Origin of the sequence: Mycobacterium hainanense (genome assembly GCF_041890355.1) — a bacterium.
Classification (GTDB): domain Bacteria; phylum Actinomycetota; class Actinomycetes; order Mycobacteriales; family Mycobacteriaceae; genus Mycobacterium; species Mycobacterium hainanense.
Genome location: NZ_CP169059.1, coordinates 798,325 through 910,895 on the forward strand (window position 1 = coordinate 798,325; position 112,571 = coordinate 910,895).

Here is a 112,571-nt window from a genome sequence, read left to right on the forward strand (position 1 = left end):
GGGCGCGGCGGCAAGCCTACTGTCCGCGATCCACTCGGTGGTGATCGGGATGAGCGAGACCGAGAACAGGTGCGCGAAGTTCGACCACACCAACCGCGGCGTCGCCACCTGCGCGTAACTGAACAGGTGGTGATGGTTGACCCACACGATCGCGATGAACAGGTAGCTGACCACATAGCTCAGGCCGGTGGGCCAAAGCGGGACGAGGGCGCTGAGGCTGGGGGCGGTCGGAGGCTTGAGTTCGAGCACCAAGATCGTGATCAGCACCGCGAACACGCCGTCGGAGAACGCTCCAACGCGGTCCGGACTGGTTTTGCGCCCGACCATTACGCCCCTCCGGGCGGTCGGTGGTTCCGTTCCCGCAACACTGCGGCATTGCGAAATTTTGAGACCTCATCGGTATCGAGCCCCCGGTCGACGCCGTGGGGAATGACGGTCTGGCCGGGCTCCAGCCGCAGCTGGTTGCCGTCGAGGTAGACGTCGATCTTGTCCGGTTCGAAGGACACCAAATCGCTGACTCGTATCACTTCGCGCCAGGCGTTCCGATACGACCACGCCGCGCGCTTGCGGTCGCCGATATCGTAGTAGGAGCAGATCCCCTTGTAGGGGCAAAAGGTCTGCGTGTCAACCAGTTCGAGGGCGGATTCGTCAATGTCCTCGCGCGGCACGTACCAGCGCGGCGCGAACCCGGATTCGTACAAGGCTAGCGGGTGCTTGGTATCGGCAATCACCCGGTCGCCCTCACGAGCGATGAGACGCCTTGCAGTGGAACGAATATCGATCCGATGGTAGGCATCGGCAGCATGCCCGACGATCCGTTCGTCCTCTTCGTAGAATGCATCCATGGCGCGCCAGGCGAATGCGAGGCGCCCCTCGAGGATCGATGCATGGGGTGGCAGGGCGGTGTGCCGCCAGGCGGCATGCCTGGCCTCCCGCTCCGCGGCTTTGATGGTGAACCACTGCGTGTCGCCCAGGTCCTGATGTTGCGTGACCCGATTCTCGCCCAGCGCAACGCCGGCCTCGACGTCACCATCCGGGAAATAGGCGACCGGGTAGCGGCCCGGTTCGTGCAACAGAACTACGTCGTCACTGTCAGCGATCCACCTGTCCGCGAAAAGCACTCGCATCCGCCGCCGCAGCGGCTCGGCGTACAGCAGCCGTCGTGGTAGCGGCTGCTCGGTCAGGAACCGTCCCACCGATCCGGTTGCCAGCGGACCTTGCTGCCATGCCAGTCCCATCCTGGAGTCCTTTCTCCGCGAAATCGTTGTAGGACAGGGGTTTCACTGCACCACGACGACCATCTTGCCGCCGGCCTCTCCCGCTTCCATCACGCGGTGCGCTTCGCGGATCTGGTCGAAATCGAAGACGCGGGACGGCTTAGCCTCCAGCGTGCCGTCGGCGACCTGGCGTGCGATGTCTTGCAGGGGGACATCCGACAGCGGAAAGCCGGGCGTCCCAAACACAAAGCTGCCGAAGAAGTTCCAGTTGACCCCGCTGGCCATGCGCAACAGCGGGTTGAAATTTCCGATCGGGTCCAGCCCGCCCAGCCATCCCGCCAGACAGGCCGTTCCACCGCGGCGCAGCAGGTCGAGGGAGTCCAGGATGGTGCTGTTGCCGACCAAGTCCAGGACGGCATCGACCTGCTTGGCATCGCGGAGATGGTCGGCCAAGTCACGCCTTTCCAATTCGACGCGTGACGCGCCGAGCTCCTCGAGCATGGCAAACCGGCCGCGGCTTCGCGCGGTCGCAATGACGCGCGCGCCGGCTGCGACGGCCATCTTGAGCGCGGCCTGGCCGAGCGACGAGGTCGCGCCGCGCAGGACCAGTGTCTGTCCGGACTTCAGGTCGAGGTTGCGGAAGAGACATGTCCAGGCGACAGCGTAGGTTTCGGGCAGCGCGGCCAACTGTGCCCAGGGCAGGTCGGACTCGATCGGGGCGACGTTCGCCGCTCGCACGCGCGTGTATTGCGCGTAGCTCCCATTGATGGTTCGGCCCAGGCCGCCCATCAACGCCGCTACTTTGGAACCCAAAGGGAATTCGCCGCCCGGACAGGAATCGACGACGCCGACGCATTCGATGCCGCTGACCTCCGCGGCTTCGGCCCATTCGCCCCGACGCATGTGCAGCTCCGCGTGATTGATGCCGAAGGCCTTGACTTCGATCACCACTTCGCCGTCCCTGGGCAGCGGCTTCGGGATGTCGTCGTAGACCAAGCTGTCCAGGCCGCCGAACCCCTTCAGGATGATTGCGCGCATGGATTCGCCACCAGGCTGCTCGCGGACTACGGCGGGCGCGGTGGGCAGCTCGGGTGCATTGGTGGACACGTGCCGCTCCTCGGGGAATATTCGGCGCACGTTGCCGGCGTGACTACTGGGCTAACGAACCCATTTATTATGGGCTAGCTGTCCCATTCTGTCCAGCGACGAGGTGGCCTCATTCTGATCGGGCGGCGTCGGGGCGCCGCTTCGAAGCGGCTCGGCTCTTCGGATTCTGCGTCGTGAACGAGCGGACGTAGTCGACTCCGGCGTCGACGGCGGCCCGCAGCGATTCCGCATCCCCGGTGGCGTACGTCAGCATGGCGCCGCCTTGGTGCGCAACAACCAACGACACCGCCAGGTGTCGCGGATCGGCGTCAGGTCGCAAGTCGCCGCGCTGGCGCATCGCCGTAAGGCCGGTCTCGAACAGCTCGATCCACTGGTCATAACCGGCGGAGAGATCGTCGTGAATTTCGTCGTCGGAGTCGATCAGCTCGCCAGCCAACGAACCGTAGACGCAACCGCCGACCCGGTACACGGTGTCGACGTCGGCGACGCAGGCGTCGGCCCAGGCCTGCAGGGCGGCGACGCTGTCCAGGGCGCCCAGCGGTGGCCGGGCGTGGAACGCCCGCACGTCATCGCGGCGACTGGCAACGACCTGACGGATCAGCTCGCGTTTGTCCCGGAAGTAGTGCGCGATCTGTGAGCCGCCCACTCCCGCCGCACGCCGCACCTGCTCGATGCTGGTGTTGGCGACGCCGCGCTCGAACATGAGCCGTGCGGCCGCGTCAACGATACGGGCGCGAGTCGCCAATCCCTTCTGGGTGAATCGGCCCGGGCTTTCGGCATTCACGTGGCGGTCCTCGCCCGGCGCCGGGGACGCCGCGCCGGCCGGGGGGCGCGCTCGTTCGGATCGGTGGCGAACATGCGCAGGTAGTTGATCGCGAAGCGCACCGCGTCGGCATGCGGCCATTCCGCCCGGTAGGTGAAAGCCAGGGTGCCACCGCCCTGATGCGCGGCGACGATGACCGTCGCCAACCGCCGAGGGTCTGCGTTCGCTACCAAGACGCCGTCATCTTTCATCCGCTGGATCGCGACCTCCAGCAGGTCGATCCACTGCCAATAGCCCGCCGCCAGCGTTGCCCGGGTCGGCTCGTCCGACTTCGCCACCTGGCCGGCGAGGGCGTGGTAGGTGGGCGTGCCGAAAAACCCAATGCGCCTGAGGTACCGCATGTTGAGATCGCCCCACCGCTCGAAGTCGTCGAACGTTGTCAAACCTCCGAGCCTGGGCTGGCGGTGAAAGTCGAGAACCACGCCGATCTGGCGCTTGATGACCGCGCGAATCAGCGCGGCCTTATCGGCGAAGTAATGCGCAAGTTGGGAACCGCTGACCGATGCCGCCCTGCGGACGTTCTCCATGCTCGCCGCGGACAGTCCCTCGCTGACGATCAACTGCGCGGCCGCTTCCACGATGCGATCGCGGGTGGCACGCCCCTTGGCGGTCAACCGTTGTTCGTCGCGAACATCGGGATGGGCCATCGCGTCAGGCTAACCCGCGGCCGCCCCAAACTATGGGATATCCAACCCATTGATGGCGGGGTGCCGGGGGTCCGGTCAGTCGGCCAGGCCGGCCCCGCCGAGGAAGCCGAGAATCAGCTCGGCTACCTCGTCGAGTGCGGACTCGAGCAGGAAATGCCCACCGTCGAGCAATCGGATCTCGGCATTCGGCAGGTCATCGCCGAACGCCCGGGCACCGGCCGGGCCGAAGATCTCGTCGCCGCGACCCCATACCGCCAGTAGCGGTACCTGGCTGGCGCGGAAATATTCGTGCAAACGCGGGTAGAGCGGCGCGTTGGTTGCATAGTCACGCAACAACTTCAGCTGCACCAGATCATTACCCGGTCGCGATAGGAGCGCGTAATCGTGGTGCCACGATTCGGGATCGACGAGGGTCTCATCTGGAACTCCGGTGACGTACTGCCACCGGGTGGCGTCCAGCGTGAGGAATTGCCGGACCGCGGCTTCAGTCTCGGGTGTTGGTTCATCCTGGTAAGCCCGCACGATCTTCCAGAAGCTGTCGACGAATCCCGCGTCGTAGCCGTTGCCGTTCTGCGTGATGATCGCGGTGATCGCCGACGGGTCGCGCAGCGCCAGCCGCCACCCGATCGGCGCGCCGTAGTCCTGGACGTACATCGCGTACCTACGGACGCCGACCGCGCGCAGCAATGCGGCGGTGAGGTCGGTCAGCGCGTCGAAGGTGTAGTCGAACTCCTGCACGGATGGCGCGTCGGAGAGCCCGAAGCCCAGGTGATCCGGTGCGATGACGTGGTAGCGGTCGGCGAGCGCCGGAATCAGGTGGCGGAACATGTAGGAGCTGGTGGGAAACCCGTGCAGTAGCACGAGCGCGGGAGCGTTCGCGTCGCCGGCTTCGCGGAAGAAGAGGCGGCGACCTTCGACGGTGGCATAGCGATGATGAACAGCCGCCATGGCTTTCCTCCCTAATTTGGCTCCTCGAACGCGAAGCGGCGGATTCTCACGAACGCCGTGGTGACTCAATTACTGGGTCGTACAACCCAGTATGCATCGGAATGCGCTCAGCGCAACAGTCACGGCGCCGCAGATCGTCGCCAAGTGTTGCCGTTGCCTCCGGGCTGGCATAGGGTGAGCCAGCCCTCCAATTCAAGGTGTCCGGAGGTGGCGCGGTGGGCAAGCTGATATCGGTGAACGTGGGGCTGCCCCGCAACGTCGAGTGGCACGGCAAAACCGTCTACACCGGGATCTGGAAGAGCCCGGTCGAAGGGCCAGTTCTGGTGCGTCGCCTCAATATCGACGGCGACGGCCAGGGTGATCTCGGTGGCCACGGCGGCGAGCAGCGCGCCGTCATGGTGTATCAGACCGAGTCATACGACTTCTGGAAAAATTACCTGGGTCGCGACGACCTCGTGCCGGGCCACTTCGGGGAGAACTTCACCATCAGCGGCTTGCCCGACGCCGAGGTGTGCATCGGTGACCGCTACCGGATCGGTGAGGCCGAGTTCGAGGTCACCCAGCCCCGCGTCACCTGCTTCCGGGTCGGAATGCGTCTCAACGAACCCAGGATGCCGAATCTCCTTGTCTCCCAACATCGGCCGGGCTTCTACTTTCGGGTGATTACCGAGGGACGGGTTCGCGCCGGCGATGACATCGTGCGCACCCGCCGTGGTCGCCACGAGCTCAGCGTCGCCGACGTCGACGCGCTGCTGTACCTGCCCAGCCGTGACCTCGAGCTACTTCCCAAGATCGTCGATGTCGCGGCGCTCAGTCCGGGGTGGCAGCAGTCGTTCCGGGACATGCTCACCTCCCCGCAGGGATCGGCGCCCGAGCCCCCAAGCGCGACGCCGGCGTGGGAGGGGTTCCGGCCCTTGCGGGTCAAGGGAATACACCGGGAAAGCCCCCAGGTGATGTCCATCGAACTGGAGGCCGAGGACCGTTCGGCCCTGCCGGCGCCGCTTCCCGGGCAATATCTGACGGTGCGAATCCCCGGCGCGGGCGCGCCGGCGCCGCTGCGCAGTTACTCCCTCTCCAGTGACCCCGCCGCCGGGCACTACCGCATCAGCGTCAAGCGGGAAGAGCACGGACTAGTGAGCTCGTGGCTGCACGAACACATCCAACCGGGCACGGTCGTCGAGGCCGCCGCCCCGCGCGGCGAGTTCTATCTCGTCGACGGCGGCGGTCCGGTGTTGCTGATGTCGGCGGGAATCGGCATCACTCCCGTCTTGGCGATGCTGCATGCGCTCGCGGCGGCCGGCAGCAGCCGCGATATCTGGTGGTTGCACACCGTCCGCAACCGCGAAACGCAAGCATTCGCAACGGAAGTCGCCAGCCTGATCCAGTCCCTGTCAAAGGCCCGGCAGTTGGTGTTCTACACACAGACACAAGGCCGGTTGGACCGCCCGGCCATCGCGGCGCTAGGTATCCCGGCCGACGCCACGGCATACTTGTGCGGTCCGGTCCAGTTCATGAGCGACATGCGCGCCGCACTCACCGCCGGCGGCCTGGACCCCGAGCGGATCCATAGCGAACTATTCGGCGCCCTGCCGCCGATCAACCCCGGCATCGTCGACGACACCCCGCGCAAGCCGCCGCACCTCCCGGCGGGCCCGCCGGGGACGGGTCCGCCAATCACGTTCGCGCGCAGCGGCCTGACGGCCGCCTGGTCGTCCGCATACGGAAGCATCCTCGAGCTGGCGGAGGCCTGCGACGTGCCAACCCGGTTCTCTTGCCGCAGCGGCGTCTGTCACCTGTGTGTCACCGGCATCGTCGCCGGCAGCACCACCTACGTCCAGCAGCCTCTCGAGCCGCCCGAACAGGGGACGGTGCTCATCTGCTCGGCGGCTCCGCAGACCGATCTCGTTCTGGACCTGTAACGAGAACCGTTGTGTCAGGCCGCAATCGCGCGCAGGCCGCCGGTTGCGGGCAGGACGGCGCCGTTCACGTAGCTGGCGTCGGCGGAACTGAGGAAGACGACGGCGCTGGCGATCTCACTGGGATCCGCGGGCCGGCCCAGTGTGGTGCTGGCCGCCACCGTCTCCAGGACACCGGGTAAAGCGGCGACCCCCGGGGTGTCGGTCGGTCCGACGGCGATCGCGTTCACGCGCACCCCCGATGGCCCGAACTCATCGGCCCACACGCGCGTCAGCAACTCAAGGCCGGCCTTGGTAGCGCCGTAGATGCCGGCACCGCTCGCCGGCACCGAAGCCGCCACGGTGCTCACGCTGACCACCGAGCCGCCGCCCCGCTCGACCATTCCCGGCACCAGCTGCTGGACCAAAATGTAAGGGGCGCGCAGGTTCACATTCACGTGCTCGTCGAACGCCGCATCGTCGGTCTCTACGGTGGCTCCGAATTTGTAGATCCCGGCATTGTTGATCAGAATGTCGACCGGCCCCGCCTCGGCCGCCAGGCGGCGCACGTCATCCGCGTCGTTGAGGTCGGCTGCGACGAAACGCGCAGTACCACCGGCATTTTCGATATCACGGACCGTCTTGGCGCCGCGCTCGGCGCTGCGGCCGTGCACCACGACGTCCACCCCGCGTTCGGCGAGCTGTAGCGCGATCTCGCGGCCGATACCGGACGTGGCTCCGGTCACCAACGCGGTGGAGCCGGCCATTGTTGTTGCCATCGAACCCTGCCTCCAGGAGAGAAGTTCACTTGCCTCCTCGACAGCAGCAGTCCACCGGCATTTATTCCTAGGAGCTCAGCGGGACCGATGCCTCGGCGGTGTAGCACAGGAACGTCAGCGTTTCCTGCAGATACAGCTGCACGGTGTCCGCATCATGGCTGGTGTAGCCGATCGACACGTCCGTCCCGAGCTGCAAGTCGAAGTCGCCGCCGCGGGTGGTGAGCACGAAAGCACCGTCGATGGCCGGCGCCCAGATGATGTCCCCGGGGACCAGCCGGTCGATGTGCTCGAGGATCGGATAGCCGTGTTCGGTGGTTTCGCTGACCTTCGTATAGACATCGGCGGACAGCAGCACCGAATACGGACCGTCGACACCGGCCAGCCGCAGCTCCGAGATCGCCTGTGTGATGACGTCCGGGATCTCCCGAGGGTCGGCCGGCAAGGTCAGCGGCTTGTTCGAGCTGCACGTGCGGATTCCGTCGATCGACGCGGCGGGGTAGCCCTCGAAGATGGCGCGGTCCTCGACGAACGCCAGCTTCTTGGCGGCGGTCTTGACCGGGTCCCAGTCCGAGTCCTGCGCGCCGCGTTCGACGTTGTCGATCTCATAACGGGACAGAGTGAACGGAACACGCAGCCGGACAAGGGGTTTGCTTGCCCGAAGGTGAGCCTCGACGCCGTCGGAGGGTGACGCCACGTCGACCAGGCGGCCGGTGCTGACCGCCGCGGTGACCGGACCGCCCGGCTCGCTGACGTCGACCACCCGGCGCCCGGCGATATGGCGTTTGAACGTTCGGGACGCCTCGGTTTCGATTTCTTTCCAAGCCGCTTCGGTGACCGGTGCCAACTCGCGGTAGAGGTTGTTCATCAAGTGGTTCCTTTCAGGCTGCCGATCGAAAGTGAGCCGTCCTGCACGGCAAGCGTTTCCGCCACCGGCACTGCGGGCAGTGGCGGTGGATCGTCAAGGAAGTCGACGGTGGGCGAGAAGAACAGGCCGCCGGTGACCGCGGTGGAGAATTCGAGGATGCGGTCGGTATTGCCGGGTGGATCGCCGAGAAACATGTTGCGTAGCATCTGCTCGGTCACTCGCGGCGTGCGGGAGTACCCGATGAAGTAGGTGCCGTACTCGCCCTTTCCGAGCTGGCCGAACGGCATGTTATGCCGCACGATCTTCAGTTCGGTGCCGTCCGAGTCGGTGATGACGTTCAGGGCGATGTGGGAGTCGGCCGGCTTCTCCTCGTCGTCGAGCTCGAGGTTCTCCAGCTTTGTGCGGCCGATCACCAGCTCCTGCTCGGTGACCGAGAGCGCGTTCCACGCGGACATTTCGTGCAGGTACTTCTGCACGTGCACGTAGCACGAGCCTTGGAAGTCGGGATCCTCGGCGCCGATCGTGGTGGCGCTGACGGCGAGCGGCCCGTCCGGGTTTTCGGTGCCGTCGACGAAGCCCAGCAGGTCACGGTTGTCGAAGTACCGGAATCCGTGCACCTCGTCGACGACGGTGACAGCGCCGGCCATCGACCGCAGGATCCGGTCGGCCAATTCGAAACAGACGTCCAGGCTCTCCGCCCGGATATGGAACAGCAGGTCCCCAGGCGTGGTCGGGGCGGTGTGCCGAGGGCCCTTCAGTTCGACGAAGGGGTGCAACTCTGCGGGACGGGGGCCGGAGAACAAACGATCCCAGGCCTGCGAGCCGATAGAGGCGATGGCCGACAACCGTTTCGGCGGCTCACGAAATCCGATTGCCCGCACCAACCCGGAAATGTCGGGCAGCGCGTCGTGCACCGTCGCTTCGCCGCCGTCGTCGATGGTCACGACTAGGAAGACCGCCGCAGGCGTCAACGGCTCGAGGATGGGCTGTGGTTGGACGGGAGGCACTCTGCTGACCCTAGCGTGGCGACGGTGAGCGCAGGAAGTGCGCGAGCAAGGAGCCGCGCGATCGAGCCCGGCGTGGCGACGGTCGTCATCGACAGCCATGATGATCAACATGTCGGCCAGCGCCGCAGGCCTCTGCGATTTCATCGACGCTTCGCCGTCGCCATTTCACGTCTGCGCGACGATAGCCGCGCGGCTGACCGCCGCCGGCTTCACCGAATTGAGCGAGGCCGACCGGTGGCCGGCGGAGCCGGGCCGCCGCTTCACGGTGCGGGCCGGTTCGCTGGTGGCCTGGAATTCCGTCGGCGCCGACGGCCCATTCCGGATCGTCGGCGCGCACACCGACAGCCCGAACCTGCGGGTCAAGCAGCATCCCGATCGGGTGGTCGCAGGGTGGCGCGTGGTCGCGCTGGAGCCGTATGGCGGGGCGTGGCTCAATTCCTGGCTGGATCGCGACCTGGGCATCAGTGGGCGGTTGTCGGTGCATGACGGCGCCACGGTCGAGCATCGGCTGATCCGGATCGACGACCCGATCCTGCGGGTGCCCCAGCTGGCGATCCACCTCGCCGAGGACCGCAAATCGCTGACCCTCGACCCCCAACGTCACGTCAACGCGGTTTGGGGAGCCGGTTCGGACATGAAGCAGTTCATCGACTTCGTCGCCGAACGCGCCGGGGTGACGCCGGCCAGCGTGCTGGCCGCCGACCTGATGACGCACGACCTGACCCCGTCGGCGGTGATCGGCGCCGACGGCGACCTCCTCAGCGCGCCGCGCCTGGACAACCAAGCCAGCTGCTACGCCGGGACGGAGGCTCTGGTGGCCGCCGAACCGCGGGGATTCCTGCCCGTGCTGGCGGTCTTCGACCACGAAGAGGTGGGGTCGTCCTCCGACCACGGCGCCCAGTCCGATCTGCTCGGCACTGTGCTGGAGCGCATCGTGCTGGCGGCCGGCGGAACCCGGGAAGACTTCCTGCGTCGGCTCCCCGACTCGCTGCTGGCCTCGGCGGACATGGCCCATGCCACCCACCCCAACTACTCGGAGCGGCACGAGCCCAGCCACCTGATCGAGGTCAATGCGGGACCCGTGCTCAAGGTGCACCCCAACCTGCGCTATGCCACCGACGGACGGACGGCCGCGGCCTTCGAGCTCGCCTGCCGGCAGGCCGGGGTCGGACTGCAGCGCTACGAGCACCGGGCCGACCTGCCGTGCGGATCGACGATCGGGCCGTTGGCCTCGGCGCGGACCGGCATCCCGACCGTCGACGTCGGCGCCGCGCAGCTGGCCATGCATTCCGCGCGCGAGTTGATGGGCGCGCAAGACGTGGCCGCCTACTCATCGGCGATGCAAGCGTTCCTTTCGCCGAACCCCTGGTGAGGCCAGAGATGGGGCCGTACTAGAGGAGCACCGGGTGTGCGACCGCGGTGAGCGTGAAGGTCGCGACGTTGAGTGCGAACAGGAACCCGGCCAGTGCGAACTGGCCGGAGATGTCGTGGGCGAGGACATGTGTGTACATCGCGCAAATAAAGAAGATGGTCAGTCCCGCTGCTGCGGCGACGCCGATCCCCGGGATCCACAGGCCGACGACCAGCCCAAGGGCGCCCAGGGTTTTCAGGGTGCCGATCGGGAACGTCAACCAGGACACCGGGACGCCGGCCCGTTCCATCGGCGGAATGATGGGTGCGAAGTGCACCAGTGCGCTCACGCCGGAGAAGCCGTTGAATGCGATGGCAGATATCGTCACGACGAGGTATGCGGTGTGCATGTTGCGGCTTCCATAGCTGGTCGGTCAGTGGGGGATTGCTTGGTGTCAGTTCGCCGGTATCGGGTCTAGTCGGAACACGGCGATCCGGCCGGCCAGCGCCTCGACTTCTTCGGGATTGCCTTGGCGCACCAGGCCGGAGCGCTTCAAAAAGCCCACACCGACGGGCACTTTCGTCGGATACTGGCGCAACACCGGGCGAGCTTGCTCGGCCGTCAGCTCAGTTATCCTGACGCGCCGTGTCTTTCGGCCCTTGGCCAACGTTCCCGTGCCGGCGGCGCGGGCGTTGCGGGCCCAATCGGCACCGGGAAATCCGGCCACGGCATAGAGCTTCCCGTCCAGCGTGAACGGCGTCATCGGCGTGCTGCGAGGCCGGCCCGTTTTGCGGCCCGGCACCGTCAGAACCATGGGTGGTCCAGTCGGTATGCCAAGTCTTTGCAGCGTGATCATGAACTTGTTCATCGGCTTCAGCCAACGAGGGGGCCTTGGGTGGGACATTTCTTCTCCTGTCGCGTATTTCGTTGTTGAGCTGCGGGTCCGCCAGCATGTCCGGGCGGGCCACCGGCAACCCATATCCAAGGACGGATCGGTGCCGCGAAAAGTTACGCACGCGCGCGTAACTTTTCGACGCGTCGTCTCGTCGTCATCTCCTGAGTGGGCAATCTCGACGAGGAGGATCGATGGCGGCGGATGACTGGTACGGCCCGCGTTGGCCCCGTGTGATCGCCCGTGCCACCAGCGCGACGTTGGCATTGCTGGCGCTGCTTCAAGCCGCATTCGCCGGCAGTTTTCTGGGCGGGCGATACGACGCGCTGATGCTGCACTCAGTCGGCGCGAAGGTGACCACGATGCTTTCCGTCGTTCAGGTCCTGGTGTTGGTGATCGTGAACAGGACGGGCGGTCCGCGATGGCCGATAGCGGTCGGGGCGCTCGTGACCGTCCTCTTCGTCGCCGAGTTCGCATCGGGGGAATTGCGGCTGACGGGCTTACACGTTCCGCTCGGAGTGCTGTTGATCGTCGGAATCTCCCAGCTGACCGCGTCGGTGTGGCGGCTGCCGGTGGCCCCGCGCCCGCGCTCGGCACAGCAGGACGTGCTCCGATGAATCGGCGCGGCGCGTTGCGGCTCGGCGCTGCCGCGGCGGGCGTCGGTTTCGTCGGCGCCGGCTGGCCGCTGGCCGGCGCACTGCTGGGCTCCGCCGAGTCAGGACGGCTGATACGCAGTCAGACCCGGTTGCCGGAGCGTTATCAAGTCCCCTTGCCGATCCCGGAACAATTGACGCCGGTTCACACCGACGCCCACGCCGACTACTACGAGATCACCCAGCAGACCACGCAATTACGCATACTGCCCGAGCTGCCCACGGCGGCATGGACTTACAACACGAGCTTTCCCGGCCCCACGATTACTTCACGGTCCGGTCGACGCACCATCGTGCGGCACCGCAACGCCCTGCCCGTGCCTGTTGTGGTGCATCTACATGGCGGCCACACACCAGAAGCCCACGACGGGTACCCGACCGACTTCATCCTGCCGCCGGGCGTCCGGTCCGGGGCTGAAGCCATGGCGCGCAACAGCGTTGTCGGAGAGCGCGAATACGTCTATCCGATGAATCAACGGGCCGCCACGTTGTGGTACCACGATCACCGCATGGGTTACACCGGCGCCGCGGTGTGGCGCGGCCTGGCCGGATTCCACTTGGTCCACGACGACGAGGAAGACGCGTTGCCGCTGCCACGCGGCCGGCGGGACATCCCGCTGATGATCACCGACCGCGCGTTCGCCGCCGATGGCTGCTTCCGCTACCCGGCCGCCGACGGCGGCGGAGCGACCGGTGACTACATGAATGGCGTCCTCGGCGACGTCATCCTCGTCAACGGTGCGCCATGGCCGGTGCTGTCCACCGATCCCGCCCGTTACCGCCTGCGGCTCCTGAACGCATCCAACGCCCGCCGCTACCGGCTGCAGCTGGACCCGCAACCGTCCGGCGGTTCCGCGCTGGTGCAGATCGGCAGCGACGGCGGATTACTCGCCCGACCCGTAGGCCACGACTTCATCGACATCGCTCCGGCCGAACGATTCGATGTCGTTGTCGACTTCAGCCGCTACCCGGCGGGAACACGGGTGCGGTTGCTCAACCGGTTGGGCACCGAAAGCGCCGCCGAGGTCATGCGATTCGACATCGTCGGAGCCGACCGTTTCGACGATTCGGCCATCCCCGACCGGCTCAGCGGAAGCGTCCCAGACCTCGACCCGCGTCTCGCCGCGGCCACGCGAACGTTCCTCTTCCGCCTGGGCAGAAACGGCGTATGGACAATCAACGACCTGTCCTATCAGCCGGGCCGGCCGTTGGCCCGCCCTAAGCTCGGCACCATAGAAATCTGGCGGTTCATCACCGAGTTCCACCATCCCGTTCACGTGCACCTGAATTCCTTTCGGGTGCTCTCCCGCAACAACCGCGCACCGCGCGGGTTCGACATGGGATGGAAGGACACCGTCGACGTGCGCCCGGCCGAAGCCGTTGAAGTCCTCACCCGGTTCACCGACTACACCGGTTCTTACCTTCTGCACTGCCATAACCTCGAACACGAAGACATGGCCATGATGGCCGACTTCATGACCGTCGGTTAACGGCTAAGTCCTGACCGGGGGGCGATGCGGGCGTTGCTTTCGCCGGAGCGAGTCGAGGCCTAAGGTCTGGCGGTATGGCGCTCAACGTGGAGATGATCACTTTCGACTGCAGCGATCCCGCGCGGCTGGGCGGCTGGTGGGCCGAGCAGTTCGGCGGTACGACGCAGGAGTTGCTCGCCGGCGAGTTCACTGTGGTGAGATTGCCGGACGGACCGCGGCTCGGGTTCCAGAAGGTGCCCGATCCCACCCCCGGCAAGAACCGCGTGCACCTGGACTTCGGTCCCGCCGACGTGGACGCCGAGGCCTCTCGGCTGACGGCCGCCGGTGCCACCGAGATCGGCCGGCACAAGTTCGGCGACAATTTCCGCTGGGTGGTGCTGGCCGACCCCGAGGGCAACGTCTTCTGCGTGGCCGGCCAGTAGCCTCCACGGCGACCCGACGGTGACCGGAGGGCCGCCCTAGACTGTCTGGCGTGACAGTCCCCGGGACGAGCGCCCGCACCCAGGCGATCGACACCGTCGAGCGCGCCGCTGCCAGCCCCGACCAGCCGCAGCCCTTCGCCGAGCTGGGCCTTAAAGACGACGAGTACCAGCGAATCCGAGAGATCCTGGGCCGCCGACCCACCGACACCGAGCTGGCGATGTACTCGGTGATGTGGAGTGAGCACTGCTCCTACAAGTCGTCCAAGGTGCACCTGCGCTACTTCGGCGAGACCACCACCGACGAGATGCGCGCCGGCATGCTCGCCGGCATCGGCGAGAACGCCGGCGTGGTCGACATCGGCGACGGCTGGGCCGTCACCTTCAAGGTGGAATCGCACAATCACCCTTCTTACGTCGAGCCCTACCAGGGCGCGGCGACCGGTGTCGGCGGCATCGTCCGCGACATCATGGCAATGGGCGCGCGGCCGGTCGCGGTGATGGACCAGCTTCGGTTCGGCGCCGCCGACGCACCCGACACGCGCCGGGTGGTCGACGGAGTGGTCCGCGGCATCGGCGGCTACGGCAACTCGCTGGGGCTGCCCAACATCGGCGGCGAGACCGTCTTCGACGCGTGCTACGCCGGCAATCCGTTGGTAAACGCATTGTGTGTGGGCGTCTTGCGCCAGGAGGATTTGCACCTGGCGTTCGCTTCGGGCGCTGGGAACAAGATCATCCTGTTCGGTGCGCGTACCGGTCTGGACGGTATCGGCGGGGTGTCGGTGCTGGCGTCGGACACGTTCGACAGCGAGGGATCCCGCAAGAAGTTGCCTTCGGTGCAAGTGGGCGACCCCTTTATGGAGAAAGTGCTCATCGAGTGCTGCCTCGAGCTGTATGCGGGTGGCCTGGTGATCGGCATCCAGGACCTCGGCGGTGCAGGATTGTCATGTGCCACTTCAGAACTCGCGTCGGCCGGCGACGGCGGGATGGCGATCGAGCTCGACACCGTCCCGCTGCGTGCTAAGGACATGACGCCCGCCGAGGTGCTCTGCAGCGAGTCGCAGGAGCGGATGTGCGCCGTGGTCGCTCCGGAGAACGTGGACGCGTTTCTGGCGGTGTGCCGCAAGTGGGACGTGCTGGCGACGGTGATCGGCGAGGTCACCGACGGCGACCGGTTGCGGATCACGTGGCGTGGCGAGACCGTCGTCGACGTGCCCCCGCGCACGGTGGCGCACGAGGGGCCGGTGTATCAGCGGCCGGTCGCGCGCCCCGATTCGCAGGATGCGCTGAACGCGGACCGGTCGACGAGCCTGCCGCGGCCGAAGACGGGGGAGGAGCTGCGCGCGACTTTGCTTGCGCTGCTGGGCAGCCCGCACCTGTGCAGCCGCGCGTTCATCACCGAACAATACGACCGCTACGTGCGCGGCAACACCGTGCTGGCCGAGCATGCCGACGGCGGCGTGCTTCGCGTCGACGAGGCCACGGGCCGGGGCATTGCGCTGTCGACCGATGCGTCGGGTCGTTACACCCTGCTGGATCCTTATGTCGGAGCCCAACTGGCCCTGGCCGAGGCCTACCGCAACGTCGCCGTCACGGGCGCGACCCCCGTCGCGGTCACCAACTGCCTCAACTTCGGCTCCCCGGAAGATCCCGGGGTGATGTGGCAGTTCTCGCAGGCGGTGCGGGGGCTGGCCGACGGTTGTGCCGCCCTTGGCATTCCGGTGACCGGCGGCAACGTCAGCTTTTACAACCAGACCGGATCTTCGGCGATTCTGCCCACGCCGGTGGTCGGTGTGCTCGGCGTCCTCGACGATGTGGCCCGGCGCATTCCGACGGGCCTGGGTGGCGAGCCTGGCGAGACCCTGATGCTGCTGGGCGATACCCGCGACGAATTCGACGGTTCCGTCTGGGCGCAGGTGAGCGCCGACCACCTGGGCGGGGTGCCGCCCGCGGTCGACCTGGCGCGCGAAAAGCTGCTGGCCGAAGTGCTGAGCGCGGCGTCGCGCGACGGGCTGGTGTCCGCCGCGCACGACCTGTCCGAAGGCGGCCTCGCGCAGGCCATCGTGGAGGCGGCGCTCGCGGGTGAAACCGGTTGCCGCATCGTACTTCCCGAGGGCGCCGATCCGTTCGTGACGTTGTTCTCGGAATCGGCGGGCCGGGTCCTGGTCGCGGTGCCGCGCACCGAGGAGAGCCGGTTCCGGGCGATGTGTGAGGCGCGCGGGCTACCGGCGGCGCGCATCGGCGTCGTCGATCAGGCCTCGGACGCGGTGGAGGTGCAGGGCCTGTTCACCGTGTCGCTGGCCGAACTGCGCGGGACGTCCGAGGCGGTGCTGCCGGGCCTCTTCGGCTGAGTCGAAGCGGCAATTCCTGGTGGGCGAGAGCGGTTTCCGTCGCGCACGTCCGTTGTCGTTGGCCGCCGCCCTGGTGGGCTGGAGCTTCGTCGGGCCCCGGCTGCCCACGGCATGGCGAGTGGCGATCCAGGCCGCGGCGGGCGGGGTGCTGGTGGTTGTGACGCGTTCCCCGCTGGGCCTGTCTCCGCCGCGGCTGTGGGCGGGACTGCGGTTGGGGTCCGCGGCCGGCGCGGTCGTGGCGAGCGCGATCGCCGCGACGACGGCGGTCCCGCGGGTGCGGTCGTCCATGGCCCGCCGGGAGCCCATCGGGTCGGTGGCCGGCTGGCTGCTGGTGCGCATCCCCGTCGGCACGGTATGGGCCGAGGAGGCCGCCTTCCGCGCGGCGCTCACCTCCGCCGCTTCCGGTGTCTACGGTAGGTCCGGCGCAAGGTTGTTGCAGGCGGCGAGCTTTGGGCTCTCCCATGTCGCGGATGCGCGGGCGGAGGGCGAGTCGGTGCTGGGCACCGTGTTGGTGACGGGCGTCGCGGGCTGGCTCTTCGGTTGGCTCGCAGACCGTTCCGGCAGCGTGGCCGCGCCGATGCTGGTGCACTTGGCCATCAACGAGGCCGGTGCGATCGCGGCACTGGGCGTGCGCCGTCACGGGTTGATGGTGTAGTCACCCAGCTGCCGGCCCCACACGTGCTCGGTGAAAAGTGGGGAGCCGAGCTCGAAGTGGTTGTAGGGAGCCATGCTCGCGCCGGTGTCCATCACCAGGAGCGGGGCCGGCCACAGTTCCCGGGTAATCGTCTGCCAACAGCCCGGCCGGCCGCCGGGACCGCCCCGGGCGTTGGTTCGGGGCAGGTTCTCCGGCCAGATGTACGGGCTTGGCGCCCCGGTGATGCCGCCGGCCGCGTGGGCGCCGAGCGAATAGCCGTTGTCGCCGAGCGCGTTGTGGATCCTGGGCCCAACATCGGCGAAATTCCGTATGGTGCAGAAGATTTCCGGGCTGTACTCATCGAGCAGCTGGCTGGGGTTGACCAGATCGACGGCGCCGCGCGCGAGGTAGGGGCCGCCGCCCCCGAAAACGTCGGCGCCCGTGGCGCCCAGCCCGGCCGCCGCCAGCAGCGCCGCGTCCAGATCGGCTTGCTGCCGGTTCAGCGTGCGTGCCGCGGTCACCGCGTGGTCGAGGGCGTCCCAGAGGTCTGGCGAGGCGCTGGCGTACTTCTCACCGAGGGCGGCCAAGCGCGCGACGTCGGTGCGGATCGCGGGCATCCGCGGGTTTAGGTCGTCGAGGACCGCGTTGCCGTTGACCAAAGAGGCGCCGAACTGTCCGCCCAATCCGGACAGCGCCTGCGCCGCCGCGCTGAGCGTCAGGTTGACCTTGACCGGATCCACCTTCTCCGTGATCGAGGTGAGCGTCTCGAAGACGGTGTTGAACTCGGTGGTGACCGCGGTCGCGTCGATCACGGTCGACGGCGTGATCGATTGGTCCGCGGGCTTGGGTGGCGACGTCAACGCGACGTACTTGTTGCCGAATACCGTGGTCGCCTTGACCGTGGCCGCCGCGTTGGCCGGGATCAGCTTGAGGTACCTGGGGGCGATATCCAGCGTCACCTCGGCGGCCGGCCTGCCGTCGCGGGTGATCTCGGAAATGCCGGCCACGCGGCCGATCTGGACGCCGTTGTAGGTGACCTTGGAGCCGGGGTCCAACACCAGGCCGGCCCGGGGAGCCACCATCATCAGTCTCGTTGTCGGCGTGAGCTCGCCGCGAAACTGCAGATACAGCATCGCCCCGACCAACCCCGTGATGACGAGCGTCACGAGGCCAACGGACTTGTACGGTGGCCCGCGCCGGAAGCGACGACGCTCCATGAGTTTGAGACCCTAGGGTATGGCCGCCCGTCAAAAGGCCGATCCGGCAAAGACCCGGCAGGCCGTGTTGGCCGTCGCGGACTGGTTGCGCGACGCGTCCGGACCCGCTCCCGACCGCGAGAGTCTCGGCGCCGCCGTGCGGCTCACGGCACGCACCCTGGCCGCGGTGGCGCCGGGGGCCAGCGTCGAGGTGCGGATCCCGCCGTTCGTCGCGGTTCAATGCATCGCGGGACCCAGGCATACCCGCGGTACGCCCCCGAACGTGGTGGAGACCGATCCGCGAACGTGGCTGCTGCTGGTGACCGGGATGGTGTCGTTCCCAGGGGCGAAGGACGCCGGTGCGCTGAGCCTTTCCGGCTCTCGCGCAGGTGAGATCGAACACTGTCTGCCCCTGTTCGATGTCAGCTGAATAATAACCCTGAACTGCAGGTTTAGGGTCGGGTGGGGGAATTTTCGGCACGCAACACGCGCTGTTAATTCGCAGTCGACGGCGTCGGACCCGTAGACTCCGTTACGTCACCAACCGTTCCCCGGGGAGCCGCCCAATCGTGACCGTCGCAGGAGCCGAAGCACCCGAGCAGGACCTGAACTCGCCCCGTGAAGAGTGTGGTGTTTTTGGGGTCTGGGCCCCGGGCGAGGATGTCGCAAAACTCAGCTATTACGGCTTGTACGCCCTGCAGCATCGCGGTCAGGAAGCCGCCGGTATCGCCGTCGCCGACGGGTCCCAGGTCCTCGTCTTCAAGGACCTCGGTCTGGTCAGTCAGGTGTTCGACGAGCAGACCCTCGCGGCGATGCCGGGCCACGTCGCGATCGGGCATTGCCGCTACTCCACCACGGGTGACACCACGTGGGAGAACGCCCAGCCGGTGTTCCGCAACACCGCCGCCGGCACGGGCGTTGCGCTGGGGCACAACGGCAATCTGGTCAACACCGCCGAGCTTGCGGCCCGCGCCCGCGACGCGGGGCTGATCGCCCGGCGTTGCCCCGCCCCGGCGACGACGGACTCCGACATCCTGGGCGCCCTGCTGGCCCACGGCGCCGCGGATTCCACCCTCGAGCAGTCCGCGCTCGAGCTACTGCCGACCGTGCGCGGCGCGTTCTGCCTGACGTTCATGGACGAGAACACGCTGTATGCCGCACGCGATCCCCATGGCGTGCGCCCACTTTCGCTCGGACGCCTCGACCGCGGCTGGGTGGTGGCCTCCGAAACGGCCGCTCTCGACATCGTCGGCGCCTCGTTCGTCCGCGACATCGAGCCCGGTGAATTGCTGGCGATCGACGCCGACGGCGTGCGCTCCACCCGATTCGCCAACCCCACCCCGAAGGGCTGCGTCTTCGAGTACGTCTACCTGGCGCGCCCGGACAGCACGATCGCGGGCCGGTCCGTGCACGCCACCCGGGTGGAGATCGGTCGCCGGTTGGCGCGTGAATGCCCGGTCGACGCCGACCTGGTGATCGGGGTCCCGGAGTCGGGCACCCCCGCCGCGGTCGGATACGCGCAGGAGTCCGGCATTCCTTACGGCCAGGGCCTGATGAAGAACGCCTACGTCGGGCGAACCTTCATCCAGCCGTCCCAAACCATCCGCCAGCTCGGCATCCGGCTGAAACTCAACCCACTTCGCGAGGTCATCCGCGGCAAGCGACTCATTGTCGTCGACGACTCGATCGTGCGCGGCAACACCCAGCGCGCGCTGTTGCGGATGCTGCGCGAGGCCGGCGCCGTCGAAGTGCACGTGCGAATTGCGTCGCCGCCGGTGAAATGGCCCTGCTTCTATGGCATCGACTTCCCCTCCCCGGCGGAGTTGATCGCCAATGCCGTGCAAGACAAAGAGGAAATGCTCGAAGCGGTGCGGCACGCCATCGGCGCCGACACGCTCGGCTACATCTCGCTGCGCGGGCTGGTCGCGGCATCCGAACAACCCGCGTCGCGGCTCTGCACCGCCTGCTTCGACGGCAAGTACCCGATCGAACTGCCGGAGGAGACGGCCTTGGGCAAGAACGTCATCGAGCACATGCTCGCCAACGCCGCGCGGGGGGCCGGGCTCGACGAGCTGGCTCCCGACGAAGTGCCGATCGTCCACTGACGGCCTTCCGACCGGCCCTTCCACGACGTTTGATAACGGCGGTCGGCGGCGCCCGGTAGCCTTTATCGCGATGACGGATCCCGGAAAAAGCCCCGGACGAAACCCGGGCAGCCACGGCATTACCTACGCGTCGGCCGGGGTGGACATCGAAGCCGGCGACCGAGCCGTTGAGATGTTCAAGCCGCTGGCGACGCGGGCCACCAGACCCGAGGTACGGGGCGGCCTCGGCGGGTTCGCGGGGTTGTTCGCGCTGCGCAACGACTACCGCGAACCGCTGCTCGCGGCGTCCACCGATGGCGTGGGCACCAAGCTGGCGGTGGCCCAGGCGATGGACAAGCACGACACCGTCGGCCTGGACCTGGTCGCGATGGTGGTGGATGACCTGGTCGTCTGCGGCGCCGAACCGCTGTTCCTGCAGGACTACATCGCGGTGGGCCGGACCGTGCCCGAACGCCTCAGCGCGATCGTCGCGGGCATCGCAGAGGGGTGCGTGCGCGCCGGCTGCGCTTTGCTCGGCGGCGAAACCGCCGAGCACCCCGGTCTGATGGAACCGGACCACTACGACATCTCGGCGACCGGCGTGGGCGTCGTCGAGGCCGACGACGTGTTGGGCCCTGAGCGCGTCAAACCCGGCGACACCATCATCGCGATGGGCTCTTCGGGCCTGCATTCCAACGGGTACTCGTTGGCCCGCACCGTGCTGCTCGAGATCGACCGGATGAACCTGGCAGGTTATGTCGAGGAGTTCGGCCGCACCCTGGGTGAGGAGCTGTTGGAGCCCACCCGGATCTACGCCAAAGACTGCCTGGCGCTGACGGCCGAGACCCATGTCCGCACGTTCTGCCACGTCACCGGCGGCGGGCTGGGCGGCAACCTGCAACGCGTCATCCCGCATGGCCTGGTCGCCGAGATCGACCGCGGAACCTGGACGCCCGCACCGGTGTTCGCCATGATCGCCCAGCGCGGTCGGGTCACGCGCGAAGAGATGGAGAAGACATTCAACATGGGCGTCGGCATGGTCGCCGTCGTCGCCCCCGAGGACACTGACCGGGCCTTGGCGATCCTGACGGCCCGGCACCTGGACTGCTGGGTCCTGGGCACCGTCTGCAAAGGCGGTAAAGAGGGCCCGCGGGCAAAGCTCGTCGGGCAGCACCCGCGTTTTTAGAGGTCGAGAGCTAAACCGGCGCCGTGCCTAAGCGGATTACACCGGCGCAGCGACGTCACTGTCTATCGGCGCCAGTCGTCGCTGTCTTCCCAAGAGTCACCGACGCCGTCGTCCTCCAGCTCCGTGGAATTGTCGGCACCCGTTCCTGACAACTCGCGCTGAAGCCGCGTGAAGTCGGTTTGCGGGGAACTGTATTTGAGTTCTCGAGCAACCTTGGTCTGCTTTGCCTTAGCCCGGCCGCGGCCCATGGGGGAACCCCCTCGCGCAATAACGGAGCGGCCCGAATCAGGCGGCTCCGATCTCTTGGTGTCGTTATTGTCCTGCCGACAGTTTACCGTGCCTTACGGTCGGGCGTCGGTGCCCCCTGCCGCTGTGGCGGACTTCATCGAGGATTATCTCGCACCGCCCCGCAACCGTTCAACGGCCAGCCGTCCCGCACCGATGTGTTCCGTCGCCGGCAGGGAATCGGCGTCGATCACCGCAGCCACCGACGCCTGCGGGCCGGTCGCCAGTTCGGTGTCGGCCGGCACCCCGCGCTTGAGCAGTGCGAGGGCGATGGGGCCGAGGTCTACGTGGTCCACCACGGTGCCCAGCCGACCGACCATGCGCCCGGCGGCGAGCACCGGATCACCCGTCGAGGGCCGCTCCACCGAACCGTCGAGGTGCAACAACACCAGCATCCGCGGCGGCTTCCCGAGGTTGTGCACCCGCGCGACGGTCTCTTGCCCCCGGTAGCAGCCCTTGTCCAGGTGCACCGCAGCGCCGATCCACCCAACCTCATGCGGAATCGTCCGCTCATCGGTGTCGACGCCCAGTCGCGGGCGCAGCGCCGCCGCCCGGTGTGCCTCGTACGCCCAAACCCCCGCCGGTCGGAGCCCGGCCTGCACCAGACGCTGCTGCCGGCTCGGGGCCTGGTCTCGTGGGACCAGCAGGTCCAGTTCGATCTGGCCGGCCGGGGTGCCGATCATCCGGCGCACGAAGCCGTCTCCGGGAACCGGCACCGCCGCCAACTCGGCGGGCAGGGCGTCCAGGCCCAGCGCGTCGAGCACCGCCCGGTCGGCCAGCTGCGGTCCGAGCAGCGACAGCACCGCCATGTCGGCGGCGGCCGGGCTCACATCCGACCAGAAGACCATCTTGCGCAGGTAGCCCAGTAGCGGCTCGCCCCGCCACGGCTCGGTGTCCAGGTAGGTGGTGCCGGCGAGTTCGCTTTGGATCCAGTGGTCTTCGACGCGGCCCTGCCCGTCGAGGCTGAGGTTTTCCGTGCTGGCGCCCTCGGGCAGCTCGCTGACGTGTTGGGTGGAGATGCTGTGGAGCCACTTCTGGCGATCGCCGCCGGTCAGCGCGAGCACCGCGCGGTGCGAGCGGTCCACCACGACCGCTCCGGTCTCGGCCGCGCGCTGCTCGCCCAGGGGGTCGCCGTAATGCCAGACGGCGCCCGCGTCGGGACCGGCGTCGGGTGCGGGTACTGCAGACACACGTCAACTCTACGGACCCTGGCGCCCGGTGTGCCGAGCGTGCGGCGGGGCGCACACCCGCGGCTAGGCTTTACCCCCATGGCAGGCCAGACGGGTGTGATCGTCACGCTGGACGGCGCGATACATCCTCCGGACGCCCCGCTGCTGCACGCCGACGACCTGGCGGCGGTTCGCGGCGACGGCATCTTCGAGACGCTGTTGGTCCGCGACGGCAGGGCGTGTCTGGTCGAGTCGCATCTGCAGCGGCTGACCCACTCGGCGAGGCTGATGGACCTGCCCGAACCGGATCTGCCCAGCTGGCGCGCCGCGATCGACGCCGCCACCCGGCAGTGGGTGGCGCGGACCGCCGACGAAGGGGCGATGCGCCTGATCTACAGCCGTGGCCGGGAGGCCGGAACGGTGCCGACCACCTACGTGATGGTCAACGCCGTCCCCGAACGGGTGGCCGCGGTGCGGCGCGAGGGGCTGGCCGCGGTGACACTGGACCGCGGACTGCCCGCGGCCGGTGCCGACGCGATGCCGTGGCTGCTCGCCGGCGCCAAGACCCTGTCCTACGCGGTCAACATGGCCGCCCTGCGTCATGCTGCCCGGCAAGGCGCCGGCGATGTGATCTTCGTCAGCTCGGACGGCTACATCCTGGAAGGCCCGCGCTCGACGGTGGTGATCGCGACTGAGGTCGGTGGGGACCTGTGCCTGCTCACGCCGCCGCCGTGGTATCCGATCCTGCGCGGCACCACGCAGCAGGCCCTCTTCGAGGTGGCGCGGGCCAAGGGCTACGACTGCGACTATCGCGCCCTGCGGCCCGCGGATCTTTATGCCGCGCAAGGCATTTGGTTGGTGTCGAGTATGACGTTGGCCGCCCGCGTGCACACGCTTGACGGGAGCCCGCTGCCTCGGTCTCCGCTGGCCGCGGAATTCGCCGCGTTGGTCGACTCGGCGATCGTCAGCGATCGCTAAGGGCTGAATTGTGTTGTCGGCTTGCGGAATCGCGGGTACGGTCGGCCGTACACAAGAAGGGAGGTGGTCCGCGAAATTGATAGCTTCATGGACATGTGAGGTGGCTGCGCGCTAGCAGCAGTGGCTTGCGAAAAGCCGGCGATTACGCGCGCTGGCGAATTCCCCGCAGTCACCCGGCCCCCGAGCTTCCGGTCTGTCCAACCAGGAGCCTTGCTCGGGGGCCGCTCCATGCCTGCACCCGTTATTGGCTCACCCTTGCGGCTATCTGCCCGGCGAGCTTGCCCGCCTGACCGGTCTCGGCGTCGGGGCCGCACAGCAACAGATCGACGACAATATTGGACGCCGCGTGCAGCGCGTGGTGGCAGATCCGCGTTCCGTCGGCTTCGGTGCGCTGCTGGAAGATCCTCGGCACCGTGCCGGTGACGTCCCCGAACATCCACCCGCTGCTCTTGCCGTTGAAGGTCACTGTGATCTGCTGCCCTGCGCATGCCCGCCACTTGTCCGCGGATGCCTGCACGAACGCGGTCGCCTTCTCGGGCGACGAGAACTCCGTCACGGCTTCGTAGACCCGATGCGGCGGGTTTTCGCCGGCGGTGTGCACCGCCTGCGCGCTCACCGCGGTGTAGCCGTCCGCGCCCCGGTAGGCCGACTCTTCGATGGGTTCGTATGCGCCCTTGCAGTCCGGGTTGGACAGCGTCGCCCGCAAGTTGCGCAGTTGTTCGGCTTTCTCGGATACCACGAGGTTCGGGTCGCCCACTACGGCGGCGACTTCGGCGGGGCCGAGCAGATAGGAGTCCAGCTTCGCGCCGTTGCCCGTGGTGGGGACATTCGGAGCCGGGCTCGCGCCGCTCTGAACCGACGTCGCGCCACTGCCGGCCTTCGGGGCGGGCTTGGTCTTGCCGCCCTGCGTGGTGAATACGACCACGATCGCGATCACCGCGATCACCGCCGCGGCGGCGCCGCCGATGACGAGCAGGCGCTTGTTGGATCCGCCCGCCGACGCCGGTGCCGCGGCGCTGGCCGACGGGCCGGCCGCCGTGGGCGCGGGTTGTCGCGCGGCCGCCGCCGGTGCCTGCGCCTTGCCACCGTCCGCGGTCGCCGGCGAACCGCTCTTGGCCTCGATCTCGGCCAGCACGTTGTCGATTTCGGTACGGGTCCGGTAGGTGACATCGTGGCGCAGGCGCAGCATGCGCAGCAGCTGGGCGATGTCGCCGCGAGCGCTGGGGTCATCCCCGTCCTCGTCGAATCCCTGCCTCAGCTCGATCAGAAGCTGGGTCTGCTGCTGCGGGCTGAGCTCTTTTTCGGCGAGGGTATTGCCCAATCGGGTGATGTACCCGAACGGCACCGGCGGCTCTTCGGGCAGCGGATCGGGCAACGGCACCGGCTTGCTCTGCAGGGCGTGTACCGCGGTCACGAGTTGAATCCCGGCATCGACGGTCGGTTCGCGGTAGTCGATGATCTGCAACGCGGCAAGGGGATTCACCCGCATGCTGTCGATGTCACCGATCCGAACCGGAAGGATCGGCCGGTTGAGCGCCCTCGCGTACCGCAACTCGGCCTGACTGGGCTTGGACTGGAGCCAGTTGTTGGACAGCGCCACGATGAACACGTCACACGAGCGGATCTGCTCGAGGATTTTGTTCCACCAGGAGTCACCGCCGCCGAGCTCTTGATCGAACCAAACTTGTTGTTGCCCGCGCCGTAGCGCGGTCGTCAGGGCGTCGACCGTCGCCCGGTCTTGGCTCGAGTAGCTGATGAACAGCGGCATCGCGGTCTCCTACGGGAGGCGTAGCAAACGATCGGGCGGTATCGGCGCGCGCGGCTATTGCGCATGCGCCGATACCGTATCAGTGTCCGGGCGTATCGGACCGCGCAAATTCGCGGCCATTTGCCCGCGGTGGCAACGCCTGAGCCGACGGAAGCCGCGCCGCAGAAAAACTCAGCCGTGCCCGCCGTCCACCGCTGAAGCCTCCTCGGGCGGGTGGAATTCGGCATAGCGGCGGGCGAATTCGTCTCCGGGAACCGGCCATTGTTCGCCGGTGGATCCGCGGACCACCCAGTCGCCCTGCGCCGCCGTCGTCGGGCCTTCCAGAGTGTTTATGGTCTCGCCCGGGTAGGCGGGGCGGGCTTGGACGCGCCCTTTCCGCTGCCAGCGCCCGTTGCCGGCGGGCTCGTAGGTGTCCCGGAAGATGTCGTCGCGCACCGACCACACCTTGCCGTCCTCCTGGACGGCCCAGTCGCCGGCGTCGGCCTGCATGCTGTGCCCCGAATCCGACGTCCATGTCCATGGGGCGCTTCGTTGTTCGGCGGCCACCGTGCCCACCCGCGTGAAGGATTGCCACAGCGGCCGCGACCGGAAGCCCAACTGGCGCAGGCTCCACAACGTCCCCGCTAGGCTGCGCACGGCGGCGTTGAGTAGGGCTGGATCGCTCTCGACCGCCGACCAGTCGACCAGCTTGTCGTGGATCTTGCGCGAATCGTCGCGCGGCGCACCGTATTTCCAGCCGTTGCGCCGGTAGTAGCGGCACCAATCCTCATGCTCGGCCTGGGCCATGCTCATTGCCGAATCGCGGTCGAAGCCCATCAGCGCAAGCTGTTCCAAGGGCGGCCGATCCGCCATCTCGTGGCCGGAGAGCTGCGCCGGCGGACTGCCCCACGTGTTCCAGGTGTGCCCCGCGATCTGCTCGACCATCCACAGCGCGTTGCGCACCTGACGCCGGTTGGAACCACGGTAGAACTCGTTCAACTGGGCCCAGGGCATCGCGGCCGGGGACCGCGGGGCTTCCGGGTCGATCGTCGAGACATACCGCTCGTGGATCAATCTCGCCGCGCGCTCCCAGGCGTCCTGCACCTGGCCCTCCTGGGTGTCCAGCACCAACGAGTAGGACTGCAGCCGCCCGACCACCTGGATCGAGTCGTCGCTGATGCTGGTGTTCAGGTCCGAGGCGTAGATGGGCATCTCGGGGAAGCGCGCCGCCAGCCTCGCGGCGGTCGTCGCGGCGTGGGAGTCCACGAAGATCACGGCGCTGGTCGTGGGGTCGGCGTCGCCGATCAGCTTGAGCATGGTGGGCACGGTCGGTGCTTGCGCGGTCGCATCGATCGTCGGCCCCTCCGACGCGAATCCGGCCTGCTGCCGGTGGAACTCGTGATCCGCCAAATACTCCGCGGCGTCCTTTTCGACCAGCGTGAGAGCGGGCAACGGTACCGCGCCGGGCGGGGTATAGAAATCGCGCTCCAGCGCGCGCTGCGTTAGATCCGCGCACAGCGCCAGTGTCAATTGCGAAGTGCCGCAGACGAATACGCGTTTTGTTCGGCCGGTCGCGATGATGCCGTCGAGCAGTCTGCCCGCGGTCACCTCGTATTTGCCGACGACGTCGGCCGCCCATCGGGTGTCCGATCCGCCGAATTGTTGGGCCCGCCAGGCCTGGGCCAGCCACGGGTCGTCCATCCGCACGATCAGCGGCAACCGCCGTTTGCGGGCGACCTCGTCGAGCCGACGGCTGATCAGGTCCAGCCACAGCAGGTTGATCGCCGGGTCGGGCGCCATCAGGTAGAGCCGGGATAGGTTGCGCCACAGCCGCAACGACACCAGCGTGGACGGGTTGTTGAAGTCGACCAGGACCACCCGCGCGCCCTGCCGACGGGCGCGCTGCACCCGGTCGTCGGCGGCGCCGGTGAGCACGACCAGCGTGCCGCGCCGGTCCAGCGTCCGGGCGACCGCGCTGATCATCGACTGCGTGTCCGCGTCGACACCGACGATGGCCGTGACGGAATCGGCCACGTTGGCACGCAGCCGGTCCACCTGGGATCGGAAGACGCCGACGACGACGCCGCCCAGCCCGGTGAAGATCGCCGACAGCGCCGCGATGCGGGCCAGCTCCAGGCCGACCGGCGTGGGATTCGGACAGGTTCGGCCGCCCACCGAGAAGTCGCCGGTACCACCCTTGACCAGGCTGGCCGTCGCCATCAGCGGGGTGAACAAGGCCGGATGGTTGGCGTCGTGGCAACCCCAGTAGGAGGTGAGGCCCAGAACGGCCGTCATCGGGACCAGTCCTGCGATCAGAGTGAAGGAAACCCCCACCATCCGATGGCTTCCGCCCGAGCGGAAGGTCAGCACCGACGCGGCGACCAGCACGGTCACCACGATCGCCAGCGTCGGCATCGACCCCGGCCGGCCGAACCACGAAAGCGCCGGGGGCAGCGCGTCGATGATGCCGGGCTGCAGATCCAAAACGGCCAGATAGACGATGAGGAGCAGGCCGACCGCGGTTACGCCCCAGCGCAAGATGGGCGAGGGTGTCCTGGTGGGGGGCATCCGCCGATCTCCCTTCGCGCGGTATCGGCTGTTCGGACGTCGAACAGTACACGCAAAAGATCGGCCGAAGGCAACGATTCCGGGGCCGCGCGCATCGCCGAGTTGCCCAGGCGGGCAACGGGTCGGCGGTTATCCGGCGTAGCGGGAGAGCCGGGCGGAAAGGTGCGGCACCAGGCCGCCGTCGGCATCCACCCGTTCCTCGACGTAGGCCAGGTCGCCGCCCTCGACAATGCCGTAGAGCCGTTTGGCGCCACCGACCAGGACGCCCGATCGGCTGCGGGCCAGCGCGTCGGTCACCAGTTCCCACGACGACTGGGTGCGCGGCCGGCCATAGAACAGCTCCACGTAGCCGGCCGAGTGGGCCAGCAGCAACTCGATCGCCTGGGATTCGCTGGGGTCGTCGGGATCGTTGACGAAACGCCAGAACCCGGTCTCCCGCAAACCACGCTCCTGGTAGTCGCCCGCCTCGCTGAGCCGCCACGAGCGGGACTCCCAATTCAGGTAGTCGCCGCCGTCGTGCGAAACCACGATCTGCTGGCCGAACCGGTAGTCCCCGTCATGCCCGCGGCCCTCGCCGTGCCCGCGCCACACACCCACCAGCGGCAGCAGCGCCAACAAGGCGTCGTTGAGGTTGGCACCTTCACGCAAATTGGCGGTGTCGGCGGGAAGCGGCAGATCGTCGAAGGCGGGAATGTTGCGGCCGGCGGTCAGCTTGGCGCGCTCAGCGGCGGCAGCCACGGCGCGATCGCCGGAGGTCGCAGAACCCAGTGGTTCGTCAGGGGTCGTGCGCGACTCTTCACCATCGCCGCGTCCCCCGCAAGCGGGAGGTACCCCCATTGGATCGTCGTCGGCGCGGGTCACGATTCGTCGGTGATAAGCCGGTACAGCGTGTACAGCGCGAACCATGAGATCACCACGACCGCCACCACGAGCATGATCTCGAAGAAGAGCACCACGGGACAAGTCTATTCGCCGCGCGGGATCCCGGTCAGGGCAGCCGGGGTCTCAATCGATCTTGACGTCCACCTCGTGGATGCCGGCGCCCGACGGACTCACCACGGCACTGCCGTTGCCGGAGGCCGACAGTGCGCGCAGCGTCCAAGACCCCGGCGCCGCGAAGAACCGGAAGTCGCCCGTGGCCGACGCGACGACCTCCGCGGTGAACTCGTCCGACGAGTCGAGCAAGCGGACGAACGCGCCGCTCACCGCCTGGCCATCCCTGTCCACGACGCGGCCGGTGATCACCGTTTCCTTCTCCAAGTCGACGCTGGCGGGCAACGTCACTCCTTGTTTCGGGGCAGAGCACATATCAGCTTCCCAACTCGATCGGGGCACCCACCAGGGAGCCGTATTCCGTCCAACTTCCGTCGTAGTTCTTGACGTTCTTGTGGCCGAGTAATTCCCGGAGCACGAACCAGGTATGCGAAGACCGCTCGCCGATCCGGCAATACGCGATCGTTTCCTTGGCACCGTCCAGGCCGGCGTCCGCGTACAACTTGGCCAGCTCCTCGTCGGACTTGAACGTGCCGTCCTCGTTGGCGGCCTTGCTCCACGGCACGTTGATCGCCCCGGGAATGTGGCCGGGCCGCTGGCTCTGCTCCTGCGGTAGGTGCGCCGGCGCCAGAATCTTGCCCGAGAACTCGTCGGGCGAACGCACGTCGACCAGGTTCTTGGTGTTGATGGCCGCGATGACCTCGTCGCGGAACGCGCGGATGCTGTTGTCGGGCGCGGCCGCGGTGTACGAGGTGGCCGGCCGGCTGACGGTGTCTCGGGTCAGCGCGCGCCCGTCGAGCTCCCACTTCTTGCGGCCGCCGTCGAGCAGCTTGACGTCGGCGTGCCCGTACAGCTTGAAGTACCAGTAGGCGTAGGCGGCGAACCAGTTGTTGTTGCCGCCGTAGAGGATCACGGTGTCGTCGTTGGCGACGCCACGCTCGCTGAGCAACTTCGAGAATTGCTCCGCGTCGACGAAGTCCCGCTTGACCGGGTCTTGCAAATCCGAGCGCCAGTCCAGCCTGATAGCGCCGGGGATGTGGCCGGTGTCGTATGCGCTGGTGTCCTCGTCGACTTCCACGAAGACGACACCGGCGGCGTCGAGATTGCTCTCGGCCCAGTCCGCGGAGACCAGGACGTCGGAGCGTGCCATGGGGTGATCCTTTCGATCGCTTTCTTAAAACGGGTCAAGCGGCGCGCGCGGCGCCTCGGAAGCGCGCGACCAGCGGGTAGAGCTGGCAGCCCAGGCAGATACCGAAGGCCGCATTCAAGAAGGCGGCGGTGAGTGCCGCGGCGGTGGCGATGACGCCGACCAAAAAGGCGCCCGCGGCGAACGCGACGACGCCGACGATTGCGAAGATCAGGCCCACGAGTTGGGCGAACTTCAGCGGCGCCACCGGTTCGCGTTCCTCGACGGGCCCCAGGCGGGGCGCCACGAAGCGGGCAAATATCCGCCCGTACGGGTGCTTGCGCGGGCCGCCGACGGCCCCGATGGCGAAGATGACGGCTTGCACGCCCAGAATGACCGCCGCCGCCAGGGGACTGACGGCGGAAACGGCGAGGGTGATCACCAGGACCGCGGTCGTGACCCAGGCGGCGAACCTGGGACCCCGCACGTCGACGATGTCTGGCTGGGCGGTGGTGTTGCTGCTCGGCACGGTACTACTCCTGGATACGCCTGTTGCTATGGGAACGAACGACGGGAGACGGCCTCGGTAACGTTCCGGGGTTGCTCCGAGTGCTTACGCGAAAGCGCGCGGCGACTCAGCAGCTACAGCGACAGCAACAGCCCGCGGTGCGGCACAGATCGACTGCGCGGCGGTGGGTGAGCACGGGCTCAAGGCGGGCTAGCACGTCGGCAAGCTTACCGAATGACGGACCGTGATCAAATTTGCGGCGGTTGCCGCGCATACCGCGGGCGCCGACGACGAGCGGGTCACGACTGCTTGAAGCCGTCGAGGCTGACCGTGACCCCGTAGCTGATGCCCTCGATGATGAGGTCGGAGCCGCGCGCCCCCTCGGTCTTGGGTGCCACCCCGAAGGGGAGCCGCTGGTTGGGCACCCTGGCGGTGAAGGCCCGCAGCACCGCATCCCGCTTGTCGTCGGGAACCGTTCGATCCGCGGTGTCCGCCCCGGTCAGGACGCCCGTCGGGGTGATCACCAGCGTCGCCTGGTCGTCCGGGGCGATCGACAGGTCCACCGAGACGCTGACCCGGTGTTCGAAGTTGGCCGAGTGCGGGGTGCCGCTGAACACCACGCCGTGGCTGTCGGAGATGCCCGACGCGGTGACGCCACCGGTGGCGGTGTTGGTTTCCCTGGCCGGCGCCTCGACCATCAGATCGCTGATGCCCAGGTAGCGGCCCAGGTGCGTCGAGTCGATGATGACGCGGCTCTCCAGTTTGCCCACCGGCAGCTTGGCGTCGGGCCCGATCAGCCATGACGCGTGGCTGAGGTCGACGGAGTACATAGTGGCTTCGAGGGTGGCCTTGCCGACCGTCGCGTGGTCAACGGCGTTGGCCTTGATCTCCAGCTGGTTGTAGCGGTCGCGCATCGCCTGCGGGATAAAGGGGAACGCCACGATCGCCACGAACGGGTCGGACCGCAAATCGGCTGCTTTGCGCACGCTGCACGACAGCCGGTATTCGGCGTAGATGCTGCTCCCATAGTCGATGGCGACCGCGCCGGCCACCACGACGGCCACGGCGATCCCTACGGCCGCGGCCGCCACCAGCACCTTGCGCACCCGCACATTGTCGCGTAACCCCCCGCCCTGGCTGCTGCTGACCACCCGGGTGTCGGCGCTCACACTGCGTCGTCGCCGCACCAATGTGGCAGGCGGCAAGTTATCGTTAGATGACCTGGCAACTAACGCGTCGTTGCGTTGCGAACTGTGAAGATGCCGTTCTCCCGAGCTGGAGGGGCTACTTGGAGCTATTACTGCTGACCTCGGAGCTGCATCCCGACCCGGTCCTGCCGTCGTTGTCGTTGCTTCCCCACGCCGTCCGGACGGCGCCGGCGGAACCGTCCTCGTTGCTCGAGGCCGGGACGGCGGACGCCGTGCTGGTGGATGCGCGCACCGACCTGTCGTCGGCGCGCGGCCTTTGCCGTCTGCTGAGCACCGCCGGCCGTTCCGTCCCCGTCCTGGCCGTTGTGAGCGAAGGCGGCCTGGTGGCGGTCAGCGCCGACTGGGGGCTGGACGAGATCCTGTTGCCGAGCACCGGGCCCGCCGAGATCGACGCCCGGCTGCGACTGGTTGTGGGTCGCCGGGGCGGGCTGGCCGACCAGGAAAGCGCCGGCAAGGTGAGCCTCGGCGAGCTGGTGATCGACGAGGGAACGTACACCGCGAGACTTCGGGGCCGTCCGCTCGACCTGACCTACAAAGAGTTCGAGTTGCTCAAATACCTGGCCCAGCACGCCGGACGCGTCTTCACCCGCGCACAGCTTCTGCACGAGGTGTGGGGATACGACTTCTTCGGCGGCACCCGCACCGTCGACGTGCACGTGCGTCGCCTGCGCGCCAAACTCGGCCCCGAATACGAGGCGTTGATCGGCACCGTCCGCAACGTCGGCTACAAGGCCGTCCGACCGGCACGAGGCCGCGCGCCGATCGCGGGCTCGGCTGAGGACGAAGCCGTCGACGACATCGAGTCCGAGTCCGAGGATCTGCAACAGCCGCTGGGCGACCCGTTGCGCAGTCAGTGACAGCGCCCGCCTGGCGCTCGGCGCTGACCGCTGACGAGCAACGACAGGTGCGCGAACTCATCACGGCCGCAACCGAATTCGACGGGGTCGCGCCTGTCGGCGAACAAGTGCTGCGCGAACTGCCGCACGACCGCACCGCCCACCTGCTCATCACCGAGACCGACGGGGTCGTCGTCGGCTACCTCAACCTGTCCCGCGACCCGGACGCGCCGATGGCGGAACTGGTGGTGCACCCCCGCGCCCGGCGACACGGTTTCGGGGCGGCGCTGGCGCGCGCGGCGTTGGCCGAGACCGCCGCGACCAACCGGTTCTGGGCGCACGGCACGCTCGAACCGGCCCGGGCCACCGCCGCCGCGCTCGGTCTGGTTCCGGTCCGAGAGCTGCTGCAGATGCGACGCACGCTGCGCGACACCCATGACCTGGTGCGCCCAGTGCCCGGTGTGCGGGTGCGCACCTACGCGGGCACCCCCGACGACGCCGAGTTGCTGCGCGTCAACAACGCCGCCTTCGTCCACCACCCCGAACAGGGCGGCTGGACCGAAGTCCAGCTGGCCGAGCGGCGCGACGAGCCGTGGTTCGACCCCGCCGGTCTGTTCCTGGCATTCGACGACTCCGATAGCGACCAGGCGGGCAAGCTGCTGGGCTTCCACTGGACCAAGGTGCACCCCGATCAGCCCGGCCTGGGGGAGGTCTACGTCGTGGGGGTGGACCCGGCCGCGCAGGGCCGCGGCCTGGGCCAGATGCTGACGGCCATCGGCATCGAGTCGTTGGCGCACCGGCTGGCCGGCTCGGCGGACCCGACCGTGCTGCTCTACGTGGAGTCCGACAACCGCGCCGCGGTGCGCACCTACCAGCGCCTGGGCTTCACCACTTACAGCGTGGACACCGCCTACGCGGTCGCTTCGGCCGGCTGACGATGCGCGGGCAGGCGAGCGCGGGCCGCCCGGCCGATCACCTGCGCTTGCTCGCGAGAAGTCGCCGTGGGTCGGCTAGGAGCATATTTCGCCACGACCTGGCAACCTCTTTGGGGACGGCCGGCGGCACGCGGGCACGACAACGGGTCAGGAAGCGAGATCGGTGAGGCTCGACGGGGGAGGCAGAGCGCTGGCCGCGCTGGTCGTGGCGGTAACCGTCGGCAGCGGCGCGCTGACGGGCTGTGGCAGCGATCAGAACCGCCGCGGCGCGTCGGCGGCGGGCGTCTCCGGACCCACGGGCACGGCGGGATGCGGCGGAAAGGACAAGCTGACGGCGGAGGGCTCGACGGCTCAACAGAACGCGATGGCGTTGTTCAACCAGGTCTGGGGCCAGTACTGCCCGGGCAAGAGCGTGGCGTACAACCCGACCGGTTCCGGCGCGGGGCGCGAGCAGTTCATCGCCGGCCATGTCGACTTCGCGGGCGCCGATTCCCCGCTGGCCGCGGACCAGATCGGTCCGGCCTCCGCACGCTGCGACGGAAACCCGGCGTGGGACCTGCCGCTCGTGTTCGGGCCGATCGCCCTGGTGTACAACCTCGTCGAGGTGCCGGGCCTGGTGGTCAGCAGTGACGCGCTGGCCAAGATCTTCAGCGGGCGGATCACGGCGTGGAATGACCCGATCCTGGCGGCCCTCAATCCCGGCGTCGTGCTGCCCGGTACCAAGATCACGCCGGTCTACCGGACGGACTCGTCGGGAACCACCGACAACGTGCAGAAGTTTCTGACGGCCGCCGCACCGCAGAGCTGGACCAAGGGCGTGGGCACCGAGTTCCAGGGCGGAGTCGGCGAGGGGGCCACCAAGTCGGCCGGTGTCGTGCAGGCAGTGCGGGCCACCCCGGGCGCCATCGGCTACGTCGAGAAGGGCTTCGCCGACCAGGCCGGCCTGCCCTACGCGCAGATCGGCACCAATAAGGGTGGCGTCATCCCGCTCACCAACGAGACCGCCGGAAACGCCGTGACGGCGGCCAAGTTCGTCGGCGACGGCAACGACCTGGTGCTCGACCTGAACCCGATGTACAGCTCCCAGGACCCGCGGTCCTACCCGTTGGTTCTGGCGACGTACGAGATCGTCTGCTCGAAGGGCTCCGACGCGGACAGCTCCGGGGCGATCAAGTCGTTCCTCACGGTGGCCGCCGGCAGCGGGCAGGCCGACCTTCCATCGGCCGGCTATGTTCCGCTGCCCGATAAGGTCAAAGAGCGGCTGGTTGCCGCGATCAACGCCCTGCAGTGACCAAGCGGACCCGGGCCTAAGGAGCGACAGAACTGTGCCGGGATCACAGTGACCACGCCTAACCCCGCCGACGCCGGTTCGGGCGCCACCGTGGCCTTGCCCTTCCCCGAGGCGCCGCTGATCCCGATCAGTCCATGGGGGAAGGCCCGGCCCCATGTCGGGGATCGGGCGTTCCGGTGGCTCGCCAACGGTTCGGCCCTGCTGATCGTGGTGGTGATCGGCGCGATCGGCGGATTCCTGTTGCTGCGGGCGATACCGGCGTTGCAGCGCAACCGGGAGAACTTTTTCACCTACGACGGCAACTGGGTCACCACCGACACCTCGGCGATGCACTTCGGCATCTCCGATCTGCTGAAGGTCACCGTGTTCGTATCTGCGTTCGCGTTGCTGCTGGCTATGCCGGTCGCGCTGGGTGTCGCCATATTCATCACGCAGTACGCGTCGCGGCGCACGGCCGGCCCGTTGGCCTACGCCGTCGATCTGCTGGCCGGGGTCCCGTCCATCATTTACGGTGCGTGGGGCCTATACGTGCTGGCGCCGCAGCTGCGACCCGTCGCCACCTGGCTGAACCGATCGCTGGGTTGGTGCTTCCTGTTCGCCGACGGCAACACGTCGGTGGCCGGCGGCGGCACCATCTTCACCGGCGGCATCGTCCTGTCGGTCATGATCCTGCCGATCATCACCGCCGTCACCCGCGAGGTGTTCATCCAGACGCCGCACGAGCAGATCGAGGCCGTGCTGGCGCTCGGCGCCACCCGCTGGGAGGTGGTGAAGACGATCGTGCTGCCGTTCGGGTGGTCGGGTTATATCAGCGCGGCGGTGCTGGGGCTGGGCCGCGCCCTGGGGGAGACGGTCGCGCTGCTGATCATCCTGCGCGGGACCCAGTCCATGTTCGGCTGGTCGCTGTTCGACGGGGGCTCGACCGTCGCGACCAAGATCGCGGGCACCGTCGCCCAGTTCAACGATCAATACAAGGCAGGCGCGTACATCGCCGCGGGGTTGGCGCTGTTCGTGCTCACCTTCCTCGTCGACGCCCTCGCGCGCGGCGCCGCGGCCCGGACCCGATGGGGCGCCCGATGACCTCGATGTTGGACCGCCCGCTGAAGCCGCGCACGTTCTCGCGGCCCAGCCGGCGGCGCCGGGCAGCGGATCACGTTGCGCTGGCGCTGGTTTCGCTGTCGATGGTGATCGCGGTGACGCCCCTGCTGTTGGTGCTGTACTCGGTGGTCGCCAAGGGATTTAGGGCGATCGCCTCGACCGTTTGGTGGACGCACTCGCAGGCGGGCATGACCGCTTTCGTGGCCGGCGGCGGCGCCTACCACGCGATCGTGGGCACTGTGTTGCAGGGACTGGTGTGCGCGCTCATCTCCATCCCGGTCGGCCTCATGCTCGCCATCTATCTGGTCGAATACGGCGGCGGCACCGCACTGGGCAGGCTGGCCACGTTCATGGTCGACATCCTGAGCGGCGTGCCCTCGATCGTGGCGGCGTTGTTCATTTACGCCCTGTTCGTGGCGACGCTGGGCCTTCCCCGTTCTCAGTTCGCGGTGTCGCTGGCGCTGGTCTTGCTGATGCTCCCGGTGATCGTGCGAGCCACCGAGGAGATGCTGCGGATCGTCCCGGTGGATCTGCGGGAGGCCAGCTACGCGCTGGGCGTCCCGAAGTGGAAGACGATCCTGCGGGTGGTGATCCCCACCGGGCTGTCGGGCATCATCACCGGTGTCATGCTGGCGACGGCCCGGGTGATGGGCGAGACGGCCCCGTTGCTGATCCTGGTCGGCTACGCGCAGTCTATGAACTTCGACATCTTCAGTGGCTTCATGGGGACGCTCCCCGGCATGATGTACAACCAGACCAGCGCCGGCGCGGGCGTGAGCCCGGTCCCCACGGATCGGTTGTGGGGTGCCGCCCTGACCCTCATCCTGGTGATCGCCACAATCAATGTCGGGGCCCGAGTGATAACGAAATTCCTTGGTACTAAGAAGTCATAGGCGGGAGCAGTAAGTGGCCAAACGGTTGGACCTCAAAGCCGTAAACATCTATTACGGTTCGTTTCACGCGGTCGCGGACGTGACGCTGTCGATCCTGCCGCGCAGCGTCACCGCGTTCATCGGCCCGTCGGGCTGCGGCAAGACGACAGTGCTGCGCACGCTCAACCGGATGCATGAGGTGGTCCCCGGCGGACGGGTTGACGGCAGTGTGCTCCTCGACGACGAGGACATCTATGGCGCCGGAGTCGACCCGGTGGGCGTGCGCCGGGCGATCGGAATGGTGTTCCAGCGGCCGAATCCGTTCCCCGCCATGTCGATTCGTGACAACGTGGTGGCCGGATTGAAGCTGCAGGGCGTGCGCAATCGCAAGGTGCTCGACGAGACGGCCGAGTACTCCTTGCGCGGTGCGAACCTGTGGGATGAGGTCAAGGACCGGTTGGACAGGCCGGGCGGCGGTCTCTCCGGCGGTCAGCAACAGCGCCTGTGTATCGCGCGGGCGATCGCCGTGCAGCCCGACGTGCTGCTCATGGACGAGCCGTGCTCGGCGCTGGACCCGATCTCGACGATGGCCATCGAGGAACTGATCAGCGAGCTCAAGCAGGACTACACCATCGTCATCGTCACCCACAACATGCAGCAGGCGGCCCGGGTCAGCGACTACACCGCGTTCTTCAACTTGGAGGCCGTCGGCAAGCCGGGGAGGTTGATCGAGGTCGACGACACCGAGAAGATCTTCTCCAACCCCAGCCAGAAGGCGACGGAGGATTACATCTCCGGCCGCTTCGGCTGACCCGGTCGGCTAGTGCGGGGCCGGTTTAGTCTCCTCTTCGGGCAGCTTTCCGGTCGCCTGGAAGATGACGCGCCGGGCCACTTCGACGGCGTGGTCGGCGAAGCGCTCGTAGAACCGGCCCAGCAGGGTGACATCGACCGCGGCTGCAACACCGTACTTCCATTCGCGGTCCATCAACACCGAGAACAGGTGGCGGTGCAGATCGTCCATCGCGTCGTCCTCTTCGCGAATCCGGGCGGCCTTTTCCGGATCGCGGGACATCACCACCTCTTGCGCGCTGTTGCCCAATTCGACTGCGACGCGGCCCATTTCGGCGAAGTAGCCATTGACCTCTTCGGGGAGCGCGTGCTGAGGATGCCTGCGGCGGGCGATCTTTGCGACGTGCAGGGCCAGGGCGCCCATCCGGTCGATGTCGGCCACCATCTGAATCGCGCTCACGATGGACCGCAGATCACCGGCGACCGGCGCCTGCAGGGCCAGCAGCACAAACGCGCTCTCCTCGGCGCGGGCGCTCAGCGTGGCGATCTTCTCGTGGTCGGAGATCACTTGCTCGGCCAAGACCAGGTCGGCCTGCAACAGGGCTTGGGTGGCCCGCTCCATGGCGATACCCGCCAGCCCGCACATCTCGCCGAGCTGCTCGGATAACTCCGCGAGCTGCTCGTGGTAGGCGGTCCGCATACCGCCAAGCCTACGTTCTTGGGGGCGGAAACGGGCGGTGGAGCGCCCAAAAGCGCTTACTCGCAGGTGGTGTCGGCGGCGTTGGTGACCGTCAGGTCCTCGGGGAGCTTGGCCGGCGCGCTGCCCGAGCCACGCTCGATCTGCAGGCTGATCGATGAACCGCTCGGCTGTGGGGTGGCGACCGACTTGAAGTCGGGGCCGAGCACCACCTGAACCACCTGCCCGTAGCCGGAAACCCGCTGGACCTTCGCGTTGGCGAACGAGGATGCGACGGTCGCCGCGGCCTGCTCGTTGCCCGCCGAGAACAACACCGTCGTCGTGTTCACCGGGCTCGGATAATCGTCCGGCGTCATTACGTTGAAGCCGTTGCGCTTGAGTTGGCTGGTCGCCGTTGCGGCCAGCCCGCTCTGCGTCGTCGCGTTGGAGACCCGCACTGTGACATCGCCGGGCGTGGTCGTCGTCACCTGCTCGTGTCGGGCCTCCGGGGCCGCGGTCGGGGCGGGCGATTGCTTGGTGACCGGCGCCTTCGTCTGGCCCGACTTGTCGGAGGTCCCCAAACTCTTTGCGTTCTGGTCGTTCTCCTCGGGCAGCGGATCGTCATTGATGATGGCGTCGAACAGCGCCCGCATGTCCGCCATGCGCGGCGGTTCGTCGCCGTTCTGGTCGGTCACGCCGGTCGGCACCGTGACGAAGGTGACGTGCCCGGCCGCCATCCCCTGCAACGACTGACCGAGTTGGATCAGGTCCTTCGATTGCACGTTGTCGACGACCGTGTCGCTGATGAACATGTTGACCACGTTGTTGAGCTTGTTGAGGTCAAGCAACGTGTCCGCGGAGATCAGCGAGCGCAGCAGCGACGACAGGAACAGCTGCTGGCGCTTGATGCGGCCGTAGTCCCCGTTGGTTTCCGTGGTGACCTGGCGGGCCCGCACATAATTCAGGGCGGTCGGGCCGTCGAGCACCTGACGGCCACCGTGTTCGAGCACCGTGCCCAACTCATAGTCGTGCAGCGCCGTTTTCGAGCACACCTCGACACCGCCCAGCGCGTCGACCATCTTGGCGAACCCGGCGAAGTCGACGGCGATGAAGCGGTTGATGTTCAGTCCCGACAGCTTCTGGATTTCCTTCACCAGACACTTCGGGCCGCCAAAGGCGAACGCCGAGTTCAGCTTGGTTTCCGTGTAGACCATCTTCGGGCCCCAGCTTTTGGTCTTCGCGTCGTAGAGGGGCCCGTACTTTCCCGTCTCGGGGTTCCACGCCTCGCACTGCATCGGCGTGATTGCCAGATCGCGGGGGAACGACACCGCCACCACGCGTTTGCGGTTGGCCGGAATGTTGACCAGCATCACCGTGTCCGAGCGGGCGCCGTCGGCGTCGTCGGTGCTGCCTGCGCCCATGTTGGCGTTGTCGCCTGCCCGGGAGTCCAGGCCGACAATCAAGAAGTCTTCGTCGCCGTATTGCCCATTGCGATCGCGGATGTCATCGGACCCCTGGTCGAGCGCGCTGACGGTGTTGAGCCGGGCGTTCTTGGACGTGCTCCATTGCCACGCCCCACCGGTCAACGCCACGGCCAGCACGGCGAACAGCGCCGCGACCGAGCGAGCGGCCAGCAGCATCGGCCGGTGGTGGCGGCGCGGCTTACGGGCGTGAGCGTCGGGAGGCCCCTCGGTTGCCGGTCCGTCGCCGTTGCGGCGGTCGCCGGCCCCGAGGTCGGGAAGCTCCGAGACCGCGTCGAGCGAGTAGGCCAGGTCCTCGATCACCTGGGTTTTTTGCAACTCGACCGGGATCTCCGATCCGGCCTCGGCGGGCGCGGGGTCGGGCTCCTGTGCGGCGCGGCGGTGCTTGGACCCGCCAGTCGGCGGGGCGCCGAGCTTGGCGATCAGCTCGGCGACGCTGACCCCCCCGCCCGTGTGGGACCCGGATCCTTCGTCGTCGGCCGCTGGCGGCTGGACGGTCTCGACGGCGGTATCGGTCTGCCATAGGTGCAGGCTGTAGTCGGCCGGGGGGGCCGAGAACCGCTCCCACGGGGCGGCGCCCAGCGCGGCGCGCCGAGCGTCGCGAGTGGCGTCGTCCTCGGCGTCACTCATGTCCTACCGGCCTCCGAAGCTCTGATGCGGATGTCAGCGTGTCCGTGCGCAATGCCGTCCCAGCGCTCGGCTTTGTCGGCGCTGCGGCTCGTGCCACCCGCGGGTCGCACTCCTTTGTCGCGCTAGGGCGGAGACGTGTTACCGACCCGCCGCAGAACGCGCAAATGCAGCAAGGCCCACATCGTACTGAGTTATCGGTCCGGACGCGATTTCGAGCGGTCGATCAGCCGCCGGAGTGCATCACGTCGGCACCGGCCGGCACGGCGCAGTCGTCGGGGTCCGTCAGCCACCCTTCGGGCAGCGCGACCCGGGCGGGTGAACCCTGCCGGCCGCGGGGGCCGGTGGCCGCTTCCGGGAAGGGAACCGTCGCGTCCAATTGGCTTAGCAGAGAATCGAGTTCATCGAGCGTCTTGACCATCGCCAGCGCCCGGCGCAGCTCCGAACCGGCCGGAAAGCCATGCAGATACCAGCCGATGTGCTTGCGGATGTCACGCATGCCCTTGTCCTCGCCGAAATGCGCGGCGAGCAACCGCCCGTGCCTGCGGACGATGTCGGCGACTTCACCCAACGTAGGCGGGGTGGGCGCCGGGCTGCCGGTGAAGGCGGCCGAGAGTTCGGCGAAAAGCCAGGGGCGGCCCAGGCAGCCGCGGCCGATGACGACGCCGTCGCATCCGGTCTTGGCCATCATCGCCAGCGCGTCGCTGGCGTCGTAGATGTCGCCGTTACCCAGCACCGGAATCGTCGTCACGTGTTGCTTGAGCAGTGCGATCTGTTCCCAGTCGGCGGTACCGGAGTAGCGCTGCGCCGCCGTGCGGGCGTGTAGCGCGACCGCGGCGGCGCCCTCGGTCTCGGCGATGCGGCCGGCGTCGAGGTGCGTGTGGTGCTCGTCGTCGATGCCTACGCGGAACTTGACGGTCACCGGCACTTGCGAGCCCGCGGTGGCGCGCACGGCCGCCGCCACGATCTGGCCGAACAGCCGCCGCTTGTATGGCAGCGCGGCGCCGCCACCGCGCTTGGTGACCTTGGGCACCGGGCAGCCGAAGTTCATGTCGATGTGGTCGGCCAGGCCCTCGTCGACGATCATCCTGGCCGCGTCGTACGTGGTTGAAGGGTCGACCGTGTAGAGCTGCAGCGAGCGGGGCGACTCGTCGCTCGCGAACGTGGTCATGTGCATGGTGACCGGATGGCGCTCGACGAGCGCGCGCGCCGTCACCATCTCGCAGACGTAGAGCCCGCTGACCGTGCCGACCTTGGACCGCTCGAGCTCACGACACAGCGTCCGAAATGCGACGTTGGTGACGCCCGCCATCGGGGCCAGCACCACCGGGCTGGCGAGCGTGATGGGACCGATGCGCAATGCTGGGTTACCGGCGGCTCATAGCCAGCTTGCCGGCGGTTTGGTGCAGCTCGAACGCGGTCGTCCTCTTACCGGTGCGGGCTTCGCGCTCGAGCTGGCGCTGCTTCGAAACCTCGAACTTGTCGCAGGCCTGCTCGAGTTCCTTGATCAGCAAAGCGAGGTCGTCGCGCATCGCCGCCGCCTCGCCGGTGAAGTCCTCGCGCTCGAAGATGCGCCATTTCTTCAGGACCGGCATGACGACGTCGTCGAGGTGGATGCGGGGGTCGTACACCCCGCCGACGGCGATGAAGACGGCCTTGCGCCGGAACTCAGGGACCTGGTAGCCAGGCATCTGGAAGTTGCGCAGCACCTTGTGCAACGACTTCATCGCCTGGTTGGGCGCCGCGGAGAACCCGGCGTCGCTGACGTCCCGGTAGAAGATCATGTGCAGGTTCTCGTCGGCGGAGATCTTCTGCAGCAACTGGTCGGCGATGGTCTCGTTGCAGGCCTTACCGGTGTTGCGGTGCGAAATCCGGGTCGCCAGCTCCTGGAAGGTCACGTAGATGACGGAGTCGAACAGGCTCTCGGCGAACAGGTCGGCCCGGACCTGCTGGTTCTGGCCGGGGCTGAACCCACGGTTCACCACCTCGATGCGCAGTTTCTCCAGCTCGACGGGATCCACGGCGCGGGTCACCACCAGGTAGTCGCGCAGCGCGATCCCGTGTCGGTTTTCTTCGGCGGTCCACCGGTTGACCCATTGGCCCCAGGCGCCGTCCAGGCCAAAGTTCATCGCGATCTCGCGGTGGTACGACGGCAGGTTGTCTTCGGTCATCAGGTTCTGCACCATCGCCACCTGGGCGAGGTCGGAGAGCTTGCTCTCCTCGGGGTGCCAGTCCTGGCCGCCCAGCGCGTAGAAGTTCTTGCCGTCGGACCACGGGATGTAGTCATGCGGGTTCCAGTTTTTGTGCATGCTCTCGTGCCGGTTGAGGCATTTCTCGACCACCGGTTCGAGCTCGTGCAGCAGCTGTAGGTTTGTCAGCTCGGCTGACATGGGAGGCCCTCCAGTTATCTGTGTCGACGGGTAGCAGTCAATATATCTGTGTACCTCAGTAGCATCAAGCTGCCTGGCCGCGCGTCGCGTAACGGTTAGATCCCACATCGGTGGGGCGTTTCAGTGAGGCGTTCCGCTCAGGCCGTACGGGTTGCCGCTGGGGCGCATTCGATAAACCGGCAGTCGCGTTAGCCCAAGTCGCGGGCGGGCACATACGGGGCGGCCGTGATGTAGAGCATGTTGACGCAGTAGTCGATGAATTGTTTGCGCGTGGCGCCGAGCTGCCCGTTGAGGTAGGCGGTGAAGAGGCTCGACAGGCCGCCGACGAGGCTGGTCGCGATCATCTTCTCCAGTACCGGGTCGCCGATCCGCGTCAGCTTGCGCTGAAGCAGTTCGATGAAGTTGGGCATCCATTCCGCACCCGACCGGGTCAGGACCGGTTCGACCGCAGGCGCCAGCAACAGCACGCGCCCGCGGACCGGATCGTCGACCATCAGCTCGACGAACTTTTCGACGGCTTCCCGCGGGGTATTCGCCGAAGTCAGCGTGTTCATCGCGCGCGTACACACGTCGTCATAGACCGCGCGCACGAATTCGTCGCGGTCCGAGAAGCTCTCGTAGAAGTACCGCTCGGTCAGGGCGGCCTCGCGGCACACCGCACGCACGGTCAGCGCGGGCCGGTTGCCGCTACCGAGCAATTGCACACCCGCGGCGATCAGGTTGTCGCGACGGAGGGTGAGGCGATCCCCCAGGGGGACGCCGGTCCACCGGCCCCGTCGTTGACCGGACTGCACATCGCTCCTAAGCTAGAACTGACAACGCGTGTAGTCAGTTTTGCAGATACCTACAGGAAACCGATAGTGACCCAACATACGTCCGGATCCCGGGCGCCGACCAGCGGCGAATCGGGCCCGCCCGGCGTGGCCGCTGGCTGCCCGGTGTCCCCGCTGGGGTACGAGGCACCGCCCGTCCCGCTGGGGCCCGACTCGCTGACGTGGCGGTACTTCGGTGATTGGCGCGGCATGCTGCAGGGCCCGTTCGCGGGATCCATGCAGAACATGCACCCGCAGTTGGGCGCCGCGGTGGAGCAACACTCGACGTTCTTTCGCGAACCCTTGCCGCGGGTGATGCGGTCGTTGTATCCGATCGGCGGGGTGGTCTTCGACGGAGACCGTGCTCCGACGACGGGTGCTGAGGTTCGCGACTACCACACCGACATCAAGGGCGTCGATAGCCAAGGGCGCCGGTACCACGCACTGAACCCCGACGTCTTTTACTGGGCGCACTCCACGTTCTTCATGGGCACCATCCTGGTGGCCGAGCGGTTCGGCGCCGGCCTGACGGAGGCCGACAAGCGCCAACTCTTCGACGAACACATCCAGTGGTACCGCATGTACGGGATGAGCATGCGCCCGGTGCCCGAGACTTGGGAAGAGTTTCAGGCCTACTGGGATCACATGTGCCGCAACGTGTTAGAGGACAATTATGCGACGCGGGCCGTGCTCGATCTGACCATCTATGACAAGCTGCCGATCGCTCCCTGGCTCCCGAAGTGGCTGTGGGGCGGCCTGACCAAGCGGTCGCGGCCGTTCTTCATCTGGCTCACGGTCGGTTTGTACCACCCGGCCGTTCGTGAACGGTTGGGCTTCGAGTGGACCCGTCGCGACGAGTGGCTGCACCGGCGCTTTGGCAATCTGGTGCGGCTGGTCTTCGCGTTTGTGCCGCCCAGGTACCGCAAGCACCCGCGGGCGCGCGCCGGCCTCGACCGCGCGTCCGGGCGGATCCCGTCCGACGCGCCGCTGCCCCAGACGCCGGCACGCAATCTGCCGCCGCTGGACGAACGCGGCGACCCAAAGCATTACTGCCCAGTGTCGTCTTGGGCGCCGCTAGGGGTGGACGTGACCGTGCGCGTCCTCTAAGCCGGCCTGGTGTACGTGCTGATGGCTGTGCTCGGTGCCGTCGGCGTGACTGTGCTGGTGCTCATGCTGGACATGGTCATGCTCGTGCGCGGTGTGCGCATGTGCGTGACTCACGTCGCCGTGCTCATGCTCGTGCGCGTGGGGCTGATCGTGGTCGTGCTGCTCGGTCATCGGTGTCTCCTCGGATCAATCACTTGGTGCCGCTGTTCCGCCGGGTCGGCGGTTGCGCTGATTCGCTGACTGCCTTCAGGCCGCCGTCCCTGCGGTGATGGCCGGGCACGCCCGGTCCCGCGTGCTCGGCGTTGAAGACGGCGTCGGTGACGAGTTGCCGGACGTGCTCGTTCTCCAGGCTGTAGAAAATCGTGGTTCCCTCGCGGCGGGTACGGACAAGCCGCGCCATCCGCAGCTTCGCCAGGTGCTGGGAGACCGATGGCGCCGGCTTGCCCACATGCTCGGCGAGTTCGTTGACCGACATCTCGCGCTCGGTCAGTGCCCACAGCACTTGCACGCGGGTGGCGTCGGCCAACATCCGGAACACCTCGACCACCAGGCTGGTCTGATCGTCGGGCAACCGGCCTGCACTACTACCTGCATGCATACGCAAATAGTAATCAAGATTGGGCCCGCTGCCAACGGCGCGCGCTCAGGGTGAGGGGACCACCGTGGACCGGCGCTGACCGCCGTTGCGCTGGTTCCAGAACCGGTAGACGTCCACCGCGTCCTGGTGGGGCTGGTAGCGCATGGGCAGGCGCCGTTGGTCCCAGCTCTTGGCGAATTCGTCGTAGAAGGTGGACACCTCGAAGTACTTGCGGTCGTCGAGGTAGTAGTCCTCGTACGACTCGCGGGTGATCAGAAAGACGACTTCCTTCGGTGAGCAGTAGTACAGCGACCCCAGGCACATCGGGCACGGATGCGCCATGACGTAGATCGTGGTGTCGACCAGGTGCTCGGTGCCCAGCTTCACGCACGCCTCGCGGATGGCCAGGATCTCTGCATGGGCGGTCGGGTCGTTCGTCTGCGCCACCCTGTTGGCGCTCTCGGCGAGCACCTCGCCGTCCTGGACGATCACGGTGGCGAACGGGCGACCGCCCTCCGCGACGTTTCGGCGGGCCAGGTCGATCGTCCGCTGGGCGAAGTCGGTCACAGGTCGCAGGGTAGTCCCGCGCGGGGGGCCGGTCCTGTGATACTGACTAGATTGTCTATTTAATTCGCGTCGGATGAGGGAGCACCATGGCGCGCACCGATCGTGATCGTTGGGACCTGGCGACCAGCGTGGGCGCGACGGCGACCATGGTTGCGGCGCAGCGGGCTCTGTCCTCCGACGCGAAGTTGATCGACGACCCCTACGCGGCGCCGCTGGTGCGCGCCGTTGGGATCGACGTCTACGTCCGGCTGGTCAACGGCGAGATCCCGGCCGGCGGGACCTCCCAGTTCGACCCGCAGCGAATGGCGCGGGGAATGGCCTGCCGTACAAGGTTTTACGATGACTTCTTCCTGGAGGCCACGCGCAGCGGCACCGGTCAGGCGGTGATCCTCGCGTCGGGGCTCGACGCGCGTGCCTACCGGCTGCCGTGGCCGGCCGGCACCCTCGTCTACGAGGTAGACATGCCGGAGGTGATCGAGTTCAAGACCTTGACCCTCGAGGATCTGGGTGCCGAGCCGACCGCCCAGCGGCGCACCGTCGCCGTCGACCTGCGCGACGACTGGGCGACGGCGCTGCGCGAGGCGGGATTCGATCCGCGGGCTCCGTCAGCCTGGAGCGCCGAGGGGCTGCTGGTGTATCTGCCCGAGGCGGCCCAGGACGCGCTGTTCGACAACATCACCGCCCTCAGCGCGCCGGGCAGCCGGCTGGCCTTCGACTTCGTGCCCGACACCGCCGTTTTCACCGACCCGCGCTGGCGCGCCCACCACGACCGGATGAGCGAGCTGGGCTTCGAGGTCGACTTCAACGACCTCGTCTATCACGGTGAGCGCAGCCACATCGTCGACCACCTCAGCCAGCGGGGTTGGCGGACTTCGTCACGCACCGTCGCGGAATTGCACGCGGCCAACGGCTTCGCCTACGCCGACGACGAGGTCGCCCAGGCCTTCGCCGACGTGACCTACAGCAGCGCGGTGCTCGGGCGATGAGCGCCCGATCGGCTCAACGCCACCGCCACGCGCCGGTGCCCCCACCAGGGCTCGAACCTGGGACCTGCGGATTAAAAGTCCGTAGCTCTACCAACTGAGCTATAGGGGCCGCGGAGATTCAGGATACTTGGGCCCTAAACGGGGCTCGTTTGAGGATTGGGCCCGCGGTGACCTAAGCTGACGTGGCTCCTAACGAAACCTCGTTGTGAGTACCCCGGAGTGATTCGGTTCTGGCCCCCATCGTCTAGTGGCCTAGGACGCCGCCCTTTCACGGCGGTAGCACGGGTTCGAATCCCGTTGGGGGTACGCGACGCGGTGACGCGGAGCAGAGCAAGGCCCTGTGGCGCAGTTGGTTAGCGCGCCGCCCTGTCACGGCGGAGGTCGCGGGTTCGAGTCCCGTCAGGGTCGCCACTTCGGCGAGGCAATACATGCCTTCCGGCCAGGTAGCTCAGTCGGTACGAGCGTCCGCCTGAAAAGCGGAAGGTCGGCGGTTCGATCCCGCCCCTGGCCACTATGGGACTTGCTGGACGTCGGCTTCTGGCGGCTCGAACGCGCCGCCGGCTCCTCCGGAGCGGTCCAGCGCATTTGCCGCAACCATGATCGACGCGTGCCCTGTCGTCGCCTGCGACGGTTCATGACGGCCGGCCGATCGAGACAACGGCGCATACGTGTACCGGAGGTCGCAGGCGCATCGTGGGGCGCCCGCGTTCGACGAGAGAATCCGCGGGCCAACCGCACACCACCCTGCCCACAGGGCGACAGGTAGAGACAACGCTGTCACAGAACCTCGAGCCGGCGCGCCCGGGTAGGCGGCGGAAAGGCCTGATCGAGCGCATGCAGCTCATCAGGGGTCAGTTCGATGTCGCGGGCGGCGGCGTTTTGGCGAACATGGGCAGGCGTCCCGGCGCGTGGAATGGCGTTGACGCCGTCGTGTTGAAGCACCCAGGCTAGCGCGATTTGTGCGGGAGTCGCATTGTGTTGCAGCGCAATCGGCTGAAGCGCCGGGTGCTCCAGCAGCCGGCCCTGCTCGATCGGCGAGTAGGCCATGGGCGTGATCTGATGTTGAGCCAGCCACGGTAACAACGCGTACTCCGGGCCTCGGCGGGTCAGGTTGTAGAGGACCTGATTGGTCTGGACCTCATCACCTCCTGGGACGCCCACAAGTTCGACCATGTCGTCGATGTCGAAATTGCTTACGCCCCAGTGGCGGATCATCCCGTTTTGCTTCAATTCGGCGAAGCCTTCGACTGTCTCGACCAGCGGGATGGGGCCTCGCCAATGCAGGAGGTAAAGGTTGATGTAGTCGACGCCGAGCCGGGCCAGGCTTGCCTCGCACGCGCGAACGGTGCCTTCCCGGGTCGCATGGTGGGGGAGCACCTTATCGACGAGGAACACTTCGCTGCGTCGTCCGGCGATCGCCTCGCCCACCAAGGTCTCCGACGCGCCGTTGCCGTACATCTCCGCGGTGTCGATCACCGTCATCCCCAAGTCGAGGCCCAGCCGGATCGAGTCCACCTCCTCGGCCCGCCTCGCCGGATTTTCGGCAAAATGCCAAGTTCCCTGCCCGAGGGCGGCGATCTTCTCACCTGAGCGCAAGGGCACTGACGGGGTTCTGTTCATTGTTCGACCGCCTTTTCGCGAAGGTTCGGATCGGCCTTTTGGCTTGCGTTATGACGTACCCCGCTTCGACCCGAGCACACTGCGCGGCCACTGGGGTTTCTTCTGGTCCGGTTCGCTCTTCATTCGCTGTCATTACGCGTTGGCAACGGTTTCTAGCCGAATAATCCGGCTCGGCTGCACCACACCGAGCCACCGACTGCGAAAGGTGTAGCCTTGGCGAGCGCCGCCGCATCAGCATCGGTTTCGACCCGGGATAACTGCGCGGCTGGACCGAACAACTCCGCGCTGAAGACCGGATTGTTTCCACTCCGGCATTTCTATGGTCGACCGGCTACCTTCTCCGCAGCCCCCGCATGACTCAGAGAAGTGCGACTCGGCTTGTGCTTGAACTTCGGTCCTGGGTGACGCCTGACGGTGTTGTCGGCTGATGCGTGAGAGTCGTTCGGATGACGTTGGCGCTCCGTGGATCAGCGGATTGACCGCGGGGCGTGGAGGCGCCGAAGTCTAGAGCCGGCTGACCGGATGACTAATCGGTGACACCCAGCGGGTCTCCGCGATTGACTCGGATTTTTCGGGTTATTCCGGGTGATGGCGCTTCCGGTGCGTGGGGAGCGGCTGGTCGTCTAGTCGTGCGGTCAGCGATTCGATGATTGCTCGGCGCGTTGATGCACGAAGGGGGGACCGATGCCATGGGTGGTGACGACGAAAGCTCGACTCGCGACGCGGGTCCGCGCTCCGAGGGCAACCTCGAATTGTTCTTTGATCTCGTGTTCACCTTTGCCATGTCGCAGGTCACGCTACTTGTGGTGCGCGATCTTTCGCCGACGGGTTTCGGGCGGGCCGCGTTGGCGCTACTTGCGGTGTGGTGGGCCTGGGTGGGCTACACCTGGCTCATCAATACCTTCGACACGGCCAACGTGTGGCACGAAGCGGTGGTCATCGCTGCGATGGCCGCAATGCTCATTGCGGCAGCAGCGCTTCCCGCAGCGTTCGGGCCGGGTGCGCTGGTGTTCGCGATCGCCCTGCTGGTGGTGCGGTTGATCCATGTGGTGAAGTTCGTCGCCCTCTCGTCGCACGAGGACACCGCGTTGCGGCGCGGCACTCGGCGAATAGCGCCGGCATTCGTGGCCGCCCCCGCTTGCATCGTGGCCGCCGCCTTCGTTGACTCGCCGGGCCGCGAACTGCTGTGGGTAGCCGCGGCGGTGATCGACTACGGCGCACCGGGCGTGCTCGGACTCGGTGGATTCCGCGTCTCGCCGTCCTACTTCGTCTCGCGTCACGGCTCGATCATCATCATTGCGCTCGGCGAGGTCGTGGTGGGATTGGGCGGGGCCGCAAGGGATCTCGGCCGGTGGGAGGTCATCACCGCTCTGGTGTTGGGTGTGGTCGTGATGGCCACGTTCTGGTGGACCTACTTCGGTCTCACGTCCGGAGCGCGACAACGGCTGGAGCAGGCCACCGGTACGGAACGGGCCCACCTTGCCCGTGACGCCTACAGCTACCTACACCTACCCCTCGTTGCCGGCATCATGCTGTTCGCGGTCGGAGCGCATGCCACCATCGAGCGCGCCACCGCCCCACTGCCCCCGCTGTCCGCGATCGCACTGGGCGGCGGCATGGCGCTGTTCTACCTCGCTGACGTCGCCTATCGATGGCGTGACCACCGGCAGGCCCCGGCGGACCGCGCCGTGACCGGAGTGGTCGCGGCGGCGACCCTGCCTGCGTTGCTGCATATGCCCGCCCTCGCAGCGCTCGGCCTGCTCGCCGGTATCGGGGGTTGCCGATTGGTGTGGGAATTGTGGCGGCGTCCGCGGGTCGGTCCGGCCTTGGCAGGACAGGCGCGTTGAGGGACTCGCCGCTCACGAGCGAGCACACCCGTGTCGGTTGAGCAACCAGCCGACACGGGGGATAGGTAAACCGGCGCTGGAAGCGCCATGACCGACGGGAGAGCACGATGTCACAGGCACGACGCCTTTCAGGACGAAAAATAGCAGCGTTGGCAGCCGATGGCTTCGAGAAGGTGGAGCTGGTAGTTCCGTTGCGCGCGTTGCAATTAGCCGGTGCGAAAGTGGATGTCGTGTCGCTGCGCCGCGGCCGCATCCGCGGGGTGAATTTGCACATGCCGGCCAGCCGGGTCGGCGTGGATAAGGTTGTCACCGACGCCGACGCGGGTTCGTACGACGGGTTGCTGCTTCCGGGTGGCTTCATCAACCCCGATCTGCTGCGGCAGTCGGCTGCGGCGCGGGATTTTGTCCGGGCGTTCGATCACGACGGCAAGCCGATTGTCACGTTGTGTCACGGTCCCTGGGTGCTCGCCTCGGCAGGGTTGCTCACTGGGCGCACGTTGACCTCGTGGCCGGGCATCCGCGACGACTTGGTGAACGCCGGCGCCACTTGGCTTGACCGCGAGGTGGTGCGTGACCGCAACCTCGTGACGAGTCGGGGGCCACAGGACATGAGGGCATTCTTACCGGCGATGCTCGACATCTTCGCCGAGCCGGCGGCTCAATCGCAGACGGTCACGAACCACAACGGGTCCGATCCACAGCTCGACAAGCCGCTCGGCTGGGCGATGTCCGCACTGCGCTGGTCACCAAAGCCTTCGGCGGCGGCACTGACCAGCCTGACTGCCGCGGCTTTGGCCTCACCCCTACGCAGACGGGTTGCTATCAAGAACTAGACGACAAGCATCCGTCGCCACTGCGAAGCGCCCGGTAAAGGCTATCGAGCATGGCCGCCCACAGCGCTCGCGTAGGCGACCTCCTGGTCAATATCGTTGGGAGACAATTCTTCTCGATGCGACCGAATGGGATGTGCTCACGCACGGCGGCTGAGGTCAGCACGCCAGGCGTTCGACCGCGGCTAGGATCAGATCCGGTCGGGCCGGGACCGGTTTGCGCTGAACAAAGACGCTCGGTGTGCCGCCAATGCCGCCCTCGAGCGCGCGCTGAGTCACAAAGCCAGTCCAGGGAATGTATGTGCCCTCCTGGATCTCGTCGGCAAACGAGGGATCGGTGACGCCGATCGTTCGTCCGAGAGTGATGAGTTGGTCGTTTGTCAGGCCCGGGCCGCCCTCGGGCGGCTGATATTCGAACAGCGCGCGGGCGTACTCGTGGAATCGTCTCGCGTCCGACGCAGCTGCCGCCGCCGCGGGCGCGCGGGTCGAATATTGAGTCGTCGATGCGGTGTCCAAGAAGTTCATCGGGTGACGGACAAATCGAATTATCTGCCGGTCCAGCAGCATGTCGATTGTGTCGCCGGAATCCAGTTCGAATTGTTGACAGAAGGGACATTGGAAGTCGATGTAGGCGTCTACGTTGACCAAGCCGATGCCGACAGCGACGCCGGTCTTGTCGTCGGTGGCGCCACGCGGGACTGGCATTTCGAGGGTCTGGTCCTGATTCATGGCCGCGATGTTGCCAGCCGCCGACCGGCACAGCCTCGGCCCAGCGGCGCAAGCCGTCCGACGGCGATTCGGCATAACGGGACGGGGCAGTAGGGGCCGGACCCGGGGGTGCAGCAACAAAGGTCATGGTTGCGCGGCTGCAGCGCGGGTACTCGTGTGGACACGATGACGGCAATGTCCGAACGACGCATGGATGAACTCGACTCGTGCGTGCGCGTTTACGGGACGCGGGTCCACAATCTGCGGGGTGTCGACGTCGTAGCGCCCCGCGACGCGCTGGTCGCGTTCACCGGGATCTCCGGATCTGGCAAGTCGTCGTTGGCCTTCGGGACCATCTATGCCGAGGCCCAGCGTCGCTACTTCGAATCGGTCGCCCCATACGCCCGGCGCCTGCTGCTGCCGGCCGGCGCGCCGAAGGTCGACGACATCACCGGTCTACCGCCCGCCGTCGCATTGCAGCAGCGCCGGGGTTCGGCGACGTCGCGCTCGACGGTCGGCACCGTCACCACCCTGTCGAACCTGCTGAGGATGCTGTTCTCCCGCGCCGGGACCTACCCGCCGGGGACCACCGAACGACTCGATTCCGATGCGTTCTCCCCGAACACCGCCGTGGGGGCGTGCCCAGAATGCCACGGGCTGGGACGAATCCATCGGGTGACCGAAGAGACACTGGTTCCAGACCCGTCGCTGACCATCCGTGAAGGCGCCGTTGCCGCGTGGCCGGGTGCGTGGCAGGGCCAGAACCTGCGCGACATCCTGGTCACGCTGGGGTACGACATCGACAAGCCGTGGCGGAAATTGCCTAAGCGGCAACGTGATTGGATTTTATTCACCGACGAGCAGCCAACCGTCGAAATCAATCCGGCCCAACACCCGGTGCAAGCCGATTATTATTACAACGGCACGTTCTCCAGTGCCGAACGTCATGTCCGCCACACGCTGGCCAACTCCCATAGCGCGATGATGCGGCGCCGGGTGCTGCAATTCGTCGACACCGTCGAGTGCCCCGTATGTGACGGCTCCGGGCTGCGACCGGAAGCGCTGAAGGTGACATTCGCGGGGCGCAACATCGCCGACTACGTGGGTATGCCGTTGGCCGACCTCGCCGACGCGCTGCGCCCGACGGCTTCTCGGACCGATGCCGCCGCCGCATACGAGTCAACGGAATCCGGTGAGTTGACGGACGTGGCCACGATGATCGCCGCCGATCTTGTCGCGCGTCTGCAGGTACTCATCGATCTCGGCCTCGGCTACCTCACGCTTAATCGCCGCACTCCGACAGTGTCACCCGGCGAATTGCAGCGGTTGCGGCTGGCCACCCAACTGCGCGCCGGCTTGTTCGGCGTCCTGTACGTGCTCGACGAGCCGTCGGCCGGACTGCACCCCGCGGACGCCGAACCGCTCCTCGATGTGCTCGATCGCCTACGGCGCGCCGGCAATTCGCTCTTCGTGGTCGAACACGACATGGACGTGGTACGCCGCGCCGATTGGGTCGTCGACGTCGGACCCGGGGCGGGAGAGCTCGGCGGAAACGTGCTCTACAGCGGGCCGGTGCCGGGCCTCGCCGACATCGAGGAATCGGTCACTCGCACCTACCTTTTCGATGGGGCCGGTTCGCCGCCTCGTCAACGTCGCACGCAGCGCGGGCAGTTGCGGCTGCGCGGGATCTGCTTTCACAATCTGCGGGACCTCGATGTGGACCTGCCACTTGGTGTGTACACCGCGGTCACCGGGGTGTCCGGCTCAGGCAAGTCGACGCTCGTCGTCAAGGTCCTCGGCGACGTCGTGAACAGCCAGCTGGGCACCGGACGCGTTGCCGAGCCGGCCGCATCCGATGACGACGAAACCGACACTGAGGTCGTCGATCTCGATCGCGACGCCAGCGTCGGCGTGACGGCAAAAGGTGTCGAGGCGATCAATCGGCTGGTATCGGTCGACCAGCGCCCGATCGGACGCACGCCGCGCTCGACACTGGCGACCTACACCGGCTTGTTCGACGCCGTGCGCCACGAATTCGCCGCGACTGCCAAGGCCCGTCGCCGCGGTTGGACAGCCGGCAGGTTTTCGTTCAACGTGGCCGAAGGGCGCTGCCCCACCTGCCAGGGCGAGGGGTTCGTATCGGTCGAATTATTGTTTCTGCCAGGCACATACGCCACCTGCCCGGCGTGCCGAGGAGCGCGCTACTCCGACGAAACACTCGAGGTGCGCTACCGCGATCGCACGATCGCCGACGTGCTCGCGATGACCGTCGACGAGGCCTCGGACTTTCTTGCCGACGTGACGAAGGCGGCGCGGAGCCTGACCACGTTGCGGGAGGTCGGACTGGGATATCTGCGGCTCGGACAGCCCGCGACCGAGCTGTCCGGCGGCGAGGCGCAGCGGATCAAACTCGCCTCCGAACTCCAGAGACCCCGCCGGGGGCATACCCTGTACGTCCTCGACGAGCCGACCACGGGGCTTCATCCCGCCGATGTGGACCTACTCGATCGCCAGCTGCACCGCCTGGTCGACGCAGGCAACACCGTGGTGGTGGCCGAACATGACATGCGGATGGTCGCGGGTGCGGACTGGGTGATCGACCTCGGGCCCGGAGCCGGCAGCGACGGTGGCCGGGTGGTTGCGGCGGGCACGCCGAATGAGGTTGCAGGTGCGAAACACAGCCGAACGGCGCCGTATTTGGCGAAGCAGTTGATGCCGTCTCCTACTCGGTGAAAATCTCTGCCCTGAGCTAGTTATGGCTGCAGGCGCTCTCGTGTGCCTTGGTCAGCCAGTACACGGCCCGCTCGATCGTCGGCACGATGTCGGTGATCTCGATGGACGCCGACGCGAACTGGCCCAACGCCCCGTAGACGACGCCCGTCAGGATGCGGCTGAGGTCCTCCGCGAAGCGTTCGTCGCACCCGCGCATGACCGATCGTGCGGCGGGCACGACGACGTCGAAGCCGTGCTGGGTGAGTTCGTCGCCGCCCGGTCCGGCCTGCGCGCGGACGTAGGCCTGCAGCATGCGCGGGTGCTTCTCCCACGGTTCGAAGATGGCCCGGAAGATCCACATCAGCCCGTCGTAGAGTGACTCGCCTTCCACCGAGTGGGCGGCGACGGCGGCGTAGCGATGGGTGTCCATCCACCACCGCAGCGCGGCAACAATGAGTTCGTCTCGGGTCGGGTAGCGCTTGTAGATGGTGGTGAGCGACATGCGGGCTCGGCGCGCCACTTCCCGCAGCTGCACGGCCTCGTAGCCCTGCGTGTCGATCAGCTCCACGACGATGTCGACCAGGGGATCGGGTGTTTCGTCCCCGGCCGCCGGCGAGGTGTCGCGGCGCTGAGCTTTACCGACCACGATAACGATGTTACTGTGCCAACCTGAGTAACACGGTTACTTGGTAAAAGCGCGATGCGCCGGCGGGCGCGGCAAGCGAGGGCGCGGTGGGTGGTCTAGAGGGCAAGGTGGCGTTCATCACCGGGGTGGCCCGCGGGCAGGGTCGCAGCCATGCGGTCCGGTTGGCCCGCGAGGGCGCCGACATCATCGGGATCGATATCTGTGCCGATATCCCGGCGAACGGTTACGCGATGGCCGGGCGCGACGAGTTGGACGAAACGATCGGTTTGGTGGAGGCCGAGGGCGGCAAGATGCTCGGCACGGTGGCCGATGTGCGCGACTTCGGTCAGGTGAAGGCCGCTTTGGATGCCGGGGTGGGTCATTTCGGTCGTCTCGATATTGTCTGCGCGAACGCGGGGATCGCGCCAGTGGCCTTCCGCGAGCTGGGCATCGAGGAGGAGCTGGCGCAGTGGCGGGCCGCGATCGGGGTCAACCTGGACGGCGCCTATCACACGGCGTGGGCGGCCGTCCCGCATCTGCTTGCCGGGCAGCGCGGCGGCGCGATCGTGTTCACCAGCTCGACGGCGGGGCTGCGTGGCTTCGGTGGCCTACAGGGCGGCGGGTTGGGGTATGCCGCCTCTAAACACGGTGTGGTGGGGCTGATGCGTGCCCTGGCGAATTCGTTGGCGCCCTTCAGTATTCGGGTGAACACGGTCCACCCCACAGCGGTCCGCACGATGATGGCGGTCAACCCGGCGATGACGGAGTTCCTGGAGAGCTTCCCCGAAGGGGGTGCGCACCTTCAGAATCCGATGCCGGTGGAGATGCTGGAGCCCGAGGACATCAGCGCCGCGATTGCCTACCTCGTCTCGGATGAGGCCAAGTACGTCACCGGGGTGACTTTTCCCGTGGACGCCGGCTTCTGCAACAAACTGTGACCGCCATGACGCAGCCTCAGCCGACGGGCCGGGTGGCCGGTAAGCGGGTTTTGATCACTGGCGCGGCCCGGGGGATGGGACGCAGCCATGCGGTCCGGTTGGCCGAAGAGGGCGCGGATTGCCTGCTGGTCGACATCTGCGACACCCCCGACGGTTTGGAGTATGCGCTGGCGACCGAGGACGATCTGCGCCAGACGGCCAAACTCGTTGGTGAGCTGGGCCGCTCGGCCGTCTGCAAGGTGGTGGACGTGCGAGACGCGCGAGCGCTCAAGGCCGCCGTCGACCAGGGCGCGGCCGAGCTCGGCGGTTTGGACGCCGCGGTCGCCAACGCCGGCGTATTGACGGTGGGCACCTGGGACACCACCACGCCCGAGCAGTGGCGGCTCGTGGTGGACGTCAACCTGATCGGCGCCTGGAACACGTGCGCGGCGGCGCTGCCGCACGTGCTCGGCGCCGGCGGCGGCAGTCTGGTCACCATCAGCTCGTCCGCGGGCATCAAGGGCACCCCGCTGCACACCCCCTACACCGCTGCCAAGCACGGTATCGTCGGAATGAGTCTGGCGCTCGCCAACGAGCTTGCCGCACAGAACATTCGGGTGAACACCGTGCATCCCACCGGGGTGTCCACCGGCATGGCGCCGCCGTCGATGCACCAGCTGATCGTGGAGAAGCGACCCGACTTGGGGCCCATCTTCATGAATGCGCTGCCGGTCTTGATGACGGAGGCGATCGACGTGAGCAACGCGGTGCTGTTCCTGATTTCCGACGAGGCCCGGCACGTCACGGGTCTGCAGTTCACCGTCGATGCGGGGGTGACTATCAGATGAGGAGCCACGATTGGAAGCGCGAGCGCGGCCTGCGGGCGTTCGCTGAGGTGATGACCGTCGATGCCCCGACGGACAGCAGCCCGGTGATCGCCGATGGCCTTATCGATTTCGTGTTCGCCGAGGTGTGGACCCGCCCGGGCCTGAGTCGCCGCGACCGTCGGTTCGTCACGCTGGCGTGTGTCGCGGGCGCCGACGCCACGCCCGCGCTGGAGCAGCACGTCTATGCCGCGCTGAATAGCGGTGATGTCACGATCACCGAAATGCGCGAGTCGGTATTGCATTTCGCGGTATACGCCGGATGGCCAAAAGCGTCGCAGTTCAACATGGTCGTCGACGCGCAGTGGGAACTGGTCGCGCGCAAGCGCGGCGATGGGGGGCCGCCGCCATCGCCGTTGCTGCCGCTGGCCACCCCCAGTGATCCCGAAGCCCGCCTGGGCGGCGGCGAGGCCGCGTTCCGGGAAATCAACTGCCTGCCGTTCGCGCCGCCGCGCGACAACCCGTATTCGGGCGCGGGCATCCTCAACTTCGTGTTCGGCGAGATGTGGCTGCGGCCCGGTTTGGGGATGAAGGAGCGACGCCTGATCACACTCGCGTGCGTCGGATTTCAAGACGCCCAATATCCGATCATGTCCCACGTCTATGCCGCGTTGAAAAGCGGCGACGTCTCGTTCGAGGAAATGGACGAACTGGTCCTGCATTTCGCCGCCTACTACGGCTGGCCGAAAGCTTCCTACCTGAATCAGGTGATCGCCGAACAAAAGCAACGCGTGCTCGAGGAGGCGGGCGCACCCGACCGACCGGCAGGACGTGCATGAACTGCGCCGCCGCTTTCAAGCCCTCGGGTTCGGAATTCTTCAGGTCGGGCTGAAAAGGCTTCATCGTTCATGAACATCGGCGTCCATGCCGCAGTGACGGCCGGCGTCGCGACATCTTCTAGTAGGAGCTGACGCGACCGAGCGCGAGCAACGGGGACAATGACCGGATGCGTCTTTTGCGCTCGAACCTCGCGCTCGCGGTCGCCGCGGGTCTGGTCGGTGCCGGGACCGCCCAGGCCAGTCCCGACGTACCGCCGGTAAGCGATGCGGCCCGGGCGGCCGGATTCGTCGACGTCCGCAGCGTGGTCCCCGACGCCGTCATCGACCTGCGCTACGCCACGACCAACAACTTCACGCACACGCAGCTGTATCCGGCCGACGCCCGATGCCTGGTGCACCAGTCGATGGCGTCCGGACTGGCGACGGCCGCGACGGCGCTACGGCCCCAGGGACACCTGCTGGTGTTCTGGGACTGTTATCGGCCCCACGAGGTGCAGGTCCAGATGTTCAACATCGTCCCCAACCCGGCGTGGGTCGCGCGCCCCGGGCAGTACGCGCACAGCCACGAGTCGGGGCGCTCGGTGGACGTGACGTTCACGACCGCACAGCAGCCGTGCGCATCCGGGCTGCACGCGGAGGGTCTTTGCCTGGCGGACATGGGCACCGACTTCGACGACTTCTCCCCGCGCGCAACTGCTTTCGCCACCGATGGCGTCAGCGCCGACGCCCAGGCGAACCGGGCCACGCTGCGCAACGCCATGCAGTACGGGGGGCTGGCGCCGTACTCCGGGGAGTGGTGGCACTTCAACGGCCAAGGCGCCGCGGTCGACCGGCCGATCCTGAACGTGCCCGTGGACTGATCTCATATAGTGAGAAGAATATTCCATCATATGGATTAGCGGGTACGCTCGGGGGATGACCGACGAGCGCGGAGTCACATACACGCACGGCCACCACGAGTCGGTGCTCCGCAGCCACCGGCGGCGCACCGCCGGGGACTCGGCCGCCTATTTGTTGCCCCACCTGAAGCCCGGGCTGGCCGTGCTGGACATCGGCTGCGGACCCGGGACGATCACCGCCGACCTCGCAGACCTCGTCGCGCCCGGGCCCGTCACGGCCGTCGACCAGGTGGCCGACGTGCTTGGCGTGGCCCGCGCCGAGATCGAGCGACGCGGCCTGTCGAACGTTTCGTTCGCGACCGCCGACGCGCACCGGCTCGAGTTTGCCGACGGCACATTCGACGTCGTGCACGCCCATCAGGTGCTGCAACATGTCGCCGATCCGGTGACGGCCCTGCGCGAGATGAGGCGGGTGTGCGCGCCCGGTGGCCTGGTGGCCGCGCGCGACGCCGACTACGCGGGGTTCATCTGGTTCCCGCAATTGCCCGGGCTGGACTTGTGGCGCGATCTCTACGAGCGGGCCGCTCGTGCGAACGGCGGCGAGCCGGACGCGGGCCGGCGCCTGTTGTCCTGGGCCCGGCAGGCGGGATTCGACGACGTCACGCCATCGGGAAGTATGTGGTGCTACGCGACGCCGTCAACGCGTGAGTGGTGGGGCGGGATGTGGGCCGACCGGATCCTGCACTCGCAAATCGCGAGCGACCTGCGGGAGCTGGGGCTGGCCACGACCGCGCAGCTCGAGGAAATCTCCGCGGCGTGGCGGGAATGGGCCGCGGCGCCGGACGGCTGGATCGCCATCCCGCACGGCGAGATCCTGTGCCGGGCGTAGCTCGTCGACTGCGGGTGACCGCAACGGTTTGTAGCATCGGCCGATGCGCAGCCAGCAGGGCGCTTCGGAGTCCGAAGGCCGCAATCCCGCCGGGCCGGTCGCGTCCCCGCGACGCATCGCCGCCGCCTGCATGGTGGGTACAGCCGTCGAGTTCTACGACTTCTACATCTACGGCACCGCCGCGGCCCTCACGTTCCCTGCGGTGTTCTTCCCCGGCCTGAGCCAGACCGTGGCCACCATCGCCTCGATGGGAACCTTCGCGGCCGCATTCGTGTCCCGCCCACTGGGCGGGTTGGTGTTCGGACACTTCGGCGACCGCCTGGGCCGCAAGGCCACCCTGGTGGCGACGTTGCTGATAATGGGCCTGTCGACCGTGGCGGTCGGATTGACTCCCGGCACCGCCACGATCGGCGTGGCCGCGCCGCTGATCGTGCTGACCCTGCGCGTGCTGCAGGGGTTCGCCGTCGGCGGTGAGTGGGCCGGGTCGGCGTTGCTGGGCGCCGAATACGCGCCCGCCGCCAAGCGCGGCCGGTACGGCATGTTCACCCCGTTGGGCGTTGGCGTCGCGCTGTTCCTGACCAGCCTGACCTTCTTGGTCGTGGACCTCACGATCGGGGAGGCGAGTTCGGCGTTCGCGCGGTGGGGATGGCGTGTGCCGTTCCTGCTGAGCGCGGTGCTCATCGTCATCGCCCCCTACGTCCGCCTCAACATCGACGAAACCCCGGTGTTCCGAACACAATTGGCGACCGGCGAGCGCTCCCGGGCGCCTATTGCCGAGGTCATCCGCCTGCAGCCCGGGCGCCTGGTGCTCGCGTCGGGCAGCTTCGTTGCCGTCTACACCTTCGTCTTCATGGCGGGCACCTACCTCACCAGCTACGCCCATAACCACGCCGGCCTCTCGCGCAACCCGATTCTGGCCGCCGGAATGCTGGGCGGAGCCGCATGGACCCTGGGTGTGGTCGCGTCGGGCATGCTCTGCGACCGACTGGGCCGCCGCCCATTGATGATCGGCGCGTGGGTGGTCGGGTTGCCGTGGTCGTTCGCGGTCATTCCGCTGATCGACACCCGCAACAGCGCCGTGTTCGCGGGAGTGATCGCCGGGATCTACGCCGTCGCGGGGATCGCGTATGCGCCCATGTCATCGTTCATCCCGGAGCTGTTCCCGACGCGGTATCGCTACACCGGAGCCGGGCTGTCCCTGAACCTGGCGGGGATCTTTGGCGGTGCCCTGCCGCCGATCGTCGCGGGACCGCTGCTGACGCATTACGGCCGCGGGGCAATCGGGCTCATGATGGCCGTTCTCGCCTTGCTCAGCCTCCTAAGTACGTACCTGCTGCCCGAAACGATGGGCGCATCGCTGGAGGATTGCTGACGCCCGACCACGTTTTACGAGGTCAGGTATGCGGTATTGGCATTCTCTTTTTTTGCAAGTACGTTATTCATCGATGGATAACGCGGCCCAGACACCATCCGGCATTCCACTTGCGCCGGTATACGGCCCGGGGGACATGACGGCGCCTCCTCCGGCACCGGGGGAGTTTCCCTTCACCCGGGGTAACTTCGCGTCCGGCTACCGGGGCAAGCTGTGGACCTTCCGCCAATACTCGGGGTTCGGCACCGCCGAGGAATCCAATCGCCGGTACCGCTACCTGTTAGAGCAGGGCGGGACCGGGTTGTCGGTGGCCCTCGACCTGCCCACCCAGTGCGGGTACGACTCCGACGACCCGGAGTTCGGCGAGGAGGTCGGCCGGGTCGGCGTCGCGGTCGACACGCTGGCCGATTTCGAGATCCTGTTCGACGGCATCCCGCTGGACAAGCTCAGCACCAGCATGACGATCAACGGAACGGCGGCGATCCTCCTGGCGTTCTACGTCGCCGCCGCCGAGAAAAAAGGGATACCGCGGGCGAAGCTCACCGGGACCATCCAGAACGACATCCTCAAGGAATACGCCTCGCGCGGGACCTGGATCTGGCCACCGGAGCCGTCGCTGCGGCTGATCGCCGACACCATCGAGTTCTGCGCGGCCGAGGTGCCGAGGTTCAATGCCATCTCGGTGGCCGGGGCGCACTTCCGCGACGCCGGGGCCAACGCGGTTCAGGAGATGGCGTTCACCCTCGCCGACGGCGTGACCTACTGCGACACCGTGGTCGAGCGCGGCCGGATGACGATCGACCAGTTCGCGCCGCAGATCTCGTTCTTCTTCTACACCCACGGCGATTTCTTCGAGGAAATCGCCAAATACCGTGCGGGACGACGCCGTTGGGCCACCATCGTCAAGGAGCGCTACGGCGCGACGACGGATAAGGCGGCGATGTTCCGCTTCGGCTGCGTCTGCGGGGGCGCCTCGCTGTACGCGCCTCAGGCCCACAACAACATCGTCCGGGTCGCCTACGAGGCGATGGCCGCCGTGCTGGGCGGCGTCCAGTCGATGTTCACCGCGGCCTGGGACGAGCCGTTCGCGCTCCCCACCGAGGAGACCACGACACTGGCGCTGCGCACCCAGCAGATCCTCGCGCACGAAACCGGCGTGGCCAGCGTCGCCGACCCGCTGGGCGGCTCCTACTTCGTGGAGGCGCTGACCGACGCCACCGAGGCGCGCATCATCGAGATCATGTCCGACCTCGAGCGGCACGGCGGCATGGTCCACGCCATCGAGGACGGCTATCTGCAGGGCCTGATCGCCGACGAGGCATTCAAGGTCCACCAGGACATCGAATCCGGCGCCCGCCCGGTCGTCGGCGTGAACCGGTTCGTGACCGAGGAGCCGGAACACGACGTCGTCACCTATGAGCTCGACGCCGAAGGGCGCGATCTGCAGCTCAAACGGCTGTCCAAGGTGAAGGCCGAAAGGGATTCTGCCGCAGTCAAAGCCAGTCTGGCGGCGCTGTCTCGCGCCGCCGAAGGGGACGACAATCTGATGCACAAGTTGATCGACTGCGCCAACGCGTATTGCACGGTCGGGGAAATGGTCTCCGCGCTCAAGGCGGTGTGGGGCGAGTTCCAGCAACCGGTGGTGTTCTAGTGGCCCCCCGGATCCTGGTCGCCAAGCCGGGCCTGGACGGACACGACCGGGGCGCCAAGATCGTCGCCCGCACCCTGCGCGACGCCGGTTTCGAGGTGATCTACACCGGCATCCGGCAGCGCATCGAGGACATCGCCTCGATCGCCGTCCAGGAGGACGTGGCGGTCGTGGGCTTGAGCATCCTGTCCGGCGCTCACCTCGCACTCACCGCCCGCACCGTCGAGGCGTTGCGCGCGGCCGACGCCGCGGACATCGCCGTCGTGGTCGGCGGAACCATTCCGCACGCCGACGTGCCCAAGCTGCTAGCCACCGGCGCCGCCGCGGTTTTCCCCACCGGCACACCGCTCGACGTGCTCGTGCGCGAGATCCGCAAGCTGACCGGAATCCCCGAACCCGTTGTGGAGGAACCGTGCGCGTCGGAGTGATGATCGGCGCCGAGCGTGGCGACATGGCCCGCAAGGTGCACAAGCTGGTCTCTGATATCGAGTGGGCCGAATCCGCGGGCCTGGATACCGCGTGGATGCCACAGGTTCCCGACGACTTCGACTGCCTGACCATGGTGTCGCTGATGGCCGCGCACAGCTCACGCATCGAGCTCGGCACGGCGGTGGTGCCGCTGCAAGCCCAGCATCCGATCGCCCTTGCGCGCCAAGCCCTCTCGACACACGCCGTGGCCGACGGGCGGCTGGCGCTGGGGGTCGGGCCGTCGCACCATTGGATCATTCGCGACATGCTCGGCTTGCCGTACGAGAAACCGGCCGCCTACACCCGCGACTACCTGCAGGTGCTCAACGCCGCCATCGCCGGGCCGGGACCGGTTGACGTCGACAACGATTCATTCACGGTGCACAATCCGTTGGCGATCGGCGCCGACACCCCGATGCCGGTTCTGGTCGCCGCGCTGGGGCCGGTGATGCTGCAATTGGCCGGTGAACTCGCCGACGGCACCGTGTTGTGGATGGCCGACGAGCGGGCGATCGGCGACCACATCGCGCCGAAGATCACCAAGGCCGCCGCGGGTGCCGGGCGCCCCGCGCCCCGGATCGTCGCCGGCATCCCGGTATGCCTCTGTGAGCCGGGGCGAGTCGAGGAGGCCAGGGAGCGGGCCAACCGCATCCTGGGAGAGGCCGAGGTGTCGCCCAACTACCAGCGCCTGCTGGAACGCGGCGACGCGCGTGACGTCGGTGACCTGTGCGCCGCCGGTGACGAGCAGGCGATCCTGACCCGGATGCGCCGCTTCGCCGACGCCGGCGTGACCGACCTGTCGGTGCGGCTGCTGCCCATCGGCGACAACCGTGACGAGCTGGTCGCCTCCAAGCGCCGCACCCGCGAGATGATCGCGGCGCTCGCAACGGAATTGCGTTGACCGCGAAGAATAATGGTCCGCTGGCGGGCATACGTATCCTCGAGGTCGGCACCATGCTGGCGGGACCGTACGCAACCATGCTGCTGGCCGATCTGGGCGCCGAGGTCACCAAGATCGAGCCGCGCGGCGGCGAGATCTCCCGCAGTGTCGGGGCCAGCTACTTCGCCAGTCTCAACCGCAACAAGTCGAGCGTCTGTCTCGACCTGAACTCCGAGCCCGGACAGCAACGGCTCGGTGAACTGGTGGCCGCATCCCATGCGCTGCTGGTGAACTTGAAGCCGTCGGCGATCCGCCGCCTGGGATTGACCTATGAGAGTTTGCGACGGCACAACGAGCGGATCGTGTGCGTCGCGATCACCGGATTCGGCCTCTACGGGGGCGACGATCCGGCCTTCGACTACGTCGTACAGGCGGGCGTCGGCACCGCCGCCCTGACCGGCGACCCGGACGGGCCGCCGACGCTTCCCGGTTACTCGTCGGCCGACAACTCCACCGGGATGACCGCCGCGCTGGGGCTGTTGGCCAAGATCATCTCCGGAACCGGAGGGCAAGTCGACGTATCGCTGCGCGACGTGATGCTGTCACAGCTGAACTATCACGCGTCCGCCTACCTCAACGACGGTGTCGAGCCGCAGCGGCGCCCGTACGGCGCTCACTCGTATTACGTTCCAGCGCAGCTCTTTCCGACCGCCGAGGGATACCTGGCGCTCTTTATCACGCACGACGGCTTCTGGAAGTCGTTCGCCACCGAGGCGGGCATCGGCGGGTTCGAGACGATGGCCGAACGGGTGTCCCGCCGCGACGAGGTGCTGGCCGTGGTCACGGCGATGCTGGCGACCGACACGGCCGCCGGGTGGGAACGCCGGCTGCGTCCGCTCGGGGTGCCGGCGGCCGCCGTCCGATCGCTACCCGAAGCGCTCGAAGCGACACCCGAGATCATCGTCGCCGCCGGCGATTTCCGGCTCGTCGGTAGCCCGATCCACGTCTCGGGCTACGACCCTGACTACCACCCGCCGCCCGAGCTACCCGAGGTCTAGCGGCCCCCTCAGGTGCGCCTCGGCGAGCTTGCGGAAGGCCGCCACCAACCGACTGCGGTCACCGGCGCGCGTCGCCAACACCACGTGACAGGGCTCGACGCCTTGCAACGGGACGGTGGTGATGTCGGGACGCAGGGCGTTGCCATGGAACCCGGCAGTGATGGCCACCGCCTGCCCGGAGGCGATGACTTCGAACTTGTCCTCGAGCGCGTCGATGAACGGTCCATCGGGCGCGCGGCGACCGTCGGGCCGGGGATCGATGCGCCAGAAGGCACTCCACGCCGGATCGGAGTCACGGATCCGGGGCATCGGTTCGTCGGCGATGTCGTCCAGCGTGACGAGATCGCGGCCCGCGAGGCGATGGTCGACCGACATCGCCAGCACCCGAGGCTCGTCGTAGAGGATGGTCACGTGCAGGCCGTCGGTCGGGAACGGTAGCCGGGTCACCACCGCGTCCACCCGATGTCCGAGCAAGGCGTCCAGAGCCTGGCCCCAATGCAGGTGCGTGACTTGCACGTCGGCGTCCGGGTGTTCGCGGCGCATCTCGCGCACCGCGGGGGTGACGATCATCCCGGTCGTGTATCCGATCGCGATCCGGCTGGGCTGGGCGGCGGCCCGGGCCTGGGCCGCGGCTTGCGTGGCCGAACGCAGCAGGGCCTTGGCCCGCGGCAGGAAGACCTCCCCCGCCTCGGTCAGCCGGGTGCCTTGCGGCGTGCGATCCAGCAGGCGAGCGCCCAGTTGTTGCTCGAGCCGGCGGATCTGCCGGCTCAACGAGGGCTGCGCTACCCGCAGCGCGGTCGCCGCGCGGCCGAAGTGCCGGTGCTCGGCCACCACGACGAAGTACCCCACCAGCCGCAGATCGAGGTCGATCACGGGCAATGCCGAATCGGTCATGCGGGAAGTGTAACCGCGGACGCGAACAGCTCGGCTCACCAAATGCGGGATGACATGCGGTGATATCGATTCAGTATCACGCCATGTGAAACGGGTCTTGGACAGCCGGTCCGGCGCGGTCGTTGACTGGAAGTCGCGAATACCGCTGAGCGAAAGGGAATTCCATGCATGTCTTTGTCACGGGCGCGAGCGGACACATCGGCTCGGCCGTCGTCGACGAGCTGGCGCGGGCGGGGCATCAGGTCACCGGCCTGGCCCGCTCCGACGAGTCGGCCGCCGCGCTGGCGGCGAAGGGCGTGAGTGTGCACCGAGGCGACCTTGACGACCTCGACGGGTTGCAGTCCGCCGCCGCCGCGTCCGATGGTGTCATCCACCTGGCCTTCAAACACGATTTCGACAACTTCGTGGCCGCGGCCGAGTCGGATTTGCGGGCCGTCGAGGCCATCGGGGAGGCGCTCGTCGGCTCCGGTCGGCCCTTCGTCAGCACGTCGGGGACCCTCCTGCTCTCGCTGTTGGGCCAGGGCGGACTGGCAACCGAGCACGACGTGCTGCCCGGCGGGCCGAGGGTCGACTCGGAGAACGCCGTCATCGCGTTGGCCGAGTGCGGGGTGCGATCGTCGGTCATCCGGTTGTCCCCGTTGGTGCACAGCAACCTGGATCACCACGGTTTCATGTCGCATCTGATCGGCACCGCCCGCTCGACAGGCGTCTCCGCCTACCTCGGCGACGGCGCGAACCGCTGGCCCGCGGTGCACACGCTGGATGCGGCGCGCCTGTACCGGCTGGCGCTCGAAAAGGCCGCGCCGGGAACACGTTTGCACGGCGTCGCCGACGAGGGCGTGCCGTTCCGGGACATCGCCGCCGTCATCGGCCGCCACCTGGACGTCCCAGTACGCGGCATTCCTCTTCAGGAGGCCGGCCATTTCGGCTTCTTGGCGCTGTTCGCGGCGTTGGACAATCCGACGTCGAACGCGCTGACCAAGAAGGAACTCGACTGGAACCCCGAACGGGCAGGCCTGCTCGAGGACCTCGACGCCGGCCATTACTTCGGCGAGTGAACGGCACCGTGGCCGGCACCGCGGTTGAAGCGGCCCGGGAGGCGCTGGGGCGGGTGGGCGTATGCCTGCCCGTCTCCTTCACAGCTCCACCGCCGATCCACCTGCAACGTGAGGCGGTCGTGCGGCTGGAAAGGCCGGATACCGCGCCGTATGGACCAACGAGGTCATCGGCAAAGACGCCCTGGTCCAGCTCGCCATGCTGCTCGGCGACAGCGAGCAAGTGGTGCTCGGTACCTGCGTCGCCAACATCTGGGCCCGCCCGGCGCAAACCATGCATGCCGCGGCGGCCCAACTGGCGCAGGCATATCCGGGCAGGATCGTCCTTGGCCTCGGTGTCGGTTACCCGGAGCAGGCGGCCAGTGTCGGTCGGGAATTCGGCAGCCCGCTGGCGACGATGCGCGACTACCTGGACCTGATGGACGGCCCGACCTGGCCGCCGGCGTCCGACGCGGCGTACCCCCGAATAGTCGCCGCCAATGGGCCGAAAATGCTTGCGCTGGCGCGCGATCTGGCCGACGGCGCGTTTCCGGCCGGGCTGCCACCGGAGTTCACCGCCCAGGCACGACTACTTCTGGGGCCGGACAAGCTCCTGGTCGTCGGACTCTCGGTGGTCCGCGACATCCAGGTGGCGCGCGAGTCGGTGTCCACTCGGCTCGCCGTTGGGTCGTACGCGGACCGGCTGGCGGAGCTGGGGTACTCGGCCGGCGAGATCGCCGAGGTGAGCGACCGGCTCGTCAGCGCGGTTGTGGCGCATGGTGATTCGGAGAAGATCGCGGCCAAGGTGGCCGAACACCTGGCCGCGGGGGCGGACCATGTCACGCTGCTGCCGCCGATCGGCGGTGAGTTCGCCGCGAGCGTCGGGCAATTAGAAGAGTTGGGCCCCGCGCTGGCCGAACTCTAGCCACGAGGGGTCACCAGTGGCCGCCGCCGCGCGAGTGTGGAGCTAGCCGCACGTTCGGGGCCGAGTGTGAAGTCAGCCGCACATTCGGGTGCCCCTGCTACTGCAGCTTGGCGAGTTGCCTCTCCTGATAGAGCCGCGCCCATTCGGCGCGTGACCGGATCGACACGTCAACGTCATTGGCCTTGGCGCGCAAGGCTTTCACGGTAGCCCGCTCGCGCGGTGTTCGGGCGAACGGATCCCAGCTGAAGAACCGGCACGCGTTGCCCCAGGTGATCTTGTTGATGTCGGAGTCGTCTGCGCCGGCGGCGTCAAGCTCGGCCAGCACCCGCTCGGGGGCGTCCGGCCAGAAGCAGTCCGAGTGCGGGTAGTCGCATTCCCAGGCGATGATGTCGATGCCGATTTCGTGGCGCAACTTCAGCGAGGTCTTGTCGGTGACGTAACACGCGAGCGAATGCTCGCGGAAGACGTCGCTGGGCAGCTTGTCGCCGAAGTCGCGGCGCAACCACTTCTGGTTGGTGTAATGCCGGTCGCTGCGATCGAGATAGAAGGGGATCCACCCGATTCCGCCTTCGGAGAACGCGAACTTCAAATCGGGGTAATCGCGCATGGCGGGACCCCACAGCAGGTCCTGAGCGCACATCGCCGAAACCTGGGTGGCCAGGATGATCAGGTTGTCAATGGGCGCGTTGGGGGCCATGCTGATCGCCCCGAACCCGGTGCCGATGTGCAGGCACATCACCACGTTCTGCTCGGACAGTGTGCGGAAGACCGGTCCCCAGTAGTCGTCGTCGTGGTAGCTCGGAAGCCCTTCCAGATGCGGCAATTCCGGCATCGTGACCGCCCGGCAGCCCTTGGCCGCGACCCGGCGGATCTCGGCGCACATGCCCTCGGGGGTCCAGGTGGGCAGGATGGCGATCGGGATGAACCGGTCGGGGTAGGAGCCTGCCCACTCGTCGATGTGCCAGTCGTTGTAGGCCGACACCATTACCAGCGTGACGTCCTCGCGCGTCATGTTGAGGTGCCGCGCGGAGAAACCGGTGAAGGTGGGGAAGCACATCGAGGCCAGGATGCCGTTGCGGTTCATGTCCCGCACGCGTTCGTGGACGTCGTAGACGCCCGGGCGCATTTCGGCGAAACCGGCGGGGTCGCGGCCCCATTCCTCGGCCGGCCACGACACCACCGCGTTGAGCCCGCTGACGCCCTGCGGGCGGCCCTGGTACATCCACTGGTCGACGCCGTTGTCGTCGACCACAACGATCGGGGCCTCGGCCTTGTATTTGGCCGGCACGTGGCGCAGGAACATGTCCGGCGGCTCGACCACATGGTCGTCGATACTCACCAGGATCAGGTCGTCGACGTTCATCAGGCTCAGCGGCTCCGCTCGCTGGTCGTCTCGAGCAATCGAGGGATGGGCGCGGGATCCAACAGCAACGCATCGGACATGTTCAGCTGCCCGGCGTTGGCCATCATGTTGTCGAAGACAGCCTGCAGATCGTCGCCTTCGAGTTCGTAGATGGCGACATAGGGACCCTGGCCGTCGATCGGGCGCAGCCGGCGTGCCGCGACGATTCCGTCGAGCCTCAGCAGTTGGGGTATGTGCACCTCGTCGTACCAGGTGTTGTATTCCTGTTCGCGCTCAGGCGCACTGGGCCGGCTTTCCACGTACATGATTCCCTTGGCCATCGTCGCCACCTCTCATCGGGCCGCTACTCGTAGCGCACCGTGACCGAATCCGTGTCCGGCACACCCTGGCACGTCAAAATGTAGCCCTCGGCGACCTCGTCATCGTCGAGAGCGTCGTTGACCCGCATGGTCGCGTGGCCCTCTTCCAACTTGGCCATGCATGTGCCGCAGTTACCCGCCTCGCAACTGAACGGCGGATCCAGGCCGGCTCGCCGCGCGCTCTGCAACAGCGTCTCGCCGGGGACCAGCGGCACCGAGACCTTCTTGCGGTCCATGTGGATGGTCACCGTGCCCGCGCCGGAGCCGTTTGACGGATTTGTCACCCGTGGGGTCTCCTCGATGCTTCGGGTGACTGTCACCTCGACCGCCCCCTCCCGTACTTGCATTCTTCACTATAGAGAATACTATTCTCACAGAGCGATAGGATCTTCTCAAGCTTGTGGGGATGTCAGGCCCGGCCTGTCAGGGAAGGACGGGACGTGACCGAGCCGGCTGCGGTCGTGTTCGAGGAACGGCGGTTCAGCCTGCCGCAGCTCGATGCGCTGGCCGCGGGCTGGGCCGCAATTCTGGCCAAGAACGGTGTCGCCGCTGGTCAGCGCGTCGCGGTCATGGCGTCCAACCGCCCGGAGTTCGTCGCCGTCGTGCTTGCGATCTGGCGGCTGGCGGCGACGGCGGTGCTGATCAGCCCGGCGTGGAAGCGTGACGAGGTCGACCACGCGCTCGCATTGACCGAACCCGCCCACGCCGTCGGCGACCACCCGGTATTGGCCGGCGCGATGCCGATGCTGCACCTCGACGAGCCGATCGCCCACGGGGAGTCAACGGCGCCGGCGCCGGCGCCATGGTCCGACGCCGTGCTGGTGTTCAGTTCCGGCACCACCGGGCTGCCGAAGGCCGTCCGGCACACCCATGCGGCGCTGGAGGAGGCCGTGCGGCATTGGCGCGGGGCGCTGCAGCTCACGGGGCGCGACCGGATACAGATCGCCACGCCGCCGTCGCACATCCTCGGGCTGCTCAACATCCTCACGGCGCTGCGGGCCGGCGCCTGCGTGCGGCTGCATCCCCGCTTCGACATCGACCGGATGCTGCATCACATCGAAAATGACCGCATCACAGTGGAAATGGCGGTCGCGCCGATCGCGCTGGCCATCGCCTCGCACCCGACGCTCGAGTCCTACGACCTGTCCTCGCTGCGCTACATCATGTGGGGGGCGACGCCGGTCAGCGCCGACGTCGCCGAGGCGGTGACCCGGCGCACCGGCGTCGGTTGGGTTCCTGCGTACGGAACCACGGAATTGCCCGTCATCGCCTGCAATCCGATCGAGGGCGCCCGGCTGGACGCCGTCGGTCGCCCGGTGCCCGGCGTGGACGTGCGGGTGGTCTCGCCGGAGACGGGGAAGCCGGTCCGCCGCGGCGAGGTGGGTGAGATTCAGGCCCGCTCTTCGTCGCTGATGGCCGGTTACCTGCCGGCCGAAGCAACCAGCGAAGTGATCCACGACGGCTGGTACCGGACCGGTGACGTCGGCTGGCTCGACGGCGGCGGCTGGTTGCGGATCACCGACCGCCTCAAAGAAATGATCAAGGTGCGCGGGTTTCAGGTGGCGCCCGCCGAGGTCGAGACTGTCCTGCACGGCCACCCGGCCGTCAAGGACTGCGCGGTGTTCGGTGTCCCCGACGGGATCAACGGAGAAGCGGTGGTCGCCGCGGTCGCGACATGCGCACCGGTGGACGCCGACGAACTCACCGCCCGGGTCGACCAGCGGCTGGCTTCCTACAAACGCCTGAGCCGAGTCGTGTTCGTGCCCGACATTCCTCGCCTGCCCTCGGGCAAGGTACTGCGCCGAGTGCTGAAGGAGCGCTATGGATGTACGTCTGACAGCTGAACAACAGCAACTGCGCGACGCCGCCGCCAAACTGGCCGACGACCTGGGGCCGTCGGCGGTGCAGGACCTCGACGACCAAAGCCGGATTACGCGGCTGGACAAGCAACTTGCGGCGACGGGCTGGCGGTTGCTGCGCTCCGACGGGGCGTCCGGCGTCGAAGTGGCCATCGTCGCCGAAGAATTCGGACGACGGCTGATCGACTCGCCGTTTCTCGGCCCGGTGCTCGCCGACGATCTGACTCGCCACGTCGGCGCGGACGGCGCGGGCGCGACCATCGCGGTCGACGATCGCGCGATCGACGCGCGCGGCGCCCGGCGGGCCCTGAGCCTCTCCGGCGGCCAGGTACGCGCGGCCGACGTCGGGGACCTGACCGACGGCGCGGACCTGACCCGGGCCGACGCGACGATCGCGGGAACGCCGGTGGCGCTCGGAGAGGTGTCTCCCGACACTGCCGCGCAATGGCGGGCGCTCGCGCTGGTCACCACGACGGCGGACCTGGTGGGGATCGCCCGGGGTGCGCACGCCGTCGCGTGCGACTACGCCAAGATCCGCGAACAGTACGGCAAGCCGATCGGGTCCTACCAAGCGATCGCCCACCTGCTAGCGGAAAGCCTTGCGCTGATTGAGGGTTCGATCAGCGTGTCCCGGCATGCCGCGTGGGCGGTCGACGAGCTGCCGCCCGCCGACGCCATCCGCGCGGCCCAGGTCGCGAAGGTCTACTGCGCGCGAGCCGCCCGAACCGTCTGTGAGACCGCCATTCAAGTGCACGGCGGTATCGGCAACACCTGGGACTGCATGGTGCACGTCTATCTGCGACGCGCCTTGGTGTCGACGGAGTTGTGGCCCGTCGCGTTGAAGGAGATCGATCTTGGACTTTCGTGACTCACCAGAAGAAGCCGCCTTCCGGGAGCGCCTCCGGTACTGGCTTTCCGCGCACGCCGGAGAGTTCTCCGGATCGGGCGACGAATACTGGGCCCGTCAGGCCGAATGGCACCAGGCCCTATACCGAGAGGGATTCTTCGGGCTGTCGTTCCCTCGCGAGTACGGCGGGCGGGAGCTGCCGCCCGTCTATGACGTCATCGTCGACGAGGAACTCGCCCGGGCGGGCGCCCCACCCCGTCCCAGCGTGGGCTACCTGATCTACGGGATCGGTAGGCACGCCAATGACGCAGTGCGGCAACGCTTCCTGCCCGGCATCATCAACGGCACGGAGCGGTGGTGTCAGGGCTTCAGCGAGCCGGGCGCCGGCTCGGACCTGGCCTCGTTGACCACCACCGCTCGCCTCGAGGGTGACACCTACGTGGTGAACGGGCACAAGATCTGGACCAGCTATTCCGACGTCGCGGACTGGTGCCTGTTGCTGGCGCGCACCGACGCGCACGCCAAACGCCACCGCGGCCTCTCGGCGTTCGTGCTGGAGATGAAACAGCCCGGCGTGCAACAGCGTCCGCTGCGCATGATCAACGGTGTGACCAACGAGTTCGGCCAGGTGTTCTTCGACGACGCGAAGATTCCGGCCGAGCGGATGGTCGGCGCGCCGGGGGACGGCTGGGCGGTGGCCATGACCGTCGTCGGCCATGAGCGTGAACCCTCCACGCTCGGCTACGCCGCCCGTTACGGCAAACTCGTGCGAAGCCTGTACGCGCGCACCGATGGACCGGTATGCGAGGAGCTCGCGTGGGCGGCGGTCCAGTCGGAGATGCTGACGCATCACGTCCGTCGGCGGCTGTCCGAACAGCTCGACGGCGTCTCGCACGGGCCGGAGGGGTCGCTCGACAAGCTGCTGATGACCTGGGTCGAACAATCCGTCGGACACGCCGCACTGGCGGTGACCGGGACCCGCGACCAGGACCTGCTCAGCGCCTACCTGTACAGCCGCGCGCAGAGTGTGATGGGCGGGACTTCACAGATACAAAAGAACATCATCGCTTCACGCATCTTGGGATTGCCGGAGTGATCGCGAACGCGGGCGTAGCCCGGGTGAAGCGGGTCACGACTGTAGAAGGAGTGATCGCGAACGCGGGCGTAGCCCGGGTGAAGCGGGTCACGACTGTAGAAGGAGTGATCGCGAACGCGGGCGTAGCCCGGGTGAAGCGGGTCACGACTGTAGAAGGAGTGATCGCGAACGCGGGCGTAGCCCGGGTGAAGCGGGTCACGACTGTAGAAGGAGTGATCGCGAACGCGGGCGGAGACCGGGTGAAGCGGGTCACGACCATAGAAGGAGTCTGACGTGTACGACATGCCTGCCGAAATCGACGTCCAAGCCGACGGCCCGCTGCGGATCATCACCTTGAACCGGCCGGAGTCGCTCAACTCGGTCAACGACGATCTGCACGTCGGGCTCGCGCGCCTGTGGCAGCGACTGACCGATGACCCGACGGCCCGCGCGGCGGTCATCACCGGGGCCGGCAGGGCGTTCTCGGCGGGCGGGGATTTCGACTACCTCAAGGAGCTTTCGACCGATGCCGAGCTACGCGCCAAGACCATCCGGGACGGGCGCGAGATCGTCTTGGGCATGGCGCGGTGCCGAATTCCTGTGGTGGCGGCGGTAAATGGCCCGGCCGTCGGGCTGGGGTGCAGCCTGGTGGCGCTGAGCGACATCGTCTACATCGCCGAAGAGGCCTACCTCGCGGATCCGCATGTCCAGGTGGGGCTGGTGGCCGCCGACGGCGGTCCGCTGACCTGGCCGCTGCACATCAGCCTGCTGCTGGCCAAAGAGTTCGCGTTGACGGGCACCCGCATCAGTGCCCAGCGTGCCGTCGAGCTCGGGCTGGCCAACCACGTGTCGGCCGACCCCGTCGCGGACGCGACCGCTTGCGCCAAAAAGATTTTGGAGCTGCCTCAGCAGGCGGTCGAAAGCACCAAACGGGTGCTCAACATTCATCTCGAGCGCGCGGTCCTGGCCAGCTTGGACTATGCCCTGTCGGCCGAGCATCAATCGTTCACCACCGACGACTTCCGGTCGATCGTCACCAAACTGGCGAAGAACTGATCCGTCCGCCGCTCACGCCGAGTCGTGTTGCCGCAGGAAGTCTCGCATCACCCGATCGAACTTGGCCGGCTCCTCGATGAAGGGCATGTGAGCGCTCGACTCGAACAGCTCGTAGCGCGAGCCGGCGATACGCTGATGCATGTCCCACATGTGTTCTGGCACGCATTCGTCGAAGCGGCCGGCAAGAACGAGCGTGGGCACCGTGATCCCCGGCAATCGGTCGAACACGTCCCAGTCGCGGATCGTCCCGACGATGTGGAAGTCACTCGGTCCGAACATCGTCTCGAAGATGTCGGTTCCCATGTTGGCGAAAGCATCCAAAAGCTCTGGGGGCCAGGGACGTACGCGGCAGAGGTAGGTTTCGTTCCAGGTGCGGATGGCGTCCTGATATTCGGCCGTGTGCGTCGTGCCGGCGGCTTCGTGGCGATCGATGGCCGACTGTGTCGCCGGGTCGAGCTCGGCCTTCAACCGGGCGACCATTTGGGAGAACTGCGGGATGGAGGCGATGCTGTTCGAGATGGTCAGGCTGGCGGCCCCCGAGGAAACGTCGAGCGCGTACTGCTGTGCCATCATCGCGCCCCACGAGTTGCCGAAGACGTGGAAACGGTTGAGCCCGAGCCCCTTTACGACGGCGTCCATCTCGGCCACCGACCGCGGCATGGTCCACAATTCCCGATTCGACGGGCGCTCGGAGTTGCCGCACCCGAGCTGATCCCAATAGACGACTTCGCGCTCGTCGGCCAACCGGTCCAGCGAACGCAGATAGGTATGGGGTAATCCGGGCCCGCCGTGCACGACGAGCAGGGGAAGACCAGGTCCGCCACCGACCCGGTTGAACCACACGTTGCCGCCCGGAACCGCGACCATTCCGTCCATTGCCGACGATGCCTCCTGATTGGCGAGCAGACGCAGAATCGCAGCCTACGATGCCGGTTTATGCGATTCAGCGTCCGCTCGCGAGTTCGGCGCTCCTTGCAACGCTGACTCTCCCAATGAGAGAATATTGTTCTCATAATCTTGCGGGGGCTCTCGGGCACTCGCGACGCGCTCGCCGAACTGGAGAAACCCGTGCCTGAAGCCGTCATCGTGTCCGCCCTGCGCACACCCATCGGAACTGCCCGAAAGGGCACCCTGCGCGACACCAGCGCCTTCGACCTCGCCCACCACGTGGTGTCCGAAGCGGCGAAGGACCTGGACCCCGCGAGAGTAGACGACGTGATCCTGGGGGAGGGCCTCTACGGCGGCGGCGTGGTCGCCCGCCACGCGGCCATCACGGCGGGCCTGGCCCAGGTTCCCGGCCTTGCCAACAACCGCCACTGCGCGGCCGGGCAGGCGGCGGTGCAAAGCGCGGCGGCCAGCGTGCGGGCGGGAATGGACCGGCTCGTCATCGCCGGCGGCGTGAACTCGGCCTCCACCTCCCCGCGGTCGCGAATGCAGGTGGACGGCGAATGGGTCGACTGGTTTCCGCCGACCCACCCGGACAGTCCCGAGGCGCCGAACATGGACATGTCGATCACCGTCGGCTGGAACGCCGCCGTCAAGGCCGGCGTCAGTCGCGAGGAGATGGACGCGTGGGCACTGCGGTCGCACCGCAACGCCATCGCCGCGATCGACGAGGGTCGCTTCAAAGAGGAGATCGTCCCGATCGAAACGCCACACGGGGTGTTCGAGGTCGACGAGCACCCCCGCCGCGACACCACCATGGAGAAGCTGGCTGCGCTCAAGCCGCTGCACCCCGAGATCGATGGGTTCTCCATTACTGCCGGGAACGCGTGCGGCGCCAACGACGGTGCGGCCGTGCTCACGATCGCGAGCGACGAACTCGGCCTGCCGGCGCTGGCCACCGTGCGGTCCTGGGCGTCCGTCGGGGTCGACCCGGCGATCACCGGGTTGGCGCCGGTCGAGGCGATCCCGAAAGCCCTTGCCCGCGGCGGACTTTCGGTTGAGAACGTGGACCTGTTCGAGATCAACGAGGCGTTCGCCGCGATGTGCGTGGCCACCGTCAGGCTGCTCGACCTCGACCCGGACAAGGTCAACGTCAGCGGCAGCGGGTGTTCGCTCGGTCACCCGGTGGCCGCGACGGGCGCCCGGATGCTGGTCACGCTCGTCCACGAATTGCGCCGTCGCGGAGGCGGGATCGGCGTCGCCGCCATGTGCGCCGGCGGCGGCATGGGGTCTGCCACCGTCATCGAGGTCCCCGCCCCCTAAATGGAGATCGCCGACCTGATTGCCGGCGCGCGCAACGGATCACCGCGCGCGGCCGGTCGGCTCCTTTCTCTGGTCGAGGGCGACCGCCGCGACGAGGTGCTGGCCCGCCTACAACCGTCATCGGTGAACGTCGTAGGCATCACCGGGCCGCCGGGCGCGGGCAAGTCCACGACGATCGCCGCCCTGGTCGGCGCCTACCGGGGCCGGGGATCCCGGGTGGCGGTGCTGGCCGTGGATCCGTCGTCGCCGTTCAGCGGTGGTGCGCTGCTGGGCGATCGCATACGAATGGCCGCACATATCAACGACTCCGACGTGTTGATCAGGTCGGTGGCAACCCGTGGTCACCTCGGAGGATTGGCCGCTGCGATCCCCGCGGCCATCCGGCTGCTGGGAGCGATCGGTTACCACGTCGTCCTGCTGGAGACCGTGGGGGTCGGGCAGTCGGAAATCGAAGTCGCCGCCGTCGCCGACCCCACCGTCGTCATCCTCAACCCCGGTGCCGGCGACGCGATTCAGGCGGCCAAGGCGGGGGTGCTCGAAGTCGCCGACATCGTGGTCGTCAACAAGGCCGACCGCGACGGCGCCGAACAGACCGTGCGGGACCTGCGGGCCGAAACGGACGCACCCATCGTCAGCCTCGTCGCGGCGCGCGGCGAGGGCATCGCGGAGTTGATGGCCGCCATCGAGGATCACCACCGCGCCGACAGCCGCGCCCGCCGGCTGGCCCGCGCCCGCGCCCAGATTCTGTCGCTGGCGCAGACCCGGCTGCGGAGCCGTCCGGACCTCGACCGGCTCGCCGAGAGTGTCGTCGACGGCGACCAGGATCCCTACTCGGCGGCTGCGCAATTGCTGTCACCGACCCCGCGCGAGCAGGACTAAGCCGCCGCGCTGTCCCCCGATCGGGGGAACGGAGATTCATCCCCTTTCCGGACCGATCGGCGGAGTTCCGGCCGGGTCTGCCGCCCTACGTTGATCTTGCGTACAACGGCAGTCACCTCAGCCACCGCCCGGGCCCCCGTCCGTCGCAGAGCTCCGGCCGACGCCACCTCGACCCCACGACGAGTTAGGAGATCCGGCACATGGCTCCCACACCCGAACTGTCGGCCGCACGCGTTGACGAGCAGCTGGAGCTGTACCGCCAAATGTGGGCCCTGAGGCTCCTTGACATGGCACTGGAAGAGCTGCGCAACGACGGCCTGCTCAACGAGCCCGTGGAGGCCGCCTTCGGGCAGGAGGCGGTGGCCGTGGGCACAGTCGCGGCGCTTCGGCCCGGCGACATCTTGAACACCGCGATTCGCCACTTCCAACACGCGCAGGAGGTCGGCCTCGGCCGCCCGTTGGGCCCGGTGATCGCCGAGCTGACCGCCCCGGGGCGGTCTGCGGCCGGGGCGAAGGAAAGCCTCTTCGCCGCCGAGTGGAAGCAGATCTTCGGCACGTCGAATCCGGTCAGGCAATCCCTCTTGTTCGCGATCGGCGACGCCTATGGGCAGCAGGTGGCCGGCGAAGGCGGGGTCACCCTGTGCGTCATCGGGGACGACGCCGCGAAGTCCGCCGAGTTCCAATCGGCCGCGCGGATCGCGGTGTCGTGGTGGCTTCCGCTCGTGTTCGTCATCGAAAGCGTCGGCGACCCTTCCGGTGTGCGCCGCGGCCCGCGCGAGCGCTATGGATTGCCGTTCTCGTCGGTCGACGGCAGGGACGTTGCGGCGGCGCGTGATTCGATCAGCCAAGCGGTGCGACGCGCCGGCGACGGCGCCGGCGCCGAAATCGTCGAGGCGGTGACCTACCGGACCAACCACCCCGCGGGAGTCGACCCATTGGTTCACGCCCGCCGAGAGCTGACCAATAACGGGGTCACCGCGGGCCAGCTGCACGACGTGGAGCGGCGGGCTCGCCAACTGGTGGGCGAGGCCGCGGCGGTCGCGACCGCACTCCTGCGGTCGGATGGTTCGACGGTCAGCGAATCGGACCGCCGGCCGGCCGCTAGCTGAGTAGGCCTTGCCGCATCGCCTCGGCAACGGCGGCGGCGCGATCGCTGACGCCGAGCTTCTCGTATAGCCGCTGAACGTGCGTCTTGACCGTCGACGGTGCCACAAACAGCTCGGTGGCCATCACGGGAATGCTCTGGCCGCGCGCAATTCGGTTGAGCACCTCGCGCTCTCGCGCGCTGAGCACGGGTCCCGTCGGTTGCGCGCGGTGACGGATCTCCGCGGTCAGGCCCCCGACAAGCGACGGCGCCACCACATCGCGGCCCTGCGCGCAGTCCAGCACGGCCTTGACGATCTCGCTGCGCGTCGAGTCCTTCAGCACGAACCCGGCGGCGCCCTGCTGCAGTGCCTGATACACGATGGCCGGCTCGTCGTGCGCCGAAATCAGCAGCACACGGGTCGGCAATTCCTGACTCCGCACCGCCGCGGCCACCTGCCCGCCATCCATGCCAGGCATGCGGAAATCGAGGAGGGCGACATCGGGCCGATGCTTTTTGATCAGTTCCAGTGCCGCCGAGCCGTTGTCGGCCTCGCCGACCACATTCACCGAACCGCTCGACGACAGGGCGCGCACTACGCCCTCACGAAACAGGGGGTGATCGTCGCCGACAACCACCCGCACCTTGTCGGGCGTTGCTGGGCCGGCCATGGCGATGAGTCTAGCCCGCAAAGCGTCCGCGGCAATCGGCGGAAACTCTGATCCGCAGCTGGGCGCTTTGCCCCGAGAGAGCCGCCGTTGATGAGTATTGTGTTCGCGTGGCGGTCGCCAGTGACGCGGAACTGGTTCGGGTGCGCAAGCTTCATCAGCTGCGCTCGTATCGCATTGCGTCGGTCCTGCGGATCGGCGTGGTGGGCTTGATGATCGCTGCGATGCTCAGCGGCACCCGCAGGTCGGAGTGGATGCAGCAAACTGTGCTGATCGCCGCGTACGGCGTGGTGGCGCTCTGCGCTCTGACGCTGGCTTTCTCGCCGAGCCGGCGATGGTTCACGCGGGGACGGCTATCCCGCGTCGGCCGACTGGAGCCGTTTGCATTCACGGTCATCGATGTGGTCGTGTTGACCGTCTTCCAGGTGTTGTCGACCAACGGCCTCCACCCGCTGCTCATCATGACGGCGCTGCCGGTCCTGATCGGGCTCGACATCTCGTCCCGGCGGGCGGCCGTGGTGCTTCTCTTCTCGATGGTGGGCTTCGCGATCGCGGTGCTCGAGGATCCGGAGATGGTCGGATCGATCGGCGTCACCGAGGCCACATTCCGGTTCCTGCTCTACGGATTCCTCTGTGTGACAGCGTTTGTCGCGGTCCGGGTGGAAGAGCGGCACACACGCTCGGTGGCCGGTCTCAGCACTCTGCGCGAGGAGCTGCTCGCGCAGACGATGACCGCTTCCGACGTCGAGCAGCGGCGGATCTCCGAATCCATCCACGACGGACCGCTGCAGGACATCTTGGCGGTGCGCCAAGAGTTGGTCGAATTGGAGGCGGCACTGCCGGGCGACGATCGGGTAGCGCGCGCGCTGGCCGGCCTGCAAATCGCATCGGCGCGATTGCGGCAGGCCACGTTCGAGCTGCACCCCGCCGTCCTCGAGCAGGTCGGGTTGGCGGCGGCGGTTGAGCAGCTTGCGACATTGACCACCCAGCGATCGAACATCGACATCTCTACCGACGTCGATTACCCGGTTCGCAGCGAGATCGACGCGATAGTGTTCGGTGTGGTGCGCGAGCTGCTGTCCAACATCGTGCAGCATTCGCGGGCCCGCAGCGCTTCGGTCATGCTCGGCATCACCGACGGAACGTGTGTGTTGCACGTGATCGACGATGGGTTGGGATTCGATGACCAAACCGTGGCGCGCCGGCTCGGTGAGGGGCACATCGGATTGGCGTCACACCGCGCGCGCGTGGAAGCCGCCGGGGGAACGTTCGTCTTCCTTGACACTGCGGCGGGAACCCACATCTGTGTCGAGTTGCCGGTCCCCGACTAGACCGCGGTCCGCTGGCCGTCTCCGGTATTGATTTGCTCCGGGGTGATGTGTTGCATGAAGGGTATGACACATTCTGCCGATGAGTTGATCACGGAATTCTGCAAACGTTGGGCATCGCCGGACGCTGACGAGATTGCCGCCTATTTCACCGAAGACGCGGTCTACCACAACATCCCGATGGATCCGGTGCATGGCCGCGAGGCGATACGCGAATTCGTCGCGGGATTCGTCGCCGCGTTCGACGGAATCGATTTCAACGTTCACCGTCAGGTCGCCGACGGCAGCCTGGTGATGAACGAACGCACGGATGTCATGCGCCGCAAGGACGGTGGATCAGTACCTGTGCCGGTGATGGGCGTCTTCGAGGTGCGAGACGACCGGATAACCGCGTGGCGCGACTACTTCGACATGGCGGCCGTCACGAAGGCGTTCGGTTAGCGCTACTCGAGGTCGACGGACTTCCCGGTGGCGGCCGCGTGGCCCGCGCGGTAACCGAAAACCATTGCCGGGCCCAATGTTCCGCCAGCGCCGCCGTATGCGCGCCCGGTGACCCCACCCATCGCATTACCGGCGGCGAAGAGGCCCGGTATCGGCTCTCCGCCGACATGCAGGACCCGCCCGTCGCGGTCGGTGCGGGGACCGCCCTTGGTGCCCATCGCGCCGATGCACACCGGCACCGCATAGAACGGGGCGGTGTCGATCGGCCCGAGGGTCTTGCCCGCGGGTGTGGTCGCGCTGTCGTCGCCCCAGTAACCGTCGTAAGCGCTGGAGCCGCGCCGGAATTCGGGGTCGGTCCCGGCGGCCACGTGGCGGTTCCACTCCTCGATGGTGCGGATCAAGCCATCCGCGTCGATGCCGGTCTTCGCGGCCAGTTCGGCGAGGTCGGCGGACTCGCAAAACCAGTCGGGGACGGGTTGTCCCGGCTCGACGCCGAGGAATCCGTAGCGCTGCAGGTGAATCGAGTCGAACACCATCCATCCTCGATCGTTGACGTACCCGCCGCGGGGATCGAGGTAGTGGAAGGCGCCGGCCATGGAGTTGTAGTCGCATGCCTCGTTGACGAAGCGCCGCCCCGCCGAGTTGACGATGATGCTCCGCGGCCGCGTCCGCTCCAGGCGCACGCTGCGGCTGCGTTGCTTGCCGTCGATCGTGTCGCCCGGGATCTGGACGATCGGTACCCACCACGCCTCGCCCATGTTGGCCAGGTCCGCGCCGTGCGCCATTGCCATGCGCAGGCCGTCCCCGGTGTTGTTGGGCGGAGACACCGCGCCGTGCATCGGGCCGCGCAGGAACGCCCGCACCAACCCCGGATCCCATTCGAAACCACCGACACCCAGGACGACTCCGCGGCGCGCGCGCACCCGGATGGTTCGCTCGGGCAACGCGATACGCACCCCGACGATCTCCGAGTCCTCGGCGATGAGCTCTTCGGCTCTTGCGTCAGTCCGTGGTGTGACCCCGGCGTCCAGCACTCCCTTGAGCAGACCGGCAATCAGTGCCGTGCCGGCGACGCACAGGTCGCTGTCTTCGTCGATCGTCACGTGCAGTCGCGCCCTCGTCTCGGCGTCGATACCGACGTTGGACCAATCGGCGGGGAACGCGGTGATCCGATTGCCCCACTCACCGAGCTGGTTCAAATCGAACGGTCCCGCACTCAGCGACCGGCCCCCGCCGGGCTGTCCCCCCGGCAGCTCGGGCCGGTAGTCCGGGAACCCGGTGGCGATCTCGAAACGCAGGCCGCTGTGTGCCTCGACGAAGTCGAGCATCGCGGGACCGGTGTGCACGAAAGTCTCGACGAGTTCGTCGTCCATCGAGCCCAGGGACTGCGCGCGCAGGTAGCGCAGCGCGTCGTCGGGCGTCAATTCGCCGTCGGGAGAACGGTTATGGGCCGGGATCCATACCACGCCGCCGGACACCGCGGTGGTTCCGCCGACGGTTGGCGCCTTATCGAAAACCTCCACCGATGCGCCGGCCGCGGCGGCGGTGAGGGCGGCGGTGAGCCCGGCGCCTCCGCTGCCGAGCACGACGACGTCGGCTTGCATGTCCCACGGCATGGATTGCTATCCCTTCAGCTCAGCAGGTCGGACAACTGTTTCGCGGCCTTGATGACCGCATCCTTTCCGCGCATCACGACGTCTTCCCGGTGCGAGATGAGGTTGATGCAGGTTGATGGGGACTGCGGCGGGCGATGCACCGGCACGGCCAGGCCGTAGGTGTTCGGCTCGATCTCCCCGTAGGTGGTCACCCAGCCGCGCTCGCGGGCGCGAGTCACCAGGTCCCGCTCGCGCGGACGCGGCGGCATGCTCGCGAGCAGGGCGATCCCGGCGGCGCCGCGGTCCAGCGGATATCGACTGCCTTCGTGGAAGGACAGTTGATAGGCCACATGGCTCGGCACGATCACCGCGATGGCCACCTGCTGGTCGCCCTCGGCGATGAGCAACGAGACCGTGGTGCCGAGCTCATCGGCCAGCGCTCGCAGCGTCGGGAGGCTGACTTGGCGCACGTTGCGGTCGAATGCGGCGCCGAGAGTGGCGAGGCCGGCCGCGGGGCGGTAGCGGCCGTCCTCACCCTTGGCTACCAGCCGGAACTCCGCAAGCGTTGTCAGCAATCGATAGGCGATGGTGCGGTGCACCCCGATCTGGTCGGCGAGCTGTTGCACCGTGAGACCGGCGCGGGAATCCGCCACCGTTTGCAGCGCGGTCAGTCCCCTGGCCAGCGTCTGCGAACCCGTTCCCGTGCCCGTCACGGCCTTGACAGACCCCGACGTGAGAGCGAAGCTCTATATATAACGCACATCAGTGTGCGATATTAGCACACGTGGTACGTCGAAAACGAGAACGAGATTTCCCAACCCATCGGCCAGAGAGGGACCGTGGCGGAGTTCGAGAGCATCTGGAGCGATCTGCAGGGCGTCGCGTTCGAGCAGGGCTACCTCGAGGCCGGCGGAGTGCGCACGCGCTACCTGCGCGCCGGCGACCCCGGCAAGCCGGTGCTGGTGCTGCTCCACGGATCGGGCGGCCACGCCGAGGCATACGTCCGCAACCTCGGGGCGCACGCCGAACATTTCTGGACCTGGTCCATCGACATGCTCGGCCACGGCTATACCGGCAAACCGGGCCACCCGCTGGAGGTCCGCCACTACGTCGAGCATCTGATGGCCGTCCTGCGCACCATCGGTGTCGATCGCGCCTGCATCAGCGGCGAATCACTGGGCGGCTGGGTGGCCGCCCGTGCCGCCATCGACCATCCGGACGTGGTGGACCGGCTCGTCCTGAACACCGCCGGCGGGTCGCAGGCCGACCCGGTCGTGATGAAGCGGATCATCACGCTGTCCATGGCCGCCGCCGAAGACCCGACCTGGGAAACGGTGCAGGCGCGGATCAAGTGGCTGATGGCGGACAAGTCCAAGGACTACGACGACCTGGTCGCCAGCCGGCAACGCGTCTATCGCCAACCGGGATTCGTCGACGCCATGCGCGACATCATGGCGCTGCAAGACCCCGAGATCCGGGCGCGCAACATCATCGGCCCCGAGGAGTACGGTGCGATCAGCGCGCCCACGCTGGTGTTGTGGACCAGTGATGACCCGACCGCCGACGTGACCGAGGGCCGCCGGATCGCGTCGATGATCCCCAACGCGCGCTTCGAGGTGATGCCCGGCTGTGGTCACTGGCCGCAATACGAGGACGCCAAGACCTTCAATCGTCTGCATCTCGACTTCCTGCTGGGGCGGTGATGGTCGACGCGGGGCGCGAGCCGGCAGGAATCGAGACCGACGTTGTCGTGGTCGGGGCGGGACCGGTCGGCCTGACGCTGGCGAACATCCTTGGCCTGCAAGGTATCCGCACGGTGCTGGTCGAGGAACGGGACACGCTGATCGACTATCCGCGCGGTGTGGGGCTCGACGACGAGGCGTTGCGGACGTTCCAGTCGATTGGGCTGGCCGATCGCGTCGTGCCGCACACGGTGCCCAACCAGATCCTGCGTTTCGTCGACGCCAAGCGGCGCGTGCTCGCCGAAATAGCCCCGCCCGACGCGCGTTTCGGGTGGCCGAAGCGCAACGGCTTCGTGCAACCCCTTGTCGACGCCGAATTGCTGGCCGGCCTGGACCGGTTCGAGCACGTCGAGGTGTGGTGGGGACGACCGATGACGGCTTGCCGGGAAGACACCGACGGCGTGACCGTCGAGCTCGGCCGCGGTCACGACCACGAAACACCCAGCGTGCGAGCGCGTTACGTGGTCGGCTGCGACGGGGGCAAAAGCATGACTCGCCGCATGATGGGCGTGTCGTTCGACGGGACTACGTCGTCCACGCGGTGGCTGGTGGTCGACATCGCCAACGACCCGCTCGGCCACCCCAACAGCGAGGTCGGCGCCGACCCCGAACGGCCGTATGCGTCGATCTCGATCGCGCACGGAATCCGACGGTTCGAGTTCATGATCCACGCCGACGAGACCGACGAGCAGGCGGAGGATCCGGCGTTCCTGGCGCGGATGCTGGCCCGGATGGTGCCGCATCCGGACCGCGTCGACGTGATCCGGCGGCGGGTCTACACGCATCACTCCCGGATCGCCGGGGCTTTTCGCAGGGGCCGGCTGTTGCTGGCCGGAGACGCCGCGCACCTGATGCCCGTGTGGCAGGGCCAGGGCTACAACAGCGGCATCCGGGACGCGGCCAACCTGGGTTGGAAGCTGGCTGCGGTGGTCAGCGGCCGCGCGGACGACGCGCTGCTCGACACCTACGACGTCGAGCGCCGCAAGCACGCGCGGGCGATGATCGACCTCTCCACCATGGTGGGTCGAGTGATCTCGCCGACCGACCGGCGGGTGGCCGGTGCGCGAGACTTGCTGGTGCGGTCGGCGTCGATCGTGCCGTCGCTCAAGCGGTATGTGCTGGAGATGCGGTTCAAGCCGATGCCGCGCTACGAACAAGGGGCCGTCGTGCACGCCGCTCCCGGCCGGGCCGATTCGCCGGTGGGCACGCTGTTCATCCAGCCGCGGGTCGACACCCGCGAGAGACAGAATGTGCTGCTGGACGACGTCCTCGGTGACTGGTTCGCCGTGGCGTGCTGGAATAACAACCCGCGCAAGATTCTCGGCGACGTCGCCTTCGCCAGCTGGAAAGCGCTGGGCGCCAGGTTCGTTGCGTTGCGCCCCGTGACCCAGCTGCACTGGACCGGGCACGACGATCCCGACGTTGTGGTCGTCGGCGACCCCAGTGGCGCCGTCAAGTCCTGGTTCGACACCCACCAGGAGTCGGTGTTGTTCCTGCGCCCCGATCGGTGCATCGCCGGCGCCTGCATAGCCCAGCGCGCCCCCGACCTGAGCGCCGCACTCCTGGACGCGCTCACCCTCACGCCGCGAGGGGGTGATCCGCAAAGTGGCACTGGCTCTGTGCTGTATGTCGCACAGCCCGCTCCTGAATCTTCCGGGGCCGTCGCAGGACCTGCTTGACGACATCGAGGGCGCGATCGCCGAAGCGCGGCGATTCGTCAACGACTACGACCCCGAACTGGTCGTCATCTTCTCCCCGGACCACTACAACGGGTTCTTCTACAAGATGATGCCGCCCTTCTGCGTCGGCACCGGCGCCAACGGGGTCGGGGACTACGGCACCCATGCCGGCCCACTCGACGTCCCGGAGAAGCTGGCGACCGAGTGCGCGAAAGCCGTGCTCGACGCGGGCGTCGACGTCGCGGTCTCGGCCTGCATGGATGTCGACCACGGCACCGTCCAGCCGCTGGAGAAGCTGCTCGGCGCGGCGACCGCGCGGCCGGTGATACCCATCTTCATCAACGCCATCGGCGTGCCGCTGGGGCCGTTACATCGTTGCCGGGCGCTCGGTACCGCCGTCGGCACCTACCTGTCCACGCTCGACAAGCGGGTCCTGGTGCTGGGGTCGGGTGGGCTTTCGCACAGCCCCCCGGTACCCACGCTGGCGACCGCGCCGGGGCCGGTGCTAGAGCGCATCGTGCACGGCCGGCCGATGACGCCCGAACAGCGGCAGGCCCGGCAGGCGGCCGTGGTCGACGCGGCCAAGAGTTTCGCCACCGGTCAGAGCGATCTGCAACCCCTGAACCCGGTGTGGGATCAACGATTCCTCGAGATCGTCGACGGCGGCTGGCTCACCGAACTCGACCAGTGGTCCAACTCGTTCGTCACACACGAAGGCGGCAGCTCCGCCCAGGAGATCAGAACCTGGGTCGCCGCATTCGGGGCGCTGGCGGCCGAGGGCCCCTACGAAACCGTCGGGCGCTACTACAAGCCCGCCCCGGAGCTGATCGCGGGATTCGCCATTCGAACGGCAGTCCCGAAATGACCGTCGCTGCAGAAGGTTTCGACCACATCGTCGACGTGGTCGTCGTCGGGTCGGGTGGCGGTGGCATGACGGCCGCACTGACCGCGCAGGCCGCCGGCCTGGACGCGCTGGTGGTGGAGAAATCCTCCTTCTTCGGCGGCTCCACCGCCCTGTCCGGGGGCGGCATCTGGGTGCCGGGCGCGCCCGCGCAACGTAGGGAGGGCTACGCCCCGGAACCCGAAGGCGTCGTCCAATATCTGCGGCAGATCACCGGCGGACTGGTCAGCGAGGCGCGCATACGGCAGTACGTCGAGTCCGCACCGAAAATGCTGGGGTTCCTCGAGCGGCTCTCCGGATGGTGCGAGTTCGTCTGGAAGCCGGGCTACGCCGACTACTATCCGGAACTTCCCGGCGGGTCGGGACTCGGCAGCACCATCAACGTCCCGCCGATCGACCTTCGGAAGCTGGGACCCGACGAACAGCTGCTGCTGAAACCGCTGGCGCTGGCGCCCAGAGGAATCTGGCTGGGCCCCAAGGAACTTCGGACCTTCTACTGCATCCGGCAGTCGTGGGCCGGCAAGGGAGTGCTGCTCAAACTGATCGCGCGGATGGTGCGGGCGCGGGTGTTCGGGGAGCGAATGGCGGCGATCGGGCAGTCCCTGGCCGCTCGCCTCAGATTGGCCATGCGCGAGCGCGGCATCCCGCTGTGGCTGGACTCACCGATGATCGAACTGCTCGCCGACGCCGACGGGTCAGTGACCGGGGTGGTGGTGGCAAGGCACGGCGAAACGCGGCGCATCGGCGCGCGCCTCGGGGTCATCCTCGCCTCCGGCGGCTTTGATCACGACCTGGCCTGGCGCAAGGAACTGCTACCCGAAGTGGACCAGGACTGGAGCTTCGGCAACCCCGCCGCGATGGGCGACGGCATCCGCGCGGCCCAGAATCTCGGCGCCGCAGTCGAATTGCTCGACGAGGCGTGGTGGTTTCCCGCCATCCAATGGCCCGACGGCCGGATGCAATTCATGCTCAACGAACGCATGATGCCGGCGCAGTTCATCGTCAACGGCGATGGCAAGCGCTTCATCAACGAGGCGGCGCCCTACATGGACTTCGGCCACGCCATGATCGACGGACAGCGGAGCGGGGTCACCCACATCCCTTGCTGGCTGATCACCGACCACAGGTCGTGGAACCGCTACGTCATCGGAGGCCACCTGCCGATACCTAAGATCCCGGGCGCACCCGTGCCCACCGGCCGCAAGGTCCCCGCGGCGTGGCTGGAATCGGGCGTGGTCAAGGCCGCGATGACCTGGGACGAGATGGCGGCCCGCATCGGCGTGCCGGCGGACCAGCTTGCCCAAACCGCCCGCCGTTTCAACGAACTCGCCCGCAACGGTCACGACGACGACTTCAACCGCGGCGACAGCGTTTACGACAACTACTACGGCGATCCCACACTGCCCAACCCGAACCTGTATCCGTTGGGCGATCCGCCCTACTACGCGTTCCGGATCGTTCTCGGCGACCTCGGGACGTCGGGGGGCCTGAGCACCGACGAATACGCGCGGGTGCTACGGGACGACGCCGCAGTGGTGCCGGGACTGTACGCGGTGGGTAACACCTCTGCGCCGGTGATGGGCCGCAGCTACGCCGGCGCAGGCGCGACCATCGGACCGGCAATGACGTTCGGCTTCGTCGCCGCGAATCACATTGCCGCCCATGCAGCCAACCGAACCCTTAATTCTCATAGGAGGTAGCAGATGAAGATCTCGCTGTTTTACGAGTTTGCCCTACCGCGGCCCTGGGGGCCCGACGACGAACACGTCATGATGCAGGAGTGTCTCGACGAGGTGGAGGCCGCCGACAAGGCGGGCTTCTCCACGGTCTGGCTGACCGAGCATCACTTCCTGGAGGAGTATTGCCACTCAACGGCGCCGGAGATCTTCCTGGCCGCGGCGAGCCAGCGGACGAAGAACATCAGGCTCGGATTCGGCATCATGCACCTGCCGCCCGTGGTCAACCACCCCGCCCGGGTCGCCGAACGGATCGCCACTCTCGACCTGCTCTCCAACGGCCGGGTCGAATTCGGCACCGGGGAATCCTCCTCCGTGGGCGAACTCGGCGGATTCAACATCGATCCCGCCGACAAGCGGGCGCAGTGGGAGGAGGCCCTCGAGGTCTCGATCCGCTGCATGATCGAGGAGCCGTTCTCCGGCTTCAACGGTGAGCACGTCCAGATGCCGGCCCGCAACGTCGTCCCCAAGCCGCTGCAAAAGCCCCATCCGCCGGTCTGGGTCGCCTGCACGCGGCCGGCGAGCGTGCAGATGGCCGCCCAGAAGGCGATCGGCGCTTTGAGCTTCGCCTACACCGGGCCCGGGCCCCTGACCGAGCGGGTGAACGGCTATTACAAGGAATTCGAAGAGAACGGCGTGCCCGTCACACCGCGAATCAATCCGAACGTCCTGGCCATCGGCGGTGACCTGTCGATGATGGTCGCCAAGACCGACGAGCAGGCGCTGCAACGGCTGGGCCAGGGCGGCGGATTCTTCTCGTTCGGGATCATGCACTACTACATGACCGGCGTGCACACGCCCGGCCGGACCGGGGTGTGGAAGCGGTATCTGGAAGAAGTCGAAAAGGATCCGACGCTGGCCTACGGTCCCGGGCGCGGCGCGATCGGCTCGCCCGCCACCGTCCGCGAATTCCTGCGCGGCTACGAGGAAAGCGGCGTCGACGAGATCATCCTGCTGCTCAACCCGCGCAGCCACGAGGGCACGATGGAATCCATCGAACTCATGGGCTCCGACGTGCTGCCCGAATTCATCGAGCGGGACGCCAAGGCGGTGGCAGAGAAGGCCAAACGGCTGGAGCCCGTCATCGAGAAGATCGAGGCGCGGCGGCCGCAATCCAGCGCGCCGAAGTTCGACGAGGACTACTCATTCGGCGGCCTGCCCACCGGTCGAGGCGGTAAGTTCACCGCAAGCGAGATCCCCGAAGCCATGGCGGAGATCAACGAGGGTCGCGTGCAGGCGGCCCAGCGGTTGAAGGAACAGCAGCAGAACAAGTGACTCCAGAAGGTCGCTGAATCGGGAGACGGCCTTGGGATCGATCGACGAACTCTGGCGCTACGACGGCCGACGCGCGGTGGTGACCGGATGCGCCTCGGGCATCGGGGGGCACCTGGTTCGCCAACTCGCCGAACTCGGTGCCGACGTGGTCGGGCTGGACAAGCGCCGGCCGGACTTCCAGCTCAACGACTTTCACGAGGTAGACCTGTCGGACCAGGGTTCGATCGACGATGCCACCGCGTCGATCGACGGGCCGGTCGACGCGCTTTTCAACGTCGCCGGCGTTTCGTCCGGGATCGGTGATCCCGCGCTGGTTGCCACGGTCAACTTTCTCGGCCTGCGGCATTTCACCGAGGCGCTGGCCGGCAAGATGGCCGCAGGATCGTCGATCGTGAGCGTCTCCTCGCTTGCGGCGGCCGCCTATCGCGAACACGCGGCGGCGGTGGCCCCACTGCTGAGCACCGCGACGATGCAGGAGGGTGTCGACTGGTGCCACGCCAACCCCGAGATCCTTGGCAACGGTTACCAACTGTCCAAAGAAGCGATCATCTTCTACACCATGCGAAGTGCTGCGCCGCTGGGGGCCAGGGGCATCCGCATCAACTGCACGGGCCCGGGGGTGACCGAAACCCCGATTCTCGACCAGCTGCGGACGGCGTACGGGCAGGGCTTCCTCGACGACATCCCCAAGCCGCTGGGCCGGGTCTCGGACCCCGCCGAGCAGGCCGCGGTACTGCTCTTCTTGAATAGCGGTGCAGCCAGCTACATCACGGGCCAGATCATCTGGGTCGACGGCGGAAACGTGGGCGCCGCGATCGCTCGCGAACTGGAGGAAGGGGCCCGGTGGCCGATTTGACTGATTTTCGGCGCGCCGCGCGTGACGTCTCCAACTGGGGGCGGTGGGGCGACGACGACGAGCTCGGCACCCTCAACTTCATCACCGCGGAGAAGGTCGCCCAGGCCGCGAGTCTGGTCCGGCACGGCAAGGTGTTCCCGCTCGGCGTGGACTTCGGTGCCTCGGGTCCCCAGGGGGCGTTCGAGTTTCGGCACAACCCGGTTCACATCATGACCGTCGATGGCGGCGACGTGCATACGCTGGCCAAGTACGGACCCAGCTGGCCGCGTAACCCGTTGGCCCAGCAGCTGAGTGGTTACATGACGGCCGACAACCCGTTCCGTTTCAACGACGACATCATCATCATGCCGTTGCAGGCGGCGAGCCAGTGGGATGCGCTGTCGCACGTTTACTACGACGATCACCTCTACAACGGCTTCGCGGCGGATTCGGTGACCAGCATGGGCGCCTACCACTGCGGCATCGACAAGGTCGACGTCAAGGGCATCACGTCCCGTGGTGTGCTGCTGGACCTGGTTCGCCATCGCGGGGCGGAGGTCTTCCTCGAAGCCGGGACCCCGATCTCGCCCGAAGAACTCGACGACGTGGTTCGTGCCCAAGGGGTGACGATCGGGCGGGGCGACATCGTGCTCATCCGGACGGGCTGGTGGACAAGGTTTCTCATGACCGGAAACAAAACGGAAGGCTACTCCGGGCTGGACTGGCGATGCGCCCAGTGGCTGCACGACCACGAGATCGCGGCCGTCGCCGCCGACAACCTTCAGGTCGAAGACCTGGTGTCCGGCATCGACGGAATCACGTTCCCCCTGCACCTGCTCTGCCTGCGCGACATGGGAATGATCTTCGGCGAATACTGGGACCTCACCGCGCTGGCCGAGGACTGCGCCGCCGACGGCGTCTACGAGTTCCAGCTCATTGCGCCGCCGCTGCGGGTGGTCGGGGCGGTCGGCTCTCCGGTCAACCCGATCGCGATCAAGTGATGGACTTCACGCGCAAGACCATGTTGGTCGACGGCCTGACGACCGCATATCTGGAGGCGGGCGAAGGCGAACCGGTGATCCTGCTGCACGGCGGTGAATTCGGTGCCAGCGCCGAACTCGGCTGGGAACGCAACATCGCCGCCCTCGCCGACAGCTACCGAGTGCTGGCACCCGACCAGCTGGGATTCGGGGGCTCGGCGAAGGTCATCGACTTCGTCGACGGGCGCTCGATGCGGATCCGGCACGTGGCGCGGTTCTGTGAGGTGCTCGGTATGGGGCCGGCGCACTTCGTCGGCAACTCGATGGGCGCGATCAATCTGCTCACCGACGCCACCGCGGACATCCCGCTGCTGCCCGTCCGCAGCCTGGCGATCATCTGCGGGGGCGGAGAGATCCTGCAGAACAAGCACTTCGAGGCGCTGCAGGAATACGACGCGACGCTTCCGGCCATGCGGCGCATCGTCGAAGCCCTGTTCCACAACCCCACCTACCCGGCCGACGACGAATACGTGGGCCGGCGCTACGAGTCGAGCACCGCGCCGGGGGCGTGGGAGGCGGTGGCGGCGGCCCGTTTTCGCCGCCCGGGCTCGTCACGGCCCCCGACCCCGTCGAGCGGGCGGGCTTACCAGCGCATCAGCGTGCCGACGCTGGTTGTCGAGGGGGGAGACGACAAACTGCTGCCGGCCGGATGGGCCGCCGAGATCGCCAAGCAGATCGACGGTGCGGGCTCGGTCGTGGTCGACGACGCCGGTCACTGCCCGCAGATCGAGCAGTCGGCAACGGTGAACCAGCTACTGCTCGATTTTCTCGCCTCGAACGCCCAGAACACGTAGTCCCGCCGAGTCTGCATCCCGGCCTCTTGGCGATAGGTGTTGTGGCACTGCAACATCCACAGGCCCGGATTATCGGCCACCATTGATCGCTCGGGGCTCGGCGCACCTACCGATGCGGTTGGTGCCGAGAGGCCACCAGGGTCGTGCCCTCGAGGACAACCACGGCCCGCACGGCAATCTCGAGGCGCGGTCTACTGATTGCTGCCCTACCGGCCGTCGCTATGCGCCTGGGAAGCCAGCCAGTCCTCGAAGCGGGTCGGATAGATCGTCGCGTCTTCACCATCGATGGGCACGATGCTGCGATCGTCGAGCAACGCGCCGTAGTAGCGGACGCCGTCGTCGGTGATCACCTGGCGCTCGTCGCCGGTCGCGGCGAACCTGGTCTGGATGAAGTCGTCCATGCCTCGCTTTTCCGGGCCGGCAATATTGATGACTCCGTTGAGCGGGTCGCCGCTCGCCACGCTTGTCACGGCCGTGGCAACGTCCGACGCGGCGATGGGCTGGAACGCGCCATGCGGGGCGCGGACCGTGGCGCCGTCGGCCATCGAATCGGCAATGCCACCAACGAATTCGAAGAACTGGGTCGCCCGCACGATGGAGTACGGGAAGCCCGATTTCACTATCTCCTTTTCCTGGGCGATCTTTGCCCGCATGTAGCCGCTTTCGGCCGCGCGATCGGCTCCCACGATCGAGAGTGCGACGTGGTGCTGGGCGCCGGCGGCCTGCTCGGCGTCGAGCAAATTGCGGGTGGAGGTGGTGAAGAAGTTCAGGACGTCCTCGTCGGCCCAGGACGGTGAGTTGGAGACGTCCACAACCGTGTGCACACCGGCGAGTGCCTCGGCGAGGCCCTCGCCGGTGACGGCGTTGACCCCCGACCTCGGCGAGGCGGGGACCGCCTCGTGGCCCAGCTCGTTCAGCTGGGCGACGACCTGCGAACCGATGAGGCCGCTGCCGCCGACGACTAGAACCTTCATGAGCGATCCTCCGAGTCTCCCGATGCGCTGGCCCCCTCAGCATGGCGTGCGCGCGGGCCGAGGGAAACCCTGGTGCCGTACCGCCCACCCCGGCCGCTTAAATCAACTGCTTGACTTAACGTGGTCGGCGCGGATTAACTCGTCGGGTGGTCAACGAATTGGCTGGCAAGGTTGCCATCGTCACCGGCGGTGCATCCGGAATCGGTCGCGGAATAGCGGAACGGTTTGTGGCGGAGGGCTCGCGGGTCGTCATCGCCGACATCGAGGCCGACCGGGGCGAGGAGCTGGCCGCCACATTGGGCCCCGAGGCGCTGTTTCGGCGTACGGACGTCTCCGACCCCGACCAGGTCGGGGCGTTGGTCGCCACCACCGTCGAGGAATTTGGCGGCCTGCACGTGATGGTGAACAACGCCGGAATTTCCAGCCCCCTGCGCCGACTGCTCGACGACGATCTCGCCGATTTTCACCGGGTGATGGGGGTCAACGTCCTGGGGGTGATGGCCGGTACCCGGGATGCCGCCCGCCACATGGCCGAAAGTGGCGGCGGATCGATCATCAACCTGACGTCGATCGGCGGAATCCAGGCGGGGGGCGGGGTGATGATCTACCGCGCGTCAAAGGCCGCGGTCATCCAGTTCACCAAGTCGGCGGCAATCGAGTTGGCGCGCCACGAGATTCGAGTCAACGCGATTGCCCCCGGCAGCATCCCCACGCCGATCCTGGCGTCGTCGGCGGTCGACGTGGACCCCGATGAGCTGGCGCGCTTCGAGGCGAAGATTCGGCAAGGGATGCGTGACGACCGGCCACTGAAGCGGGAGGGTACCCCCGACGACGTTGCCGAGGCGGCGTTGTACTTCGCCACCGAGCGGTCGCGCTATGTCACCGGGACCGTGCTGCCGGTAGACGGGGGGACGTCAGCCGGCAAGGTGATCCGCCCCCGCAAGGCGAGTGAGGAAGCGCGTCAGGGCTCTTGAGCGGGATGTCCGGCATGGGTTTCCAGCCGTAGCCTGGCCAGCGCCTGCGAGCGCTCAAGGTCTTCGGCGCCGATGCTTTCCGTGATGACGCTGTGCGAATGCGTCAGGACGCTGAGCACCGCTTCGCTAGGTAGGTCGGGAAATTGGCGCCCGAGCACCTCGGCCGCCCTCCTCAACTCGAAGAGTTTGGGGTACGCGCGCTCCTCCGGCGTCGGGGGTACGACACGGGTGACGTCCTGGGCGTGCTGCAGCACGGCGACGGTCTTCTTGCCGTCTTTGATCGGGTCGTTCATCGGTGTCCAGACCTTATAGACGAACGCGCCCGGGTTCTGCCGGTCGGGAAGGTCGTAGCGCTGGACCCCCATCCAGTGCCGGACCCCACGTCGGAACACCAGATCCAGCGACGCGCTGACGTTGGCCACGCCGTCCGCCTCGGGATCGGCCGGGTTGTCCGGGAAGACTTCGAACAGCTGGTGGCCCAGCAACTCTTCGCGCGGATGCCCGGACACGCGCTCGCAGGCGGAGTTGACCGCACGGATGCGCAAGTCGGTGTCGGCCAACAGGTACGGCGACCACTTCGATTGGAACCACGCGGATGCCTCGATCGCCGAGACCCGACTGGCTGACAACATGACTACCCCTGCAATGGTTCACCGTCCTGACACCGCCACCTCGCCGCCGCGCAAGAAGCCATCGTGACCCAGGTGGGCCGACCCGGACGAGGGACCTTTGTCACCCGCTGCCGGCCAAGTGGCCCAGAAGAGCGAGGTGCGAAGCCGTCAGGGCGAATTAAATCAATCGCTTGACTTAATCCTCGGCCCGCGGTTGACTGTCTGGGTGACCACTATCGGCCGGGCCGTGCGCACCGAGCGGGCCACTTCCACCCAGGAAGCGATTCTGGTTGCGGCCGAGCGGTTGTACGCCGAGCACGGCATGTTCGCGGTGTCGAACCGGCAGGTGAGCGAAGCCGCGGGTCAGGGCAATAACGCCGCGGTGGGCTACCACTTCGGCACCAAGGCCGACCTGGTGCGGGCGATCGAACACAAACATCGCCGGCCGGTCGAGCAGTTACGCGAGCAGATGGTGACCGAGCTGCACGACTCGAAGGAATCCCCCGATATGAGGGAGTGGGTGGCCTGCCTTGTGCGCCCCCTCACCGATCACCTGGAGGAGCTCGGCAACCCGACCTGGTATGCGCGGTTCGCGGCGCAGGCGATGACCGACCCCGCCTACTACAACATCATCGTCAAGGGCGCCCTCAGCTCACCGTCCCTGGTTCAGGTCGTCGAGGGCATCAACCGCTGCCTGCCCGACCTGCCGGCCGAAGTGCACTTCGAACGAAACATCATGGCCCGCAACCTGTTGATGCACACGTGCGCGGATCGGGAACGCGCGCTTGCTGCGGGCGCTTCGCCACCCCAGCGCTCCTGGCGGGCCGCGGCGTCGGGACTCATCGACGCCATCGTGGGTATGTGGCTGGCACCCGTCACGCCGTACGAGTGAAAGGTCCGCAGATGAAAGTGACTGTCGAACAAGACGTCTGCGCGTCGTCGGGAAACTGCGTGCTGAATGCGCCCGAAGTATTCGACCAGCGCGACGACGACGGCGTCGTGGTCCTGCTCAACCCCAGTCCATCGCCCGATCAAACCGAGGGCGCACGGCGGGCGGCCGCGGCGTGCCCCGCACTGGCCATCCACATCGAGGAATGACATGTCGGAAACGCTGACCAACACTTCCGCGGCCCAGGCGGCCGCCGAGATCCCGGATTACCCGATGCCGAGGCAAGCCGGCTGCCCCTTCGCGCCGCCGCCGGGTGTCATGGCGCTGGCCGAAAGGCGACCGCTGTCCCGAGTGCGGATCTGGGACGGCAGCACACCGTGGCTCATCACCGGCTACGAGCAGGTGCGCGAACTGTTTTCGGATGCCCGCGTCAGCGTCGACGACCGGCTGCCCGGATTTCCGCACTGGAACGCCGGCATGTTGTCCACGGTGCACAAGCGGCCGCGTTCCGTCTTCACCGCGGACGGCGAGGAGCACACCCGGTTCCGGCGCATGCTGTCAAAACCGTTCACCTTCAAGCGGGTCGAGGGTCTTCGCCCGACCATCCAGCAGATCACCGATGACCACATCGAGGCGATGCTGGCCGGACCGCGGCCCGCCGACGTGGTCACCGCGTTGGCGTTGCCCGTCCCGTCGTTGGTGATCAGCCAGCTCCTCGGGGTTCCCTACGAGGACGCCGACATGTTCCAGCACCTCGCGAACGTCGGCCTCGCGCGGTACGCGACCGGCGAAGACACCGCCAAAGGCGCCATGAGCCTGAACAGGTATCTCGCGCGGCTCGTCGAGGCCAAGATGGAGAATCCGGGCGAGGACGCGGTCTCCGACCTTGCCGAGCGGGTGAAGGCCGGCGAGCTGAGCGTGAAAGAGGCGGCGCAGCTGGGCACCGGGCTGTTGATCGCCGGGCACGAGACCACCTCGAACATGATCGGCCTCGGAGTGCTCGCGCTGCTGGTGAATCCGGACCAGTTGGCGGTCCTGCGCGGCGCCGAGGATCCCAAGGTCGTCGCCAGCGCGGTCGAGGAATTATTGCGCTATCTCAGCATCATTCAGAACGGTCAGCGTCGCGTCGCGCTGGAAGACATTCACATCGCCGGGGAGACGATTCGGGCCGGCGAAGGAATCATCATCGATCTGGCGCCGGCCAACTGGGATCCGCACGCCTTCCCCGAGCCCGACCGGTTGTACCTGCACCGCTCCGGGGCCGACCGCAACGTCGCCTTCGGGTACGGCCGGCATCAATGCGTGGGACAGCAGCTCGCCCGCGCCGAGCTGCAAATCGTGTACCGCACCCTCTTTCGCCGTATCCCCACGCTCGAACTGGCCATCCCGGTCGAGGACGTGCCCCTCAAAGACGACCGACTCGCCTACGGCGTCTACGAACTTCCGGTGACCTGGTAGCCCCGGTCACTACGCTTACAACGCCGATCCGAATGGAGGGTCAATGATGACGACTCAAACAAGCACCGTTTCGCTCTACCCGCCTGGCGGCTTCGGCGCGCCGAAGGATCGCCGCGGTCACGCCTCGGGCGCGGATGTCGGCCTGCCTCCGGGAACCTTGGTGTTCTCCGCGGACAACCACATCTCGCTGGCGGATGACATCTTCTACCAACGCTTTCCGGACGACCTCAAGGACAAGGCGCCTCGGATCTGGTACGAGGACGGCGCCTACCAGGTCGGCCGCAAGGGCCAGTCCTTCTTGCCGGGAGACTTCAGCGCGGTGCTGATGCAGTACGACGACCTTCCCGGTGCGGCGAGCACCAACATCGAGGCTCGCATCCAGGAACTGCACGACGACGGCGTCGACAAAGAATTGGCGTTCCCCAACGCGATCCTGGCGCTGTTCCACTACCCGGACAAGAAGCTGCGCGAGTTGGCCTTCCGCACCTACAACGAGTACATCGCCGAGCTGCAGGAGCGCTCGAACGGCCACTTCTACGGCGCCGGGCTGATCAACTGGTGGGACGCCCAGGGGACTCGGCGGACATTGGACGAGCTGAAGTCGCTGGGGCTCAAGACTTTTCTGATGCCGCTAAATCCCGGCAAGGACGACGACGGCAACCCGATCGACTACTCCAGCACCTCGATGCGCTCGGTGTGGGACGAGATCGAGGCCGCCGGTCTTCCCGTCACTCACCACATCGGGGAGACTCCGCCGAAAAGCCCGACGGAGTTCAACAGCGTCGTGGTCGGGATGATGATCAACATCGACGGCTTCCGGGAGACGTTCGCCAAGTACATCTTCGGCGGCATCCTCGACGACCATCCGGGCCTGCGGATCGGCTGGTTCGAGGGGGGCATCGCCTGGGTGCCGTGGGCGCTGCAGGACGCCGAGCACCTGGTCGCGTCATACCAGCACATGTTCAACCGCCCGTTGCAGCACGACGTGCGGTACTACTGGGACAACCACATGAGCGCGTCGTTCATGGTCGACCCGCTCGGTCTGCAGCTGATCGACAAGATCGGCGTGGACAAGGTGATGTGGTCCAGCGACTACCCCCACAACGAAAGCACCTACGGATATTCCGAGAAGTCGCTGGCCGCCGTCGTCGACGCGGTCGGCCCCGCCGACGCCGCGAAAATCGTGAGCGGCAACATCACCACCTTCCTGGGCCTGTAGGGGGCCTGATGACGACATTCGCGCAAGCGGGCGCGGGTATGAGCAGCCTGGTGATCCCCGAGACGCCCGACCTGGGCCGCATGCGCCGCGACACCGGCGCGCGGCTGCGCTCGGCGATGGCCGAACGCGGTGTGGACGCGCTGATCCTGCTGGGCAACAACGCGGTGGTCTATGCGACCGGCACCAGTTGGCCGCTGGGTGACGCCGGCCTGTCCTATGTGGAGCGGCCGGTCGCCGTGGTGCTCGCCACCGACGAGTGGCCGCACTTGTTCCTGCCGTTCCGCGAGGGCGCCGCGCTGGAATCGGACCTGCCTGCCGATCATGTGCACGGGCCGGTGTATCTCGAATTCGACGAGGGCGTGGGCGAATTCGCACGCCTGCTGGCCGAACTGATACCGCCGCAAGCGGTGGTCGGGATCGACGAGTGCACCGGCGCCATGTCGCGCGCCGCCAAGTCATTGTTTCCCGGCGGCGCGCCCGTCGACGCCGCGGCCGTCGTCAGCGCAGCCAAGGCGGTGAAGACCTCGGATGAGTTGTCGTGCATGCGCACCGCCATCCGGATCACCGACGAGGCGATGGTGGAGGTGCACAAGCGGTTGGCCCCGGGAATTCGGCAGATCGAGCTGTCGGCGAGCTTCCTGCGGCGGGCCTTCGAGTTGGGTGCCACCGCCAGCATGCTGGAACCGATCTGGCAGGTGATGCCGCCCAGCAAGGCGGACGGGGTGTGGACCACGCACGGCGACCTGGCGTTGCCGCTGCTGACCACCGAGCGGGAACTCGCCGAGGGCGACGTGTTGTGGACCGACGTCAGCATCACCTACCACGGTTACTGCTCGGATTTCGGCCGCACCTGGATCGTCGGCAGGGACCCGACGCCGCGCCAGCGGGCGCAGTTCGACCGGTGGTTCGCAATCATGACCGCCGTTCTCGGGGTCACCAAGGCGGGCGCCACGGCCGCGGATCTGGGTCGCGCCGCCATCGAGGCGAACGGCGGGAGCAAGCCCTGGCTGCCGCATTTCTACCTGGGCCACGGCATCGGCGTGAATGCCGCCGAAATGCCCATGATCGGAACCGATCTCGGCGCCGACTTCGACGAAAACTTCGTCCTGCAGCCCGGCATGGTGCTGGTGTTGGAGCCCGTGGTGTGGGAGGACGGCACCGGCGGCTACCGCAGCGAAGAGGTCTTGGTAATCACCGAGGAGGGCTGGATCCGATTGACCGACTACCCCTATGACCCCTATGGCTCCCATGTCGGTTGAAGTTTGCCCTGACGACCGTGCGCTGCGCGCGGGTCGCCGCCAGCGAGTGCTGGATCAGATGGCGGCCCACGACCTCGACACCCTGGTACTGGGTCGCCAAGCAAACGTCCGCTACGTCACCGGCGCGCCGCAACTGTGGGTCGCCGGCACCCGGCCGTTCGGGCCGACGTGTGTGCTGATGCGCGAGACCGGCGCGATCCATCTGCTCAGCACCTGGGATGAAGGCGTCCCCGACGACATTCCGCACGAGAACCTGTACGGCATCTCGTGGAACCCGATGAACACCATGTCGGCGCTGCAGCGCATCGACGGGGCAGCCACCGCACGGCGCGTCGGAACCGACGCGATATCACCGGTGTTCGCCCAGTTGCTGCCGACGGCATTTCCCAACGCCGAACTCGTGGACGGCGAACTCGCGATGCGCGCCGCCCGGCGCATCAAGACGGCCGAGGAACTGGTGTCGCTGCGGGAGGCGATCGCGGTCGCCGAGGCCGGCCTGGCCGCCGCCGTGTCCGAACTGCGGCCCGGTATAACTGAACAGGCCCTCGCGGGCGTGCTGCTGGAGGCCATCGCGGCCGGCGGGGTGAGCACCCCGTCAAACCAGGACGTCGCATGGGTGACCTCACCCGACCACCCGTGGCGGCGGGCCGCCAGCGACGGCCGGGTCAAAGACGGCGACCTGGTGGCGTTTTCGGCCGGTGTGCTGGCCGGTGGCTACGTCGGCGAGGTCGGGCGCACCTGGCCGGCAGGCACGGTCCGCGGCGCGGCCGCGCTGTATCGGCGCTGGAACAACTTGTGGGACAGGCTCTTAGCCGCTTGCCAGCCGGGGGCCGGGGCAGGCGAATTACTGCGCGCCTACCAGGCCGCGGGGGAGGCGGCGCCCCCGATGCCGGTGGCCCGCGGGCTGGGCATGGGTTTCGACCCACCCGTCATCTCCAAGCACCTGCCGGCGACCGCCGAAGGGGAACGGCTGGAGCCGGGCATGGTGCTGGCCGTGACGGGCTACGTCTGGGAGCAGGGAATCGGTGCCGTGTTCGGGCGGGAGGCGGTATTGATTTCCGCCGACGGACCCAAGGTGCTCACTTCCAGCCCGTCGTGGCACGAATAGCCATGTCCGACAAGCCGGATCCCCCGGCCGAGGACATCATCAGGTACCACAAGGACGCCGAGACGCGCATCGCCACCATCACGTTCGATCGGCCGGATCAGCTGAACGCACCCACCATCGCCGGGCGGCTGCGCTACGCCGACCTGTTGCACCGCGCCTCGATCGATGACGGGGTCAAGGTGCTGGTGGTCCGCGGGGCCGGCGAGGACCTCGGCTCGGGAGCGGATCTCCTCGAGGAGATGGCGGCGCAGAATTCGGCGGACCCCAATGACCGGCTGGCCGAGTACCGGATCGGCGACGAGGGGGTGACGTTTCCGCCCGAGGGTTCTTTTCGGCGCGGCGCCACCCTCGGCCAGTGGTACGCCAACCCGAACTCGGGCATCCGCGGCCTGCAGGACTTCAAGAAAATTAGCATCCTCGAGGCCAAGGGCTACTGCTACGGCTGGCATTTCTATCAGGCGGCCGACGCGGATCTGGTGATCTCCAGCGACGACGCGCTCTTCGGCCATCCGTCGTTCCGGTACTACGGCTGGGGACCCCGGATGTGGTGGTGGGCGCAGACGATGGGAATCCGCAAGTTCCAGGAAATGGTCTTTACCGGAAGGGCTTTCACCGCCGCGGAGATGTACGACTGCAATTTCCTCAACAGTGTGGTCCCCCGAGCGGAACTCGAAGCCGAAGTCCAGCGATACGCGCTGGCCTGCGCCCGCAACCGCCCCACCGACACCGTGTTCATGCAGAAAGTCTTCTTCGAGATCATGAAGCAGTTTCAGGGCGAATACCTGGGCAGCATGCTCAGCGGGCTCCTCGAGTCGATGGGCGGTGCCGTCCGACCCGACGGCGACGACGACTTCACGCTCCGTGACGCCATCGGCCGCGGGCTGGGCGGGGCGGTGAAAGACAACGACAGCAAGTTCCCCCCGGAATGGCGCCTGAGTAAGAAGGCCCGCAAGGGCGCCAAGAAGCACCCCGATCGAAAGCGGAAGCGGTAGTGGGGGAATCCGCCGTCGAACCCCCGTTGGCCGGCGATACCGTGATCGACCTATCCACCGGAATAGCGGGGGCCTACTGCACCAGGTTGCTCGCCGACGGCGGCGCCGACGTGGTCAAAGTCGAGCCGCCGGGCGGCGACGCACTGCGCTGCTGGTCCGCCTCCTGCGCCGCCATACCGCCCGACGGCGGCGGGGCTCTGTTCGACTTTTTGGCCGGATCCAAGCACAGCGTCGTCGCGGATCCGGGCATCGACGATGACGTCGAGCTGGTCGACAGGCTGCTCTCGGCCGCGGATGCGGTGGTATGGTCTCGCGGCTCGAAACTCGCCGAACACTCGCGGTTTTCGCCAGCAGCGATCCACCGCCGCCACCCGCACCTCACCGTCATGTCGATCACGCCCTTCGGACTACAGGGCCCCTGGCGCGACCGTGCGGCAACCGAATTCACGCTGCAGGCATGGTCGGGCGGCATCATCGGGCTCGGGCGTGGCGAACCGGACCGCGCACCGGTCTTCGTGGGCGGACAGGTCGGCGAGTGGGTGGCCGGGGTCTATGCGAGCGCGGCGCTACTGGCGTCGCGGTACGGCAGTGTCGGTGGCGGCGCCGGCCAGCTCCTGGACCTGTCCATGCTGGAAACCCAGATCTTGTCGCTGACTTACTATCCCGTCACCTATTTCGAGATGCTCGGGCGGCCGTGGCGCGACGCACGGCGCCTCACCGTGCCGGGCGTGGCCCGGGCCAAGGACGGACTGGTGGACGTCGGCTGCGGGACCGCGCAACAGTGGTTCGACTTGTGCGCGATGATCGGCCGGCCGGAATGGATCGACGAGGACGTGGACCTGACGATCACCGAGCGGGCCAACCTCAATGCCGACGAGATCTATGCGTGGTTCGAAGACCATACGGTCGACGAGATCCGAGAACTCGCGACGGCGTTTCGGATCCCCAACGCTCCTGTTGCCAACGGCGCCAACGTCGCATCCCTCGACCACTTTGTCGAACGCGGCTCGTTCGTGCGCAACCCCGGCGGCCGGTTCGTCCAGCCGGGCCATCCCTACCGGCTGCACCCTCCGATGCTGCGCCGGCCGCAACCGGCGCCGCGGACGGGGGAGCACACGACGCGTTACCGTACCGCGAAACTCACCCCCCGCCCGCGACCGGGCCGGCCCGCGAATCCGCTGCCGCTGAACGGGGTTCGCGTGCTCGACATGACGACCTTCTGGGCCGGTCCGTGCTGCACGCATTTCCTGGCGATGCTGGGCGCCGAGGTCATCCACGTCGAGTCCGCCCGCCGGCCCGACGGCACCCGGCTGATCGCCGGCGTTGCGGTCACCGAAGCCCAGTGGTGGGAGAGGTCGCCGATTTTCGCGGCCCTCAACACCAACAAGAAAGACGTGACGCTGGACCTGCAGAGCGCGCGCGGGCGGGACCTACTGCGCCGCCTCATCGCGACGTGTGACGTGGTCGTGGAGAACTTCACGCCCCGCGTCCTCGATCAGATCGGGCTGGATTTCGGTGCCGTGCAGGCCATCAAGCCCGATGCGGTGCTGGTGCGGATGCCAGGGTTCGGCCTGGACGGGCCGTGGCGCGACAACCCGGCGTTCGCCTATGTGATCGAGGCGGCGTCCGGGCTGACCTGGCTGACCGGATACCCAGACCGGACGCCCTACGATCCCTACTCGATCGGTGACCCCAACGCGGGCATGCACGCCGCGAATGCGGTCCTGCTGGCGCTCGCGCACCGGCGGCGCACCGGTCAGGGCGTGTTCGTCGAAGCGGCGATGGTGGACGCCGCGCTCAGCATCGCCGCCGAACAGCTCATCGAATACTCCGCGCACGGGGCGCTGCTGGAACGCAACGGCAACCGGGGGCCGGCGGCGGCGCCGCAAAACCTCTACCGCAGCGCCGATATCGACGAGTTCGGTCTACGCGACTGCTGGGTGGCCATCGCCGTGAGCACCGACGCGCAGTGGGAGAGCCTGCGCGCGGCGATCGGGTCGCCCGCGTGGGCGGCCGATCCCACGCTGGCCACCGCAACCGGCCGCAAGGAGCGGCACGACGTGATCGACGCGCGGTTGTCGGCGTGGTGCGAGCGCCGCGGCGGCGACGAGATCGTCGCATCGCTGTGGGACGCCGGCGTACCGGTGGCCAAGGTCATGCAACCGCACCGCCAGACCGAACTGGATCAACTGACGTTCCGCGGGTTCTTCGAGGAAGTCGACCATCCGGTCAACGGTCCGGCTAGGCTCAGCACCGTGCCGATCAGGTCGTCCGCCGGGCCGTCGAAGTTCCATACCCGGCACGCGCCCCTGCTCGGGCAGCACAACCACGAATTGCTGACCGAACTCGGGTTGAGCGACGCGGAGATCGCCGAGCTGGAAGCCGAAGGCGTTCTCGGCCAGGCACCGGCGATGTGACCGAAGATGGGCATCGATCCTTCCGACATCCTGCTCACCGGCCGCGTGGCGGTGGTCACCGGTGGAGGAGCGGGCATCGGTCGCGGCATCGCGGCCGGGCTCGCCGCCTTCGGCGCGTCGGTCGCGATCTGGGAACGGGACCCGCAAAGCTGCGCTGACGCCGCGGAATCAATCGGCGCCCTGGGCATTCCGACCGATGTGCGGGACAGCGGCCAGGTCGACGAGGCGCTGCGTCGCACGATCGCCGAACTGGGCGTGCCTTCGATCCTGGTCAACAACGCCGGCGGAGTGTTCTCGTCACCGCTGTTGGAAACCAGTGAAAACGGTTGGGATGCGCTCTACCGGGCCAACCTGCGCCACGTGCTGCTGTGCACCCAGCGCGTCGCGCGGCAGCTGGTGTCGGTGGGCCGGGGCGGCAGCATCATCTCGGTGACGTCGATCGAGGGAGTGCGCGCCGCGCCGGGTTATGCGGCCTACGCGGCGGCCAAGGCGGGCGTCATCAACTACACCCAGACCGCGGCGCTCGAGCTGGCGCCACACGGCATCCGGGTCAACGCGATCGCGCCCGACATCACGCTCACCGAGGGGCTGGCGCAGCTGGGCGGCGAGGCGGCCCTGACCGGCATCGGCCACGTCGTGCCGCTGGGGCGTGCCGGCCACGTCGACGAGATCGCCGGCGTCGCAGTGTTTCTGGCGTCCGATATGTCAGCCTATTTGACCGGCCAGACCCTGCACGTCGACGGCGGCACCCGCGCGGCGAGCGGCTGGTATCACGATCCCCAGACAGGGGATTACCGGCTCGGCCCATCCGGTTAGTGACTCCACCCTTCGGCGGCCTGCTCGGAGAAGATGCGGTCGATGCGCTCGAACCTGCGGCGTATCGAGGCGCGGGCGGCCTCGTGCGGCAGCACGTACAGGCGGTTGGCCAGGATCGCGTCCGCCGTCAACCGGGCGACGTCATCGACGGTCACGCCCTCGTCCTGCGTCGGGAGCGTCCCGTCCGCCGCCTCCGGCGAAGACGACAGCCCGTAGTCTGCGCCCCGGATCCGTTCCGAATTGGAGACCAGCTTGGTCTCCACCACCATCGGGCACAGCACCGAAACGCCGATACCGTTGTCCTTGACCTCCCGGGCCAGTGTCTCGGCCAGGCCGACCACGCCGTACTTGGCGACGCCGTACGCCCCGAGGCCGGCATTGGGAACGAGGCCGGCGAAGGACGCGGTGAACGCGAGGTGTCCACCCGTGCCCTGCTCGAGCAGGCGCGGCAGGAAGGCCTCGACGGCGTGGATGTTGCCCCACAGGTCGATGTCGATGACCCAGCGCCAGTCGTCGTGGGTCATCTGCGCGAGCGGACCCGCGACCACGATGCCCGCGTTGCTGAAGACGACGTCGACGCGGCCGAGCAGGCGGAAAGATTCCTTCGCGAGGTGAACCATCTCGTGGAGATGCCGGACGTCACATGTCACGCCATGCGCGTCGAATCCCTGAGCGCGCAGGTGGTTTACCGCCTGCTCCAGGCCGGGCTGGTCGACGTCGGACAGCACCACGCGGGCGCCCCGGCGGGCGAATTCGGTGGCGGTGGCCAGACCGATCCCACTGGCCCCGCCGGTGACGACCGTTCCACGACCCTCAAACCCGTCCATGGGACGGCACTCTATTTCAAGCAGCTACCCGCATCGATCGGCAGGGTCACGCCGGTGATGTACCGGGATTCGTCGGAGGCGAAGAACAGCACCGCATTGCTGACGTCGATCGGCTCCACCCACGGGACCGGCATGGTGTGGAACAGCTGGCAGATCGGCGCCATGTCATCGGGTCCCGGGTTCTCCAGATCCGGGCGGAACATCTTGAAGGTGCCCTCGTTGTGCAGCATCGGTGTCTTGACGTGGGTCGGGTGCACCGAGTTGACGCGAATCATGTGCTGTCCCAATTCGACTCCGAAGGCCCGCATCAACCCGACCACACCGTGCTTGGCGGCGACATAGTGGCCGGTGTGGGGGTAGGCCTTCAGCCCGCCGACCGAGCTGGTCAGGATGATAGAACCGCCCCTGCCGCCCGATAGGAGATGCGGCACACCGGCTTTCACGGTTTTCCACACCCCGGCCAAGTTGATGTCGATCATCTCGGTCCAGTCTTCTTCGCTGGTCTTGTCCAAAGTGTCGCCGCCGTTGCCGATCCCGGCGTTGGCGACGATGATGTCCAGCCGTCCGAGTTGTTCGACACCGCTGTCCACCGCCGCCTTCAGCGCGCCGAAGTCGCGCACGTCGACCTCGGCGGTGACGATCCTGCGGTTGTGTCCCTTGACCAGGTCGGCCGTTTCGGCGAGGTCCTCGGGCGTCGAGGCCGGGATGGCGGTGTCCGTCACGCCCTCGCGGATGGGCTTGCAGATGTCGACGGCGATGATGTCGGCACCCTCTTGCGCCAACCGCACCGCGTGGCTGCGGCCCTGACCGCGTGCCGCCCCGGTGACGAAAGCGACTTTGCCCTCAACACGTCCGGTCATGGCTACCTCAACTCCTGACTATGGATCACACGCCTCAGCGCAGAAGAGCCGGGACCGCGTCCCCCCGGGGACCGCGGGTCTGGCCGTCTTTGCACTCTGTCACCACCGCAGCAGGGGTGTCAACGCCGAATCCGTTTTGGCTATTTGTAATTCTAAATATTAGAGAATCTCATTCTCGGCGGCCAATGAGGTGCGGTATTTGATCGGTTCTCCGGTTGCGGGCGTCGCCGTCAGCCGACGAATCCGCGCGAGCAGAAGTCCCACACCTCTTCGCTGGTGATGGGGTGGATGGTCGCGTCGTCGGAGCCGCCGCTGGATTGCGCGATGAACATGACGGTCTGCATGGTCATCGCGGCCATGCGCTTGGCATTCACGCCCGCCCGCAGCTTGCCGGCATCATAAGCGGCTTCCATCAGCTCGGTCAGCAAAGCCAGCAGGGGGGCATGCGCCACTTTGACCTCAGCGGGATGCGTGACTAGCAACCGGGGAGCAAAATCGGTGAACAGCGGGCGCTTCGCGGTCGGGTCCGGGCGGGAGGCCTCATACAGGAGTTGGACGGCGACCTTGAGGCGCTCCAGGGGATCGGCCTGGCTTTCGGTGGCGGCGCGGATCTGGTCGGCGGACCGGCTCAAGGCGTCTTCGAACAGCGCCAGTAGCAGCTCATGCTTGCCGTCGAACTGCAGGTAGAAGCTGCGCAATGACTGGCGGGACCGGTCGACGACCTCCTGCACGGTAAAGTCCGTGGAGCCCTTCTCGATGATGATCGCCTGGGCGGCGTCCAGAAAACGCTGAACGCGCTGTGCGGCGCGCAGTTTGGCGGTCTTGATCGACCGCTCGACGGCCCGCTGCTTCCAGGCCGGCTCCTCGCTGGGGCTGGTCACGGCCGGCTCAGCTGGTTGCCGAGAGGGGAGAACATGGTTGGACTCTACCGGAGAACGCCGTGACATCGCTGCGCTCGACCCCCTCACGGATCATGTGTCGGAGATTGTAACTTTCCCGCCACGAGAATACTATTCTCTTAGACGTGTGTATGGAAGCGTAATCGTAAGAGCGAACCGCGCGGTCGGCGGAAATCCTGATCTACCGACGCGGGCGAGTGCTCAGGACCGTTGCGGGGAGTCGCGTGCAACTCACCTTTGACGCCGACGTGGAGGCGTTCCGCTCCGAATTCGTCGCCTTCCTGGACGCGCATCTGCCCTCCGACGCCGAGGCGTTCGAACGGCCGCGCTCCAGCTCGCACGTCCCGGAATGGGCGCGGCGCTGGCAGCGGCTGCTGTTCGACAGCGGGTGGCTGCTCCCCGGGAATCCGCCGGAGTTCGGCGGGCGCAACGCCACGCTGCTGCAGCAGTACGTGTATTTGGAGGAACTCGGGCGGCGGCGCATTTACCAAAGCTTCAACCCGCAGGGCGTAGGCATCATCGCGGCCTCGCTATTGACTTTCGGCACGCCCGAACAGAAGCGGAATTGGGCGGTGCCGATATTGCGGGCCGAGATGACCGCGTCGTTGGGGATGAGCGAACCGGGGGCGGGCTCGGACCTCGCGTCGCTGAAAACCCGTGCGGTGCTTGACGGTGACCACTTCGTGGTCAACGGGCAGAAGGTATGGACGTCGGGCGCCCACGACGCCGACGTGTTGCTGACCTTCGTGCGCACCGATCCAAAGGCGCCGAAGCACAAGGGTATTAGCGTGTTGCTGATCCCGACCGATACCCCGGGGGTGGTGCGCCGCCCGTTCGCTTCGATGTGTGACAGCGACGAAGTCGACTTCAACGAGGTGTTTTTCACCGACGCGCGGGTGCCGGCCGAGAATCTGGTGGGAGAACTCAACGGCGGGTGGCGGGTTGCCACCGGTTCCCTGGGGCACGAACGCGTGATGCTGTGGATGGGTTACGTCGACCTGTTGCACGAACTGAGCATCGATTTCGCCCCATCGAGCTCGCTGGAGCGGGATCGCTACGCCACCCTGGTGATGGACGCCTACGCGTTGCGGCTGTTGGGATCGGCGGCGTTGTCGCGGGCCGCGCGCGGGGAAGAGGACGTCCCGGCCCAATCGGTGCTCAAGCTGCTGGGCTCCGAAGCCCTACAGCGGGCGTCCGAGGACGCGCTGAATGCCGCGCAGACGGATGGGCTGGTGCACCGCGCGGTGACCGCCCCGTTCGCCGCGCTGAACCTCGACAGTCATTACCGCAGCTGGTTCGACCGATACGCACGCAGCTTCGCCGCGACGATCGCCGGCGGCACGTCGGAAATCCAGCGGAACATCATCGCCGAGCGCGTACTTGGACTCCCCCGGAATTAGCGGGCGTCCAGCCAAGCGTAGTACCCGATCGCGACCAGCCCGGCCGCGATCGACACGGCGCCTAACGCCATGCCCGCCAATGCCGTCCGGAAATTGTTCGCCTCGCCCCGCTGCACCCGTCTGCGCGCCGCATCCCCCGTTATCACCGCCGCGATGCCGAAGGGCACCCCGAGCAGCATCCAGCACGTGAGGAGCGCGACCACGCCGATGAGCAGCGAGGCGACGCCCATCTCGTTTCGAGGAGGCTCGGGCTGACTCATCACGTCCCATCGTCGGGTGGACAGACGAAAGTGTACGCGCCCGTGTCAGATCACGTTTCTCCGCAGAAACGCCCGGGGCGTCACAGCTCCGCCAGCCGCGGCGCAAAACCCCTGTGTACCAGCGTCTTTCCGGCCTCGCGGGTCAGCTCTCGCGTGTTGCCCAGCAGACCGTCCAGCGTCATCGAACGTTTGACGTGGTGGTGCAGCGGGTGCTCGGCGGTAAAGCCGATACCGCCGAGTACCTGCTGGCAGTGGCGGGCGGCGGTCAGCGCGGCCTGGCCGGCGGCGGCCTTCGCCAGCAGCGAGGCAAGGCTGTCGTTGGAATGCGCCGCGACGTGCAGCGTCGCTTCGGCACCCTCGATCGCAACGAGCGTCTCAGCCAGCCGGTGCCGGATCGCCTGGAACGAGCTGATGTGCCGGCCGAACTGGACGCGGTCCAGAGCATGCTGGCGCGCCAGCGCCAGCATGGCTCGGCCGGCGCCGACCAACCACCAGCCCACTGCCCGCCGGGCCGCGTCCAAGGCCGCCGGGGCCAACAAATCCCCTTGTGCCACACGGTGTATCGGCAACAACTCGTCGATCGCCGAACCGGCGATCTCGCCACGCTCCCAAATCACCCAGGAGCCGCCGGCGAACGGTAGCGGCGCGGTGTCGCTTGGCGCGGCGCCGGTCCCGCGTAACACCACGTCGTTGAGGACCGGGGCGTGGGCGCCGGTCTCGCCGAGCAGCCGGAATACCAAAGAGACGGCGACATCGGGCATTTCGTCCAGCATGTCCCGCCAACCCAGATCGGTCAGCGCCGCATCGAGCTTGGCCCCCGACGCGGCGGCCATCGTCGTCCGCAGTGACCCCTCCAGCAGGCTCAGCGACTCGGGATCCGTCATGCCGTCCACGGTTCACTCCTTCCCGAGGTCGAGCAGCCGGCGGGCGATGATGTTGCGCTGAATCTCGGCGGTGCCGCCGTAGATGGTCGCCGCGCGCGAGTACAGGTATTCGGGGCGCCACGGCGTGTCGTCGAGCTCCAGCGTTCCGGGCAGCAGGTCGCGCACTGTGTCGTAGAGCCGTTGCTCCGCGCCGGCCAGCAGTACCTTGTCGATGGACGTGTCGGGTCCCAGACGTGCCCCGTCACCCAGCCGGTGCTGGGTGTCGCGGGATCGGCAGCGCAGCGTGTGCAGCGCCAGATACGCTGCGCCCAGCGCGGATTCGCTCGGCTCACCGACGTCGGACGCCTGTGCGATGAGTTCGTCGAAGCGCGAGTACAGGTAGGCGATTCGCTGCCAGAAGCAGGTGGACCGCTCATACGGGAGAAGGTCCATGGCGAGGCGCCAGCCGTCTCCCGGTTGGCCCAGCATCCGGCTGCCCGGGATCACCACGTCGTCGTAGTAGACCTCGCAGAATTCGTCCACGCCGTGCATCGTCCGTAGCGGCCGGATGGTGATGCCCGGCGTGTCGAGGTCGACGAAGAAAGCGGTGATCCCGTCGTGGCCGGGTGCGGTGCGGGTGAGCAGGATGCAACGCGACGAAAATTGCGCGAAGCTGGTCCAGACCTTCTGCCCGTTGACGATCCAGTTGTCGCCCCGCTGCGTCGCACGGGTGGTCAGTGATGCCAGGTCGCTGCCCGACCCCGGCTCGGAAAAGCCTTGACACCATTGCTCTTCGCCGCTCAGCAGCCGGGGCACCATTTCGGCGGCGAGCTCCGGCCGGGCGTAGTCGATCATCGTGGGTGCGAGCACTTCGAGCATCGAATAGGGGCCGGGTTCGGCGAGGCGGCGACCGACGACCTCCTCGCCCACGATCGCGCGTAGGACCGCGGGACCACCCAATCCACCGACCTCGGTGGGCCAGCCGTAGCGCATCCAATCGGCGTCGTAGAGCGCGCGGCTGACCCGGGCGAATTGCCGCATGTGGCCCTGCAGCGAGTGGTCGGACCCGGGGGTCAGGTCATTGTCGTCGAGCCACGAGCGCAAACCCGCCCGGAATTCCTCGACATTCACGGCGTCGGGCGGCCGATGGCGTGCGGACGCCCGGAGTCGTGCACGCCGCTGCGCCGAATGAACGTCATCGCACGGGTTTTCAGCCGCCAACCGTCCGGGGTGCGGCAGTAGGTATCGCGGTAGTAGCCGATCCGCATGTCATGGGTGGCGTGGTCGATGAAGCACAACGGCTGGGTGCCGCTCGCGGAATCACCGTCGATGTTCTCGATCAAAGCGGTCCCGGTGAGGAACAAGCCCTTTGGGGCCGCCGCGACCAACTCGGGGAACCTGTCCAGCTTGTAGGTTGAGCCGAAGGCGCTGTAGGTGCCGTCCGGGGTGAAGACACCGATCAGCCCGTCGATGTCTTCCTGGGTGATGGTGACCGCGTAGCGGGCGAGCAGCTGCTGGATCTCGACCAGGTCGTCAGTTCGAGTTTGCTGATTTGTCGACATAGACCTTGCCGCCTTTCATGACAAAGCTCACGTTCTGGGTGACGGTGATGTCTTCCAACGGGTCTCCCGGCACCGCGATGATGTCGGCGAGCTGACCCACCGCGAGCCGCCCGCGGTCGGTCGAGTTGATCAGCTCGGCCGCGGTCACCGTTGCCGCCCGCAACACCGCCAATGGCGGCAGCCCCCAGTTGACAAGGGTGACAAGCTCGTCGGCATTGCGGCCGTGCGGGATCGCGGGCGCGTCGGTGCCCACCGCGATCTTCACGCCCGCCTCGTACGCGGCCACGATCGAGGTGCGCGCCTTCGGGAACATCTCGGCC

Annotated in this window: 112 protein-coding genes, 4 tRNA genes and 3 pseudogenes (2 of these 119 only partly in view); 65 read left to right on the top strand and 54 right to left on the bottom strand. The window is 67.3% G+C overall.

Translation table 11 applies throughout. The annotated features are described in order from the left end of the window. The 6 genes from ACEL92_RS03780 to ACEL92_RS03805 all read right to left on the bottom strand — a co-directional run. A protein-coding gene (locus tag ACEL92_RS03780) for a TMEM175 family protein (RefSeq protein WP_374024306.1) crosses the window boundary here: on the bottom strand, nt 1-327 show its 5' portion. It extends 267 nt beyond the left edge of the window; only the first 327 of its 594 coding nucleotides appear in the window; its start codon is at nt 325-327; its stop codon lies beyond the left edge, outside the window. After that, complete coding sequence (locus ACEL92_RS03785) at nt 327-1,238, bottom strand: DUF427 domain-containing protein (protein ID WP_374024307.1); 912 nt, start codon at nt 1,236-1,238, stop codon at nt 327-329. Before ACEL92_RS03785 ends, ACEL92_RS03780 begins: the two co-directional genes overlap by 1 nt. Nucleotides 1,239-1,280: 42 nt before the next feature. After that, nucleotides 1,281-2,255 carry a zinc-binding alcohol dehydrogenase family protein gene (locus ACEL92_RS03790; RefSeq protein ID WP_374026068.1) on the bottom strand — a complete coding sequence of 325 codons (975 nt, stop codon included), beginning with the start codon at nt 2,253-2,255 and terminating at the stop codon, nt 1,281-1,283. 178 nt (nt 2,256-2,433) lie between these two features. Further along, nucleotides 2,434-3,108: a TetR/AcrR family transcriptional regulator gene (locus tag ACEL92_RS03795; RefSeq protein ID WP_374024308.1), complete on the bottom strand. Its 675-nt coding sequence runs from the start codon at nt 3,106-3,108 to the stop codon at nt 2,434-2,436. Continuing rightward, the gene (locus ACEL92_RS03800; protein ID WP_374024309.1) at nt 3,105-3,794 is read right to left on the bottom strand and encodes a TetR/AcrR family transcriptional regulator; all 690 of its coding nucleotides are present in this window, start codon (nt 3,792-3,794) and stop codon (nt 3,105-3,107) included. The genes ACEL92_RS03795 and ACEL92_RS03800 overlap by 4 nt, the downstream gene beginning before the upstream one ends. A gap of 75 nt (nt 3,795-3,869) precedes the next feature. Then, nucleotides 3,870-4,742 (bottom strand): alpha/beta fold hydrolase, encoded by an 873-nt coding sequence (locus ACEL92_RS03805; RefSeq protein WP_374024310.1) that lies wholly within the window; start codon nt 4,740-4,742, stop codon nt 3,870-3,872. A gap of 215 nt (nt 4,743-4,957) precedes the next feature. On the opposite strand from ACEL92_RS03805, the gene ACEL92_RS03810 reads away from it, so the two are divergent. After that, complete coding sequence (locus ACEL92_RS03810) at nt 4,958-6,661, top strand: MOSC domain-containing protein (protein ID WP_374024311.1); 1,704 nt, start codon at nt 4,958-4,960, stop codon at nt 6,659-6,661. A gap of 14 nt (nt 6,662-6,675) precedes the next feature. Here the strand turns inward: ACEL92_RS03810 and ACEL92_RS03815 are convergent, their stop codons facing one another. From ACEL92_RS03815 to ACEL92_RS03825, 3 genes are all read right to left on the bottom strand, one after another. Beyond that, nucleotides 6,676-7,416: an SDR family NAD(P)-dependent oxidoreductase gene (locus ACEL92_RS03815; protein WP_374024312.1), complete on the bottom strand. Its 741-nt coding sequence runs from the start codon at nt 7,414-7,416 to the stop codon at nt 6,676-6,678. A gap of 67 nt (nt 7,417-7,483) precedes the next feature. Beyond that, a complete protein-coding gene (locus ACEL92_RS03820) occupies nt 7,484-8,281 on the bottom strand; it encodes a family 1 encapsulin nanocompartment shell protein (protein ID WP_374024313.1) in 798 nt (265 codons plus the stop codon). Continuing rightward, nucleotides 8,281-9,288 (bottom strand): Dyp-type peroxidase, encoded by a 1,008-nt coding sequence (locus ACEL92_RS03825; RefSeq protein WP_374024314.1) that lies wholly within the window; start codon nt 9,286-9,288, stop codon nt 8,281-8,283. Before ACEL92_RS03825 ends, ACEL92_RS03820 begins: the two co-directional genes overlap by 1 nt. A 109-nt stretch (nt 9,289-9,397) precedes the next feature. On the opposite strand from ACEL92_RS03825, the gene ACEL92_RS03830 reads away from it, so the two are divergent. Beyond that, nucleotides 9,398-10,660 (top strand): M18 family aminopeptidase, encoded by a 1,263-nt coding sequence (locus tag ACEL92_RS03830; protein WP_374024315.1) that lies wholly within the window; start codon nt 9,398-9,400, stop codon nt 10,658-10,660. Between the two features lie 19 nt (nt 10,661-10,679). Here the strand turns inward: ACEL92_RS03830 and ACEL92_RS03835 are convergent, their stop codons facing one another. Both ACEL92_RS03835 and ACEL92_RS03840 read right to left on the bottom strand, forming a co-directional pair. Then, nucleotides 10,680-11,048, bottom strand: a complete 369-nt coding sequence (locus tag ACEL92_RS03835) for a DoxX family protein (RefSeq protein WP_374024316.1) — start codon at nt 11,046-11,048, stop codon at nt 10,680-10,682. Nucleotides 11,049-11,093: 45 nt separating this feature from the next. Beyond that, nucleotides 11,094-11,543: a nitroreductase family deazaflavin-dependent oxidoreductase gene (locus ACEL92_RS03840; protein ID WP_374024317.1), complete on the bottom strand. Its 450-nt coding sequence runs from the start codon at nt 11,541-11,543 to the stop codon at nt 11,094-11,096. A gap of 182 nt (nt 11,544-11,725) precedes the next feature. Here ACEL92_RS03840 and ACEL92_RS03845 point away from each other — a divergent pair, with 182 nt between their 5' ends. The 5 genes from ACEL92_RS03845 to ACEL92_RS03865 all read left to right on the top strand — a co-directional run bounded on the left by ACEL92_RS03845 (nt 11,726) and on the right by ACEL92_RS03865 (nt 17,099). Further along, complete coding sequence (locus ACEL92_RS03845; RefSeq protein ID WP_374024318.1) at nt 11,726-12,148, top strand: hypothetical protein; 423 nt, start codon at nt 11,726-11,728, stop codon at nt 12,146-12,148. Beyond that, entirely contained in the window at nt 12,145-13,674 is a 1,530-nt protein-coding gene (locus ACEL92_RS03850) for a multicopper oxidase family protein (protein WP_374024319.1), read from the top strand. The genes ACEL92_RS03845 and ACEL92_RS03850 overlap by 4 nt, the downstream gene beginning before the upstream one ends. Before the next feature lie 74 nt (nt 13,675-13,748). Continuing rightward, nucleotides 13,749-14,096: a VOC family protein gene (locus ACEL92_RS03855; protein ID WP_374024320.1), complete on the top strand. Its 348-nt coding sequence runs from the start codon at nt 13,749-13,751 to the stop codon at nt 14,094-14,096. Between the two features lie 50 nt (nt 14,097-14,146). Beyond that, nucleotides 14,147-16,444 carry a phosphoribosylformylglycinamidine synthase subunit PurL gene (gene purL, locus ACEL92_RS03860; RefSeq protein WP_374024321.1) on the top strand — a complete coding sequence of 766 codons (2,298 nt, stop codon included), beginning with the start codon at nt 14,147-14,149 and terminating at the stop codon, nt 16,442-16,444. A gap of 19 nt (nt 16,445-16,463) precedes the next feature. After that, nucleotides 16,464-17,099 (top strand): CPBP family intramembrane glutamic endopeptidase, encoded by a 636-nt coding sequence (locus ACEL92_RS03865; RefSeq protein WP_374024322.1) that lies wholly within the window; start codon nt 16,464-16,466, stop codon nt 17,097-17,099. Here ACEL92_RS03865 and ACEL92_RS03870 read toward each other — a convergent pair. Continuing rightward, nucleotides 17,081-18,295, bottom strand: coding sequence for an MCE family protein (locus ACEL92_RS03870; protein WP_374024323.1), 1,215 nt, complete (start codon nt 18,293-18,295; stop codon nt 17,081-17,083). The two genes, ACEL92_RS03865 and ACEL92_RS03870, sit on opposite strands and share 19 nt — an antisense overlap. 19 nt (nt 18,296-18,314) lie before the next feature. Here ACEL92_RS03870 and ACEL92_RS03875 point away from each other — a divergent pair, with 19 nt between their 5' ends. From ACEL92_RS03875 to purM, 3 genes are all read left to right on the top strand, one after another. After that, nucleotides 18,315-18,704, top strand: a complete 390-nt coding sequence (locus tag ACEL92_RS03875) for a sterol carrier family protein (RefSeq protein WP_374024324.1) — start codon at nt 18,315-18,317, stop codon at nt 18,702-18,704. A 139-nt stretch (nt 18,705-18,843) separates the two neighbouring features. Next, entirely contained in the window at nt 18,844-20,379 is a 1,536-nt protein-coding gene (purF, locus tag ACEL92_RS03880) for an amidophosphoribosyltransferase (protein ID WP_374024325.1), read from the top strand. A gap of 70 nt (nt 20,380-20,449) precedes the next feature. Beyond that, on the top strand, nt 20,450-21,544 hold the full coding sequence (gene purM, locus ACEL92_RS03885) for a phosphoribosylformylglycinamidine cyclo-ligase (protein WP_374024326.1): 1,095 nt from the start codon (nt 20,450-20,452) through the stop codon (nt 21,542-21,544). A gap of 62 nt (nt 21,545-21,606) precedes the next feature. On the opposite strand, the gene ACEL92_RS03890 is transcribed toward purM, so the two are convergent. Then, entirely contained in the window at nt 21,607-21,792 is a 186-nt protein-coding gene (locus tag ACEL92_RS03890) for a DUF3073 domain-containing protein (protein ID WP_374024327.1), read from the bottom strand. A 144-nt stretch (nt 21,793-21,936) separates the two neighbouring features. Then, nucleotides 21,937-23,019, bottom strand: coding sequence for a folate-binding protein YgfZ (locus ACEL92_RS03895; RefSeq protein ID WP_374024328.1), 1,083 nt, complete (start codon nt 23,017-23,019; stop codon nt 21,937-21,939). Between the two features lie 96 nt (nt 23,020-23,115). Between ACEL92_RS03895 and ACEL92_RS03900 the strand changes: the two genes are divergently transcribed. Then, nucleotides 23,116-23,976 carry an aminodeoxychorismate lyase gene (locus ACEL92_RS03900; RefSeq protein WP_374026069.1) on the top strand — a complete coding sequence of 287 codons (861 nt, stop codon included), beginning with the start codon at nt 23,116-23,118 and terminating at the stop codon, nt 23,974-23,976. 241 nt (nt 23,977-24,217) lie between these two features. Here ACEL92_RS03900 and ACEL92_RS03905 read toward each other — a convergent pair whose 3' ends face one another. The 8 genes from ACEL92_RS03905 to lmeA all read right to left on the bottom strand — a co-directional run bounded on the left by ACEL92_RS03905 (nt 24,218) and on the right by lmeA (nt 32,030). Beyond that, nucleotides 24,218-25,744: a sensor domain-containing protein gene (locus ACEL92_RS03905; protein ID WP_374024329.1), complete on the bottom strand. Its 1,527-nt coding sequence runs from the start codon at nt 25,742-25,744 to the stop codon at nt 24,218-24,220. A 171-nt stretch (nt 25,745-25,915) separates the two neighbouring features. Next, nucleotides 25,916-28,291, bottom strand: a complete 2,376-nt coding sequence (locus ACEL92_RS03910; protein WP_374024330.1) for a hypothetical protein — start codon at nt 28,289-28,291, stop codon at nt 25,916-25,918. A 129-nt stretch (nt 28,292-28,420) separates the two neighbouring features. Next, nucleotides 28,421-29,128 (bottom strand): FABP family protein, encoded by a 708-nt coding sequence (locus ACEL92_RS03915; protein ID WP_374024331.1) that lies wholly within the window; start codon nt 29,126-29,128, stop codon nt 28,421-28,423. 168 nt (nt 29,129-29,296) lie between these two features. Further along, nucleotides 29,297-29,599: a DUF1416 domain-containing protein gene (locus ACEL92_RS03920; protein ID WP_374024332.1), complete on the bottom strand. Its 303-nt coding sequence runs from the start codon at nt 29,597-29,599 to the stop codon at nt 29,297-29,299. A gap of 1 nt (nt 29,600) precedes the next feature. Further along, a complete protein-coding gene (locus ACEL92_RS03925) occupies nt 29,601-30,434 on the bottom strand; it encodes a sulfurtransferase (RefSeq protein WP_374024333.1) in 834 nt (277 codons plus the stop codon). A 34-nt stretch (nt 30,435-30,468) separates the two neighbouring features. After that, a complete protein-coding gene (locus ACEL92_RS03930; protein ID WP_374024334.1) occupies nt 30,469-30,939 on the bottom strand; it encodes a DUF4395 domain-containing protein in 471 nt (156 codons plus the stop codon). A 106-nt stretch (nt 30,940-31,045) separates the two neighbouring features. Then, nucleotides 31,046-31,192 (bottom strand): Ms5788A family Cys-rich leader peptide, encoded by a 147-nt coding sequence (locus ACEL92_RS03935; RefSeq protein ID WP_374024335.1) that lies wholly within the window; start codon nt 31,190-31,192, stop codon nt 31,046-31,048. Between the two features lie 25 nt (nt 31,193-31,217). Next, complete coding sequence (gene lmeA, locus ACEL92_RS03940) at nt 31,218-32,030, bottom strand: mannan chain length control protein LmeA (protein WP_374026070.1); 813 nt, start codon at nt 32,028-32,030, stop codon at nt 31,218-31,220. A gap of 176 nt (nt 32,031-32,206) precedes the next feature. On the opposite strand from lmeA, the gene ACEL92_RS03945 reads away from it, so the two are divergent. The 6 genes from ACEL92_RS03945 to pstB all read left to right on the top strand — a co-directional run bounded on the left by ACEL92_RS03945 (nt 32,207) and on the right by pstB (nt 37,969). After that, the gene (locus tag ACEL92_RS03945) at nt 32,207-32,983 is read left to right on the top strand and encodes a winged-helix domain-containing protein (protein ID WP_374024336.1); all 777 of its coding nucleotides are present in this window, start codon (nt 32,207-32,209) and stop codon (nt 32,981-32,983) included. After that, nucleotides 32,980-33,897: a mycothiol synthase gene (gene mshD, locus ACEL92_RS03950; protein ID WP_374024337.1), complete on the top strand. Its 918-nt coding sequence runs from the start codon at nt 32,980-32,982 to the stop codon at nt 33,895-33,897. Before ACEL92_RS03945 ends, mshD begins: the two co-directional genes overlap by 4 nt. Before the next feature lie 163 nt (nt 33,898-34,060). Beyond that, the gene (pstS, locus tag ACEL92_RS03955; RefSeq protein WP_374024338.1) at nt 34,061-35,188 is read left to right on the top strand and encodes a phosphate ABC transporter substrate-binding protein PstS; all 1,128 of its coding nucleotides are present in this window, start codon (nt 34,061-34,063) and stop codon (nt 35,186-35,188) included. Between the two features lie 48 nt (nt 35,189-35,236). Continuing rightward, nucleotides 35,237-36,268 carry a phosphate ABC transporter permease subunit PstC gene (gene pstC / locus ACEL92_RS03960; RefSeq protein WP_374024339.1) on the top strand — a complete coding sequence of 344 codons (1,032 nt, stop codon included), beginning with the start codon at nt 35,237-35,239 and terminating at the stop codon, nt 36,266-36,268. Then, entirely contained in the window at nt 36,265-37,179 is a 915-nt protein-coding gene (gene pstA / locus ACEL92_RS03965) for a phosphate ABC transporter permease PstA (protein WP_374024340.1), read from the top strand. The genes pstC and pstA overlap by 4 nt, the downstream gene beginning before the upstream one ends. A gap of 13 nt (nt 37,180-37,192) precedes the next feature. Next, complete coding sequence (gene pstB, locus ACEL92_RS03970; RefSeq protein WP_374024341.1) at nt 37,193-37,969, top strand: phosphate ABC transporter ATP-binding protein PstB; 777 nt, start codon at nt 37,193-37,195, stop codon at nt 37,967-37,969. A 9-nt stretch (nt 37,970-37,978) separates the two neighbouring features. Here the strand turns inward: pstB and phoU are convergent, their stop codons facing one another. The 5 genes from phoU to ACEL92_RS03995 all read right to left on the bottom strand — a co-directional run bounded on the left by phoU (nt 37,979) and on the right by ACEL92_RS03995 (nt 43,915). After that, entirely contained in the window at nt 37,979-38,647 is a 669-nt protein-coding gene (phoU, locus tag ACEL92_RS03975; protein ID WP_374024342.1) for a phosphate signaling complex protein PhoU, read from the bottom strand. Nucleotides 38,648-38,703: 56 nt separating this feature from the next. Next, nucleotides 38,704-40,734 (bottom strand): LCP family protein, encoded by a 2,031-nt coding sequence (locus ACEL92_RS03980; protein ID WP_374024343.1) that lies wholly within the window; start codon nt 40,732-40,734, stop codon nt 38,704-38,706. A 223-nt stretch (nt 40,735-40,957) separates the two neighbouring features. Then, complete coding sequence (gene dusB / locus ACEL92_RS03985) at nt 40,958-42,091, bottom strand: tRNA dihydrouridine synthase DusB (protein WP_374024344.1); 1,134 nt, start codon at nt 42,089-42,091, stop codon at nt 40,958-40,960. Between the two features lie 7 nt (nt 42,092-42,098). Next, nucleotides 42,099-43,121, bottom strand: coding sequence for an acyl-ACP desaturase (locus ACEL92_RS03990; RefSeq protein ID WP_374024345.1), 1,023 nt, complete (start codon nt 43,119-43,121; stop codon nt 42,099-42,101). Nucleotides 43,122-43,309: 188 nt separating this feature from the next. Next, on the bottom strand, nt 43,310-43,915 hold the full coding sequence (locus ACEL92_RS03995) for a TetR/AcrR family transcriptional regulator (protein ID WP_374024346.1): 606 nt from the start codon (nt 43,913-43,915) through the stop codon (nt 43,310-43,312). A gap of 66 nt (nt 43,916-43,981) precedes the next feature. On the opposite strand from ACEL92_RS03995, the gene ACEL92_RS04000 reads away from it, so the two are divergent. Next, nucleotides 43,982-45,040 carry an oxygenase MpaB family protein gene (locus ACEL92_RS04000; RefSeq protein WP_374024347.1) on the top strand — a complete coding sequence of 353 codons (1,059 nt, stop codon included), beginning with the start codon at nt 43,982-43,984 and terminating at the stop codon, nt 45,038-45,040. On the opposite strand, the gene ACEL92_RS04005 is transcribed toward ACEL92_RS04000, so the two are convergent. The 3 genes from ACEL92_RS04005 to ACEL92_RS04015 are packed head-to-tail and all read right to left on the bottom strand — an operon-like array spanning nt 45,008 to nt 46,184. Further along, entirely contained in the window at nt 45,008-45,211 is a 204-nt protein-coding gene (locus ACEL92_RS04005; protein ID WP_374024348.1) for a zinc transporter Slc39a7, read from the bottom strand. The genes ACEL92_RS04000 and ACEL92_RS04005 overlap by 33 nt on opposite strands. A 19-nt stretch (nt 45,212-45,230) precedes the next feature. After that, nucleotides 45,231-45,638 (bottom strand): ArsR/SmtB family transcription factor, encoded by a 408-nt coding sequence (locus tag ACEL92_RS04010; protein ID WP_374024349.1) that lies wholly within the window; start codon nt 45,636-45,638, stop codon nt 45,231-45,233. 45 nt (nt 45,639-45,683) lie between these two features. Continuing rightward, a complete protein-coding gene (locus tag ACEL92_RS04015; protein WP_374024350.1) occupies nt 45,684-46,184 on the bottom strand; it encodes a nucleoside deaminase in 501 nt (166 codons plus the stop codon). 86 nt (nt 46,185-46,270) lie between these two features. On the opposite strand from ACEL92_RS04015, the gene ACEL92_RS04020 reads away from it, so the two are divergent. Beyond that, nucleotides 46,271-47,170 (top strand): SAM-dependent methyltransferase, encoded by a 900-nt coding sequence (locus tag ACEL92_RS04020; protein WP_374024351.1) that lies wholly within the window; start codon nt 46,271-46,273, stop codon nt 47,168-47,170. Between the two features lie 36 nt (nt 47,171-47,206). Here the strand turns inward: ACEL92_RS04020 and ACEL92_RS04025 are convergent. Next, nucleotides 47,207-47,279 (bottom strand) — tRNA-Lys (locus ACEL92_RS04025). A gap of 124 nt (nt 47,280-47,403) precedes the next feature. On the opposite strand from ACEL92_RS04025, the gene ACEL92_RS04030 reads away from it, so the two are divergent. From ACEL92_RS04030 to ACEL92_RS04040, 3 genes are all read left to right on the top strand, one after another. Further along, nucleotides 47,404-47,476, top strand: a tRNA-Glu gene (locus tag ACEL92_RS04030). Nucleotides 47,477-47,504: 28 nt separating this feature from the next. Further along, nucleotides 47,505-47,581 (top strand) — tRNA-Asp (locus ACEL92_RS04035). A 26-nt stretch (nt 47,582-47,607) separates the two neighbouring features. Continuing rightward, nucleotides 47,608-47,681, top strand: a tRNA-Phe gene (locus ACEL92_RS04040). A 266-nt stretch (nt 47,682-47,947) separates the two neighbouring features. Here the strand turns inward: ACEL92_RS04040 and ACEL92_RS04045 are convergent. Continuing rightward, nucleotides 47,948-48,790 (bottom strand): aldo/keto reductase, encoded by an 843-nt coding sequence (locus ACEL92_RS04045; protein WP_374024352.1) that lies wholly within the window; start codon nt 48,788-48,790, stop codon nt 47,948-47,950. A 689-nt stretch (nt 48,791-49,479) separates the two neighbouring features. Here ACEL92_RS04045 and ACEL92_RS04050 point away from each other — a divergent pair. Then, nucleotides 49,480-50,637, top strand: coding sequence for a low temperature requirement protein A (locus ACEL92_RS04050; RefSeq protein ID WP_374024353.1), 1,158 nt, complete (start codon nt 49,480-49,482; stop codon nt 50,635-50,637). Nucleotides 50,638-50,744: 107 nt separating this feature from the next. Next, on the top strand, nt 50,745-51,470 hold the full coding sequence (locus ACEL92_RS04055) for a type 1 glutamine amidotransferase domain-containing protein (RefSeq protein ID WP_374024354.1): 726 nt from the start codon (nt 50,745-50,747) through the stop codon (nt 51,468-51,470). A gap of 156 nt (nt 51,471-51,626) precedes the next feature. On the opposite strand, the gene ACEL92_RS04060 is transcribed toward ACEL92_RS04055, so the two are convergent. Further along, a complete protein-coding gene (locus ACEL92_RS04060; protein ID WP_374024355.1) occupies nt 51,627-52,196 on the bottom strand; it encodes a DsbA family protein in 570 nt (189 codons plus the stop codon). A 165-nt stretch (nt 52,197-52,361) separates the two neighbouring features. Here ACEL92_RS04060 and ACEL92_RS04065 point away from each other — a divergent pair, with 165 nt between their 5' ends. Beyond that, nucleotides 52,362-54,908 (top strand): ABC transporter, encoded by a 2,547-nt coding sequence (locus ACEL92_RS04065; RefSeq protein ID WP_374024356.1) that lies wholly within the window; start codon nt 52,362-52,364, stop codon nt 54,906-54,908. A gap of 16 nt (nt 54,909-54,924) precedes the next feature. Here the strand turns inward: ACEL92_RS04065 and ACEL92_RS04070 are convergent, their stop codons facing one another. After that, nucleotides 54,925-55,533, bottom strand: a complete 609-nt coding sequence (locus ACEL92_RS04070) for a TetR family transcriptional regulator (RefSeq protein WP_374024357.1) — start codon at nt 55,531-55,533, stop codon at nt 54,925-54,927. Nucleotides 55,534-55,619: 86 nt separating this feature from the next. Here ACEL92_RS04070 and ACEL92_RS04075 point away from each other — a divergent pair, with 86 nt between their 5' ends. From ACEL92_RS04075 to ACEL92_RS04085, 3 genes are read left to right on the top strand one after another with little or no spacing between them, the layout of a single operon-like run. After that, complete coding sequence (locus ACEL92_RS04075) at nt 55,620-56,450, top strand: mycofactocin-coupled SDR family oxidoreductase (RefSeq protein ID WP_374024358.1); 831 nt, start codon at nt 55,620-55,622, stop codon at nt 56,448-56,450. Between the two features lie 5 nt (nt 56,451-56,455). Continuing rightward, nucleotides 56,456-57,277, top strand: coding sequence for a mycofactocin-coupled SDR family oxidoreductase (locus tag ACEL92_RS04080; protein WP_374024359.1), 822 nt, complete (start codon nt 56,456-56,458; stop codon nt 57,275-57,277). After that, nucleotides 57,274-58,092 carry a carboxymuconolactone decarboxylase family protein gene (locus ACEL92_RS04085; protein ID WP_374024360.1) on the top strand — a complete coding sequence of 273 codons (819 nt, stop codon included), beginning with the start codon at nt 57,274-57,276 and terminating at the stop codon, nt 58,090-58,092. The genes ACEL92_RS04080 and ACEL92_RS04085 overlap by 4 nt, the downstream gene beginning before the upstream one ends. Here the strand turns inward: ACEL92_RS04085 and ACEL92_RS04090 are convergent. Continuing rightward, nucleotides 58,058-58,159 (bottom strand): annotated as a pseudogene (locus ACEL92_RS04090) (SDR family mycofactocin-dependent oxidoreductase); the annotation flags it as partial. The gene ACEL92_RS04085 and the pseudogene ACEL92_RS04090 sit on opposite strands and share 35 nt — an antisense overlap. A 100-nt stretch (nt 58,160-58,259) precedes the next feature. Here ACEL92_RS04090 and ACEL92_RS04095 point away from each other — a divergent pair. The 7 genes from ACEL92_RS04095 (at nt 58,260) to ACEL92_RS04125 (ending at nt 65,246) form a co-directional block, all read left to right on the top strand. Further along, nucleotides 58,260-58,952, top strand: a complete 693-nt coding sequence (locus ACEL92_RS04095) for a M15 family metallopeptidase (RefSeq protein WP_374024361.1) — start codon at nt 58,260-58,262, stop codon at nt 58,950-58,952. Nucleotides 58,953-59,007: 55 nt separating this feature from the next. Beyond that, on the top strand, nt 59,008-59,820 hold the full coding sequence (locus tag ACEL92_RS04100; protein ID WP_374024362.1) for a methyltransferase domain-containing protein: 813 nt from the start codon (nt 59,008-59,010) through the stop codon (nt 59,818-59,820). Nucleotides 59,821-59,950: 130 nt separating this feature from the next. Then, entirely contained in the window at nt 59,951-61,192 is a 1,242-nt protein-coding gene (locus tag ACEL92_RS04105; protein WP_374026071.1) for an MFS transporter, read from the top strand. 73 nt (nt 61,193-61,265) lie between these two features. Then, nucleotides 61,266-62,843, top strand: coding sequence for a methylmalonyl-CoA mutase family protein (locus ACEL92_RS04110; RefSeq protein WP_374024363.1), 1,578 nt, complete (start codon nt 61,266-61,268; stop codon nt 62,841-62,843). Next, on the top strand, nt 62,843-63,268 hold the full coding sequence (locus tag ACEL92_RS04115; RefSeq protein WP_374024364.1) for a cobalamin B12-binding domain-containing protein: 426 nt from the start codon (nt 62,843-62,845) through the stop codon (nt 63,266-63,268). Before ACEL92_RS04110 ends, ACEL92_RS04115 begins: the two co-directional genes overlap by 1 nt. After that, the gene (locus tag ACEL92_RS04120) at nt 63,253-64,209 is read left to right on the top strand and encodes an LLM class F420-dependent oxidoreductase (RefSeq protein ID WP_374024365.1); all 957 of its coding nucleotides are present in this window, start codon (nt 63,253-63,255) and stop codon (nt 64,207-64,209) included. The genes ACEL92_RS04115 and ACEL92_RS04120 overlap by 16 nt, the downstream gene beginning before the upstream one ends. Beyond that, complete coding sequence (locus tag ACEL92_RS04125; protein ID WP_374024366.1) at nt 64,206-65,246, top strand: CaiB/BaiF CoA transferase family protein; 1,041 nt, start codon at nt 64,206-64,208, stop codon at nt 65,244-65,246. The genes ACEL92_RS04120 and ACEL92_RS04125 overlap by 4 nt, the downstream gene beginning before the upstream one ends. Here the strand turns inward: ACEL92_RS04125 and ACEL92_RS04130 are convergent. Next, the gene (locus ACEL92_RS04130; protein ID WP_374024367.1) at nt 65,232-66,140 is read right to left on the bottom strand and encodes a LysR substrate-binding domain-containing protein; all 909 of its coding nucleotides are present in this window, start codon (nt 66,138-66,140) and stop codon (nt 65,232-65,234) included. The two genes, ACEL92_RS04125 and ACEL92_RS04130, sit on opposite strands and share 15 nt — an antisense overlap. A gap of 164 nt (nt 66,141-66,304) precedes the next feature. Here ACEL92_RS04130 and ACEL92_RS04135 point away from each other — a divergent pair, with 164 nt between their 5' ends. Both ACEL92_RS04135 and ACEL92_RS04140 read left to right on the top strand, forming a co-directional pair. Continuing rightward, complete coding sequence (locus ACEL92_RS04135; RefSeq protein WP_374024368.1) at nt 66,305-67,198, top strand: SDR family oxidoreductase; 894 nt, start codon at nt 66,305-66,307, stop codon at nt 67,196-67,198. A gap of 44 nt (nt 67,199-67,242) precedes the next feature. After that, a pseudogene (locus tag ACEL92_RS04140) lies at nt 67,243-68,099 on the top strand (LLM class flavin-dependent oxidoreductase). 97 nt (nt 68,100-68,196) lie between these two features. Here ACEL92_RS04140 and ACEL92_RS04145 read toward each other — a convergent pair. The 3 genes from ACEL92_RS04145 to ACEL92_RS04155 are packed head-to-tail and all read right to left on the bottom strand — an operon-like array spanning nt 68,197 to nt 70,141. After that, entirely contained in the window at nt 68,197-69,462 is a 1,266-nt protein-coding gene (locus ACEL92_RS04145) for an amidohydrolase family protein (protein ID WP_374024369.1), read from the bottom strand. A gap of 5 nt (nt 69,463-69,467) precedes the next feature. Next, nucleotides 69,468-69,782 (bottom strand): hypothetical protein, encoded by a 315-nt coding sequence (locus tag ACEL92_RS04150; RefSeq protein WP_374024370.1) that lies wholly within the window; start codon nt 69,780-69,782, stop codon nt 69,468-69,470. A 23-nt stretch (nt 69,783-69,805) separates the two neighbouring features. Further along, nucleotides 69,806-70,141: a 2Fe-2S iron-sulfur cluster-binding protein gene (locus ACEL92_RS04155; protein ID WP_374024371.1), complete on the bottom strand. Its 336-nt coding sequence runs from the start codon at nt 70,139-70,141 to the stop codon at nt 69,806-69,808. 120 nt (nt 70,142-70,261) lie between these two features. Between ACEL92_RS04155 and ACEL92_RS04160 the strand changes: the two genes are divergently transcribed. The 4 genes from ACEL92_RS04160 to ACEL92_RS04175 all read left to right on the top strand — a co-directional run bounded on the left by ACEL92_RS04160 (nt 70,262) and on the right by ACEL92_RS04175 (nt 74,658). Continuing rightward, nucleotides 70,262-71,665, top strand: a complete 1,404-nt coding sequence (locus ACEL92_RS04160; protein ID WP_374024372.1) for a class I adenylate-forming enzyme family protein — start codon at nt 70,262-70,264, stop codon at nt 71,663-71,665. Beyond that, entirely contained in the window at nt 71,643-72,548 is a 906-nt protein-coding gene (locus ACEL92_RS04165; RefSeq protein ID WP_374024373.1) for an acyl-CoA dehydrogenase family protein, read from the top strand. Before ACEL92_RS04160 ends, ACEL92_RS04165 begins: the two co-directional genes overlap by 23 nt. Continuing rightward, nucleotides 72,535-73,623 carry an acyl-CoA dehydrogenase family protein gene (locus ACEL92_RS04170; RefSeq protein ID WP_374024374.1) on the top strand — a complete coding sequence of 363 codons (1,089 nt, stop codon included), beginning with the start codon at nt 72,535-72,537 and terminating at the stop codon, nt 73,621-73,623. Before ACEL92_RS04165 ends, ACEL92_RS04170 begins: the two co-directional genes overlap by 14 nt. Before the next feature lie 273 nt (nt 73,624-73,896). Beyond that, nucleotides 73,897-74,658 carry an enoyl-CoA hydratase/isomerase family protein gene (locus tag ACEL92_RS04175; protein WP_374024375.1) on the top strand — a complete coding sequence of 254 codons (762 nt, stop codon included), beginning with the start codon at nt 73,897-73,899 and terminating at the stop codon, nt 74,656-74,658. 12 nt (nt 74,659-74,670) lie between these two features. Here the strand turns inward: ACEL92_RS04175 and ACEL92_RS04180 are convergent, their stop codons facing one another. Then, on the bottom strand, nt 74,671-75,534 hold the full coding sequence (locus tag ACEL92_RS04180) for a proline iminopeptidase-family hydrolase (RefSeq protein WP_374024376.1): 864 nt from the start codon (nt 75,532-75,534) through the stop codon (nt 74,671-74,673). 192 nt (nt 75,535-75,726) lie between these two features. On the opposite strand from ACEL92_RS04180, the gene ACEL92_RS04185 reads away from it, so the two are divergent. The 3 genes from ACEL92_RS04185 to ACEL92_RS04195 all read left to right on the top strand — a co-directional run bounded on the left by ACEL92_RS04185 (nt 75,727) and on the right by ACEL92_RS04195 (nt 78,854). Continuing rightward, nucleotides 75,727-76,866 carry an acetyl-CoA C-acyltransferase gene (locus tag ACEL92_RS04185; protein ID WP_374024377.1) on the top strand — a complete coding sequence of 380 codons (1,140 nt, stop codon included), beginning with the start codon at nt 75,727-75,729 and terminating at the stop codon, nt 76,864-76,866. Next, nucleotides 76,867-77,745, top strand: a complete 879-nt coding sequence (meaB, locus tag ACEL92_RS04190; RefSeq protein WP_374024378.1) for a methylmalonyl Co-A mutase-associated GTPase MeaB — start codon at nt 76,867-76,869, stop codon at nt 77,743-77,745. It abuts the gene before it with no gap. 200 nt (nt 77,746-77,945) lie between these two features. Then, nucleotides 77,946-78,854 (top strand): thiamine pyrophosphate-dependent enzyme, encoded by a 909-nt coding sequence (locus tag ACEL92_RS04195; protein ID WP_374024379.1) that lies wholly within the window; start codon nt 77,946-77,948, stop codon nt 78,852-78,854. Here ACEL92_RS04195 and ACEL92_RS04200 read toward each other — a convergent pair. Continuing rightward, nucleotides 78,847-79,500, bottom strand: coding sequence for a response regulator (locus ACEL92_RS04200; protein WP_374024380.1), 654 nt, complete (start codon nt 79,498-79,500; stop codon nt 78,847-78,849). The genes ACEL92_RS04195 and ACEL92_RS04200 overlap by 8 nt on opposite strands. A gap of 107 nt (nt 79,501-79,607) precedes the next feature. Here ACEL92_RS04200 and ACEL92_RS04205 point away from each other — a divergent pair, with 107 nt between their 5' ends. Continuing rightward, nucleotides 79,608-80,828: a sensor histidine kinase gene (locus ACEL92_RS04205; protein ID WP_374024381.1), complete on the top strand. Its 1,221-nt coding sequence runs from the start codon at nt 79,608-79,610 to the stop codon at nt 80,826-80,828. A 63-nt stretch (nt 80,829-80,891) separates the two neighbouring features. Next, nucleotides 80,892-81,266 carry a nuclear transport factor 2 family protein gene (locus ACEL92_RS04210; RefSeq protein ID WP_374024382.1) on the top strand — a complete coding sequence of 125 codons (375 nt, stop codon included), beginning with the start codon at nt 80,892-80,894 and terminating at the stop codon, nt 81,264-81,266. A gap of 2 nt (nt 81,267-81,268) precedes the next feature. Here ACEL92_RS04210 and ACEL92_RS04215 read toward each other — a convergent pair whose 3' ends face one another. Then, a complete protein-coding gene (locus ACEL92_RS04215) occupies nt 81,269-82,882 on the bottom strand; it encodes an FAD-dependent oxidoreductase (RefSeq protein ID WP_374024383.1) in 1,614 nt (537 codons plus the stop codon). 14 nt (nt 82,883-82,896) lie between these two features. Continuing rightward, complete coding sequence (locus ACEL92_RS04220) at nt 82,897-83,574, bottom strand: IclR family transcriptional regulator (protein ID WP_374024384.1); 678 nt, start codon at nt 83,572-83,574, stop codon at nt 82,897-82,899. A 126-nt stretch (nt 83,575-83,700) separates the two neighbouring features. Here ACEL92_RS04220 and ACEL92_RS04225 point away from each other — a divergent pair, with 126 nt between their 5' ends. Genes ACEL92_RS04225 through ACEL92_RS04260 form a run of 8 tightly spaced genes read left to right on the top strand, consistent with a single transcriptional unit; the run spans nt 83,701 to nt 92,863 of the window. Further along, on the top strand, nt 83,701-84,564 hold the full coding sequence (locus tag ACEL92_RS04225) for an alpha/beta fold hydrolase (RefSeq protein WP_374024385.1): 864 nt from the start codon (nt 83,701-83,703) through the stop codon (nt 84,562-84,564). Next, nucleotides 84,564-86,282, top strand: a complete 1,719-nt coding sequence (locus ACEL92_RS04230) for a bifunctional 3-(3-hydroxy-phenyl)propionate/3-hydroxycinnamic acid hydroxylase (RefSeq protein WP_374024386.1) — start codon at nt 84,564-84,566, stop codon at nt 86,280-86,282. Before ACEL92_RS04225 ends, ACEL92_RS04230 begins: the two co-directional genes overlap by 1 nt. Next, the gene (locus ACEL92_RS04235; protein ID WP_374024388.1) at nt 86,230-87,147 is read left to right on the top strand and encodes a 3-carboxyethylcatechol 2,3-dioxygenase; all 918 of its coding nucleotides are present in this window, start codon (nt 86,230-86,232) and stop codon (nt 87,145-87,147) included. The genes ACEL92_RS04230 and ACEL92_RS04235 overlap by 53 nt, the downstream gene beginning before the upstream one ends. Further along, on the top strand, nt 87,144-88,883 hold the full coding sequence (locus ACEL92_RS04240; protein WP_374024389.1) for an FAD-binding protein: 1,740 nt from the start codon (nt 87,144-87,146) through the stop codon (nt 88,881-88,883). Before ACEL92_RS04235 ends, ACEL92_RS04240 begins: the two co-directional genes overlap by 4 nt. Before the next feature lie 3 nt (nt 88,884-88,886). Beyond that, nucleotides 88,887-90,194 carry an LLM class flavin-dependent oxidoreductase gene (locus tag ACEL92_RS04245; RefSeq protein ID WP_374024390.1) on the top strand — a complete coding sequence of 436 codons (1,308 nt, stop codon included), beginning with the start codon at nt 88,887-88,889 and terminating at the stop codon, nt 90,192-90,194. A 31-nt stretch (nt 90,195-90,225) separates the two neighbouring features. Continuing rightward, nucleotides 90,226-91,050: a coniferyl-alcohol dehydrogenase gene (locus ACEL92_RS04250; RefSeq protein WP_374024391.1), complete on the top strand. Its 825-nt coding sequence runs from the start codon at nt 90,226-90,228 to the stop codon at nt 91,048-91,050. Further along, nucleotides 91,038-92,030: a cyclase family protein gene (locus ACEL92_RS04255; RefSeq protein ID WP_374024392.1), complete on the top strand. Its 993-nt coding sequence runs from the start codon at nt 91,038-91,040 to the stop codon at nt 92,028-92,030. Before ACEL92_RS04250 ends, ACEL92_RS04255 begins: the two co-directional genes overlap by 13 nt. Beyond that, the gene (locus ACEL92_RS04260) at nt 92,030-92,863 is read left to right on the top strand and encodes an alpha/beta fold hydrolase (protein ID WP_374024393.1); all 834 of its coding nucleotides are present in this window, start codon (nt 92,030-92,032) and stop codon (nt 92,861-92,863) included. Before ACEL92_RS04255 ends, ACEL92_RS04260 begins: the two co-directional genes overlap by 1 nt. 17 nt (nt 92,864-92,880) lie before the next feature. Here ACEL92_RS04260 and ACEL92_RS04265 read toward each other — a convergent pair. After that, nucleotides 92,881-92,946 (bottom strand): annotated as a pseudogene (locus ACEL92_RS04265) (multicopper oxidase domain-containing protein); the annotation flags it as partial. Between the two features lie 123 nt (nt 92,947-93,069). Continuing rightward, nucleotides 93,070-93,837 (bottom strand): SDR family oxidoreductase, encoded by a 768-nt coding sequence (locus tag ACEL92_RS04270; protein WP_374024394.1) that lies wholly within the window; start codon nt 93,835-93,837, stop codon nt 93,070-93,072. A 146-nt stretch (nt 93,838-93,983) separates the two neighbouring features. On the opposite strand from ACEL92_RS04270, the gene ACEL92_RS04275 reads away from it, so the two are divergent. Continuing rightward, the gene (locus ACEL92_RS04275) at nt 93,984-94,811 is read left to right on the top strand and encodes an SDR family NAD(P)-dependent oxidoreductase (protein WP_374024395.1); all 828 of its coding nucleotides are present in this window, start codon (nt 93,984-93,986) and stop codon (nt 94,809-94,811) included. Here the strand turns inward: ACEL92_RS04275 and ACEL92_RS04280 are convergent. Beyond that, nucleotides 94,799-95,443 carry a PAS domain-containing protein gene (locus ACEL92_RS04280; protein WP_374024396.1) on the bottom strand — a complete coding sequence of 215 codons (645 nt, stop codon included), beginning with the start codon at nt 95,441-95,443 and terminating at the stop codon, nt 94,799-94,801. The two genes, ACEL92_RS04275 and ACEL92_RS04280, sit on opposite strands and share 13 nt — an antisense overlap. A 205-nt stretch (nt 95,444-95,648) precedes the next feature. Here ACEL92_RS04280 and ACEL92_RS04285 point away from each other — a divergent pair, with 205 nt between their 5' ends. From ACEL92_RS04285 to ACEL92_RS04325, 9 genes are all read left to right on the top strand, one after another. Further along, nucleotides 95,649-96,314: a TetR family transcriptional regulator gene (locus ACEL92_RS04285; protein WP_374024398.1), complete on the top strand. Its 666-nt coding sequence runs from the start codon at nt 95,649-95,651 to the stop codon at nt 96,312-96,314. Between the two features lie 11 nt (nt 96,315-96,325). Then, a complete protein-coding gene (locus tag ACEL92_RS04290; protein ID WP_374024400.1) occupies nt 96,326-96,520 on the top strand; it encodes a ferredoxin in 195 nt (64 codons plus the stop codon). 1 nt (nt 96,521) lies between these two features. Further along, nucleotides 96,522-97,769: a cytochrome P450 gene (locus ACEL92_RS04295; protein WP_374024401.1), complete on the top strand. Its 1,248-nt coding sequence runs from the start codon at nt 96,522-96,524 to the stop codon at nt 97,767-97,769. Between the two features lie 157 nt (nt 97,770-97,926). Then, on the top strand, nt 97,927-98,988 hold the full coding sequence (locus ACEL92_RS04300) for an amidohydrolase family protein (RefSeq protein ID WP_374026072.1): 1,062 nt from the start codon (nt 97,927-97,929) through the stop codon (nt 98,986-98,988). 8 nt (nt 98,989-98,996) lie between these two features. Then, on the top strand, nt 98,997-100,247 hold the full coding sequence (locus ACEL92_RS04305; protein WP_374024402.1) for a M24 family metallopeptidase: 1,251 nt from the start codon (nt 98,997-98,999) through the stop codon (nt 100,245-100,247). After that, nucleotides 100,237-101,355, top strand: a complete 1,119-nt coding sequence (locus tag ACEL92_RS04310) for a M24 family metallopeptidase (RefSeq protein WP_374024403.1) — start codon at nt 100,237-100,239, stop codon at nt 101,353-101,355. The genes ACEL92_RS04305 and ACEL92_RS04310 overlap by 11 nt, the downstream gene beginning before the upstream one ends. Before the next feature lie 2 nt (nt 101,356-101,357). Then, nucleotides 101,358-102,347 (top strand): enoyl-CoA hydratase/isomerase family protein, encoded by a 990-nt coding sequence (locus ACEL92_RS04315; protein WP_374024404.1) that lies wholly within the window; start codon nt 101,358-101,360, stop codon nt 102,345-102,347. Further along, nucleotides 102,347-104,764: a CaiB/BaiF CoA transferase family protein gene (locus tag ACEL92_RS04320; protein ID WP_374024405.1), complete on the top strand. Its 2,418-nt coding sequence runs from the start codon at nt 102,347-102,349 to the stop codon at nt 104,762-104,764. Before ACEL92_RS04315 ends, ACEL92_RS04320 begins: the two co-directional genes overlap by 1 nt. Nucleotides 104,765-104,770: 6 nt before the next feature. Then, nucleotides 104,771-105,580 (top strand): SDR family NAD(P)-dependent oxidoreductase, encoded by an 810-nt coding sequence (locus ACEL92_RS04325; RefSeq protein WP_374024406.1) that lies wholly within the window; start codon nt 104,771-104,773, stop codon nt 105,578-105,580. On the opposite strand, the gene ACEL92_RS04330 is transcribed toward ACEL92_RS04325, so the two are convergent. From ACEL92_RS04330 to ACEL92_RS04340, 3 genes are all read right to left on the bottom strand, one after another. Then, a complete protein-coding gene (locus ACEL92_RS04330; protein WP_374024407.1) occupies nt 105,577-106,407 on the bottom strand; it encodes an SDR family NAD(P)-dependent oxidoreductase in 831 nt (276 codons plus the stop codon). The genes ACEL92_RS04325 and ACEL92_RS04330 overlap by 4 nt on opposite strands. 11 nt (nt 106,408-106,418) lie before the next feature. Continuing rightward, entirely contained in the window at nt 106,419-107,267 is an 849-nt protein-coding gene (locus ACEL92_RS04335) for a mycofactocin-coupled SDR family oxidoreductase (RefSeq protein ID WP_374024408.1), read from the bottom strand. Between the two features lie 230 nt (nt 107,268-107,497). Further along, nucleotides 107,498-108,148, bottom strand: a complete 651-nt coding sequence (locus ACEL92_RS04340) for a TetR/AcrR family transcriptional regulator (protein ID WP_374024409.1) — start codon at nt 108,146-108,148, stop codon at nt 107,498-107,500. Nucleotides 108,149-108,390: 242 nt separating this feature from the next. Here ACEL92_RS04340 and ACEL92_RS04345 point away from each other — a divergent pair, with 242 nt between their 5' ends. Beyond that, entirely contained in the window at nt 108,391-109,566 is a 1,176-nt protein-coding gene (locus tag ACEL92_RS04345) for an acyl-CoA dehydrogenase family protein (RefSeq protein ID WP_374024410.1), read from the top strand. Here the strand turns inward: ACEL92_RS04345 and ACEL92_RS04350 are convergent. From ACEL92_RS04350 to ACEL92_RS04370, 5 genes are all read right to left on the bottom strand, one after another. Next, nucleotides 109,563-109,826: a DUF4190 domain-containing protein gene (locus ACEL92_RS04350; protein WP_374024411.1), complete on the bottom strand. Its 264-nt coding sequence runs from the start codon at nt 109,824-109,826 to the stop codon at nt 109,563-109,565. The genes ACEL92_RS04345 and ACEL92_RS04350 overlap by 4 nt on opposite strands. Nucleotides 109,827-109,906: 80 nt before the next feature. Next, nucleotides 109,907-110,710, bottom strand: a complete 804-nt coding sequence (locus ACEL92_RS04355) for an acyl-CoA dehydrogenase family protein (RefSeq protein WP_374026073.1) — start codon at nt 110,708-110,710, stop codon at nt 109,907-109,909. 12 nt (nt 110,711-110,722) lie between these two features. Next, a complete protein-coding gene (locus ACEL92_RS04360) occupies nt 110,723-111,820 on the bottom strand; it encodes an acyl-CoA dehydrogenase family protein (protein ID WP_374024412.1) in 1,098 nt (365 codons plus the stop codon). Further along, nucleotides 111,817-112,251, bottom strand: a complete 435-nt coding sequence (locus ACEL92_RS04365; protein WP_374024413.1) for a nuclear transport factor 2 family protein — start codon at nt 112,249-112,251, stop codon at nt 111,817-111,819. Before ACEL92_RS04365 ends, ACEL92_RS04360 begins: the two co-directional genes overlap by 4 nt. Continuing rightward, nucleotides 112,223-112,571, bottom strand: partial view of an amidohydrolase family protein gene (locus tag ACEL92_RS04370; RefSeq protein ID WP_374024414.1) — the end only. It continues 884 nt past the right edge of the window; the window shows 349 of its 1,233 coding nt (coding positions 885-1,233); the start codon falls outside the window, past its right edge; it ends in the stop codon at nt 112,223-112,225. Before ACEL92_RS04370 ends, ACEL92_RS04365 begins: the two co-directional genes overlap by 29 nt.

Excerpts from the sequence above, each read along its gene's own strand:
- ACEL92_RS03785 (WP_374024307.1), bottom strand. The coding sequence starts at position 1,238 with ATGGGACTGGCATGGCAGCAAGGTCCGCTGGCAACCGGATCGGTGGGA.
- ACEL92_RS03790 (WP_374026068.1), bottom strand. The coding sequence starts at position 2,255 with ATGCGCGCAATCATCCTGAAGGGGTTCGGCGGCCTGGACAGCTTGGTC.
- ACEL92_RS03800 (WP_374024309.1), bottom strand. The coding sequence starts at position 3,794 with ATGGCCCATCCCGATGTTCGCGACGAACAACGGTTGACCGCCAAGGGG.
- ACEL92_RS03805 (WP_374024310.1), bottom strand. The coding sequence starts at position 4,742 with ATGGCGGCTGTTCATCATCGCTATGCCACCGTCGAAGGTCGCCGCCTC.
- ACEL92_RS03815 (WP_374024312.1), bottom strand. The coding sequence starts at position 7,416 with ATGGCAACAACAATGGCCGGCTCCACCGCGTTGGTGACCGGAGCCACG.
- ACEL92_RS03820 (WP_374024313.1), bottom strand. The coding sequence starts at position 8,281 with ATGAACAACCTCTACCGCGAGTTGGCACCGGTCACCGAAGCGGCTTGG.
- ACEL92_RS03830 (WP_374024315.1), top strand. The coding sequence starts at position 9,398 with ATGTCGGCCAGCGCCGCAGGCCTCTGCGATTTCATCGACGCTTCGCCG.
- ACEL92_RS03835 (WP_374024316.1), bottom strand. The coding sequence starts at position 11,048 with ATGCACACCGCATACCTCGTCGTGACGATATCTGCCATCGCATTCAAC.
- ACEL92_RS03840 (WP_374024317.1), bottom strand. The coding sequence starts at position 11,543 with ATGTCCCACCCAAGGCCCCCTCGTTGGCTGAAGCCGATGAACAAGTTC.
- ACEL92_RS03845 (WP_374024318.1), top strand. The coding sequence starts at position 11,726 with ATGGCGGCGGATGACTGGTACGGCCCGCGTTGGCCCCGTGTGATCGCC.
- ACEL92_RS03850 (WP_374024319.1), top strand. The coding sequence starts at position 12,145 with ATGAATCGGCGCGGCGCGTTGCGGCTCGGCGCTGCCGCGGCGGGCGTC.
- ACEL92_RS03855 (WP_374024320.1), top strand. The coding sequence starts at position 13,749 with ATGGCGCTCAACGTGGAGATGATCACTTTCGACTGCAGCGATCCCGCG.
- ACEL92_RS03870 (WP_374024323.1), bottom strand. The coding sequence starts at position 18,295 with ATGGAGCGTCGTCGCTTCCGGCGCGGGCCACCGTACAAGTCCGTTGGC.
- ACEL92_RS03875 (WP_374024324.1), top strand. The coding sequence starts at position 18,315 with ATGGCCGCCCGTCAAAAGGCCGATCCGGCAAAGACCCGGCAGGCCGTG.
- purM (WP_374024326.1), top strand. The coding sequence starts at position 20,450 with ATGACGGATCCCGGAAAAAGCCCCGGACGAAACCCGGGCAGCCACGGC.
- ACEL92_RS03890 (WP_374024327.1), bottom strand. The coding sequence starts at position 21,792 with ATGGGCCGCGGCCGGGCTAAGGCAAAGCAGACCAAGGTTGCTCGAGAA.
- ACEL92_RS03905 (WP_374024329.1), bottom strand. The coding sequence starts at position 25,744 with ATGCCGCTGTTCATCAGCTACTCGAGCCAAGACCGGGCGACGGTCGAC.
- ACEL92_RS03910 (WP_374024330.1), bottom strand. The coding sequence starts at position 28,291 with ATGCCCCCCACCAGGACACCCTCGCCCATCTTGCGCTGGGGCGTAACC.
- ACEL92_RS03915 (WP_374024331.1), bottom strand. The coding sequence starts at position 29,128 with ATGGGGGTACCTCCCGCTTGCGGGGGACGCGGCGATGGTGAAGAGTCG.
- ACEL92_RS03920 (WP_374024332.1), bottom strand. The coding sequence starts at position 29,599 with ATGTGCTCTGCCCCGAAACAAGGAGTGACGTTGCCCGCCAGCGTCGAC.
- ACEL92_RS03925 (WP_374024333.1), bottom strand. The coding sequence starts at position 30,434 with ATGGCACGCTCCGACGTCCTGGTCTCCGCGGACTGGGCCGAGAGCAAT.
- ACEL92_RS03935 (WP_374024335.1), bottom strand. The coding sequence starts at position 31,192 with ATGCGCGGCAACCGCCGCAAATTTGATCACGGTCCGTCATTCGGTAAG.
- pstA (WP_374024340.1), top strand. The coding sequence starts at position 36,265 with ATGACCTCGATGTTGGACCGCCCGCTGAAGCCGCGCACGTTCTCGCGG.
- phoU (WP_374024342.1), bottom strand. The coding sequence starts at position 38,647 with ATGCGGACCGCCTACCACGAGCAGCTCGCGGAGTTATCCGAGCAGCTC.
- ACEL92_RS03980 (WP_374024343.1), bottom strand. The coding sequence starts at position 40,734 with ATGAGTGACGCCGAGGACGACGCCACTCGCGACGCTCGGCGCGCCGCG.
- ACEL92_RS03990 (WP_374024345.1), bottom strand. The coding sequence starts at position 43,121 with ATGTCAGCCGAGCTGACAAACCTACAGCTGCTGCACGAGCTCGAACCG.
- ACEL92_RS04005 (WP_374024348.1), bottom strand. The coding sequence starts at position 45,211 with ATGACCGAGCAGCACGACCACGATCAGCCCCACGCGCACGAGCATGAG.
- ACEL92_RS04010 (WP_374024349.1), bottom strand. The coding sequence starts at position 45,638 with ATGCATGCAGGTAGTAGTGCAGGCCGGTTGCCCGACGATCAGACCAGC.
- ACEL92_RS04020 (WP_374024351.1), top strand. The coding sequence starts at position 46,271 with ATGGCGCGCACCGATCGTGATCGTTGGGACCTGGCGACCAGCGTGGGC.
- ACEL92_RS04045 (WP_374024352.1), bottom strand. The coding sequence starts at position 48,790 with ATGAACAGAACCCCGTCAGTGCCCTTGCGCTCAGGTGAGAAGATCGCC.
- ACEL92_RS04050 (WP_374024353.1), top strand. The coding sequence starts at position 49,480 with ATGGGTGGTGACGACGAAAGCTCGACTCGCGACGCGGGTCCGCGCTCC.
- ACEL92_RS04055 (WP_374024354.1), top strand. The coding sequence starts at position 50,745 with ATGTCACAGGCACGACGCCTTTCAGGACGAAAAATAGCAGCGTTGGCA.
- ACEL92_RS04060 (WP_374024355.1), bottom strand. The coding sequence starts at position 52,196 with ATGAATCAGGACCAGACCCTCGAAATGCCAGTCCCGCGTGGCGCCACC.
- ACEL92_RS04065 (WP_374024356.1), top strand. The coding sequence starts at position 52,362 with ATGACGGCAATGTCCGAACGACGCATGGATGAACTCGACTCGTGCGTG.
- ACEL92_RS04080 (WP_374024359.1), top strand. The coding sequence starts at position 56,456 with ATGACGCAGCCTCAGCCGACGGGCCGGGTGGCCGGTAAGCGGGTTTTG.
- ACEL92_RS04085 (WP_374024360.1), top strand. The coding sequence starts at position 57,274 with ATGAGGAGCCACGATTGGAAGCGCGAGCGCGGCCTGCGGGCGTTCGCT.
- ACEL92_RS04095 (WP_374024361.1), top strand. The coding sequence starts at position 58,260 with ATGCGTCTTTTGCGCTCGAACCTCGCGCTCGCGGTCGCCGCGGGTCTG.
- ACEL92_RS04100 (WP_374024362.1), top strand. The coding sequence starts at position 59,008 with ATGACCGACGAGCGCGGAGTCACATACACGCACGGCCACCACGAGTCG.
- ACEL92_RS04105 (WP_374026071.1), top strand. The coding sequence starts at position 59,951 with ATGGTGGGTACAGCCGTCGAGTTCTACGACTTCTACATCTACGGCACC.
- ACEL92_RS04110 (WP_374024363.1), top strand. The coding sequence starts at position 61,266 with ATGGATAACGCGGCCCAGACACCATCCGGCATTCCACTTGCGCCGGTA.
- ACEL92_RS04130 (WP_374024367.1), bottom strand. The coding sequence starts at position 66,140 with ATGACCGATTCGGCATTGCCCGTGATCGACCTCGATCTGCGGCTGGTG.
- ACEL92_RS04135 (WP_374024368.1), top strand. The coding sequence starts at position 66,305 with ATGCATGTCTTTGTCACGGGCGCGAGCGGACACATCGGCTCGGCCGTC.
- ACEL92_RS04145 (WP_374024369.1), bottom strand. The coding sequence starts at position 69,462 with ATGAACGTCGACGACCTGATCCTGGTGAGTATCGACGACCATGTGGTC.
- ACEL92_RS04150 (WP_374024370.1), bottom strand. The coding sequence starts at position 69,782 with ATGGCCAAGGGAATCATGTACGTGGAAAGCCGGCCCAGTGCGCCTGAG.
- ACEL92_RS04165 (WP_374024373.1), top strand. The coding sequence starts at position 71,643 with ATGGATGTACGTCTGACAGCTGAACAACAGCAACTGCGCGACGCCGCC.
- ACEL92_RS04180 (WP_374024376.1), bottom strand. The coding sequence starts at position 75,534 with ATGGACGGAATGGTCGCGGTTCCGGGCGGCAACGTGTGGTTCAACCGG.
- meaB (WP_374024378.1), top strand. The coding sequence starts at position 76,867 with ATGGAGATCGCCGACCTGATTGCCGGCGCGCGCAACGGATCACCGCGC.
- ACEL92_RS04195 (WP_374024379.1), top strand. The coding sequence starts at position 77,946 with ATGGCTCCCACACCCGAACTGTCGGCCGCACGCGTTGACGAGCAGCTG.
- ACEL92_RS04200 (WP_374024380.1), bottom strand. The coding sequence starts at position 79,500 with ATGGCCGGCCCAGCAACGCCCGACAAGGTGCGGGTGGTTGTCGGCGAC.
- ACEL92_RS04210 (WP_374024382.1), top strand. The coding sequence starts at position 80,892 with ATGACACATTCTGCCGATGAGTTGATCACGGAATTCTGCAAACGTTGG.
- ACEL92_RS04215 (WP_374024383.1), bottom strand. The coding sequence starts at position 82,882 with ATGCCGTGGGACATGCAAGCCGACGTCGTCGTGCTCGGCAGCGGAGGC.
- ACEL92_RS04230 (WP_374024386.1), top strand. The coding sequence starts at position 84,564 with ATGGTCGACGCGGGGCGCGAGCCGGCAGGAATCGAGACCGACGTTGTC.
- ACEL92_RS04235 (WP_374024388.1), top strand. The coding sequence starts at position 86,230 with ATGTCGCACAGCCCGCTCCTGAATCTTCCGGGGCCGTCGCAGGACCTG.
- ACEL92_RS04240 (WP_374024389.1), top strand. The coding sequence starts at position 87,144 with ATGACCGTCGCTGCAGAAGGTTTCGACCACATCGTCGACGTGGTCGTC.
- ACEL92_RS04245 (WP_374024390.1), top strand. The coding sequence starts at position 88,887 with ATGAAGATCTCGCTGTTTTACGAGTTTGCCCTACCGCGGCCCTGGGGG.
- ACEL92_RS04260 (WP_374024393.1), top strand. The coding sequence starts at position 92,030 with ATGGACTTCACGCGCAAGACCATGTTGGTCGACGGCCTGACGACCGCA.
- ACEL92_RS04270 (WP_374024394.1), bottom strand. The coding sequence starts at position 93,837 with ATGAAGGTTCTAGTCGTCGGCGGCAGCGGCCTCATCGGTTCGCAGGTC.
- ACEL92_RS04280 (WP_374024396.1), bottom strand. The coding sequence starts at position 95,443 with ATGTTGTCAGCCAGTCGGGTCTCGGCGATCGAGGCATCCGCGTGGTTC.
- ACEL92_RS04290 (WP_374024400.1), top strand. The coding sequence starts at position 96,326 with ATGAAAGTGACTGTCGAACAAGACGTCTGCGCGTCGTCGGGAAACTGC.
- ACEL92_RS04295 (WP_374024401.1), top strand. The coding sequence starts at position 96,522 with ATGTCGGAAACGCTGACCAACACTTCCGCGGCCCAGGCGGCCGCCGAG.
- ACEL92_RS04305 (WP_374024402.1), top strand. The coding sequence starts at position 98,997 with ATGACGACATTCGCGCAAGCGGGCGCGGGTATGAGCAGCCTGGTGATC.
- ACEL92_RS04310 (WP_374024403.1), top strand. The coding sequence starts at position 100,237 with ATGTCGGTTGAAGTTTGCCCTGACGACCGTGCGCTGCGCGCGGGTCGC.
- ACEL92_RS04315 (WP_374024404.1), top strand. The coding sequence starts at position 101,358 with ATGTCCGACAAGCCGGATCCCCCGGCCGAGGACATCATCAGGTACCAC.
- ACEL92_RS04325 (WP_374024406.1), top strand. The coding sequence starts at position 104,771 with ATGGGCATCGATCCTTCCGACATCCTGCTCACCGGCCGCGTGGCGGTG.
- ACEL92_RS04330 (WP_374024407.1), bottom strand. The coding sequence starts at position 106,407 with ATGGACGGGTTTGAGGGTCGTGGAACGGTCGTCACCGGCGGGGCCAGT.
- ACEL92_RS04335 (WP_374024408.1), bottom strand. The coding sequence starts at position 107,267 with ATGACCGGACGTGTTGAGGGCAAAGTCGCTTTCGTCACCGGGGCGGCA.
- ACEL92_RS04350 (WP_374024411.1), bottom strand. The coding sequence starts at position 109,826 with ATGAGTCAGCCCGAGCCTCCTCGAAACGAGATGGGCGTCGCCTCGCTG.
- ACEL92_RS04355 (WP_374026073.1), bottom strand. The coding sequence starts at position 110,710 with ATGACGGATCCCGAGTCGCTGAGCCTGCTGGAGGGGTCACTGCGGACG.
- ACEL92_RS04365 (WP_374024413.1), bottom strand. The coding sequence starts at position 112,251 with ATGTCGACAAATCAGCAAACTCGAACTGACGACCTGGTCGAGATCCAG.